Below are 115343 nucleotides of genomic sequence, written 5' to 3' on the forward strand. Positions count from 1 at the left end.
GTGCACTTCGTCATAATCCTGACTTTTGCCCACTGAAAAGCATTGATAATTCGCGTCGCGAAAAATAACCTAAAGACGGTAGTTAATTCGAGGGTATTTATAACTACCCCTGACCATTTGGTCTTTTCTGTTTTTCGCCGTTTAAGGCGTTTTAATTCGTCAAAGAGGAATAATCTATGCGTACGTTCAGTGGCAAACGTAGTGCGCTGGCGCTGGCTATCGCCGGTGTGACAGCAATGTCGGGCCTGGTGGTTGTGCCAGAGGCGAAAGCAGCAGGTTTCATCGAAGATTCTACCCTTACGGGCGGTATTTATTACTGGCAGCGTGAGCGTGACCGTAAAGACGTCACTGAAGATAAATACAAAACTAACCTCTCTCATTCTACCTGGAACGCCAACCTGGACTTCCAGTCAGGCTATGCCGCCGATATGTTCGGTCTGGATATTGCCGCATTTACCGCGATTGAAATGGCTGAAAACGGCGATAGCGGTCACCCGAACGAAATTGCGTTCTCCTCCAGCAATAAAGCCTACGATGAAGACTGGTCCGGGGATAAAAGTGGTATCAGCCTTTATAAGGCCGCAGCGAAATTTAAATACGGCCCGGTCTGGGCGCGTGGGGGCTATATTCAGCCAACTGGCCAGACGCTGTTAGCGCCGCACTGGAGCTTTATGCCGGGCACTTACCAGGGTGCAGAAGCAGGGGCTAACTTTGACTATGGTGATGCGGGTGCGTTGAGCTTCTCCTATATGTGGACCAACGAGTACAAAGCGCCGTGGCACATTGAGATGGATAAGTTCTACCAGAACGATAAGAAAACCAAAGTCGAATACCTCCACTCGCTGGGCGCGAAGTACGACTTTAAAAACGATTTGGTTCTGGAAGCCGCATTTGGCCAGGCCGAAGGCTATATCGATCAGTATTTTGCTAAAGCCAGCTACAAATTTGATATCGCCGGTAGCCCGCTGAGCACCAGCTATCAGTTCTACGGTACGCGCGATAAAGTCAGCGATGGCAGTGTAAATGACATTTATAACGGCACCGCGTGGCTGCAGGCGTTGACCTTCGGCTACAAGGTTGGCCAGGTTGATTTACGCCTGGAAGGCACATGGGTGAAGGCGGAAGGGCAGCAGGGCTACTTCCTGCAGCGTATGACCCCAACCTATGCCTCATCTAACGGCCGTCTTGATATCTGGTGGGATAACCGCTCTGACTTCAACGCCGACGGCGAAAAAGCGGTCTTCTTCGGCGCCATGTATGACCTGAAAAACTGGAACCTGCCGGGCTGGGCAGTGGGCGCTTCTTACGCTTACGCCTGGGACGCAAAACCTGCCGATATGGCTACGCCGGATGCGTACTACGATCCAAACTATCGCCTGAAAGAGTCCTCCTACAGCCTGGATGCTATCTACACCCTGCAGGATGGCCGCGCGAAAGGCACGATGTTCAAACTGCACTTCACGCAGTATGACAACCACTCCGATATCCCAAGCTACGCGGGCGGTTACGGCAACATCTTCCAGGATGAACGTGACGTGAAATTCATGGTTATCGCCCCATTCACTATCTTCTGATGAACGCACCGGCGGGGTGACTCCTGCCGGTATGGAGAGTGCACATGATGAAAAAAATCGTAATCGTCGCGCTGTTGGCATCAGGGCTGGTGGCGTGCACGCAGACTCAGGCGCCAAAAGAGGACTCCCGTCTGAAGGAGGCGTATAGCGCCTGTATTAATAGTGCGGAAGGATCGCCGGAGAAAATTGAAGCCTGTCAGAACGTGCTAAATGTGCTGAAGAAAGAGAAAGCGCATGAGCAGTTTGCAACGCAGGAGAATATTCGCGTGATGGATTACCAGGCCTGTATCCAGGCGCGTAAAACCGGTAACGATCAGGAAGTCGCAAAGCGTTGCGATAAGATCTGGAACGAGATACGCAATAACAATAAATAAGTTACTTTACGCCCGGTGGCGCTGCGCTACCGGGCTTTTTATTGCCCAAAAAAGGCAAAAAAAAGCCAACCTTTCGGCTGGCTCAGAGTATGAACGCTGACTTATTTTGCGTCGTGCGCGTGTTCATTCTCGCGGCAATCACCTTCAGCGCAGTGACCGTAAAGGTACAGGCTGTGGTTGGTCAGGCGGATGCCATGACGGGCTGCGATTTCACGCTGACGCGCTTCGATAGAATCATCGCTGAATTCAATGACCTTGCCGCAATCGAGGCAGATCAGGTGATCGTGGTGCTGCTGCTGGGTCAGTTCGAAAACAGATTTACCGCCTTCGAAATTATGACGGGTAACAATGCCCGCGTCATCAAACTGGTTCAGCACGCGATAAACGGTGGCCAGCCCAATCTCTTCACCCATGTCGATAAGACGTTTATAGAGGTCTTCCGCACTGACATGGTGATTGTCTGGACCCTGAAGCACTTCAAGGATTTTTAACCGAGGAAGCGTTACTTTCAGGCCAGCCTTCTTTAATGCGGTATTGTTGTCAGTCATGCGGAATCTGTCCTGTTGCTAAACGATTCACTTCTGGAGGAAGTGACAGAAAATGCACCTTGGATAATGCGTCTCATTATAGAACTGCCATGGCTAAATGAAAACTGCAAGTCTCAGGCAAAGTATGCTTATAAAAATGGGGTATCACCAACAAACTTGCTCAATGGAAACCACATTTTACCAGGGAGACATTGTACAGGTCTGGGCGAAAAAGTTAAAAGTTTGTAGCAATTAATTTAATCGGTTTTACCTGGAAAACGGGCGCAACCGGAGTCGCGCCGCGAAAAAAATCAGGCGTTCAGAATGTCATCCAGGTGCAGTTCTTCACGAACCTGCTTAACCCATTTTTCAACACGCTCTGCGGTCAACTCTGGCTGACGGTCTTCATCGATGGCCAGGCCAACGAAGTGGTCATCATCTGCCAGACCTTTAGAGGCTTCAAAGTGGTAACCCGCCGTTGGCCAGTGACCGACAATTGCTGCACCGCGTGGCTCAATGATGTCGCGGATGGTGCCCAGCGCGTCACAGAAGTACTCGGCGTAGTCTTCCTGATCGCCACAACCGAACAGGGCAACCAGCTTGCCGTTGAAGTCCACCTCTTCCAGCGTCGGGAAGAAATCATCCCAGTCGCACTGGGCTTCACCGTAGTACCAGGTAGGAATACCCAGCAGCAGGATGTCATAGCCCTCGAGATCTTCTTTGCTGCTCTTGGCGATGTCATGCACATCAGCAACGTCTTTACCGAGCTGTTTCTGAATGTTTTTTGCGATATTTTCGGTATTGCCGGTATCACTGCCGAAGAAAATGCCGATGATTGCCATGAGTAAAATAACCTCTTGAAACTTAATGGTATGGTGGCGCAAATTGTCCACGGATAAGGGCAATAATAGCAGAACAGGCAACCCTGCGGAAACAGCTATCGCGCAGGACTGCACTCTGTGCTACATGAAAAGGGCGATAAAGGGGATTTTCAGACTTATGCCTGGCTGCGCAACGTCTCTAGCTGGGCGATCAACATCTCTTCAATGAGCTCGCTGCGGCTGATATTACGCGCCTCCGCCAGTTCATTAAGCGCATCGACCGCGTCGGCGTTGAGCTTCAGTTCGACACGCTTAAGCCCACGATTTTTATCGCGTTTAAGCTGATTGCGTTTATTAATACGCAGCTGTTCATCGCGCGAAAGCGGATTCGTTTTCGGTCGTCCCGGTCGACGCTCATTCGCGAACAGATCTAGTGTCGTACGGTCCGTTTGTTCTTTGGCCATGATTCTGAGACTTCGGGGGAAACACGCCGCCCTGCTAATGCCCGGGCGATAAGCGCGCCATCATACATCACCAAAAACGGCACGCCAACGACTGGAAGCCCGCAGCCTTCCAGTCGCTCTCTTTTTAATCAATTTGCAGTATCAGCGAGATAGCGGCGAATGGCGCGCAGTACGGCGTCAGGTTTTTCTGCATGAACCCAGTGTCCGGCCCCGGCAATCACGTGGGCGCGCGCCTGCGGGAACTGCGCCAGCAGCACGTCGCGGTACGCATCGGTGACGTAAGGCGAGTTACCGCCGCGAATAAAGAGGGTAGGGTGCGGCCAGGCGGGGACGGTTTCCCAACCCACGATATTGTTGTACTGGTCCCACAGCACCGGCACGTTAAAACGCCATTGCCCTTCAACGAACGATTTCAGCAGGAACTGCACCACGCCTTCTTCATCAAGATGCTCGCGCATAACGGCCGCGGCCTGCTGACGTGTAGAAACGCCAGCTTCAGTCACCGCATTGATCGCCGCGAAAATCTCATCGTGACGGCGAACGTCGTAATCCACCGGCGCAACGTCAATCACCACAAGCCCGGCAATCCGCTCAGGTGCCAGCGCGGTGAGCGCCATCACCGCTTTGCCACCCATGGAATGCCCGATGAGGGTTACCTTTTGCAGGTTATGGGCGTCCAGCGTATCCAGCAGATCCTGGGCCATTGCCGCGTAGGTCATCTCGTCTGAGCGGCCGGAAAGCCCGTGGTTGCGCATATCCACCTGGAGAATATCGTGGTCGGTAACCAGATCGCGCGCCAGCACGCCCAGATTATCCAGGCTGCCAAACAGCCCGTGAACCAGCACGATGGGGGAATTATTGCTCGGCGATTGTGCAGTTTGCGCTCGGGTATTCAATTTCATGGCAAAGTTCTTTTTTTACGTATGTCAGGTTAGGGTATCATGTTGACCATTCTGCCGCCCGGCTGCAAGGTTCCAGTTTAATCTGACTTTTGCCGCCAACCTGGTTTGACGCTATCCGCTGTTGGGATTTGACCTTATAATCCCAATGACTTGTATTCAGATAAGATATCGCACTGGATTAAGATGAAAACAATCGAAGTTGATGACGAACTCTATCAGTATATTGCCAGCCAGACTCGGCATATCGGGGAGAGCGCGTCCGACATTTTACGGCGCATGCTTAAAATTTCCGCCGCTTCACAGCCTGCCACCCCAGTTTCCAAAGATGTCGTGTCTCAGCCGAGCGTTGTTGCACAAGTCAAACCCGCCGTGACGCCGGTTAAAGATAGAGTGCGCGCGATGCGCGAGCTGCTGCTCTCCGATGAATACGCGGAGCAGAAAAAGGCGGTTAACCGTTTTATGCTGGTACTGTCTACACTTTACTCCCTGGATAACAAAGCGTTTGCTGAAGCGACCGAGTCGCTGCACGGCCGTACCCGCGTCTATTTCGCCGGTGACGAGCAGACGCTGCTGCAAAATGGCAATCAAACCAAACCTAAACATGTCCCTGGCACTCCGTACTGGGTGATCACCAATACCAATACGGGCCGCAAGTGCAGCATGATTGAACACATCATGCAGTCCATGCAGTTCCCGGCGGAATTGATTGAAAAGGTTTGCGGTACAATTTAACCCTTGCATCAGAAGGACCCGGTAATGGCAAATCACAGCCGTGCAGGCCAACCTGCACAACAAAGCGATTTGATTAACGTCGCTCAGCTGACCGCGCAGTATTACGTGCTGAAACCGGTCGTGGGCAACGCAGAACACGCAGTGAAGTTTGGTACATCTGGCCACCGCGGTAGTGCGGCGCGCCACAGCTTTAACGAACCGCACATTCTGGCCATTGCTCAGGCCATTGCGGAAGAGCGCGCTAAAAACGGCGTTACCGGTCCATGCTACGTGGGTAAAGATACCCATGCGCTGTCTGAACCGGCGTTTATTTCCGTGCTGGAAGTGCTGGCGGCGAACGGTGTGGACGTGATTGTTCAGGAGAACAATGGGTTTACTCCAACGCCTGCGGTTTCAAACGCCATCCTTGTGCACAATAAAAAAGGCGGCGCGCTGGCGGACGGGATCGTTATTACCCCATCCCACAACCCGCCGGAAGACGGCGGCATCAAATACAATCCGCCTAACGGTGGTCCGGCAGATACCAACGTCACCAAAGTGGTGGAAGATCGTGCAAACGCGCTGCTGGCCGACGGCCTGAAAGGCGTTAAACGTATTTCTCTTGATGAAGCGATGGCCTCCGGCCACGTGAAAGAGCAGGATCTGGTTCAGCCGTTCGTGGAAGGACTGGCGGATATCGTCGATATGGCGGCCATTCAGAAAGCTGGCCTGAAGCTGGGCGTGGATCCGCTGGGCGGCTCCGGTATCGAATACTGGAAACGCATCGCTGAGCATTACAAGCTGGACCTGACCATTGTGAACGATCACGTCGATCAGACCTTCCGCTTTATGCACCTGGACAAAGACGGCGCGATCCGTATGGACTGCTCCTCCGAGTGCGCGATGGCGGGCCTGCTGGCGCTGCGTGATAAATTCGATCTGGCGTTTGCTAACGACCCGGATTATGACCGCCACGGCATCGTCACCCCGGCAGGGCTGATGAACCCGAACCACTATCTGGCAGTCGCCATCAACTACCTGTTCCAGCACCGTCCGCAGTGGGGCAAAGAGGTGGCCGTCGGTAAAACACTGGTCTCTTCTGCGATGATCGACCGCGTGGTCGACGCGCTGGGCCGCAAGCTGGTGGAAGTGCCGGTGGGCTTCAAGTGGTTCGTTGACGGTCTGCACGACGGCAGCTTTGGCTTCGGCGGCGAAGAGAGCGCAGGCGCGTCCTTCCTGCGTTTCGACGGCACCCCGTGGTCGACCGATAAAGACGGCATCATCATGTGCCTGCTGGCGGCTGAGATTACCGCGGTTACCGGCAAGAACCCGCAGGAACACTACAATGAGCTGGCGGCACGCTTTGGTGCGCCAAGCTATAACCGTATTCAGGCTGGCGCGACCTCTGCACAGAAAGCGGCTTTGTCCAAACTCTCTCCTGAGATGGTCAGTGCCAGCACCCTGGCAGGCGATCCTATCACCGCGCGTCTGACGGCGGCACCGGGTAACGGCGCGTCTATCGGTGGCCTGAAAGTGATGACCGAAAACGGCTGGTTTGCCGCGCGTCCATCCGGTACGGAAGATGCGTACAAAATCTATTGCGAAAGCTTCCTCGGCGCTGAGCACCGCCAGCAGATTGAGAAAGAAGCGGTAGAGATTGTCAGCGAAGTGCTGAAAAACGCATAAGTGCGGTTTGTGTGCGGGCTGATGCCCTCACACCGACCCTCTCCCACAGGGAGAGGGAGAAAACATTAAAAACGGCAACCTCAGGGTTGCCGTTTTGCATTGACCTCGTAGGCCCGGTAAGCGCTAGCGCCACCGGGCTTTTTTTTAACTATGTTTGTTCTTCAATTCAAATCTCGGTGACACCAGACCGTACAGCGTCCAGCCCATAAAGGTCACCATCGCGCCATACAGCATCGCTTCCTGGCCGGATGAGTAGAGCGCATAGAAGCTGTAAATCGCCCCAACCAGCGCCACGATATTCGCCACACGCGCTTTGCGAGGATCCACCTTCGCCACTTTCTGAATGATCACCAGCGCCGCCATCGACAGAATATACGGAATGATGTTCGTCACTACCGCCAGGTTGACCAGCACGTTGAACTGGCTGTTCAGCGACGGGCTAATGGTCATCAGCGACAATCCACTCTGGAAGATGACAATCGCCAGCATACCCTGCACCGGCGCATCCGCTTTGGTTACGCGGGAGAAAATTTTCGGGAAGTAGCCTTCGTCAGCCGAAGATTTAAACACCTGCGCAATGGTGAACTGCCAGCCGAGCAGCGAGCCGCAGCAGGACATGACCATCAGACCCATGATCACTTTCCCGACTTCCGGCGTAAACATCTGGGCGAAGGCCAGACCAAACGGTGCCGTGGAATTAGCCAGATCCATGTTCGGTACGATGCCCGCAATCACGTTGGTTGAAACGATATAGATCACCGCCGCGCCCAGCGTCCCGCCGAGGACCGCAATCGGGACGTTCTTCTCCGGATTCTCCACCACTTCCGCGTTCGCGCAGGCGGATTCCAGACCGAGGAAGGCCCACAGCGTCATGGCGATAGACGAGCCCACTGCGGTAAAGAACGGCACGTGGTGCGGGTTCCAGGAGTTGGCGTACAGCGTCGGGCTAAACCAGAACCAGCCGATGACGCACAGGCCGACAACCGGGATAATTACGCCCCAGACGGTGATGCTGCTGAGCTGCCCGGTGATACGCGCGCCGCCGAAGTTCGCCACGGTGCAGATCCACAGCACCCCGATAGTCGCCAGCCCAATTTGCACCGGGCTAAGCGTCGCGCCAAACAGCTCTGTACCGTAACCCACGGCGGAAATGGCAATCGCCACGTTGGCGATCAGCAGCGACACGCCGTAGGTGTAGTTCGCCATAAAGTTGCCGGACTTGCCGAAGGCGTACTCGGCATAGCCGCCCATCCCGCCTGACTTGCGGCTGAACATCCCGCACTTGGCAAACGCCCACGCCAGCGCCATCGAGCCGACGGCCGTCACCAGCCAGGAGATGATTGAGATGGTCCCCACTTCGGCAAGCTTGGTGGGCAGCATAATAATCCCGGATCCCATCATGTTAACCATGGTGAGGATAGTCAGCTGCACCACGCCCATCTTATTGGACTTGCTCATAATTTTTCTCCTTTCAGCAGCGATGGCTGAGCAGCAGGTTGTTTGATGACGTAGCAGCGAACCTGTTTGCGCCCATCACACTCCTCGACGTACACACCCTGCAGCTCCGGCGCGAAGCCAGGCAGAAGGTTGATCCCCTCTTCCAGTGCGGCAAAGTAGCGCAGCACGGAACCGCCCCAGACTTCACCCGGCACAACGCACAGTACCCCCGGTGGGTAAGGGAGCGCGCCTTCAGCGGCAATGCGGCCTTCCGCGTCGCGCAGTGAAACCAGCTCGACCTCACCGCGCAGATAGGCATAGTTCGCCTCTTGCGGGTTCATCATCACGCGTGGGAAGTAAGATTTGCGGAACATCTCTTTTTGCAGTTGCTTCACGTTGTGGCGGGCGTACAGGTCGTGCATCTCCTGGCAGATCTGGCGCAGGGTGTAGCCCGCGTAACGTTCCGGATGCTGTTTATAGAGAGAAGGCAGGACGTCTTTCAGCGGCACATCGCTCTCAAGCAGTTTTTCGAAGCGCACCAGCTGGGCGACCAGCTGCTGCAGCTTGCCCATGTCCTCCGCAGGTGTGAGCAGGAACAGGATCGAATTGAGGTCGCATTTTTCCGGCACGATGCCGTTTTCACGCAGGAAGTTGGCGAGGATAGTGGCGGGCACGCCGAAGTCGTCATATTCGCCGGTGCGCGCGTTAATACCCGGCGTGGTCAGCAGCAACTTGCACGGATCGATAAAATACTGGTGCTCAGCGTAACCTTCAAAGGCGTGCCAGCGTTCACCCGGTACGAAATGGAAGAAGCGCAGATCGGTCGCAATCTCCGCCGTGTCCCAGCTTTCCCAGGCGCTGCCATCCACCGTCTCGGGCACGAACGGACGAATAAACCGGCAGTTCTCCAGGATCAGCTTGCGCGCCTCGATGCCCGTCACCACGCAGTCCATCCACATATTGCGACCGCTCTGTCCTTCGTGCATACGGGCGTTAATGTCCAGCGCGGCAAACAGCGGATAGAACGGGCTGGTGGAAGCGTGCATCATAAAGGCATTATTCAGCCGCTTATGTGGGACATAGCGCTGCTGACCTTTGATGTGGCTGTCTTTCTTGTGAATTTGCGAGGTCTGCGAGAAGCCAGCCTGCTGTTTATGCACGGACTGGGTAACCAAAATCCCCGGATCGTTTTCGTTCAGCTCCAGCAGCAGCGGAGAGCAGTCGGCCATCATCGGAATAAACTGCTCGTAACCCACCCACGCAGAGTCAAAAAGGATGTAATCACACAGGTGCCCAATCTTATCCACCACCTGACGGGCGTTATAGATGGTGCCATCGTAGGTACCCAGCTGGATCACCGCCAGACGGAAAGGACGTTCGTCACGTGCGCGGCCCGGCGCCACCTCCGATACCAGCTCGCGCAGGTAACTCTCCTCAAAGCAGTGTGCGTCAATGCCGCCGATAAAGCCGTACGGGTTGCGCGCGGTTTCCAGATAGACCGGCGTAGCGCCTGCCTGGAGGAGGGCACCGTGATGGTTAGATTTATGGTTATTACGGTCGAACAGCACCAGGTCACCAGGGGTGAGCAGGGCGTTAAGCACCACTTTGTTGGATGACGAGGTGCCATTCAGCACGAAGTAGGTCTTATCGGCATTAAATACCTTTGCCGCATGCTGCTGGGCGATGCACGGCGCGCCTTCGTGGATCAGCAGATCCCCCATCGCCACGTCGGCGTTGCACAGGTCGGAGCGGAAAAGCGTCTCACCAAAGAAATCGACAAACTGATTACCGGCAGGATGGCGGCGGAAGAACTGGCCACCCTGATGCCCCGGGCAGTCGAAGGCGCTGTTGCCCTGCTTCACATAGTCGACAAGCGCGCGGAAAAACGGCGGGCGCAGTTGGGTTTCATATTTCTGCGCGGCCGCTTCCAGCTGACGTCCGTAAAAGTCGTTGTTGGTGTCTGAATGTTCAAATACGCCATGAATGCGTGATAAATACTCTGCCGGGATAATCTCTTCTTTGTGCGTCGCGACAAAGACGGGAATGCCAAAACCGGTGGCTTCAATTTCGTCCAGTATGCCGCAGGAAATATCGCTGACCGCCAGAACAATGGCGGCTACATCAATATAATCAGAAGTACGGATATCCACCAGTTCACGCTGGGTAACAAAGCAGTCCGGACATGCACGGCTGGCTGCGATTTTTAACTTTTTCATCTTTCTCTCTTTATTTTAGGCAATATGCGTCCCTCGATTTCTTGCGAAAAAGAAATCGATAGTTTTCCGGAAAAAAAGCAAAGCGTGGCCACTGATTAAAATCAGTAAATTGCTTTTTGATAATTGAAATTCAGTCCGCCCGGTTGCGGATGAGTCTGAATCTGATTGAATGAGCGCACGAGTTCACAGGCAATGGCCTGTAAAATAAGATGTTTCAGGATGACCTGTAAGCGAGTGCGCCAGAAGTCGAAGGACTACCGGGCATTAAAGAGATGAAAGTCAAAGCAGTTTCGGTGGGCAAACATCATGATATGTGTTGTCCGCCTTATATGGGGCATTAAACGATTGTTGTTTTCCATGTTTCATTTTCCTTTCAGCAATTGAAAGCATGGTCATTTTATCCAGGAAAAGGCGATTAACTGTGAAACAGATCACCATTACCCGATCATTTCAGAAATAAATAATCGTTTTTGATGAATATAGCAGATCAAAATTCTGATTTGTTGATGATGCGTTAATGGATTGTTTTATCAATGTTCAAAATGAACAAAAATAACCAAAAAAATAATCTTATGATTATTTATGAAATATTTTCTGATGGGGTTGTTTTTATTTAAAAAATAAAGTGAATAGTTATTCAAAGCATAAACCGATAACCGATACCGGTTTCAGTTAATAAATGGCGAGGGCGAGCGGGGTCAACTTCAAGTTTCTGGCGAAGATGCCCCATATATATGCGTAAATAGTGACTATGTTCCACCGCGTTGGGTCCCCACACCTGACTTAACAGCTGGCGCTGGGTGAGTACCTTCCCGTGATTATTAAGCAGCACGGCGAGCAGACGAAACTCGATTGGCGTGAGATGGATTTCTTCTTCACCGCGAACAATACGTCGCGCGGCCAGATCAACCCGGATATCCCCAAACGTCTAGGTCGGGTCAGCAGGCGTGGTTGCGCTGTGGCGGCGCAGCGCCACGCGCAGGCGAGCCTGCAGCTCGCCAATCCCGAAAGGTTTAATCAGATAGTCGTCCGCCCCGGCATCCAGCGCCGCGATTTTATCCGTCTCTTCAGTACGGGCGGAGAGCACCAGGATCGGCATCTGGCTCCACTGACGAACCTCGCGAATAAAATCGATACCGTCACCGTCCGGCAGGCCAAGATCGAGGATCACCAGGTCCGGCTTGCGGGTCGCGGCTTCAATTAACCCCCGTTGAAGGGTACCGGCATCATGAACGCGCAGACCGTCTCCTTCCAGCGCAGCGCGCAGAAACCGGCTAATGGCGATTTCATCTTCAACAATCAGAACGTTGATCACAAATCCTCTGGTAATTCATTAAGTTCTGGCGGAGTTTCCAGTGGAAGTGTAACACAAAACCTTGCGCCCCCTTCCGGACGATTCTCTGCGGAAATGGTCCCGCCATGAACGTCAATAATCGCCTGGCAAATGGCCAGCCCCAGCCCAACGCCCGGAATGGCCGACTCCTTATTACCGCGCGCGAATTTTTCGAAAATCGCCATCTCCTGTCCGGCAGGAATGCCCGGGCCGGTATCCCAGACGTCAAGACGCAGCGTTCCGTCGTTAACGGTCGCATCCACGCCGATCTGCGCGCTGGCACCCGCATATTTGCCGGCGTTTTCCAGCAGGTTGATCAGCACCCGTTCAAACAGCGGACCGTCGACGTGAATTAAGGTCAGCGGCTCGGGCATGTTCAGCGCAATATGGCGTCCACCGAGGCCGGGTTCCAGCATTTTCAGGGCGCTGCCTACCACTTCTTCGAGCGTGAGCCACTCTTTTTTGAGGTTAAAACCGCCTGACTGGATCCGCGCCATATCAAGCAGGTTATTCACCAGGCGCGTGGTATTCAGCACATGCTGGCGAATCTCGCTGGCCTGGATGGCGTGTTTAGAGCCTTCCGCCGCCAGATCCAGCGTCAGGATTTCTGACTGACCAAACAGGACGGTGAGCGGGGTTCGCAGATCGTGAGAAAGCGCCGCCAGCAGCGAGTTACGAATGCTTTCCCGCTCGCTCGCCAGCCTGGCCTGCTCTTCGCTGGCGGTAAGCGCCAGCCGCTCCAGCGCGCTGGCAACCAGCAGGGTGAAGGTCTCGAGCAGCCGTTGCTGTTCGGGGATCATCAGCTGGCGCAGGTTGGAGGGCTCAACAATCACCAGCCCCTGATTTTTATCGGCACTGCGCAGCGGCAGAATTTGATAGGGCACGCCGGGCAGGGTGTCGGTCCCTGCGCCCGCCGGTAGCCCTTTATCAAAGCTCCAGCGGGCGATGGCTTCGTCCCAGGGCGTCATGCCCGAGGCCGACGTCAGCGGGCGCAGCTTGCCGTGCTCGTCCGGGAGTAAAATCAGGTTGCTGGCATGAAACGTCGAGCGGATAAACTGCTCGCTGGTCTGCACAATATCCAGCGGCGTGCGGCCCACAGCCAGCGATTTCGACATCTCATAGAGATGGCGCGTTCGCTGTTCGCGATAGCGGGCGATACGCGCCTGGTAGCGCACGCCCGCCGTTAAGTTCCCGATCACCAGCCCGACGGTGAGCATGACGGCGAAGGTGAGGATGTACTGTACGTCCGAAACCGCGAGCGTCCCGCGTGGGGCAATAAAGAACAGATCGAAGCTGATGACGTTGACTACCGTCGCCAGTACCGACGGCCAGCGTCCGTAAAAGAGCGCCACTACCACCACGCCAAGGAGGTAAATCATCACCAGGTTGGCCGCATCAAAGGCAATCAGCCACTGGCTGGCAATCACGGTAATCAGGGCGCAGAGCACAACGGCAACAAAACAGCCGCGAAGCTGAATGCGCCATTTATCGCTGAAGGCACGGCTGTCCGGCGTGCGGCTGGGGAGGGGAGCAGGTTTATCATCCAGCGCCACGATCACCAGATCCAGATCCGGCGCGCGGCGGGCCAGCTTGTCGGCAAAGGATTCGCGGCTAAACCAGCGGCGGTGCTGGCGACGGCCAATCACGATTTTCCCCAGGTTGTGCTCACGGGCGTAGCGCAGAATGGCTTTATCTTCCTGAGGATCGGAAAGGGTGGCCGTTTCAGCGCCCAGCTCCTGCGCCAGGCGTAGCGAACTCAGGATCGCGCGGCGCTGATTTTCGGGCAGAGCGTGCAGTTGCGGTGTTTCAACATACACCGCATGCCAGACGCTGCCAAATTTGGCCGCCAGACGAGCGGCGGTGCGGACCAGCTTTTCATTGCCGCTGCCGTGTCCCACGCACAGCAGAATGGCGTCCCGCGTATGCCAGACGCGTTCCTGACCCTGCAGGTCACGCCAGGCGCGCATCTGATCGTCGACGCGATCGGCAGTGCGACGCAGAGCCAGTTCGCGCAGGGCAATCAGGTTACCTTTGCGGAAGAAGTGTTCGATGGCGCGCTCGGCCTGGCCAGCGATATAGACTTTCCCTTCGTGCAGGCGTTGACGCAAATCGTCGGGGGGGAGATCGACCAGCACCACTTCATCGGCAGAATCAAAGAACGGGTCGGGCACCGTCTCCCGTACCTGAATGCCGGTCACGCCGCTCACCACGTCGTTCAGGCTTTCAAGATGCTGAACGTTAACCGTGGTGAAAACATCAATACCGGCTTCGAGCAGTTCTTCCACATCCTGCCAGCGCTTTGGGTGACGCGAGCCCGGCGCATTGCTGTGCGCCAGTTCGTCCATCAGGATAAGGGCGGGACGGCGGGCGAGGGCGGCATCAATATCAAACTCCGTGACTAAACGACCACGGTGGCTGATGCGGCGGGGCGGCTGGGTCGCCAGCCCCTTCAGCAGCGATGCTGTCTCTTTACGTCCGTGGGTTTCAACCACGCCGATCAGAATATCGAGCCCCTGCGCCCGAAGCCGCTGGGCTTCCGTCAGCATGGCGAAGGTTTTCCCGACGCCTGCGCAGGCGCCAAAGAAAATTTTCAGTTTGCCGCGATGGGCTTCAGCCGTCTGTTCAAGCAGCCTGTCCGGATCCGGGCGCATTGGCTCGTCGGTCATTTAGTTTTTCCTTAGCGCGTCCAGCGCCAGATTCAGCTCAACAATATTCACCACGGGCATGCCGATAAAGCTGACCAACGGCTTTTGCGTGTGCTCTGCCACCAGCTTGCTCACCTGTTCGACGGTCAGCTGACGGGCGGCGGCGACGCGCGGGATTTGCCATGCCGCTGCTGCCGGCGTCAGGCTGTAGTCCAGTCCGCTGGCCGAGGCGGTTACCAGTTCCACGGGCACCTCACGGCTGGCCTGCGGATTGGCGGCGCGCAGGGCCGCCACGCGCTCAGCGACGGCTTTGTCCAGCTCCGGGTTGCTGCCCGCCAGGTTACTGCCGCCGGACGCCATCGGATTATACGGGCTTTCGGCAGTGGCGGAAGGGCGTCCCTGGAAGTAACGGGCATCCGTAAAGTTCTGCCCGATCAGGCGTGAACCGCGGTTTTCACCGTTTTGCATAATCAGCGAGCCGTTGGCCCGATCCTTAAACCACCACTGGCCCAGCGCGGTAGTCACCAGCGGGTACAGCCCGCCGGTAATGAGAGACAGCAGAATAAACAAAAGTATAGCGGGGCGTAACATCGTCATTTGATTCACCTTTTAAACCAGGCCGAACAGCGTCAACAGCAGGTCGATAGCTTTGATACCGATGAAAGGCACCACCAGCCCACCCAGGCCGTAAATCCACAGATTCCGGCGCAGCATGGCGGCGGCGGTCAGCGGCTTATAGCTCACGCCTTTCAGCGCCAGCGGGATCAGGAAGACAATAATCAGGGCGTTAAAAATCACCGCGCTGAGAATGGCCGAGGACGGAGAGTGCAGGTGCATCACGTTCAGCGCATTGAGCTGCGGATAGGTGGCCGCAAAGGCCGCCGGGATAATAGCGAAATATTTTGCCACGTCGTTGGCGATACTGAACGTGGTCAGCGACCCGCGCGTCATCAGCATCTGCTTGCCAATGTGCACAACCTCAATCAGCTTGGTCGGGTTAGAGTCGAGGTCGACCATGTTGCCCGCCTCTTTTGCCGCCTGGGTACCGGAGTTCATCGCCACCGCCACGTCGGCCTGCGCCAGGGCAGGGGCATCGTTGGTACCGTCACCCGTCATCGCCACCAGGCGGCCTTCCGCCTGATACTGACGAATCAACGCCAGCTTCGCTTCCGGCGTGGCTTCGGAAAGGAAATCATCTACGCCCGCTTCGGCGGCAATCGCCGCGGCGGTAAGACGGTTATCCCCGGTTATCATCACCGTTTTAATACCCATTTTACGCAGCTGGGCAAAGCGCTCTTTAATACCGCCTTTGACGATATCCTTCAGGGCAATCACGCCCAGCACGTTCGAGCCTTCTGCCACCACCAGCGGCGTGGCCCCCTGACGGGCAACGCTTTCGACCAGCTTGTCCACCTCGGGCGGGAAGTGGCCGTTGTTGGCTTCAATGTGGCGACGGATGGCGTCAACGGAGCCTTTACGGATCATGCGATCCTGAATGTTAATGCCGCTCATGCGGGTCTGCGCCGTGAAGGGCACGAAAGTAGCGTGCAGGCTCTGCACGTCGCGCTGGCGCAGGTTGAAGCGCTGTTTCGCGAGAATCACGATGCTGCGGCCTTCCGGGGTCTCATCGGCAAGTGAAGAGAGCTGCGCGGCATCTGCCAGCGTTTTTTCATCCACGCCGGGAGCGGGTAAAAATTCTGACGCCTGGCGGTTACCGAGGGTGATGGTCCCGGTTTTATCCAGCAGCAAGACATCCACGTCACCGGCGGCTTCAACCGCGCGCCCGCTGGTGGCAATGACGTTGGCACCCAGCATGCGGCTCATACCAGCCACGCCGATGGCTGATAGCAGGCCGCCAATGGTCGTTGGGATCAGGCAGACCAGCAGCGCCACCAGCACGGTGACGGTGACCGCGGTGCCGCCGTAGGCCGAGAATGGCCACAGCGTCGCGGTTGCCAGCAGGAAGACGATGGTCAGGGCCACCAGCAGAATGGTCAGGGCGATCTCGTTCGGCGTTTTGCGGCGCTGCGCGCCTTCTACCATGGCGATCATCCGGTCGAGGAAGGTTTCGCCCGGGTTGACGCTGCACTGAATGACCAGCCAGTCGGAAAGAATGCGCGTCCCGCCGGTTACGGAGGCGAAATCGCCGCCGGATTCACGGATCACCGGCGCGGATTCCCCGGTAATGGCGCTTTCATCCACCGATGCGCCACCTTCAATCACTTCTCCGTCGCACGGGATGATGTCGCCAGCTTCTACCAGCACCACATCACCTTTACGCAGTTCATCTGCCGGAACGTGGTCCATCTGCGCGCCGTATTTCGGTTCACGTAATTTCCGCGCAAACGCCGTTTTTTTCACCCCTTTCAGGCTGTTGGCCTGCGCTTTACTCCGGCCTTCCGCCAGCGCTTCGGCAAAGTTGGCGAACAGCACGGTAAACCACAGCCACAGGCTGATGGCCCCGGTAAACATCGCATTCCCCGACATGTGGCCCGTTACCATGGCGATTGCCAGTACGGTGGTCAGGATGCTGCCCGCCCAGACGATAAACATCACCGGGTTGCGCCACTGCACGCGCGGGCTCAGCTTTTTTACCGCATCCATGAGCGCCTGACGAACTAACGACGGTTCGAGCAGGGCCAGTTGTTTACGACTCATGACAAATACTCCGCAAAATCAGCGTAAAGAAAGAGTTTCCGCGACCGGGCCTAGCGCGAGGGCGGGGATAAAGGTCAGGGCGCCGACCAGCAAAACGGTGCCCGTCAGCAGGCCGATAAACAGCGCGCCGTGTGTCGGTAATGTCCCGGTGGTGGTCGGTTGAATTTTTTTATTCACCAGCGATCCGGCGATCGCCATGACCGGCACAATCACCCCGAAGCGCCCCACAAACATGCAGAACGCCAGCAGGCAGTTCCAGAACGGAGAGTTGGCGCTTAAGCCCGCAAAGGCGCTGCCGTTGTTGTTGGCGGCAGACGAAACGGCATACAACACTTCGCTGAAGCCATGAATGCCCGGGTTAAAGATGCCGCTGCGTCCGGCCTCGGTCATCAGCGCCAGCGCGGTGCCGAGCAGCACAAGGGCTGGGGTGACCAGAATCGCCAGCGCGGTTAATTTCATCTCGCGAACGTCGATTTTTTTACCGAGGTATTCCGGGGTGCGGCCAATCATCAGACCGGCAATAAACACCGCCAGCAGCACGAACAGCAGCATGCCGTAAAGACCCGAGCCCACGCCGCCAAACACCACCTCGCCGATCTGCATCAGCCACATCGGGATCATCCCGCCCAGCGCGGTAAAGGAATCATGCATGGCATTGACGGCCCCGCACGATGCCGCCGTGGTGACCACCGCGTAGAGGCTGCTGGCGAGAATGCCGAAGCGGCTCTCTTTACCTTCCATGTTGATAGTGCTGTCAGCCCCAAGCTGCATGAAATGGGGGTTGCCGCTCCATTCAGCCCACATCACCAGCACCACGCAGACCACGAAGATCAGCGACATGGTCCAGAGCAGGGTGCGGCCCTGACGGCGATCGTTGACCACATCACCAAAGGCGAAACAGAGCGCGGCGGGGATCAGGAAGATCGCCAGCATCTGCACCAAATTGGTCAATGCAGTCGGGTTTTCAAACGGATGCGAAGAGTTGACGTTGAAGAAGCCGCCGCCGTTGGTGCCAAGCATCTTAATCGCCTCCTGCGATGCCACCGGCCCCATCGGCAGGAGATGTTTTGCTCCTTCCAGCGAGGTATAAGGGGCATAAGGCAGCAGGTTTTGCAGGGTGCCTTGCTGAATAAAGAACAGCGCGATAAGCAGCGCAATCGGCAGCAGGATCCACAGCGTAATGCGCGTTAAATCCACCCAGGCGTTACCCAGGGTACTGATTTTCTGACGCGCGAACGCGCGCGTTAGCGCGAAGATCACCGCGATACCGCTGGCGGCAGAGAGGAAGTTCTGCACGGTTAATCCAGCCATCTGGCTGAAATAGCTCAGCGTGGTTTCACCGGCATAGGACTGCCAGTTGGTGTTGGTGACAAAGCTCACCGCCGTGTTCAGGGCAAGATGCCAGGACAGGCCCGGTAACTGTTGCGGATTCAGCGGCAGGCTACCCTGCAGCATCAGCATGGCAAAAAGCGCAATGAGCCCAACGATATTCAGCAGCAGAATGGCAAACAGATACTGACGCCAGTTCATCTCACGATCGTCGATTCCCAGAACACGCCAGATCCCTTTTTCAACGCTTCCCGTGCCGGGCAAGGGGACGTTGTTGATAAGCCGTGCCAGCCCTGATCCCAGTGGCCGTGCCAGGACGAACAGGACCACGAAGAAGCTGGCGATAAGCAAAAACGCCTGAGCAGCCATCAGAATGCCTCCGCATTAATCAGGGCATAAACCAGATAACCCAATAACAGGAACACCAGCACGATGCCGGCAATAAGACCTGCACTCACAATCCACCTCCGGGTGACTTTTGTTGTTGTGCTAACGGTAGGATTTACGGCGCAAAGATTTCGCAAAAATGAGGAGGGCGGGTGTAAAAAAAGTATAAAAATGGCAAAAACCACAATTTAACTATTGGTAAGTAAATCGTTAACTTTTTTGTAACTTAATTACGGCGCGAATGTAAATATTCACTAAATGGATAAAAATAAGTGGTCGGATGAGTAGTAAAATTACAAACAAAGCGATATTATTTTAGCCAGGTCACAGATTTCACATTTTCCGGAGAAGGTTTCCGGCCAACTACAGGGGAGAAAAATATGGATCTTTATAAAGAGTATCCGGCTCATATCGTGTTCATGCGTCGCACTTTCGCCGTAGTGGCTGGCGTGCTGGCTCTGCCGGTGATGTTGTTCTGGAAAGATCGCGCACGTTTTTACAGCTATCTGCACCGCGTCTGGGCGAAAACCAGCGAGAAGCCGGTGTGGATGGATCAGGCCGAGAAAGCGACCTGCGATTTCTATTGATACAACGCTGACGCGTAGCCATAAAAAAACCGCCAATAGCAATATGGCGGTTTTTTTGTCCCTCGGGATTCGCGGTCCGTTGGGTGGTCTTCAGGCTCTCACACAGAGGCTTACAAGCATACGTCTGCAGGGTGTATTAGCAAACGCTTCTGTCCTAAATATATTCTTAAAAACAGGTTCATTGGATTACGTTTTGCTCAAGTGATGTTTACCATGCTGCGTCCCTTTCCGCCATCTTCGCAAATGGGCACCGGTCCCGGGAGAGGTGTTACAACAACCGTAAGTCAGGCTCCCACACAGAGCTTGTGTCCACCGATTTATCACCGGTGGTGAACGGTGGAGCGGTTAGCAGCAGGGACCGCATAGTGAAACGCTATTTATGCATCGCGTTCATTGTCGCCAGCGTACTCGTTGTAAAGAGTGATAAACCGGATGTGTTTGTTGCTTTAACCCCGATAGCGCAGGACAAGTAGCGTTAAGGCCGCCCCGGGCGGCCTTTTTTATTTCATCCCGTCTACACTTCATGGCAAAGTAGTTCGATGCATGCTTTTTCCTTTTACGGCATGCCCTTACGGACATAATGGACAATAGCCAGGAGTTTTATGCCCACCCATCTGGTTTGGTTTCGCGCGGATCTGCGCGTACATGACAACATCGCACTCGCGGCGGCCTGTCGCGCAAAAGACGCGAATGTTCTGGCCCTGTTTATCGCCACGCCTGAGCAGTGGCAGCAGCATGCTATGGCTCCGCGGCAGGCGGCTTACCTCAAATCACACCTGAACGAACTGCAGCGCGCGCTTGCTGAGAAAGGCATTCCGCTGATCTACAAAGAGGTCAGCGATTTTACCGCGCAGCTTCATATGCTGCAGGAGATATGCCAGCAAAACGGCGTCACGCATCTTTTTTACAACTATCAGTACGAATTCAACGAGCAGCAGCGCGACCGCCAGCTGGAGAAGATGCTGGAAGGGATGGTCTGCGAAGGGTTTGATGACAGCGTGATGCTGCCACCGGGCAGCGTGATGACCGGCAATAATGAGATGTATAAAGTTTTCACGCCGTTTAAAAACGCCTTTATCAAGCGCCTCAAGGAGGCGCTGCCGGAGTGCGTTGCCGCGCCTGCTGCGCGGGGCGAACCCGTGACTAATCTGCCTGACCTGACGTTTGATTATCCTCAGCAGCCGTTTGATGAAATGCTTTTTCCCGCCGATGAAAAAGCGGCGATCGCCCAACTACGGCAGTTCTGCAAGCAGGGGGCGGCGGAATACGACGCGCGTCGGGATTTCCCCGCTATTGAAGGCACCAGCCGCCTGTCGGCCTGTCTGGCGCTGGGCGCGATCTCGCCACGCCAGTGTTTGCATCGCCTTCTGGCCGAACAGCCGCAGGCGCTGGACGGTGGGGCAGGTGCCGTCTGGCTGAACGAACTTATCTGGCGCGAATTCTATCGCCATCTGATGACGTATCATCCCGATCTCTGTAAGCATCGTCCGTTTATTCCCTGGACCGATAACGTAAAATGGCAGCACGATGAGGCGCTTTTACAGGCTTGGCAAAGCGGGCAGACGGGCTACCCGATTGTTGATGCGGCCATGCGCCAGCTGAATGAGACCGGGTGGATGCACAACCGTCTGCGAATGATTACCGCCAGCTTCCTGGTGAAGGATCTGCTTATCGACTGGCGCGTCGGGGAGCGCTATTTTATTTCTCAGCTGATCGATGGCGATCTGGCGGCGAATAACGGGGGCTGGCAGTGGGCGGCCTCCACCGGAACCGATGCGGCACCCTATTTCCGGATTTTTAATCCGACCACTCAGGGGCAAAAATTTGATGCCAACGGCGATTTTATTCGCAGCTGGTTGCCCGCGCTCAGGAACGTTCCTGCGAAGGCGATCCACGACCCGTGGGCATGGGCGGATAAACAGGGCGTAAAGCTCGATTATCCCCGCCCAATTGTTGACCATAAACAGGCGCGCGTCGCCACGCTGGCGGCGTACGAAGCCGCCCGCAAAGTTTGAGAGAATGATGATGAAAAACAGTGAACTGGAACGCCTGATTAACGAAAAACTTAACGCCACCTCCTTCAGCGACTACGGCCCGAATGGCCTGCAGGTGGAAGGTCGCGAAACGGTGCAAAAAATCATCACCGGCGTGACGGCAAGTCAGGCGCTGCTGGATGAAGCGGTCCGTCAGGAAGCCGACGCGGTGATCGTCCATCACGGTTACTTCTGGAAAAACGAATCGCCGATTATCCGCGGCATGAAGCGTAACCGCCTCAAAACGTTGCTGGCGAATGACATCAACCTGTACGGTTACCACCTGCCGCTGGACGCGCATCCGGAGCTGGGCAACAACGTCCAGCTGGCGCAGCTGTTGGGCATAACCGTAATGGGTGAAATCGAGCCGCTGGTGCCGTGGGGCGAACTTTCAATGCCGGTACCGGGTCTGGAGCTGGCCTCGTGGATCGAAGCGCGTCTGGGGCGTCGTCCGCTGTGGTGCGGCGACACCGGGCCAGATACCGTGAAGCGTGTGGCCTGGTGTACAGGCGGCGGCCAGGGCTTTATCGATAGCGCCGCGCGCTTTGGCGTTGATGCGTTTATTACCGGCGAAGTCTCCGAGCAGACGGTTCATTCCGCTCGTGAGCAGGGGCTGCATTTTTACGCGGCGGGGCACCACGCCACCGAACGTGGCGGCATCCGCGCCCTCAGCGAGTGGCTGACGGAAAATACCGATCTGGATGTGACCTTTATTGATATCCCTAATCCGGCCTGATGAGAGGTAGTTAAGTGCAGCGAGCGCGTTGTTATCTTCTGGGGGAAACCGCAGTCGTTCTGGAGCTTGAACCGCCGGTGACGCTTGCCACGCAAAAGCGTATCTGGCGGCTGGCACAGCGTCTGCCTGAAATGCCGGGCGTCGTTGAAGCTATACCAGGTATGAATAATATCACCGTGGTGTTGCGTGACCCGCACACGGGGGCGCTGGATGCCATCGAACGCCTTCAGCGCTGGTGGGAGGAGAGCGAAGCACTGGAGCCGGAATCGAGGACGATTGAGATCCCGGTCGTCTATGGCGGCGAGAGTGGTCCCGATCTGGGCGTGGTAGCCGAACACTGTGGACTCACGGAAAAGCAGGTGGTTGAGCTGCACTCCTCGGTGGATTACGTTGTCTGGTTTTTAGGATTTCAGCCGGGATTTCCGTATCTGGGCGGCTTATTGCCCCAGCTGCATACGCCGCGTCGGGCCGAACCGCGCCTGAGCGTTCCCGCGGGAACGGTGGCGATTGGCGGTGAGCAAACGGGGATCTACCCGCTCGCCTCGCCGGGCGGTTGGCAGCTTATCGGGCACACGTCCACGCCGTTGTTCGAGCCCGGACAGGATGCGCCAATACTCCTGCGTCCGGGTGATACCCTGCGCTTTATCCCGCAGAAGGAGGGAGTATGTTAACGCTTATTCGCGCGGGGCTTTACACCTCCGTTCAGGATGCCGGGCGTTTTGGCATGCGCCAGTCCGGCGTGAGCTACTGCGGCGCGCTTGACCGCCCTTCGCTGGAGATTGCCAACCTGCTGGTCGGCAACGCAGGCAGCACGGCGGCGTTAGAAATTACGCTGGGCCAGTGCGTGATTGAATTTGGCCAGGAGACCTGGTTTGCCTTAACCGGCGCAGGCTGTGATGCCACGCTGGACGGCAAAGCGGTGTGGACCGGCTGGCGTCTGCGGGCGAAGGCCGGGCAGAGACTGACGCTCAAGCGTCCACGCCACGGCGTGCGTAGCTATCTCGCAGTAGCGGGCGGCATCGACGTGCCGGAGGTGCTGGGCTCATCCAGTACCGATCAAAAAGCGGGCATCGGTGGTCATGAAGGGCGCCTGATGCGCGACGGCGATCGCCTGGCGATTAAGCCCTCCGCGCGTCATTTCTCGACCACTCAGGGCGTGAAGCAGCTGCTGTGGGGGAACGTGATCCGCGCCTTACCGGGGCCGGAATATCAGGAGTTTGATGAAGCCTCAAAAGAGTCTTTCTGGCGCTCACCGTGGAAAATCAGCCCGCAGAGTAACCGCATGGGTTACCGCCTGCAGGGACAGCCGCTGACCCGTACGACTGACCGGGAGCTGCTTTCCCACGGTTTATTGCCTGGCGTGATTCAGGTGCCGGGCAACGGGCAGCCCATCGTGTTAATGAACGACGCGCAAACCACCGGCGGTTACCCGCGCATTGCCTGCATTATCGAAGCGGATCGCTACCATCTGGCGCAAATTCCTCTCGGCCAGCCGATTCATTTCGTGCAGTGTTCGCTGGAGGAGGCACTGAAGGCGCGGCAGGATCAGCAGCGTTATCTCGAACAGCTGGCGTGGAGGCTTGATGGTAAAGATTGATTTGAATGCCGATCTGGGGGAGGGCAGCCGCGCCGATGCGGAACTGATGACCCTGGTCTCCTCGGTCAATATCGCCTGCGGCTTTCACGCGGGCGATGCGCAGACCATGCTGGAGAGCGTGCGTAATGCCATTAAAAACGGCGTGGCGATTGGGGCTCACCCGAGCTTCCCTGACAGGGATAACTTTGGCCGCACGGCGATGGACCTGCCCCCTGAGACGGTCTACGCTCAGGTGCTCTACCAGATTGGCGCGCTGGAGGCGATAGTGCGCGCTGAGCACGGCGTGCTGCGCCACGTAAAGCCGCACGGCATGCTCTACAATCAGGCGGCGAAAGATGCCGCTCTTGCGGACGCCATCGCCCGTGCGGTGCGAGACTGCAATCCGCAGCTGATTCTGGTAGGCCTGGCGGGCAGCGAGCTTATTCGTGCCGGAGAACGGCTGGGGCTGACGACGCGGCAGGAAGTGTTTGCCGATCGGGGATACATGCCGGACGGTAGCCTGGTTCCGCGTACGCAGGCTGGTGCGCTGATTACTGATGAAAGCAAAGCGCTGGCGCAGACGCTGGAGATGGTGCGCGCCGGGCGGGTGACCGCCGTGGATGGAACATCCGTAAACGTTCAGGCCGATACGGTGTGTTTACACGGCGACGGCGAGCATGCGCTCCAGTTCGCGCGTCGCCTGCGGGCGGCGTTCTCTGAAGAGGGCATTCTCGTCAGCGCCGAATAATGACGATAAGGACACAAAAATGCCAGAAGGTCCGGAGATCCGCCGCGCGGCGGATAGCCTGGAGGCGGCGATAAAGGGCAAACCCCTGACGGATGTCTGGTTTGCTTTTCCTCAGCTAAAACCGTATGAATCACAGCTGGTGGGGCAGACGGTGACCCGCATTGAAACGCGCGGCAAAGCGTTGCTGACGCACTTTTCCCATAACCTGACGTTATATAGCCATAACCAGCTTTACGGCGTCTGGCGCGTAGTCGATGCGGACGAGCAGCCGCAAACCACCCGCGTGCTGCGTGTCCGGCTGCAAACGGCGGAGAAAGCGATCCTGCTGTACAGCGCGTCGGATATCGAAATGTTAACGCCAGAGCAACTGCTGACGCACCCGTTTCTACAGCGAGTGGGGCCGGACGTGCTGGATATGCGCCTGACGGCAAGTGATGTGAAGGCCCGACTGCTATCGCCCACATTCCGCAACCGGCAGTTTTCCGGCCTGTTTCTTGACCAGGCGTTTCTGGCCGGGCTTGGTAACTACCTGCGGGTGGAAATCCTCTGGGAAGTCGGGCTGGCGCCGCAGCATAAAGCCTCTCAGTTGAGCGATGAACAGCTGGAGGCGCTGTCCCACGCGCTGCTGGACATCCCGCGGCTGTCGTACAACACGCGCGGCATCGTAGATGAAAACAAGCACCACGGGGCGCTGTTCCGGTTCAAGGTGTTTCATCGGGCGGGGAAAAAATGCGAGCGGTGCGGCGGGGTGATTGAGAAGGCTACGATCTCTTCCAGACCGTTTTACTGGTGTCCAGGGTGCCAGATGTAAAAAAGCCGGGTGGCGGCTACGCCTTACCCGGCCTACGTTTCGCATTTATTTGTAGGCCCGGTAAGCGTTAGCGCCACCGGGCTTGTCTTTTAGCGCTTCAGGTCAGACTTAAAATCACGCTGCTCGTAGCCGGTATACAGCTGACGAGGACGAGCGATCTTCATGCCTTCGCTGTGCATTTCGTTCCAGTGTGCAATCCAGCCTACGGTACGCGCCATGGCGAAGATCACGGTGAACATGGAGGACGGAATGCCCATCGCTTTCAGAATAATGCCAGAGTAGAAATCGACGTTCGGGTAGAGTTTCTTCTCGATGAAGTACGGGTCGTTCAGCGCGATGTGTTCCAGCTCCATCGCCACTTCCAGCAGGTCATCTTTGGTACCCAACTCTTTCAGCACTTCGTGGCAGGTCTCACGCATGACGGTCGCACGCGGGTCGTAGTTTTTGTAAACACGGTGACCGAAGCCCATCAGACGGAAGGAGTCATTCTTGTCTTTCGCGCGACGCACGAACTCTGGAATGTGCTCAACGGTGCTGATCTCTTCCAGCATCTTCAGCGCCGCTTCGTTCGCGCCGCCGTGCGCCGGTCCCCACAGGGAGGCGATACCCGCTGCGATACAGGCGAACGGGTTCGCGCCTGAAGAGCCTGCGGTACGGACGGTAGAGGTAGAAGCGTTCTGCTCGTGGTCAGCGTGCAGGATCAGAATACGGTCCATTGCGCGTTCCAGCACCGGGTTCACTTCGTATTCTTCGCACGGCGTGGAGAACATCATGCGCAGGAAGTTACCGGCGTAGGAGAGGTCGTTGCGCGGATACACAAACGGCTGGCCGATGGAGTATTTGTAGCACATCGCCGCCATGGTCGGCATTTTAGACAGCAGGCGGAATGCCGCGATATCACGGTGACGCGGGTTATTCACGTCCAGAGAATCGTGGTAGAACGCCGCCAGCGCACCGGTAATCCCGCACATCACCGCCATCGGGTGAGAGTCACGACGGAACGCATGGAACAGACGGGTGATCTGCTCATGGATCATGGTGTGACGGGTCACGGTGGTTTTGAATTCATCGTACTGCGCCTGCGTCGGTTTTTCGCCGTTCAGCAGGATGTAGCACACTTCCAGATAGTTGGATTCGGTGGCTAACTGATCGATGGGGAAGCCGCGATGGAGCAGGATACCTTCGTCACCGTCAATGTAGGTGATTTTGGATTCGCAAGATGCGGTAGAGGTAAATCCAGGGTCAAAGGTGAAAACTCCTTTGGAACCCAGCGTACGGATATCAATAACATCCTGACCGAGCGTGCCTTTTAGCACATCCAGTTCAATAGCATCACCACCGTTGAGGGTGAGTTTTGCCTTTGTATCAGCCATTTACGGTCTCCTTAGCGCCTTATGCTTAAGACTGCGCTTTACCGGATTTGCTTTCAGCTGTTAATCACCGTTACCAGATTGTTATTTGGCTTACCGCTCAGCTCACGAGGAGTAACCAGGGTACAGAGCTATGGCGCCTTGCAGGTAAACGAATGAAATATCAGTGAAACAACAGCAAATCAGCGTTTTTGCAGTCCGAATTATTCAAACCTGTATATCACTAATAACTGTCCTGATAACTTCGGTCAATACCGTCACACTGTTACATAACTATTTGTCAGGTGAAAGAGAGACCTCATAACTTTTGCGCATTATATGCCTTTTCTGATGACGTTTGTAACAATATTGTTTAACATTTGTCAAATCAGATGATTAAAAATTAAAAAGATGTTGTTATCGTGACCCTGATCACTGTTCCAGAGAAAACCCGACAAACTGTATGTAGGTTAATTGTAATGATTTTGTGAACGGCCTATACTGCCGCCAGGTCTCCGGAACACCCTGCAATCCCGAGCCACCCAGCGTTGTAACGTGTCGTTTTAGCATCTGGAAGCATTGTTTTGCATGACGCGCAGTTATAGAAAAGGAACGCTGCTTGACCCGCATCGCAGTCCGGAGGAAGGAAACAATAAGAACAGCATGTGGGCGTTATTCATGATAAGAAATGTGAAAAAACAAAGACCTGTCAATCTGGATCTCAAAACGATCCGGTTCCCTATAACAGCAATAGCGTCCATTCTGCACCGTGTTTCAGGTGTAATTACGTTTGTGGCGGTCGGTATTCTGCTGTGGTTACTGGGCACCAGCCTCTCTTCCCCTGAAGGATTCCTCCAGGCCTCTGCCATCATGAACAGCTTCTTCGTGAAATTCATCATGTGGGGCATTCTCACCGCGCTGGCCTATCACGTTGTTGGCGGCGTTCGCCATATGCTGATGGACTTTGGCTATCTGGAAGAGACTTTCGAAGCCGGGAAACGCTCCGCTAACATTTCATTTGTGATTACTGTCGTGCTTTCACTTCTCGCAGGAGTTCTCGTATGGTAAGCAACGCCTCCGCATTAGGACGCAACGGCGTACATGACTTCATTCTTGTCCGTGCTACCGCTATCGTTCTCACCCTTTACATCATCTACATGATCGGTTTCTTCGCGACCAGCGGCACGCTGACGTGGGAAATCTGGAGTGGGTTCTTCGGATCCGCCTTCACCAAAGTGTTCACCCTGCTGGCGCTGTTCTCCATTCTTATTCATGCCTGGATTGGCATGTGGCAGGTGTTGACCGATTACGTTAAACCGCTGGCGATTCGCCTTCCTCTGCAGCTGGCCATTGTCGTTGCACTGGTGGTTTACGTTATTTATGGATTCGTTGTGGTGTGGGGTGTGTAATGAAACTGCCAGTCAGAGAATTTGATGCTGTTGTAATTGGTGCCGGTGGCGCAGGTATGCGTGCCGCACTGCAAATTTCCCAGAGCGGCCAGACCTGTGCGCTGCTCTCTAAAGTGTTCCCGACCCGTTCCCACACTGTGTCTGCGCAGGGCGGTATCACCGTAGCGCTGGGTAACTCCCACGAAGATAACTGGGAATGGCACATGTACGATACGGTAAAAGGTTCCGACTACATCGGTGACCAGGACGCCATCGAATATATGTGTAAAACCGGCCCGGAAGCGATTCTGGAGCTGGATCATATGGGTCTGCCGTTCTCCCGTCTGGAAAATGGCACCATCTATCAGCGTCCGTTTGGCGGCCAGTCGAAAAACTTCGGCGGCGAGCAGGCGGCACGTACCGCGGCAGCAGCTGACCGTACCGGTCACGCGCTGCTGCATACCCTGTACCAGCAGAACCTGAAAAACCACACCACCATCTTCTCCGAGTGGTATGCGCTGGATCTGGTGAAAAACGCCGATGGCGCAATCGTCGGCTGTACCGCGCTGTGCATCGAAACCGGTGAAGTGGTTTACTTCAAAGCGCGCGCAACCGTGCTGGCGACCGGCGGCGCTGGCCGTATTTACCAGTCCACCACCAACGCCCACATCAACACCGGTGACGGCGTTGGAATGGCAATCCGCGCGGGCGTGCCGGTGCAGGATATGGAAATGTGGCAGTTCCACCCAACCGGTATTGCCGGTGCGGGCGTTCTGGTGACGGAAGGCTGCCGTGGTGAAGGTGGCTACCTGCTGAACAAACACGGCGAGCGCTTCATGGAGCGTTATGCCCCGAATGCGAAAGACCTGGCGGGTCGTGACGTGGTGGCGCGTTCCATCATGATCGAAATCCGTGAAGGCCGCGGCTGCGACGGCCCATGGGGTCCACACGCGAAGCTGAAGCTCGACCATCTGGGTAAAGAGGTGCTGGAATCCCGTCTGCCGGGCATTCTGGAGCTGTCCCGCACCTTCGCCCACGTCGACCCGGTGAAAGAGCCGATTCCGGTTATCCCAACTTGTCACTACATGATGGGCGGTATTCCGACCAAAGTGACCGGTCAGGCGCTGACCGTGAACGAGCAGGGCGAAGACGTGGTCATCCCGGGCCTGTTCGCGGTAGGCGAAATTGCCTGCGTATCCGTACACGGCGCAAACCGTCTGGGCGGCAACTCCCTGCTGGACCTGGTGGTATTTGGTCGTGCGGTGGGCCTGCATCTGCAGGAATCCATTGCCGAGCAGGGCGCGCTGCGTGACGCGACCGACGACGAAATTGATGCCTCTCTTGAGCGCCTCAACCGCTGGAACGGTAACCGTAACGGCGAAGATCCGGTGGAAATCCGTAAAGCGTTGCAGGAGTGCATGCAGCACAACTTCTCGGTATTCCGCGAAGGCGACGCGATGGCCAAAGGTCTTGAGCAGCTGAAAGCGATCCGCGAGCGTCTGAAAAATGCCCGTCTGGACGACACCTCCAGCGAGTTCAACACCCAGCGCGTTGAGTGCCTGGAGCTGGATAACCTGATGGAAACCGCGTTCGCAACCGCGATGTCGGCAAACTTCCGTACCGAAAGCCGCGGCGCGCATAGCCGCTTCGACTTCCCGGATCGTGATGACGAAAACTGGCTGTGCCATTCCCTGTATCTGCCAGAGTCGGAATCCATGACGCGTCGTAGCGTCAATATGGAACCGAAACTGCGTCCGGCGTTCCCGCCGAAGATTCGTACTTACTAATGCGGAGACAGGATAATGAAACTCGAATTCTCAGTTTATCGTTATAACCCGGATGTAGACGACGCTCCGCGCATGCAGGATTACACCCTGGAAGCGGAAGAAGGTCGCGACATGATGCTGCTGGATGCCTTAATCCAGCTGAAAGAAAAAGATCCGACACTGTCGTTCCGCCGCTCCTGCCGTGAAGGGGTGTGTGGCTCTGACGGTGTGAACATGAACGGCAAAAATGGCCTGGCCTGCATCACGCCAATTTCAGCGCTGCAGCGTCCTGGTCAGAAAATTGTTATCCGTCCTCTGCCAGGCCTGCCGGTCGTGCGTGATTTGGTGGTAGACATGGGGCAATTCTATGCACAATATGAGAAGATTAAGCCTTACTTATTGAATAATGGGCAAAATCCACCCGCTCGCGAGCACTTACAGTCTCCTGAGCAGCGTGAAAAACTCGATGGGTTGTACGAGTGTATTCTCTGTGCATGTTGTTCAACGTCCTGCCCGTCGTTCTGGTGGAATCCGGACAAGTTTATCGGCCCGGCCGGTCTGCTGGCTGCCTATCGCTTCCTGATCGATAGCCGCGACACCGAAACCGATAGCCGTCTGGAAGGACTGAGTGACGCTTTCAGCGTATTCCGCTGCCATAGCATCATGAACTGCGTCAGTGTGTGTCCGAAGGGGCTGAACCCGACGCGCGCCATCGGCCATATTAAGTCGATGCTGCTGCAGCGCAGTGCGTAAGTAGTGAGAGGGGAGCGCTGTTCCCCTCACCTAACCCTCTCCCTAAGGGAGAGGGAACAGATTGCAGAAACCTTTAAAAACTGCCAGTTAAGTAAATAATCGAGACGTTCAGCGCGAGACAAGGCGCGGTTGAACGAATTCCCAGGAGCATAGTGATATGTGACTGGGGTGAGTGAAAGCCGCAACGCAGTCGCAGCCGGAACGACGAAGATTATTTAGACAGTTTCTAAAGGTTCCTTCGCGGGCCAATAAGAGCTCGCAGGTGAACCCCGGCACGTACACGTGGTGTGCGTGGTAGTTTCTACGGCGAAAGTAAGCATAAAAATGCTTAAGGGATCACGATGCAGAACGGCGCAATGAAAGCCTGGCTGGACTCTTCTTACCTCTCTGGTGCGAACCAGAGCTGGATAGAACAGCTCTATGAAGACTTCTTAACCGATCCTGACTCAGTGGACGCAAACTGGCGTTCCATGTTCCAGCAGTTGCCTGGTACAGGGGTCAAACCGGATCAATTCCATTCCAAAACACGTGATTATTTCCGTCGTCTGGCGAAGGATGCCTCACGTTACTCTTCTGCGATTTCCGACCCTGACACCAATGCGAAGCAGGTTAAAGTCCTGCAGCTCATCAACGCTTATCGCTTCCGTGGTCACCAGCATGCGAATCTCGATCCGCTGGGACTGTGGCAGCAGGAACGTGTGGCCGATCTCGATCCGGCATATCACGATCTGACCGAGGCCGATTTCCAGGAAAGCTTTAACGTAGGTTCCTTTGCCATCGGCAAAGACACGATGAAGCTGGGCGATCTGATTGACGCGCTCAAGCAAACCTACTGCGGCTCCATCGGCGCGGAATACATGCACATTACCTCTACCGAAGAGAAACGCTGGATCCAGCAGCGCATCGAATCCGTAGCGGGCCACGCGACCTTCTCGGCTGACGAGAAAAAACGCTTCCTGAACGAACTGACCGCAGCGGAAGGACTTGAGCGCTATCTGGGCGCGAAATTCCCTGGCGCAAAACGCTTCTCGCTGGAAGGCGGTGACGCACTGGTGCCGATGCTGAAAGAGCTGATTCGTCACGCAGGCAAGAGCGGTACCCGTGAAGTGGTACTGGGCATGGCGCACCGTGGTCGTCTGAACGTGCTGGTCAACGTGCTGGGTAAAAAACCGCAGGACCTGTTCGACGAATTCGCGGGCAAACATAAAGAACATCTCGGCACCGGCGACGTGAAGTACCACATGGGCTTCTCGTCGGATATCGAAACCGAAGGCGGTCTGGTTCATCTGGCGCTGGCGTTTAACCCGTCGCACCTGGAAATCGTCAGCCCGGTGGTTATCGGCTCCGTGCGTGCGCGTCTGGATCGTCTGGACGAGCCAAGCAGCAATAAAGTGCTGCCAATCACCATCCACGGTGATGCGGCGGTCACAGGGCAGGGCGTGGTTCAGGAAACCCTGAACATGTCGAAAGCGCGTGGTTATGAAGTGGGCGGTACCGTTCGCATCGTAATTAACAACCAGGTGGGCTTCACCACCTCTAACCCGCTGGATGCGCGTTCTACTCCATACTGCACCGACATCGGTAAGATGGTACAGGCGCCGATCTTCCACGTTAACGCGGACGACCCGGAAGCCGTTGCGTTCGTTACCCGTCTGGCGCTGGACTTCCGTAACACCTTTAAACGCGATGTGTTCATTGACCTCTTCTGCTACCGCCGTCACGGCCACAACGAAGCGGATGAGCCAAGTGCAACCCAGCCGCTGATGTACCAGAAAATCAAAAAACACCCAACGCCGCGCAAAATCTATGCTGACAAGCTGGAAAGCGACAAAGTGGCGACGCTGGAAGATGCGACCGAAATGGTCAACCTCTACCGCGACGCGCTGGACGCAGGTGAATGCGTAGTGAAAGAGCTGCGCCCGATGAATATGCACTCCTTTACCTGGTCGCCGTACCTCAACCACGAGTGGGATGAGAGCTACCCGAACAAGGTTGAGATGAAGCGCCTGCAGGAGCTGGCTAAACGCATCAGCACCGTGCCGGACGCTATCGAGATGCAGTCTCGCGTGGCGAAAATCTACGCTGACCGTCAGTCCATGGCGGCAGGCGAGAAGCTGTTCGACTGGGGCGGCGCGGAAACGCTGGCTTACGCAACGCTGGTTGACGAAGGTATTCCTGTTCGTCTGTCCGGTGAAGATGCGGGCCGTGGCACCTTCTTCCACCGTCACGCGGTGGTTCACAACCAGTCTAACGGTTCAACCTACACCCCGCTGCAGCACGTACATAACGGTCAGGGCCAGTTCAAGGTCTGGGACTCCGTGCTGTCTGAAGAAGCGGTTCTGGCCTTCGAATACGGTTACGCTACGGCAGAACCTCGCACCCTGACCATCTGGGAAGCGCAGTTCGGTGACTTCGCCAACGGTGCGCAGGTGGTTATCGACCAGTTCATCTCCTCCGGCGAGCAGAAGTGGGGCCGCATGTGTGGCCTGGTGATGCTGCTGCCGCACGGTTATGAAGGCCAGGGACCGGAGCACTCCTCCGCGCGTCTGGAACGTTATCTGCAGCTCTGCGCCGAGCAGAACATGCAGGTTTGCGTACCGTCCACCCCGGCTCAGGTGTACCACATGCTGCGTCGTCAGGCGCTGCGCGGTATGCGCCGTCCGCTGGTGGTGATGTCGCCGAAATCCCTGCTGCGTCATCCGCTGGCGGTCTCCAGCCTGGAAGAGCTGGCGAACGGCACCTTCCTGCCAGCCATCGGTGAAATTGACGAGCTGGATCCGCAGGCCGTGAAGCGTGTGGTGATGTGTTCTGGTAAGGTTTATTACGACCTGCTGGAACAGCGCCGCAAGAACGATCAGAAAGATGTCGCCATCGTGCGTATCGAACAGCTTTATCCGTTCCCGCATCAGGCGATGCAGGAAGTGCTGAAACAGTACGCTCACGTACATGATTTTGTCTGGTGCCAGGAAGAGCCGCTCAACCAGGGCGCATGGTACTGCAGCCAGCATCATTTCCGTGAAGTGATTCCATTTGGGTCAGCCCTGCGCTATGCAGGTCGCCCGGCCTCCGCCTCTCCGGCGGTAGGGTATATGTCCGTTCACCAGAAGCAGCAACAAGATCTGGTCAATGACGCGCTGAACGTCGATTAATTAAAGGATACAAAATGAGTAGCGTAGATATTCTTGTTCCCGACCTGCCTGAATCTGTAGCAGATGCGACCGTCGCTACCTGGCACAAAAAACCAGGCGATGCCGTTAAGCGCGATGAAGTGCTGGTAGAAATCGAAACTGACAAAGTGGTACTGGAAGTACCGGCTTCGGCGGATGGCGTTCTGGACGCGGTGCTGGAAGATGAAGGTACCACCGTTACCTCTCGTCAGATCCTGGGTCGCCTGCGTGAAGGCAACAGCGCGGGCAAAGAGTCCAGCGCCAAGTCTGAAGAGAAAGCCTCTACGCCGGCTCAGCGCCAGCAGGCTTCTTTGGAAGAACAGTCTAACGACGCCCTCAGCCCGGCGATCCGTCGCCTGCTGGCTGAACACAGCCTTGACCCGGCAGCCATCAAAGGCACCGGTGTGGGCGGTCGTCTGACCCGTGAAGACATCGACAAGCACCTGGCGAAAGCGCCTGCTCAGGCAGAAGCGAAAGCCCCTGCGGCAGCGCCAGCAGCTCAGCCTGCCCTGGGTGCCCGCAGCGAAAAACGCGTGCCAATGACTCGCCTGCGTAAGCGCGTGGCCGAGCGTCTGCTGGAAGCGAAAAACTCCACCGCGATGCTGACCACCTTCAACGAAGTGAACATGAAGCCAATCATGGATCTGCGCAAGCAGTACGGTGACGCGTTTGAAAAACGTCACGGTATCCGTCTGGGCTTTATGTCCTTCTACGTGAAGGCGGTGGTTGAAGCGCTGAAACGCTACCCGGAAGTGAACGCGTCCATCGACGGCGATGACGTGGTTTACCACAACTATTTCGACGTCAGCATGGCGGTTTCTACCCCACGCGGCCTGGTCACCCCGGTTCTGCGTGATGTGGACACCCTGGGTATGGCTGATATCGAGAAAAAAATCAAAGAGCTGGCCGTGAAAGGCCGCGACGGCAAGCTGACCGTAGACGACCTGACCGGCGGTAACTTCACCATTACCAACGGCGGCGTATTCGGTTCGCTGATGTCTACCCCGATCATTAACCCGCCGCAGAGCGCGATCCTGGGTATGCATGCCATTAAAGATCGCCCGATGGCGGTAGACGGTAAAGTGGAGATCCTGCCGATGATGTACCTGGCGCTCTCTTACGATCACCGCCTGATCGACGGCCGCGAGTCCGTAGGCTTCCTGGTTGCCATTAAAGAGCTGCTGGAAGATCCAACGCGCCTGCTGCTGGACGTCTAGTGACTATTTAGCATCACCTGCCCTGTAGGCCGGATACGCCTTGCACCGGTCTACAGGTTTGAAGATAACGATTACCCTGAAGGATGGATAGAACACATGAACTTACATGAATATCAGGCCAAACAGCTGTTTGCCCGGTATGGCTTACCGGCTCCGGTGGGTTATGCCTGTACTACCCCGCGTGAAGCAGAAGAAGCCGCATCTAAAATCGGTTCCGGCCCGTGGGTAGTTAAGTGTCAGGTTCACGCTGGTGGCCGTGGTAAAGCGGGCGGTGTGAAGGTTGTTAAGAGCAAAGAAGAAATTCGTGCGTTTGCTGAACATTGGCTCGGCAAGCGTCTGGTGACCTACCAGACAGATGCGAACGGCCAGCCGGTTAACCAGATCCTGGTAGAAGCGGCGACCGACATCGCGAAAGAACTGTATCTGGGCGCGGTTGTTGACCGTAGCTCGCGTCGCGTGGTGTTCATGGCGTCTACCGAAGGCGGCGTGGAAATCGAAAAAGTGGCGGAAGAAACCCCGCACCTGATCCACAAAGTGGCTATCGATCCGCTGGCGGGCCCAATGCCTTACCAGGGTCGCGAGCTGGCGTTCAAACTGGGCCTGGAAGGTAAACTGGTTCAGCAGTTCACCAAGATCTTCATGGGTCTGGCGACTATCTTCCTGGAGCGCGATCTGGCGCTGATCGAGATCAACCCGCTGGTGATCACCACTCAGGGCGACCTGATCTGCCTCGACGGCAAGCTGGGTGCTGACGGCAACGCGCTGTTCCGCCAGCCGGATCTGCGCGAAATGCGCGACCAGTCTCAGGAAGATCCGCGTGAAGCACAGGCTGCACAGTGGGAGCTGAACTACGTCGCGCTGGATGGCAACATCGGCTGCATGGTTAACGGTGCGGGCCTGGCAATGGGTACCATGGACATCGTTAAGCTGCACGGCGGTGAGCCAGCAAACTTCCTCGACGTGGGCGGTGGCGCCACCAAAGAGCGCGTAACCGAAGCGTTCAAAATCATCCTCTCTGACGACAACGTTAAAGCGGTACTGGTTAACATCTTCGGCGGCATCGTCCGTTGCGACCTGATTGCTGACGGCATCATCGGTGCGGTAGAAGAAGTGGGCGTTAACGTTCCGGTGGTTGTGCGTCTGGAAGGTAACAACGCTGAACTCGGCGCGAAAAAACTGGCTGACAGCGGCCTGAATATTATTGCAGCGAAAAGTCTGACGGATGCAGCTCAGCAGGTTGTTGCCGCAGTGGAGGGGAAATAATGTCAGTTTTAATTAATAAAGATACCAAGGTTATCTGCCAGGGCTTCACCGGTAGCCAGGGGACTTTCCACTCCGAACAGGCGATTGCCTACGGCACGCAGATGGTTGGCGGCGTAACGCCAGGTAAAGGCGGCACCACGCACCTCGGCCTGCCGGTGTTCAACACCGTGCGTGAAGCGGTAGAAGCGACGGGCGCAACCGCAACCGTTATCTACGTTCCGGCACCGTTCTGCAAAGACTCCATTCTGGAAGCGATCGACGCAGGCATCAAACTGATCATCACCATCACTGAAGGTATCCCGACGCTGGATATGCTGACCGTGAAGGTGAAGCTGGATGAAGCAGGCGTGCGCATGATCGGCCCGAACTGCCCTGGCGTTATCACCCCGGGCGAATGCAAAATCGGCATCATGCCGGGCCACATTCACAAGCCGGGTAAAGTGGGCATCGTGTCCCGTTCCGGTACGCTGACCTATGAAGCGGTTAAGCAGACCACCGACTACGGCTTCGGCCAGTCTACCTGTGTGGGCATCGGCGGTGACCCGATCCCGGGCTCTAACTTCATCGACATCCTGAAGCTGTTCCAGGAAGATCCACAGACCGAAGCGATCGTGATGATCGGTGAGATCGGTGGTAGCGCGGAAGAAGAAGCGGCTGCTTACATCAAAGAACATGTAACCAAGCCTGTTGTCGGCTACATCGCGGGTGTGACCGCGCCGAAAGGCAAGCGTATGGGTCACGCAGGTGCGATTATCGCCGGTGGTAAGGGTACAGCTGATGAGAAATTCGCAGCGCTGGAAGCCGCAGGCGTGAAAACCGTTCGCAGCCTGGCGGATATCGGCGAAGCACTGAAATCCATCATTAAGTAAGTCCTCTCTGCTCCCCGAACGGGGAGCGTTGAAGTATAAAAAAATGTCCGTTTCGACATGGTTGGCCGCTGTAAAGCGGCCTTTTTTTTACATTATGATACTGACACCTGCGAACAGGGTGAACTCCGGTAAATAGTCCCCTTTATGCGCCACGGTCCATTGCGGCTCTACAAAAGCGCTCATCACTTTATCGCCCATCGCCCAGGCGCGTCCGCCGCCAAAGCCGAGTGGGATGTAATAATCGTCACTTTTCATATTCCAGGTCCAGATGCCGGAGGTGCGTAAATACCAGCCTTTTGGCAACTTATAGACCACGATGGGCTGAAACGTACCCGTTTCTACGTCATCGCGTTCGCCATCCCCCGCAAAACTTTTTTGCCACTGCACCAGCGTGCCCGCCATCCATCTGGGGCTGGATTTGATGGCGATAGCGGATAGTCCTGCCTGCCATTTGCCGCTTCCCAGTTCGTCTTCCGAGGCGGAAGAGGCCGTAATTAGCGGGCCGACGCCGATTTTAACGCCGTCCTGTTTAAGCAGAAAAATATCGAACAGATTGATATCACCTAACCCGGTGCTGTAGCCGCTGCCGGGCTGGGGACGGGTAGACATCGGGGCGGTCATGCGCAGAATCTGCGGCACGGGCACCCAGTCGTTAGCGGCAATCGGCACGGTTGCGCGCAGCAGGGTGTCGTTGGTGTGCTGATCGCTACCGTAAAGCTCCGGGGTGTAATAGTCCTGAAGCGCGATGGAAGTGGAAAGATGTAACGGATTGGTGGCTTTTTCTACTGCATCCGTCTCCTCCGCCAGGCTCAGCGCTGGCAACGCGCCCAGTAGCGCGATAAACAATGTCATACAGCGCATTGGCATCGTCTCCTTACCAGAAATACTGGAGCCTGAAGGTCCACGTTGTGATGTCCGGTGAGGCATCCCGGTGCTTGGCTGTATCGGTGTAAGCGACCATGCCGCCAAAGTGCGGGCTCAGCATAAAGCCGACGGATCCACCCAGCAGCGCGTTTTCCTGCTCATCGTCCTGTAACTGACCATCGACGCGGGTTTCACCTCCTTTTGCCCAGCTTCCGTCTAACGACAGCCACAGCGCGGGGGAAAGGGTGTAGCTCCAGTGGCCTTCCAGCGTATAGAGCGAGCGCTGCTCAAGGCGGCTGTTTTGCTGATAGTCTTTATTGTCGGTGTAAAAACTTACCCAGCTGTTTAGCTCCAGCCAGGTTGGGCCAAGGGGCAAGCCAAACGCCAGTTCGGGCTTAAATGACCAGCGGTTCGCGCCGATATTGATCGTATTGCTGCTGTCATAGTCGCCGGTCGGTAACGTTAGCCACATGGCGGTGCTGAGGAACATTTCAGGCTGCCAGCGGCGAAACTCCTCTTCGCTTAGCGCGGGGGCTCCAAACAGGTTATGGGCAAAAACAACCTGCGTATCGCCGAGATTTTCATGGCTTAACGATCCGGTGAAATAACGGGCGTTATCGAGTGAGGCCGTCACGCTGGCGTAAGGCTGAATGATTTGTATCGCCGATATTCGCCCGTCGATATCAAAAGAGCGGGCATAGCGCAGCAGATAGAGATCGGCATCGACGCTCGCGCCGTCCACGGGCAGGGCGCTGTCAATGGATGTGTTGGTATGAATATTACTGTAGTAACCGAAAATCAGGTTTTTATCTTTTGGCATGTTTTGCCAGTCGCGGGCATTATCGGCGCGCACGTAGACCGGCAATAAGACGAGCAGCATTCCCACTATCAAAACAATAATGGCGACCAAAAGGTTACGCTCAGAGCTTCGCATAAAGCCCTCCTGTTATTTTAGGCGCACGGCTCCCGCCCGCAAAAGCCGGGAGCCGTCAGAGTTTAAGGGGTGACGATATTGAACATCTGCGGGAAGACATCCAGTAGCCCGAGTAATTCGTCCAGTTTCTGCGGGTTACCCTTCAGAGATACCGTGCCGTCACTCAGGATTTTATCCACGGGGGCGCTATGGCTTATCAGCCTCGCCACGTCGACCACATTGGCTTTGAGGCTAAATGCCGCATCGGTGAATGGCACTCCTTTGCGATAGATAATCACGCTGTTATTGAGCTCCACGCCATAGGTGTCACCCTCTGGCAGCGTCCAGTTGAAACGAAGGGTTTTGCCGTTCGCTTTAGGACCGTTTAACGTCACGCCCATATAATCAAGCAGGATGTCAGGTTCGATACTGGCGGTTAAATCGCTATCCAGCGTACTGGCGACCGGCAGGACAGGGACGCCATCACGAAGCTCCTTCGCACCGCTGAGATATTCGTTGCGCCAGATGGTGTTTTCGCTTTGATAGCCCAGTTGCGTAAAGATTTCCGCCTGCAGATCTTTCGCCTGCTTGTTATCGGGATTGGCGAAAATAAGATGATTAAGCAGCTGCGCCGCCCAGCGATAATTCCCGCTGTCAGCCGCCTGTTTTGCCTCCTGATAAATCTTCTTCGCGCCCCCCATCAGGCGAACATATCTCGGGGCGGCCTCTTTCTCTGGTAGCGGGTGCAGATTGGCGGGGTTGCTGTCATACCAGCCCATGTAATACATATACATCGCTTTGGCGTTATGGCTGAGCGAGCCGTAGTAGCCCCGATTGGACCAGCGCTTGCCGATGCTGTCCGGCAGGGTAAGTTTTTCAGCCACTTCATCCATGTTGTAGCCTTTGTTGATGAGGTTCAGCGACTGGTCGTTGATGTATTTGTACATGTCGCGCTGAGAGGCGATGTAATCTTTGACGCGCGCATTATCCCAGACCGGCCACAGATGCTGGCTGAGCGCGATCTCTGCCTTGTCGCCATATTTCACCAGCGCTTTATCCAGCGACTTCCACCAGTTCACGGCGCTGCGCGCTTTCGCACCGCGCAGGGTATACAGATTATGCATCGTGGCGTTAAAGAGTTCGGAGCCGTCAAACACTTTGAACTGCGGGAACCACATCATCATTTCCGAGGGTGCTTCTGCGCCCGGCGCGAGGATAAAATCCACCTCAACCCCATCAATATTTACGCGCTGCTCTGGCTGGCTAATGATATTGGTGGGGGCGATGAGCGTGTTTTTGCTGGTGGCAATAGTTTTACCGATCCCATCGTCCACGTGACCCACAGCGCTCGGTTTGACCATCATCGCGTACATATAAAGCGCGCGGCGACTCATCGCGTTACCGGCCAGGAAGTTTTCGCTGGCGGCTTCTTCCATAAATCCTTCCGGCGCATATATTTTGACTTTCCCACTCTTAACATCTGTTTCGGACACTACGCCTTTGACGCCGCCGAAATGGTCGAGATGGCTATGGGAATAAATCACCGCGACAACCGGTTTTTTGGGGCGATGCTGATAATAGAGTTCCAGCCCGGCACGTGCTGACTCGGGAATAACCAGGGGGTCGATGACAATTAATCCGCTATCCCCTTCTATAATGGTCATGTTTGAAATGTCGATGCCGCGTATTTGATATACGCGATCGGTAACTTTAAAGAGGCCGTTAATATTATTCAGCTGTGCATGGCGCCAGAGGGAAGGGTTAACGGTATCGGGCGCTTCCCCTTTTAAAAATGACCAGTTCTCAAGGTTAACAACGGTTTTTCCATTGTCGTTTTTTATGACCAAAGGATTTATGGTGGCGATAAATCCCCGTTTTGCATCTTCGATATCGCGCGTGTCGTTGAAGTTGAGCTTCTGATACATCGCCGCGTTATATTCACGGGTGTAGGCAGAGGCGGAGGGGGCGACGCCGGTTGCGCAGGCCTGCGCAGATGCCGCCATGGTGAGTATGAGGAAAGCAATTTTCTTGAGTTTCATAACCTGAATCCCTTTGTGTAAAAGACCACGCCGAGAATGAGGCATAACGAAACCGGAAAAGAGAAATTATATCCGCGAGTAGTATGAACTGTGCGGAAAGAAAACGAAAGTTTGGCAATTCATATCTTGAGTGAATGAATGACGCAGAGCCAGCGTTGATAAGGGGTAAAAGCGCAGAGTTTGTTAAAATGAAAATAATAAGCGTGAGCGAGCTCACTTTATATTATTTATGTCGTAAATAGTAAACTTGTCAGGCCTTACAAAAAGGTACAGACAGAAATATTTCAATCCATCAATTATTATGCCCGGCTGTAATACATGGCGTAAAATTAGCGATGGCGACGCGCAATTAACGTGAAGCGGTAATCATCGCTTTTAAAACGATTGCGGCTGTATTCAAAAACTCTGCCGTCTTTGAGAAAGCCGCGCGAAATTTTTTCCAGGATCGGTTTGGTGGGATCAATACCCAGCGCGGCGATCGTTTCCTCATCCGGCATGACCGGGACGATCTCCTGCTCGCTGCGATCGATAACCATTTTTTTGATCTGCTCGATGTAATGGTATTTGGAGTTTTCCATCACTTCCCAGGTCAGGTCAGGAAAGAGCGCGAGCGGCATCCATGTCTCTTCCAGCGTCACCGGTTTTTGCTTAATAAAGCGTACGCGTTTGACGTGCCACACTTTCTCACCCGTGGTCAGCAGCAGCGTCTGCGCCAGCGATTCGTCTGCTCTGACAACCTCAAAAATCTGCACGTCGCTGTGGGTTTCAACGTTCCGGTCCGCGAGTTTTTCGTAAAAGCTGGTGAGCTGATAAATATCGTAATTGACCCGCTCCTCTTTCACATACGATCCGCTGCCCTGAATGCTCTCAATGATGTTCTGTTCGGTGAGCAACTTAAGCGCCTGACGTACCGTGACGCGGCTGACTGCGTAGGCTTCCTGCAGGGCAGACTCTGTGGGTAACGCATCGCCAGCTTTAAGTTCGCCGCGCTGAACTTGCTCGCGCAACGCGTCTGCAATCTGTCGATACATCGGTTTACTGGTCATGTTATTCCGTTTTTGTATTGTTTTCTTAATACTATTCTCGCTAATTATGCACTGTCATTGAACTTTGTAAACAATACAAATCAAATACAAATATTGCACCATAAGTGAAAGTGATCACATAAATGTATGGTTTGTTCTGGCACACTCGGCGCATACATTTTTTCTTATGGTGAGAATGATGATTAACCTGACGGCGTTAACGCATCCTGATGCGCTGTGCCTCAACGCACATTTCAGTAGCCGTGACGAAGCTATTCACGCGCTGGCCGAGCGGCTGGTCTCGCTTGGCAAAATTACCGACTCGCAGGCTTTCATTGATGAAGTCTTTGCTCGCGAAAGCCTGGGGCCAACGGCGCTGGGCGAGGGGCTGGCCGTGCCGCACGGTAAAAGCTCCGCGGTGAAAGAAGCGGCCTTTGCGGTGGCAACATTGTGCGAGCCGCTGCTGTGGGAAGGCGTGGAGGGTCCGGAGCCGGTGGACCTGATTTTTTTGCTGGCAATCCCTCCTGCGGAAGCAGGCAGTACGCATATGCAGCTGTTGACGGCGTTGACCACCCGACTGGCGGATGATGATTTACGGGCACGCGTGCAGGCAGCGTCCACCCCTCAGGCGCTGCTTGAGGCACTGGATACGAAAGAGGATGCACAAGTAAGTGCGTTCTCGCAGGATGCCCCGACCATCGTCTGCGTGACCGCCTGTCCGGCCGGGATCGCTCATACCTATATGGCTGCGGAGTATCTGGAAAAAGCGGGACGAAAACTGGGCGTCAACGTGGTGGTCGAAAAGCAGGGGGCGAACGGCATTGAGGGGCGCATCACCGCGCAGCAGCTGCAGGAGGCTAAAGCGTGCATTTTTGCCGCCGAAGTGGCGATCAAAGAGAGCGAGCGTTTTCAGGGGATCCCCGCCATTTCCGTGCCCGTCGCGGAACCTCTGCGCCATGCTGAAGCGCTCATTGAACGCGCGCTGGCGCTCCAGCCCTCAACCGATGCGCGTCCTGCGCATGTCGATACCGAAACGAAAAAGAGCGTTAAAACCGAGCTCAAGCAGGCGCTCCTCAGCGGTATCTCTTTTGCGGTGCCGCTGATCGTCGCTGGCGGGACGGTGCTGGCCGTGTCGGTACTGCTGGCGCAAATGCTGGGCCTGCAGCACCTGTTCGACCAGGAAAACTCGTGGCTGTGGATGTACCGCAAGCTTGGCGGCGGCATGCTCGGCATTCTGATGGTGCCTGTCCTGGCGGCCTATACCGCTTACTCGCTGGCAGATAAACCCGCGCTGACGCCGGGCTTTGCGGCCGGTCTTGCTGCCAATATGATTGGCTCCGGTTTTCTGGGCGCTATCGTCGGCGGGCTCATTGCGGGCTACCTGATGCGCTGGGTGAAAAATCACATCCGCCTGAGTAGCCGCTTCAACGGCTTTTTAACCTTTTATCTCTATCCGGTCATCGGCGTGCTGGGCGCGGGCAGCCTGATGCTGTTTGTGATCGGCGAGCCGGTGGCCTGGCTTAATAATACGCTCACCGCCTGGCTTAACGGTCTGTCCGGCGCGAATGCGCTGCTCCTCGGGGCGATCCTCGGGTTTATGTGCTCATTCGATTTGGGCGGGCCGGTTAACAAAGCCTCTTACGCGTTCTGCCTGGGGGCGATGGCGAACGGCGTTTATGGTCCCTATGCGATCTTTGCCTCCGTCAAAATGGTATCGGCCTTTACCGTGACGGCCTCAACGATGCTGGCGCCGAAGCTGTTTAAACCCTTTGAAATCGAAACCGGTAAATCAACGTGGCTGCTCGGCCTCGCGGGTATTACCGAAGGGGCGATCCCGATGGCGATTGAAGATCCGCTTCGCGTGATTGGCTCATTTGTTCTCGGCTCTATGGTAACAGGCGCGATTGTTGGCGCGATGGGGATCGGGTTGTCGACGCCGGGGGCCGGTATTTTCTCTCTCTTTTTACTTCACGATGCCGGGTTGAGCGGTGTGGTTGCGGCGGCGGGCTGGTTTGGCGCGGCGCTGGTGGGTACCGCTATCTCCACCTTTGTTTTGCTGCTCTGGCGACGCCAGTCGGTGAAAAAGGGCAAATATGTCACTGAAGACACTCTACCGTAAAAACTCACAAAACAGGAAACGAAGATGAAAGCTGTATCTCGCGTTCATATCACGCCGCATATGCACTGGGACCGTGAGTGGTACTTCACCACTGAAGAGTCGCGTATTCTTCTGGTCAATAATATGGAAGAGATCCTGACCCGCCTGGAGCAGGATGACGAGTATAAATATTACGTCCTTGATGGTCAGACGGCGGTGCTGGAAGATTATTTTGCCGTGGTGCCCGAAAACCGCGCGCGGGTGAAGGCGCTTGTGGAGCGCGGAAAGCTGATTATCGGCCCCTGGTATACCCAGACCGATACCACGATCGTCAGCGGCGAGTCGATTGTCCGCAACCTGATGTACGGCATCCGTGACTGTATGGCGTTCGGCGAGCCGATGAAGATCGGCTATCTGCCGGATTCGTTTGGTATGTCCGGCCAGCTTCCGCATATCTATAACGGATTTGGCATTACCCGTACCATGTTCTGGCGCGGCTGCTCTGAACGACACGGGACCGATAAAACCGAATTTCTCTGGCAGAGCCAGGACGGCAGTGAAGTGACGGCACAGGTGCTGCCGCTGGGCTACGCGATTGGTAAGTACTTACCGGAGGACGAAGCGGGGCTGCGAAAACGGCTCGACAGCTATTTCGACGTTCTGGAAAACGCCTCTGTCACCAAAGAGATTTTGCTGCCCAACGGCCACGATCAGATGCCGCTGCAGCAGAACATTTTCACGGTGATGGATAAGCTGCGCGAAATCTATCCCCAGCGTCAATTTGTAATGAGCCGCTTTGAGGAGGTATTTGACCACATTGAGGCGCGCCGCGATGAACTGGCGACCCTGAAAGGGGAGTTTATCGACGGAAAATACATGCGCGTGCACCGGACCATCGGCTCCACGCGCATGGACATTAAAATCGCCCATGCGCGTATTGAGAACAAAATTGTCAATATTCTCGAGCCGCTGGCGACGCTTGCCTGGACGCTGGGCTTCGATTACCACCACGGCCTGCTGGAGAAAATGTGGAAAGAGATCCTCAAAAACCACGCTCACGACAGCATTGGCTGCTGCTGCAGCGACAAAGTGCATCGCGAGATTGTCTCCCGCTTTGAGCTGGCTGAGGACATGGCGGACAACCTGATGCGTTTCTATATGCGCAAGATTGTCGACAACATGCCGCAAAGCGACGCCGATAAGCTGGTGATGTTCAACCTGATGCCCTGGCCGCGTGAAGAGGTGATGAACACCACAATCCGGCTGCGCGCAAGCCAGTTCTGTCTGCGGGATGATAAAGGCAACGAGATCCCCTATTTCATTCGCAGCGCGCGCGAGCTCGACCCTGGCCTGATTGACCGGCAGATTGTCCACTACGGCAATTACGAACCGTTTATGGAGTTTGATATTCAGCTCAGCCAGATTCTCCCGTCAATGGGCTACCGTACGCTGTATATCGAGCCGAACGTGGCCGGGAAGGTGCTCCCTGCGGTGAAAAACACCGAATCCTTACTGGAGAATGCCTTCTGGCAACTTGACTTAAACGATGACGGTACGCTGCGCCTGCGCGACAAGGAAACCGGGCTGATTTATGACCGCGTACTGGAAATTGAAGAGAGTTCCGATGATGGTGATGAGTACGACTATTCGCCTTCTCGGGAAGAGTGGAGACTCACTTCAGCGCAGGGCGAACATCAGGTTGAGGTCACGCACGAAGGCTGGCAGAGCAGGGCGACTATCCGCCATCGGATTGCTGTTCCGGCGAATCTGACCGAACGTGCGGCGCGCCAGCGAAACGGCTCTCTCAACGTGGAGTTTGACGTCACGCTTAGCCATAACAGCAGGCGTATTGATGTGGCCGTGCGTCTGGATAACCAGGCTGACGACCACCGCGTGCGCGTGCTGATCCCAACGCCGTTTATGACTGAGGACGTGTTAGCGGATACCCAGTTTGGCACCCTCGCTCGCCCGGTGCAGGATGCGGCGATGGAAAACTGGGAGGAAGAGGGGTGGAAAGAAGCGCCGGTTCCCGTCTGGAATTTGCTCAACTATGCCGTCCTGCAGGAAAAACGAAACGGGCTGGCGCTGTTCACCGAGGGGCTGCGCGAGTTTGAAGTGGTGGGTGAGGACAAAAAAGCATTTGCCTTGACCTTGTTGCGTGGTGTGGGGCTACTCGGGAAAGAAGATTTGCTGTTACGCCCTGGCAGACCTTCGGGGATCAAAATGCCAGTACCTGATTCCCAGGTGCGCGGGCCGTTAAGCTGTCGCTTTAGCCTCTTCAGCTTTAGCGGCACGCCGGAAAACGCGGGCGTCGCGCAGCAGGCAAAATCGTGGTTAACGCCGGTGCAGTGCTATAACAAAATTCCCTGGGATGCGATGAAGCTGAATCGCGCGTCGTTTACCACGCCGGAAAGTTACAGCCTGCTGGCACTTTCGCCAACGGGATGCGTGCTCAGTACGCTCAAAAAAGCGGAAGATCGTGATGAGCTCATTCTTCGCCTGTTCAACCCTTCGCCGTCAAACGACTGTGACACGACGCTTTCGGTGAATCCGGCGGTGAAACGGTGCTGTGAAACGGACATGAACGAACAGATCCTGGCGCAGCGTAAAGAAGAGGGCATTGTCGGGGCATTCAGCCCGGGGCAGTCTCGAACCTTTAGCATTTCACTTGCCTGACAACCGCTGATATGATTACAAGGCTGCAAAGTTTGCGGCCTTTTTTCATTAAATAGTCACACTGCGGTGTTAACTTCCGGGATAACAAAAGTAAATTAAATGTAATTTTCAGGGGCCCAAAAACGCAGTGGAAAAATAAACTGCCCCGACCGTGCCTTATTGTTAGTCCCACAATGAAATGACGTTTTTCTTTCGCGTTAATTAAAATCACTTCTGTTTATATTTTTTTCCGTCTTCGATAACCAATCACATCTTTGCATGCACATATCATTAACATGGTTTTTACCATTCTCACCGCGATTAAACATGGTTAACATCAAGGTTTGTTTTTGATTTAAATCAAAGTTTAATCCTTGGAAAAAGGTGCTGAAAAGCGCTAAATTGTTCCCGATCAAAATGGCCGAAAAGTGGTAATTTTGCTATAAATTGATCACCGTCGAAAAACGTAAATGTGATTCAATAAAAACCTGTTTATTGTAAGGGTTTTGCAGCGTATTATATTTGCGGGATCAATTTGAGTTTTTTATTAACCTATTTGTAACCTGTCGTCATCGTTTTTATCCTTCTCCAGGGTAATAACGATGAGCAGGATGCGAATAATTTGTATTGGGGCATGCGTGTGGATCTCTCTCTGACGGGGTTCACTCTCGGAGTCTTCATGCGATGAGCAAGGAGTCATAATGTTAGACGTAGTCGAACTGTCGCGCTTACAGTTTGCCTTGACCGCGATGTACCACTTCCTGTTTGTGCCACTGACGCTCGGTATGGCGTTCCTGCTGGCCATCATGGAGACGGTTTACGTCCTCTCCGGCAAACAGATTTATAAAGATATGACCAAGTTCTGGGGCAAGTTGTTTGGTATCAACTTCGCACTGGGCGTGGCAACCGGTCTGACCATGGAGTTCCAGTTCGGGACTAACTGGTCTTACTATTCCCACTATGTAGGGGATATCTTCGGTGCGCCGCTGGCCATTGAAGGTCTGATGGCCTTCTTCCTCGAATCCACCTTTGTAGGTCTGTTCTTCTTCGGTTGGGACCGTCTGGGTAAAGTCCAGCATATGGCGGTAACCTGGCTGGTGGCATTAGGTTCGAACCTGTCCGCGCTGTGGATCCTGGTGGCGAACGGCTGGATGCAGAACCCGATCGCGTCTGATTTCAACTTCGAAACCATGCGTATGGAGATGGTCAGCTTTGCCGAGCTGGTCCTGAACCCGGTTGCTCAGGTTAAATTCGTTCACACCGTGGCATCTGGCTACGTATGCGGCGCAATGTTCGTGCTGGGCATCAGCTCCTACTATATGCTGCGCGGTCGTGACTTCGCGTTTGCCAAGCGCTCCTTTGCCATAGCTGCAAGCTTTGGTATGGCTGCAATCCTCTCCGTTATCGTTCTGGGTGATGAATCCGGTTACGAAATGGGTGACGTGCAGAAAACCAAACTGGCCGCTATCGAAGCCGAATGGGAAACCCAGCCGGCGCCTGCTGCCTTTACGCTGTTCGGTATTCCCGATCAGGACGCGCAGGAAAACCGCTTCGCCATTCAAATTCCTTACGCGCTGGGTATCATCGCAACCCGTTCTGTCGATAAGCAGGTAACGGGTCTGAAAGAGCTGATGGTTCAGCACGAAGAGCGTATCCGTAACGGTATGAAGGCTTACTCGCTGCTGGAGCAGCTGCGTGCCGGTTCTACCGACCAGGCCGTTCGCGACCAGTTTAACGACGTGAAGAAAGATCTGGGTTACGGTCTGCTGCTGAAGCGTTATACCCCGAACGTTTCTGATGCGACGGAAGCGCAGATCCAGATGGCGACCAAAGACTCGATTCCACGCGTTGCGCCACTGTACTTCGCATTCCGTATCATGGTGGGCTGCGGCGTCATCATGCTGCTGATCATTGCGGCGTCCTTCTGGTCCGTGATTCGCAACCGCATTGGCGAGAAAAAATGGCTGCTGCGCACCGCGCTGTACGGTATTCCACTGCCGTGGATCGCGATTGAGTCCGGCTGGTTTGTTGCAGAGTACGGCCGTCAGCCATGGGCGATCGGTGAGGTACTGCCAACGGCGGTAGCGAACTCCTCCCTGACGGCAGGCGATCTGATCTTCTCCATGCTGCTGATCTGTGGTCTGTACACCCTGTTCCTGGTGGCTGAGCTGTTCCTGATGTTCAAGTTCGCGCGCCTTGGCCCAAGCAGCCTGAAAACCGGTCGCTATCACTACGAGCAGTCCACTGCGACTACTCAGCCGGCACGCTAAGACAGGAGTCATCAAATGATCGATTATGAAGTATTGCGTTTTATCTGGTGGCTGCTGGTTGGCGTTCTGCTGATCGGTTTCGCCGTCACGGATGGTTTCGACATGGGGGTGGGGATGCTCACCCGTTTCCTCGGTCGTAATGACACCGAGCGTCGAATCATGATCAACTCCATCGCCCCGCACTGGGACGGTAACCAGGTGTGGCTGATCACCGCAGGCGGCGCGCTGTTCGCTGCCTGGCCGATGGTCTACGCGGCTGCGTTCTCCGGCTTCTACGTGGCGATGATTCTGGTGCTGGCCTCTTTATTCTTCCGTCCGGTGGGCTTCGACTACCGTTCCAAGATTGAAGACACCCGCTGGCGCAACATGTGGGACTGGGGCATCTTCATCGGTAGCTTCGTACCACCGCTGGTGATCGGCGTGGCGTTCGGTAACCTGCTGCAGGGCGTACCGTTCCACCTGGACGAATACATGCGTCTTTACTACACCGGTAACTTCTTCCAGTTGCTGAATCCGTTTGGCCTGCTGGCCGGTGTGGTGAGCGTGGCGATGATCATCACTCAGGGCGCAACTTACCTGCAGATGCGTACTGTGGGTGAACTGCACCTGCGTTCCCGTGCTACTGCTCAGGTGGCGGCACTGGTAACGCTGGTTTGCTTCGCTCTGGCAGGCGTGTGGGTGGTGTACGGTATTGATGGCTACGTGGTGACGTCTGCGATTAACCACTCGGCACCGTCTAACCCGCTGACCAAAGAAGTGGCGCGTCAGGCTGGCGCATGGCTGGTGAACTTCAACAATACCCCTGCGCTGTGGGCGATCCCGGCTCTGGGCGTACTGCTGCCGCTGCTGACCGTGCTGACGTCTCGTCTGGAGAAAGGCGCGCTGGCGTTCGTGTCCTCTTCACTGACCCTCGCGTGCATCATCCTGACGGCGGGTATTGCGATGTTCCCATTCGTCATGCCATCCAGCACCATGCTGAATGCTAGCCTGACCATGTGGGATGCAACGTCCAGCCATATGACGCTGAACCTGATGACGTATGTTGCCTGCGTGTTCGTTCCGATTGTTCTGGCTTACACCATCTGGTGTTACTGGAAAATGTTCGGTCGTATCACGAAGGAACATATCGAAAGCAACACTCACTCTATGTACTAAGTAAGGAGCTGAATATGTGGTATTTCGCATGGATTTTAGGGACGCTTCTTGCCTGTGCATTTGGTGTCATCACTGCCCTGGCGCTTGAGCATGTCGAAGCGACCAAAGCGGGTGAAGAAAAACACTGATGAATATTATCGCGAAGCTTTACGCGGTAATGGATAAGCGCCCGTTACGGGCGCTTTCTTTAGTGATGGCATTACTGCTGGCAGGCTGCATTTTCTGGGACCCGTCGCGTTTCGCGGCAAAGACCAGCGAGCTGGAAATCTGGCACGGCTTCCTCATTATGTGGGCGGTGTGCGCTGGGGTGATTCACGGCGTGGGCTTTCGTCCGAAAGCGGTTCACTGGCAGGGTCTTTTCTGCCCGCTCATTGCCGATCTGGTCCTTCTTGCAGGTCTGATTTTCTTCTTCTTCTGAATAAGAAATGTCCGTTAACGTTATGGGCTTACCCGAGCCCATAAAAATTTACTCTCCGTTTACTTTCTCCCATTCCAAACCATCTTTCCCGCGCGTATAGTAGCGAAGTTTGAAAGCTCCAACTTTTCTTGTATTACCGGGATGTAAAGTGAATACAACGCTGTTTCGATGGCCGGTTCGTGTCTATTACGAAGATACCGATGCCGGTGGTGTGGTTTACCACGCCAGCTACGTTGCTTTTTATGAACGGGCACGCACAGAGATGCTGCGCCATCATCACTTTAGTCAACAGGTACTGTTGGCTGAGCGAGTTGCCTTCGTGGTACGCAAGATGACGCTTGAGTATTTTGCGCCTGCCAGACTCGACGATATGCTCGAAGTCCAAACTGAAATTACATCAATGCGCGGGACCTCACTGGTATTCACGCAGCGGATAGTCAACGCAGAGAACACCGTACTGAACTCAGCTGAAGTACTGATTGTTTGTGTTGATCCAACCATAATGAAGCCTCGTGCGCTTCCTAAGTCTATTGTCGCGGAGTTTAAGCAGTGACTGACATGAATATCCTTGATTTGTTCCTGAAGGCAAGCCTTCTGGTTAAACTTATCATGTTGATTTTGATTGGTTTTTCAATCGCATCCTGGGCCATCATTATCCAGAGAACGCGTATCCTCAATGCTGCTGGCCGTGAAGCCGAAGCCTTTGAAGATAAGTTCTGGTCGGGTATTGAGCTTTCTCGTCTGTATCAGGAGAGCCAGGGTCGCCGTGAAAACCTGACCGGCTCCGAACAAATTTTCTATAGCGGATTCAAAGAGTTTGCTCGTCTGCATCGTGCAAACAATCACGCGCCGGAAGCGGTAGTGGAAGGTGCATCGCGTGCGATGCGTATCTCTATGAACCGCGAGCTGGAAAATCTCGAAACACACATTCCATTCCTCGGCACTGTGGGTTCCATCAGCCCGTATATCGGTCTGTTTGGTACCGTGTGGGGGATTATGCACGCCTTTATCGCGCTGGGCGCGGTGAAGCAGGCGACGTTGCAGATGGTTGCACCGGGTATCGCTGAAGCACTGATTGCGACCGCTATCGGTCTGTTTGCGGCAATCCCGGCGGTTATGGCTTACAACCGCCTGAACCAGCGCGTGAACAAACTGGAACTGAACTACGACAACTTTATGGAAGAGTTCACTGCGATTCTGCACCGTCAGGCGTTTACCAGCACCGAGAGCAACAAGGGGTAAACCATGGCCAGATCGCGTGGACGAGGTCGTCGCGAACTCAAGTCCGAAATCAATATCGTGCCACTGCTGGACGTGCTGTTGGTACTGCTGCTGATCTTCATGGCAACAGCGCCCATCATTACCCAGAGCGTGGAAGTCGATCTGCCGGATGCGACAGAATCACAGGCGGTGAGCACCAATGACGATCCTCCGGTCATCATTGAAGTTTCCGGCGTAGGGCAGTACAGCATGGTGGTAGAAAAAGATCGTATGGATCAGCTGCCGCCAGAGCAGGTTATTGCTGAGGCGCAGCGTCGTCTGGAATCAAATCCGAAAACGGTCTTCTTAATCGGTGGCGCGAAAGACGTACCCTACGATGAAATTATTAAAGCGCTGAACTTGCTACATAGTGCGGGTGTTAAGTCAGTTGGCTTAATGACTCAACCTATTTGATCATCCGCGTAGTTTTTGGGAACCGATAGTGTCAAAGGCAACCGAACAGAACGACAAGCTTAAGCGAGCGATAATCGTCTCCGCAGTGCTGCACGTTATTCTCTTTGCAGCGCTGATCTGGAGTTCGTTCGACGAGCATATTGATGCATCAGCGGGCGGTGGTGGAGGGTCTTCCATTGACGCCGTGATGGTGGATCCCGGTGCGGTAGTGCAAAACTATAATCGCGAGCAACAGCAGAAAGCGAGTGCCAAACGGGCTGAAGAGCAGCGTGAAAAACAGGCGCAACAGCAGGCGGAAGAGCTGCGTGAAAAGCAGGCCGCCGAGCAGGAGCGTCTGAAGCAGCTTGAGAAAGAACGTTTGCAGGCGCAGGAAGCCGCGAAAGCGCAGGCAGAGCAGCAGAAGCAAGCCGAAGAGGCCGCGAAAAAAGCGCAGGAACAGCAAAAGCAGGCGGAAGCGGCGGCAGCAAAAGCCGCAGCAGATGCCAAAGCGCAGGCTGATGCCCAGGCGAAATTAGCGGCGGAAGCGGCGAAAAAAGCCGCTGCCGATGCTCAGAAGAAAGCTGAAGCCGAAGCCGCGAAGAAAGCCGCTGCGGATGCCCAGAAGAAAGCTGAAGCCGAAGCCGCGAAGAAAGCCGCTGCGGATGCTCAGAAGAAAGCTGAAGCGGAAGCCGCGAAGAAAGCCGCTCAGGACGCAGAGAAGAAAGCGGCTGCCGAGGCTGCGAAGAAAGCTGCTGCGGCTGAGAAGGCTGCTGCAGAAAAAGCTGCCGCCGCTGAAAAAGCCGCTGCTGATAAAAAAGCTGCAGCTGAGAAGGCCGCTGCCGATAAGAAAGCAGCAGCTGAAAAAGCGGCAGCCAAAAAGGCAGCAGCCGCTGAAAAAGCCGCAGCCGCCGCAGGGGTTGACGATCTGCTGGGCGATTTAAGCTCCGGTAAGAATGCACCGAAAACGGGCGGTGGCGCGAAAGGAAACAACGCAGCGCCGACCGGAAGTGGTAACACTAAGAGTAACGGTGTGACAGGGGCTGAAATCAACGGCTATGCCGCGCAGATTAAATCGGCGATTGAAAGCCGGTTCTATGATGCGTCTTCCTATGCCGGTAAAACGTGTACGCTGCGTATAAAACTAGCTCCGGACGGCATGCTGCTTGATATTAAGTCTGAAGGTGGCGACCCGGCTTTATGTACTGCGGCTCTGGCAGCAGCGCGTCAGGCGAAGATGCCTAAACCGCCTTCTCAGGCAGTCTACGAAGTCTTCAAAAATGCGCCGCTGGACTTCAAACCTTAAGTTACATTTTCCCCGTGCAAACGGGGAAAAATAGACCAGGTTTAGTCACAGGGTTCTGGTAGTTTTGTCTATTTGAGTTTGTTAACATTCTGCTAAATTATCATGGGTAAGGTTACCCGGATAAGGGAGATATGATGAAGCAGGCATTACGTGTAGCATTTAGTTTTTTAATGCTGTGGGCAGCAGTCCTGCACGCAGAAGTACGTATCGAGATCACCCAGGGGGTGGACTCGGCACGCCCAATCGGTGTTGTTCCGTTCCAGTGGGCCGGTCCTGGCGCTGCGCCTGAAGATGCCGGCGGCATCGTGGCGGCTGACCTGCGTAACAGCGGTAAATTCAACCCGTTAGATCGTTCTCGTCTGCCTCAGCAGCCGGGCAGCGCGCAGGAAGTCCAGCCTGCAGCATGGTCTGCGCTGGGTATCGATGCCGTGGTGGTGGGGCAGGTTACGCCTAACCCGGACGGATCTTACAACGTGGCCTGGCAGCTGGTGGATACCGGCGGTGCGCCGGGTACCGTTCTGGCACAGAACTCTTACAAGGTCACTAAACAATACCTGCGCTATGCGGCACACGCGGCTAGCGACGCGGTATTTGAAAAACTGACCGGTATTAAAGGGGCGTTCCGTACCCGTATCGCTTATGTGGTACAGACCAACGGCGGCCAGTTCCCGTATGAGCTGCGCGTATCTGACTACGACGGCTACAACCAGTTCCTGGTGAAACGCTCTTCACAGCCGCTGATGTCTCCAGCCTGGTCTCCGGACGGGTCTAAACTGGCTTACGTGACCTTCGAAAGCGGTCGTTCTGCGCTGGTTATCCAGACGCTGGCAAACGGTGCGGTGCGTCAGGTTGCGTCGTTCCCACGTCACAACGGTGCGCCTTCCTTCTCTCCAGATGGCTCTAAACTGGCGTTTGCGCTGTCTAAAACCGGTAGCCTGAACCTGTACGTGATGGACATTGGCTCCGGTCAGATCCGTCAGGTGACCGACGGTCGCAGCAACAACACTGAACCATCATGGTTCCCGGACAGCCAAAACCTGGCGTTTACCTCTGACCAGGCAGGCCGTCCACAAATCTATAAAGTCAACATCAACGGCGGTGCTCCGCAGCGTATCACCTGGGAAGGCTCTCAGAACCAGAACGCAGACGTGAGCAGCGACGGTAAATTCATGGTAATGGTCAGCTCCAACGGTGGGCAGCAGCACATTGCCAAACAAGATCTGGTAGCGGGTGGCGTCCAAGTTCTGTCGTCAACGTTCCTGGATGAAACGCCAAGTCTGGCACCTAACGGCACTATGGTAATCTACAGCTCTTCTCAGGGGATGGGATCTGTGCTGAATCTGGTTTCTACAGATGGGCGTTTCAAAGCGCGTATTCCGGCAACTGATGGACAGGTAAAATCACCTGCCTGGTCGCCGTATCTGTAAATAATAATTAATTGATTACTAAAGGAATCATAGAAATGCAACTGAACAAAGTGCTGAAGGGGCTGATGATCGCTCTGCCTGTAATGGCAATCGCAGCGTGTTCTTCTAACAAGAACGCAAGCAATGACCAGAGCGGCGAAGGCATGATGGGTGCCGGCACCGGTATGGACGCGAACGGCAATGGCAACATGTCTTCTGAAGAGCAAGCGCGTCTTCAGATGCAGCAGCTGCAGCAGAACAACATCGTTTACTTCGATCTGGATAAATACGACATCCGTTCTGACTTCGCTGCGATGCTGGATGCGCACGCAAACTTCCTGCGTAGCAACCCATCTTACAAAGTCACCGTAGAAGGTCACGCGGACGAACGTGGTACTCCAGAGTACAACATCTCCCTGGGTGAACGTCGTGCGAACGCCGTTAAGATGTACCTGCAGGGTAAAGGCGTTTCTGCTGACCAGATCTCCATCGTTTCTTACGGTAAAGAAAAACCTGCAGTACTGGGTCACGACGAAGCGGCCTACTCCAAAAACCGTCGTGCCGTACTGGTTTACTAAGAGAATTGCATGAGCAGTAACTTCAGACATCATCTGTTGAGTCTGTCGTTACTGGTTGGAATAGCGGCCCCCTGGGCCGCTTTTGCTCAGGCACCAATCAGTAGTGTCGGCTCAGGCTCGGTAGAAGACCGGGTCACTCAGCTCGAGCGTATTTCTAACGCTCACAGTCAGCTTTTAACCCAACTCCAGCAGCAACTTTCCGATAACCAAAACGATATTGACTCTCTCCGTGGCCAGATTCAGGAAAGTCAGTATCAGCTTAACCAGGTTGTGGAACGTCAGAAGCAAATTTTATTGCAGATAGATAGCCTGAGCAGCGGCGGTGCAGCAGCACAGCCCGCAGCGGGCGATCAAAGCGGCGCGGCAACCTCAGCGCCTGCGCCGTCTGCTGATGCTTCAGCCTCAACAGGGGCGCCTGTACAGAGCGGTGACGCGAATACGGATTACAATGCGGCCATTGCCCTGGTGCAGGATAAATCTCGTCAGGATGACGCGCTGGCTGCGTTTCAGAACTTTGTTAAGAAATACCCTGACTCAACCTATCAGCCAAATGCGAATTACTGGCTCGGTCAGTTGAATTACAACAAGGGTAAAAAGGACGATGCGGCGTTTTATTTTGCCTCCGTGGTAAAAAATTACCCGAAATCGCCGAAAGCGCCGGATGCGATGTTTAAGGTTGGCGTGATCATGCAGGACAAAGGCGACACGGCGAAAGCCAAAGCGGTCTATCAGCAGGTTGTTGCAAAATTCCCGGGCACCGAAGGTGCTAAGCAGGCGCAAAAACGCCTGAATTCGATGGGATGATTATCGCATGACCAGAAATCGCGTTATTTCTGGTCGTGCAGCATGATTCGTAAGCAGTTAAGTGATCTTCATCGAAATTTTTGTTGCGCTGAATTCTTAAATCAGTAATATATGCCGCCGTTGCCACGGGATATCAAACAACGTGAAAACAGCGTAAAAGTGGGTCGTTAGCTCAGTTGGTAGAGCAGTTGACTTTTAATCAATTGGTCGCAGGTTCGAATCCTGCACGACCCACCACTTAACGCATTACTGGCAGTACAGAGTGGGTGATTAGCTCAGTTGGTAGAGCATCTCCTTTACACGGAGGGGGTCGGCGGTTCGAGCCCGTCATCACCCACCACTCGGGTCGTTAGCTCAGTTGGTAGAGCAGTTGACTTTTAATCAATTGGTCGCAGGTTCGAATCCTGCACGACCCACCACTTTAAAGTGGTACCGAGTAAAAATCTTCGAAGTCAGCACCCGAATGGGTCGTTAGCTCAGTTGGTAGAGCAGTTGACTTTTAATCAATTGGTCGCAGGTTCGAATCCTGCACGACCCACCACTTCGAAGAAAAAATCCCGCAAGGGGTCGTTAGCTCAGTTGGTAGAGCAGTTGACTTTTAATCAATTGGTCGCAGGTTCGAATCCTGCACGACCCACCAATGTTAAAAAGCGCCCTAAAGGCGCTTTTTTGCTATCTGCAGTTCTACAAATGCCCTTCATATCTATTCCCGGTGACTTTTCACTCCAGATTCGCTATCTTGTTTAGTATACGAAACAAAATTGCCGCACGTTTTGCTTTGTCAGGCAAAAGAAAGGCAATATTGTTAAGCCAGTAAAACGAGAAGCCATAATGAGCGTGATGTTCGATCCTGAAGCCGCAATCTATCCGTTTCCGCCAAAGCCTGTGCCATTAAGCCAGGATGAAAAGCAATTCTACCGCGAGAAGATCAAACGTCTTCTGAAAGAGCGGGATGCGGTGATGGTGGCCCATTACTACACTGATCCGGAAATCCAGCAGCTGGCGGAAGAGACCGGCGGGTGTATTTCCGACTCGCTGGAGATGGCGCGCTTCGGTGCAAAACACCCCGCGTCCACGCTGCTGGTAGCAGGCGTGCGCTTCATGGGCGAAACGGCAAAAATTCTCAGCCCGGAAAAAACCATTCTGATGCCGACGCTCAATGCGGAATGTTCGCTCGATCTCGGCTGCCCGATTGACGAATTCACCGCCTTCTGCGACGCCCATCCTGACCGTACCGTGGTGGTTTACGCCAATACCTCTGCGGCGGTAAAAGCGCGCGCAGACTGGGTTGTCACTTCCAGCATTGCCGTTGAGCTGATTGAACATCTGGATAGCCTTGGCGAGAAAATTATCTGGGCGCCTGACCGCCATCTCGGCAATTACGTTCAGAAGCAAACGGGGGCTGACGTACTCTGCTGGCAGGGCGCCTGCATTGTGCACGACGAATTCAAGATCCAGGCGCTGTCCCGTATGAAGGCGCTTTATCCTGACGCCGCGATTCTTGTTCACCCTGAATCACCGCAGTCGATTGTCGATATGGCCGATGCGGTTGGCTCAACCAGCCAGCTTATCAACGCGGCCAGAACGCTGCCGCACAAGCAGCTCATCGTCGCGACCGATCGCGGTATCTTCTATAAGATGCAGCAGGCCGTACCGGAGAAAGAGCTGCTGGAAGCACCAACGGCGGGCGAGGGCGCGACGTGCCGCAGTTGCGCGCATTGCCCGTGGATGGCGATGAACGGCCTGAAGGCCATTGCCGAAGGGCTCGAGACAGGCGGTGCAGCACATGAAATCCATGTGGACGCCGCTCTGCGTGAAGGTGCGTTAATTCCGCTTAACCGCATGCTGGATTTTGCGGCTACACTACGTACTTAATTCAAAAACGCCCTGGGGAAAAGATGGATTTTTTTAGCACGCAGAACATTCTGGTTCATATACCGATTGGTGCAGGTGGCTATGACCTGTCATGGATTGAAGCCGTTGGCACGCTGGCGGGTTTGCTCTGTATCTGGCTGGCAAGCCTGGAGAAGATCAGCAACTACGCGTTCGGGCTGATTAACGTTACGCTGTTTGCGATTATCTTCTTTCAGATCCAGCTGTACGCCAGCCTGCTTTTGCAGCTGTTCTTCTTCGCCGCCAATATTTACGGCTGGTATGCCTGGTCCCGGCAGAACAGCCAGCAGGAGGCTGAGCTGCAGATCCGCTGGCTGCCCTTGCCGAAAGCCATCGCCTGGTTCGTTGCGTGCGTCGTCGCCATTGGTTTAATGACCGTCTACATCAACCCGGTGTTTGCATTCCTGACCCGCATTGCTGTTTCAGTCATGTCCGCTATGGGCCTGAATGTGGCGATGCCAGAGTTTCAGCCGGATGCCTTCCCGTTCTGGGATTCCTGCATGATGGTGCTGTCGATCGCGGCGATGGTCCTGATGACCCGTAAATACGTTGAGAACTGGCTGCTGTGGGTCATCATCAACGTCATCAGCGTGGTGATTTTTGCCCTTCAGGGCGTCTATGCCATGTCGCTGGAATATCTGCTGCTGACCTTCATTGCCCTGAACGGTAGCAGGATGTGGATCAAGAGCGCGCGTGAGCGAGGCTCACACGCGCTTTCCAGCTAATGGTGATGATGATGTGAATGGTCGGACTGCGCCTCGTTAAGGTGGCAGTCCGGCCCGCTACAGGGCTGATACTCCATCTGGATGGTGGCGTGGCCAATCTCATAGTGGTGCTCAAGAAAGTGCAGGATGCGCTCAAGCAGCGCATCGTGGTCATGAGGTGGGATCACCTGAACGTGCAGCGTCATGACCGGTTTTTCACCCACCAGCCAGACGTGAACATGGTGAACGTTACGCACTTCCGGGACTGTACGGCGCAGGTTGCGCTTCAGCTCGTCAATGTCCATCGATGCCGGTGCCCCTTCCAGCAGTTCATTCACGCTCTCCTTAAGCAGTCGCCAGGCGCTGCGCAAGACCAGACACGACACCAGCACGGAGAGAATCGGGTCGACAGGCGTCCAGCCTGTGTAGAGGATCACCAGCGCAGCGACAATCGCTCCGACTGAGCCGAGTAAATCCCCCAGCACGTGCAGAGCCGCAGCGCGCACGTTGAGGTTCTTTTCCCCGCTGCCGCGGTGCAAAATCCAGAACGCCAGAATATTTGCCAGCAGCCCCGCCACGGCAATGACCATCATTGTTGTCCCGGCGATCGGCTGCGGGTGCCTGAAGCGCTGTACGGCCTCCCAGACGATAAGAACAGTAATAACCACCAGCGCGATGGCGTTAACAAACGCGGCAAGGGTGGTCAGCCTCAGCCAGCCGAAAGTGTGGCGCGCATTAGGAGGACGACGGGCAAACTGCACCGCCAGCAGGGCGAAAAGAAGCGCTGCGGCATCGGTCAGCATGTGTCCGGCATCAGCCAGCAGCGCCAGCGAGCCGGAGACCAGGCCGCCAATGACCTCGATAACCATAAATGTGGCCGTAACGCCGAAGGCCAGCATCAGTCGTTTTGCATTGTCATTGCCGGGAGAGGATGAGGGTGGGTGGGTGTGCGCCATGTCTGCTTTCCTGATTCGTTATTATTTTAGTGTAGCGTTTTTAACAGGTTACTCCAAAAAGAAAGGAGAGCCTGGGCTCTCCTTTCGCATTTAACGCATCAAGAATTATTGGGTTGTGCCATCGGTTTTGGTGTTGGCGTCATTACCCACTTTGTCGTTCGGATCCGGGCACTTGCCGTCCTTACACATCGAGTTCTTGTGAACCTCATCCGAGCTCATATTGTCATGATTCATGGTGTCGGAAGCGCTACCGTTCGGATGCAGCATGGTGCCGCCGGTGTTGGTATTGCCGGTATTGATCTGGCTGTTATCGACATTATTTGGGGCGATATTCTGTTTCGCATCAGGAGCGGGCTGGCCTGCTGCGGCGGCCGCATTCGCATCGCCGTTGCTGTCTGAAGCACCCGTTTCTGCGGCCAGGACGCTGCCGCTGGCAAGGGTGAGTGTGGCAGTCAGGAAGAGGGTGGTCAGTTTTGTCATTTTCATGATGGTGCTCCTGTTCTTGTCGTTACGCTGGATAACATTCTCCAACAGTGCATCTTTTTAGAGGCGAAAGATTCCGCCTTACGGACTTTCGTCAGTAGGGAATCGCGTTTAAGCGTTTAAAAATGGTTGTTACAGTTAAAAAGCTTAGGTTAGATCTCATTTTTCGCTATTTTGTGGCGATTTTTAGGCGAATTCCAGGAATTATCTGCGTGAAGTGTAAAACCGTGTTTACACTTCCTGGTCGACAAGATAGATTGAAAGGATTGCTTTCATTACTAAAGATATGGCAGAGCTGGAAAGAAAATGAATTATCAGAACGACGATTTACGCATTAAAGAGATCAATGAGTTATTACCTCCTGTAGCACTCCTTGAGAAATTCCCCGCCACTGAAAATGCCGCAAACACGGTTTCTCATGCTCGTAAAGCGATCCACAAGATCCTGAAAGGTAATGACGATCGTCTTCTGGTGGTGATTGGCCCGTGTTCTATTCACGATCCTGCTGCGGCAAAAGAGTACGCGGCAAAACTGCTCCAGCTGCGCGAAGAGCTGAAGGGCGAGCTGGAAATCGTGATGCGCGTCTATTTTGAAAAGCCGCGTACCACCGTGGGCTGGAAAGGGCTGATTAACGATCCGCACATGGATAACAGCTTCCAGATCAACGACGGACTGCGCATTGCCCGCAAGCTGCTGCTGGAGATCAACGACAGCGGCCTGCCTGCGGCCGGTGAGTTCCTGGATATGATTACGCCACAATACCTGGCAGACCTGATGAGCTGGGGCGCGATTGGTGCGCGCACCACCGAATCTCAGGTTCACCGCGAGCTGGCTTCCGGTCTCTCTTGCCCGGTGGGCTTCAAAAACGGCACTGACGGCACCATTAAGGTGGCTATCGACGCCATCAACGCCGCGGGTGCGCCGCACTGCTTCCTGTCCGTGACCAAATGGGGCCACTCCGCCATCGTTAACACCAGCGGGAACGGTGACTGCCATATCATTCTGCGCGGCGGTAAAGAGCCAAACTACAGTGCAAAACATGTGGCAGAGGTGAAGGCCGGGCTGGAAAAAGCGGGGCTGCCACCGCAGGTCATGATCGACTTCAGCCATGCCAACTCCAGCAAGCAGTTTAAAAAACAGATGGAAGTCGGGGCAGACGTCTGTCAGCAGATTGCCGGTGGTGAGAAGGCGGTGATCGGGGTGATGATTGAAAGCCATCTGGTTGAAGGGAACCAGAACCTGGAAGGCAGCGAACCGCTGGTGTATGGCAAGAGCGTCACCGATGCCTGCATCGGCTGGGACGATACCGACACCATCCTGCGTCAGCTGGCGAATGCGGTAAAAGCGCGTCGCGGCTGAGTTCTCTCGCAAAAATAAAAAAGCGCGGAAGGCTCCGCGCTTTTTTTATATCTGGCGAAAATTACTTCGCTTTACCCTGGTTCGCCACAGCCGCTGCTTTCGCTGCGATCTCGTCCGCGTTACCCAGATAGTAATGTTTGATTGGCTTGAAGTTTTCGTCGAACTCATACACCAGCGGTACGCCAGTTGGGATGTTCAGTTCGAGGATTTCGTCTTCACCCATGTTGTCCAGGTATTTCACCAGCGCACGCAGGGAGTTACCGTGAGCGGCGATGATCACGCGCTCGCCGCTTTTCAGGCGTGGCAGAATGGTTTCGTTCCAGTAAGGCACCACGCGGTCGATGGTCAGCGCCAGGCTCTCGGTGGTTGGCAGCTCAGCGTCGGTCAGTTTCGCGTAGCGCGGGTCGTGGCCCGGATAGCGCTCGTCATCTTTGGTCAGCTCTGGCGGGGTTACCGCGAAGCCGCGACGCCACTGTTTAACCTGCTCGTCGCCGTATTTCTCAGCGGTTTCCGCTTTGTTAAGACCCTGCAGCGCACCGTAGTGACGCTCGTTCAGTTTCCAGGATTTCTCAACCGGCAGCCAGGCCTGATCCAGTTCATCCAGCACGTTCCACAGGGTGTGGATGGCACGTTTCAGCACAGAGGTGTAAGCAAAATCAAAGCTGAAGCCTTCTTCCTTCAGCAGTTTACCTGCTGCTTTTGCTTCGCTTACGCCTTTCTCGGACAGATCAACGTCGTACCAACCGGTGAAGCGGTTTTCGTTGTTCCACTGGCTTTCGCCGTGACGCACCAGGACCAGCTTAGTAATAGCCATCTCTTACTCCTCAAGCATTTTTAGAATGATAACAATTCTCATTATATTGCTGTGGCCGTGCCAGCAGCAACGCTTAACCCTAACCATAGCGAAAATAGTCTCTGAGTGTAAGATGCTTGTGAATTCAGGGTTATGATTTTGTCTGCGATCGGCGCTATTTTCAGCAAGACGCGCAGAAAAAAGCCCTCCGGGAGGAGGGCTTGAAATTAATGTGGAATAAAATGGTATTCCGTCACGCTCACGTACTCTTCACCCGGGCGCAGCACGCAGTCCGGCTGCGGCCATTCAGGATGATTCGGGCTGTCCGGCAGGAACTCGCTCTCTAATGCAAGGCCTTGCCAGTCGCTGTACTCATCGTGTTCGCGTGCCGTCGTGCCGCCGAGGTAGTTGCCCGAATAAAATTGCAGAGCAGGGGCGGTGGTATACACCGTCATCTGCAGTTTCTCATCGCTGGACCAGACCTGTGCGGCAGGCTGCTTCACATCACCTTTGGCCTGCAGCAGAAACGCGTGGTCGTAACCTTTTACCTTGCGCTGATCGTCATCGCTCAGGAAATCCTGGGCGATGGGTTTTGCGTTGCGGAAGTCAAAGCTGGTACCTTCAACGGGCTTCAGCCCCTGATACGGAATACCCATCTCGTCAACAGGCAAATAGGCATCTGCCAGGATCTGCAGTTTGTGATTACGCACGTCGCACTGGTTACCGTCCAGGTTGAAATACGCATGGTTAGTCAGGTTAACCGGGCACGGCTTATCGACCGTCGCACGGTATTCAATGGCAATACGGTTATCGTCCGTCAGCGTAAAGCGCGCGGACGCGGTAAGGTTCCCCGGGAAGCCCTGATCGCCATCAAGCGAATCCAGCGAGAACAGCACTTCGCCGTCGTTTTGACGAACAATTTTCCAGCGGCGCTTATCAAACCCGTCCGGGCCGCCGTGCAGCTGGTTTTCGCCCTGGCTTGGCAGCAGGGGGTACTGCACGCCGTCGAGTTCAAAACGGCTCTTCGCGATGCGGTTAGCATAGCGCCCCACGGATGCGCCCAGATAGGCAGACTGATTAACGTACTGCTCGGGCGAGGCGCAGCCCAGCAGGGTTTCGCGCACGCTGCCGTCCGGCATCGGTACACGGGCAGAAAGAAGGGTCGCACCCCAGTCCATCAGCGTAACCACCATCCCCGCGCTGTTGCGCAGGGTTAACAGGCGATACGGCAGTCCATCCGGTGCGAGGGTAGGCGTTTCGTTTAGCACTGTCCGGCTCCTTGTGATGCTTTACATACATAGAAGGTTTCTTTGATACCTGTTTTCGCTTCGTACTGCTTCGCCACGGCGTCCTGGACGGCAGGGACCAGCTCTTCAGGCACCAGCGCGACGATGCAGCCACCAAAACCGCCGCCCGTCATGCGCACGCCACCTTTGTCGCCAATAACCGCTTTGACGATGTCTACCAGGGTGTCGATCTGCGGAACGGTGATCTCAAAATCATCGCGCATGGAGGCGTGAGATTCCGCCATCAGCTCACCCATGCGCTTCAGGTCGCCTTTCGCCAGCGCGGAGGCGGCTTCAACGGTACGGGCATTTTCGGTCAGCACGTGACGCACGCGTCTGGCGACAACCGGATCCAACTCATGCGCCACTTTGTTAAATTCATCAAGCGTTACGTCGCGCAGGGCAGGCTGCTGGAAGAAGCGCGCGCCGGTTTCACACTGCTCGCGGCGGGTGTTGTACTCACTGCCCACCAGCGTGCGTTTAAAGTTGCTGTTGATGATCACCACGGCCGCGCCTTTTGGCAGCGGAACGGCTTTGGTGCCAAGCGAACGGCAGTCAATCAGCAGCGCGTGCTCTTTTTTACCGAGCGCGGAGATCAGCTGGTCCATAATGCCGCAGTTGCAGCCCACAAACTGGTTTTCCGCTTCCTGACCGTTCAGGGCAATTTGCGCCCCGTCCAGCGGCAGATGATACAGCTGCTGGAAGACGGTTCCCACGGCCACTTCGAGCGAGGCCGACGAGCTTAAGCCCGCACCCTGCGGCACGTTGCCGCTGATGACTAAATCGGCGCCACCAAAATTCTTGTTGCGCTTCTGCAGATGCTTCACCACGCCGCGCACGTAGTTAGACCACTGCTGGCTGTCGTGCGTCACAATCGGAGCATCAAGGGAAAACTCGTCCGTCTCATTACCGTAATCCGCCGCAATCACGCGGACTTTACGGTCGTCGCGCTTTGCACAGCTGATGATCGTCTGGTAATCAATGGCGCACGGCAGCACGAAACCGTCGTTGTAGTCGGTGTGTTCACCGATCAGGTTAACGCGGCCTGGCGCCTGAATAACGTGGGTGGCAGGGTAGCCAAATTTCTCAGCAAACAGGGATTGTGTTTTATCTTTCAGACTCATTTTTTTAGACTCCTGATTCGCGATAGTGGACGTCGCTGACGGCACGCAGACGTTCTGCCGCCTGTTCCGCCGTCAGGTCACGCTGGGTTTCCGCCAGCATTTCATAGCCCACCATGAATTTACGCACCGTCGCGGAGCGCAGCAGCGGCGGATAGAAATGGGCGTGCAGCTGCCAGTGCTGATTATCCTCACCGTTAAACGGTGCGCCGTGCCAGCCCATGGAGTAGGGGAAGGAGCACTGGAACAGGTTGTCGTAACGGCTGGTCAGCTTTTTCAGCGCCAGCGCAAGGTCATCACGCTGCGCGTCGCTGAGATCGGTAATGCGCTGAACGTGCGCTTTCGGCAGCAGCAGCGTTTCGAACGGCCAGGCGGCCCAGTAAGGCACGACCGCCAGCCAGTGTTCGGTTTCCACGACGGTACGGCTGCCGTCGGCCAGCTCGCGCTGAGTGTAGTCCACCAGCATAGGTGAGCCGTTTTCTGCGAAATAGGTTTTTTGCAGACGGTCCTCACGCTCGGCTTCGTTGGGCAGGAAGCTGTTCGCCCAGATTTGGCCGTGCGGATGCGGGTTAGAGCAGCCCATCGCCGCGCCTTTATTTTCGAATACCTGCACCCACGGGTAGCTCTGCCCCAGCTCAGCGGTTTGCGCCTGCCAGGTGCTGACCACCTCTTTCAGGGCGTCAACGCTCAGCTCCGGCAGCGTTTTGCTGTGATCGGGCGAGAAGCAAATGACGCGGCTGGTACCGCGCGCGCTTTCGCAACGCATCAGCGGGTCGTGGCTCGCGGGCGCGTCCGGGGTGTCTGTCATCAGGGCGGCAAAATCGTTGGTAAACACGAAGGTGCCTTTGTAGTCCGGGTTTTTATCCCCGGTCACGCGCGTGTTGCCCGGACAGAGGAAGCAGTCCGGGTCGTGCTGTGGCAGCGTCTGTTTTGCAGGCGTCTCCTGCGCCCCCTGCCAGGGGCGCTTGGCGCGATGCGGAGAGACCAAAATCCATTGCCCGCTTAGCGGGTTAAAACGACGATGCGGATGATCGACGGGATTAAACGAAGTCATGAAGGATCCTTAGTCCGGATAACCCTGCGGGTGGCGAGACTGCCAGTGCCAGGTATCCTGTGCCATTTCATCAAGCGTGCGGGTGACACGCCAGTTAAGCTCTTTGTCGGCTTTGGAGGCATCGGCCCAGTAAGCCGGAAGATCGCCTTCGCGACGCGGCGCGAAGTGGTAGTTCACCGGCTTACCGCAGGCTTTGCTGAAGGCGTTGACCACGTCCAGCACACTGCTGCCGACCCCGGCGCCGAGGTTGTAAATATGCACGCCCGGCTTGTCAGCCAGCTGCTGCATGGCCGCAACGTGGCCGTCTGCTAAATCCATCACGTGAATATAGTCACGCACGCCGGTACCGTCTTCGGTCGGGTAGTCATTGCCAAAAATCGCCAGCGAGTCGCGGCGACCCACGGCCACCTGGGCGATGTACGGCATCAGGTTGTTCGGGATACCCTGCGGATCTTCACCCATGTCTCCAGAAGGATGCGCGCCAACTGGGTTGAAGTAGCGCAGCAGCGCGATGCTCCACTCTGGCTGGGCTTTTTGCAGGTCGGTCAGGATCTGTTCCACCATCAGCTTGCTTTTTCCGTACGGGCTTTGCGGCGTGCCGGTCGGGAAGCTTTCCACGTAAGGGATTTTTGGCTGATCGCCATAGACGGTGGCGGAGGAGCTAAAGATAAAGTTTTTGACGTTCGCCGCGCGCATGGCGGAGATCAGACGCAGGGTGCCGTTGACGTTGTTGTCGTAATACTCAAGCGGTTTCGCAACGGATTCACCAACCGCTTTCAGACCCGCGAAGTGGATCACCGCTTCGATGGCGTGGTCGTGAAGGATCTCGGTCATCAGCGCTTCGTTGCGGATGTCGCCTTCCACGAAGGTCGGCTGTTTACCGCCAAGACGTTCAATCACCGGCAGCACGCTGCGCTTACTATTGCACAGGTTGTCGAGGATGATCACATCGTGACCATTTTGCAGCAGCTGCACACAGGTATGACTTCCTATGTAACCGCTACCACCTGTTACCAGAACTCGCATAATTCGCTCCATTGGGCCTATGGTATGTAATAACCATAGCATAACAGAGACGCGAAAAGTGTGACATGGGATAAAATAGTGGAATCGTTTACACTCGTTTTCATACTCACTTTTTTGATGACTCAGAGCATTCTAGATCAAAGAGATAGGGATGTATTGATGCAAGTTATCTGAAAAGAGGAGGGCAATGCCCTCCATGGTTACTCGAGGTTGCTGAGAAGGTAGCGATAACCCTCGCCGCAGGCGACAAACTCAAGGCGATGGGTGATACAGGCGGGGGCATCTTCGGCATGGTGTGAAACGAACAGCAGTTGCGTTTCGCCTTCGCCAATCAGCACGTCCACAAAGCGGCGGACCAGCTGTCGGTTAAGCGGATCGAGTCCCTGAAGCGGCTCGTCCAGAATTAACAGCGTCGGGTGTTTTACCAGCGCGCGTACGATCAATGCCAGGCGCTGCTGCCCCCACGACAGGCTATGAAACGGCGCGTCAGCGACCCGGCTGTCCATGCCCAAAATATCCAGCCACTGCTGGGCCAGCTTATGCTGTTTGTCCGACACCGCCTGATAAATGCCGATGGAATCAAAATACCCGGAAAGGATCACGTTCCGTACCGTAGTACTGACCCGGTAATCCAGGTGCAGGCTGCTGCTGACGTAGCCAATGTGCTTTTTGATATCCCAGATGGTTTCGCCGCTGCCGCGACGGCGGCCAAATAGCGTCAGATCGTTGCTGTAGCCCTGCGGGTGATCGCCGGTTACCAGGCTCAGCAGCGTGGATTTCCCCGCACCGTTGGGGCCGACAATCTGCCAGTGTTCATCAGGATTGACCGTCCAGCTGAGGTGATTCAGGATCGGTCGTTCGTCATAGGAGACGACGCCATCGCGCAGGACGATAAGCGGCTGTCGGGGATCGAGACCGTGGCGTGCTGCCGGCGCGTCGGGATCCGGCAGCGCAATGCCCGCCATTTTTTCGCTGTGCGCAAGCTGGGCAATCAGCGCCTGCCTGAGCAGCGTGGATTTTTCCCCGGTTTCGATCAGGCTACAGTCTGCCAGCACGCCCGCGTTCTGCACGAAATCAGGAATTTCGTCAAAGCGGTTCAGCACCAGTACGATCGTATAGCCTTCCTGGTTCAGCGAGCCCAGCAGGGCAGCCAGCTGGGCGCGGGAGTGAACATCCAGCCCGTCAAAGGGCTCATCAAGAATCAGCAGCTCCGGCTGCCCCATGAGCGCCTGACACAGCAGCGTTTTTCGCGTCTCGCCGGTAGAGAGGTACTTAAATCGCCGGTTCAGCAGCGCGGAAATGCCAAACTGTTCAGCCAGATGCTGGCAGCGGGCGGGATCTTTCACCTCATCCTGAATAATTTCTGCCGCTGTGCGGCCAGTGTCTTCTTCGCCAGGACTGAGTAAATCGGTGTTGTTGCGCTGCCATTCGTCACTGACCAGCTTTTGCAGCTGTTCAAAGGAAAGGCGCGTCAGGCGCGTGAAATCGCTACGGCATTCGCCTTTAAGAAAGGGAAGCTCTCCGGCCAGCGCGCGGGCCAGCGCGGATTTACCGCTGCCGTTAGTACCGACAAACGCCCAGCTTTCACCCGCGCGTATTGTTAGATCGGCAATCGTCAGCGTTCGGGTATCGCTAAGACGAAACGTGCCTTGCGAAATATGCAATGATGACATGATTTATCCCATTTTTTGCAGCAACAGCTGTCAGGGATACGCACTGTCGACGCGATTGTCAATGCGCTCAGCACAATGTGGCGATAATCACCCGGTCCGCGTTGAAATATGCGGTGACGACAGCACCTTCTTCTAAACCGTCCGCCTCGCTGAGCGGGACCGTGGCGCAAAGCATTTGCCCGTCAGCCAGGGGCATCAGCACCTCGCACTGCTCCTTGCCACGTTCGATATGGCTGATGGTGCCCCGCAGTTGATTATCGGCGGTCCTGGCCTTGTCCGGGTCGCGCGTGATATTGACCCACGGTGCTTTCAGCAGCACCAGCACCTCTTTGCCTTCATCCAGCTCAAGGCGCTCTGCGCTCTGGGCCGTTATCGCCGCTTTCAGACGGGTGGCACCATCGGCAAGCAGGATCTCAATATGCTGCTGTACCTGGAGATTGTCGCGCGCCGTCACCGTTCCAAACCACTGGTTGCGGGCGCTGGTTTGTAACGAGAAGCGGGAAATGGCGGCCAGCAAACTGTCCAGCGGAACGTTATCGTCGTCGCTCAAAACATCAAACGCTTTTTGCTGGATCTGGGCCAGAAGATCGTAAAGCTGAATCAGTCGCTGACCGTAGCGCGTGACGACCGCACCTCCACCGCCTTTTCCGCCAGTGGCTCTGTCCACCAGAGGATGCTCGCTCAGGGTGTTCATGTCATTGATGGCATCCCAGGCGCTTTTATAGCTAATACCGGCGTTTTTTGCCCCCTGGCTTATTGAGCCGGTTTGTTCTATTTGTTTAAGCAGGGCCATGCGTCTGGGGTCGGCGAAAAGCTTTTGCTGAAGTCGGAGAGTAAGAAGGATTTCGGCCTGCATAACAGTGTCCTGGCAAAAAGGCTATTGTGACCCAAATGGTGCAGGGCGCAAAGCGCACCGCACAAAAGGGGATGTTTTTCTTACTTTTCAGGGTAGAATAAGCCATTCACAAAATCTGGAGAAAACCATGTTAGAGTTGTTGAAAAGTCTGGTATTCGCCGTGATCATGGTACCAGTAGTGATGGCCATCATCCTCGGTGCCATCTACGGCCTGGGTGAAGTGTTCAACGTCTTTTCGAACATTGGTCACAGAGACCGGGCGAAAAAGCAGCATTAATTTCCCACAAAACGCCCGGCTTGCCCGGGCGTTTTGCTCTCAAGTTTTTCTTCTTTTTACCGATATTCTTTAAGTACCAGGCCTGCTTACCCCTTGAGCGGTAGGATTTAGCGCTGGGATCTCCCTGAAGATATCGTTATATTAATATTTATATAACGCTACTCACAGGAGCAACAAATGGCACGTTCATGGGTACGCCTTTTCGCAGGGGCAACGCTGACGCTTTCACTTACCGGACACGCGCTGGCGGACGAAGGGAAAATCACGGTCTTTGCTGCGGCGTCGTTGACCAACGCGCTGCAGGATATCGCGGCGGCGTATAAAAAAGAGAAAAACGTCGAGGTGGTCTCCTCTTTTGCGTCTTCCTCTACGCTGGCACGGCAGATAGAAGCGGGCGCACCGGCGGATCTGTTCATCTCTGCTGACCAGAAGTGGATGGATTACGCGGTGGAGAAGAAAGCCATCGACGCGGCAACCCGCGAAACGCTGCTCGGCAATAGCCTTGTTGTTGTTGCACCGAAGGCCAGTGCGCAGGGTGATATCACCATCAACAACGCGACAAACTGGACTCGCCTGCTGAACGGTGGGCGTCTGGCGGTGGGTGACCCGGAACACGTCCCGGCCGGGATTTACGCCAAAGAAGCGCTGCAAAAGCTGGGTGCATGGGAGACCCTGTCACCGAAACTGGCTCCGGCGGAAGATGTGCGCGGCGCGCTGGCGCTGGTGGAACGCAACGAAGCCCCGCTGGGGATTGTGTATGGCTCCGATGCCGTTGCCAGCAAGGGCGTGAAGGTGGTTGGCACCTTCCCGGAAGACACCCACAAGAAAGTGGAATATCCTGTTGCGATTGTTGATGGACATAAAAATGCGACCGTAACGGCCTTCAGTGATTATCTGAAAGGGCCCGAAGCGTCCGCAATCTTTAAACGTTATGGATTTACGACTCACTGATGATACTGACCGATCCTGAATGGCAGGCTGTTCTGCTGAGCCTTAAAGTCTCTTCCCTGGCGGTTGCGCTGAGTTTGCCCTTTGGGATCTTTTTTGCCTGGCTACTGGTTCGCTGTCAGTTTCCCGGCAAAGCGCTGCTCGACAGCGTACTTCATCTTCCTCTCGTTTTGCCGCCCGTAGTGGTCGGTTATCTGCTGCTGATTTCGATGGGGCGACGCGGTTTTATCGGCGAGAAGCTCTACGACTGGTTTGGGCTGACGTTTGCCTTTAGCTGGCGCGGTGCGGTGCTGGCAGCCGCGGTCATGTCATTCCCGCTGATGGTCAGAGCGATCCGCCTCGCGCTGGAAGGGGTGGATATGAAGCTCGAACAGGCGGCCCGCACGCTGGGTGCCGGGCGCTGGCGCGTCTTTTTCACCATCACGCTCCCGCTGACGCTGCCGGGCATTATTGTTGGTACGGTGCTGGCCTTCGCCCGATCGCTGGGCGAGTTTGGTGCGACCATCACGTTTGTGTCGAATATTCCAGGCGAGACGCGGACCATCCCGTCGGCCATGTATACCCTGATTCAGACGCCGGGGGGGGAAGGTGCCGCAGCGCGACTGTGCATCATCTCCATCGTGCTAGCCCTGGTTTCTCTGCTGGTCTCTGAATGGCTGGCACGGCTGAGTCGCGAGCGGATGGGGAAATAACGATGCTGGAACTGAATTTTACCCAGACGCTGGGCAATCACACCCTGACGCTTAACGAGACGCTGCCTGCTAGCGGCATCACCGCCATCTTTGGCGTATCGGGGGCGGGAAAAACGTCTCTGATTAATGCCATCAGCGGCCTGACGCGCCCGCAGTCAGGCCGGATTGTCCTCAATGGCCGCGTCCTGAATGACGTGGAGAATAAGATTTACCTCTCGCCGGATAAACGCCGCATCGGCTATGTTTTCCAGGACGCGCGCTTGTTCCCGCACTACAGCGTGCGCGGCAACCTGCGCTACGGCATGGCGAAAAGCATGGCCGGGCAGTTTGATAAGCTGGTGACGCTTTTAGGCATTGAACCTCTGCTCGACAGACTGCCGTCCTCGCTCTCCGGCGGTGAGAAACAGCGCGTGGCCATTGGCCGCGCGTTGCTGACCGCTCCCGAGCTGCTGCTGCTGGACGAACCGCTGGCCTCGCTGGATATCCCCCGCAAGCGCGAGCTTCTGCCTTACCTGCAGCGTCTCGCCCGCGAAATTAATATTCCCATGCTCTACGTCAGCCATTCACTGGATGAGATCCTCCATCTGGCCGATAAAGTGCTGGTGCTGGAAGAGGGCAGCGTGAAGGCCTTCGGCAACCTGGAAGAGGTGTGGGGCAGCAGCGTGATGCACCCGTGGCTGCCGAAAGAGCAGCAGAGCAGTATTCTGAAGGTCAGCGTGCTGGAGCACCATCCGCACTACGCAATGACCGCCCTGGCGCTGGGCGACCAACATCTGTGGGTCAATAAGATCGACAAACCGTTACAGTCCGCGCTGCGTATTCGCATTCAGGCGTCGGACGTTTCACTGGTGCTGCAGCCGCCGCTGCAAACCAGTATTCGAAATATTCTGCGCGCCAAAGTCGCGGAGTGTTTTGATGATAACGGGCAGGTGGAAGTGAAGCTTGAGGTCGGCAGCAGGACGCTCTGGGCGCGCATCAGCCCGTGGGCCAGGGATGAGTTAGGCATCAAGCCCGGCCTGTGGCTTTACGCGCAAATCAAGAGCGTCTCGATCACCGCCTGATTACAGCAGGTGGGTATAAATATACTGCGCGATGCTGTCGGTGGTGTTGTCGCCAATCACCACGTTGGCGCGCGCTTTCACCGCATCATCCGCATTGCCCATCGCCACGCCCGTGCCTGCTGCTTCCAGCATGCTGATGTCGTTGTAGTTATCGCCGAAGGCAATCACATCCTGCATCGATCCGCCCTGTGATTCGACAAACTGCGTCAGGCGCTTGCCTTTGCTGTTGCCCTTGCGGGCGATATCGACCTGATCGTGCCAGGACCATTCGCACTCCAGGCCCAGCGCCTCCTCGACGTGTTTCGCGAAGGTATTCAGTTTGGTGGTGTCTTCATCCGTCAGGGCAAACTTCCAGATAGCCTCAACGTCCTGGGCGGCCTGACGAAGGGAGGAAACCTGGGTAAAGACCGGACGCTGCGCTTCAGGCAGGGACAACGCCCAGTTGCTGGTGCGCACAACGTGGCCGGTTGGGCGCTCGTACACCATCGCGTTATCCACATACATCAGGCCGTGAACGTCATGCTCATCCAGCAGATCAATCAGTTGCAGCGCCTGGGGAACCGGCAGCGGGTCGGAGGCTAAAACCTTTTTTGCCTGATAATCATACAAATAAGTGCCATTACAACAAATTGCAGGTGTATCTAATGCCAGTGCCTGATAAAAAGGATGAATGGCAACGTGATGTCGACCCGTTACGATAAGGAGTTGATATCCCACTTCCTGCGCGCGTTTAAGCGCTTCAAGGGAGGAGGGGAGCAGGGTTTTTTGAGGGGTAAGTAATGTTCCGTCTAAATCCAGTGCAATCACACGCGAGGTCATTTGTTCTTCCGGGTTAATGTTGAATTTTAGGTCTCAGGGGATGGTACACCGAGAGTAAATGGCTGCAAAATTCCTGGCTAAAATTCAGCATTCACCGTTAAAAATAATCACTTTCACGTGCAGTGAGGAAAGGAGTATTCATGAAACAAACCGTTTATACCGCCAGTCCTGAAAGTCAGCAGATCCACGTCTGGCGTTTGAATGCAGAAGGTTCGCTCACGCTGGTTCAGGTTGTTGATGTTCCGGGGCAGGTACAGCCAATGGTCGTCAGCCCGGATAAACGTTTTCTCTATGTTGGCGTGCGCCCTGAGTTCCGGGTGCTGGCCTACCGCATCTCGCCGGACGATGGCGCACTGACCTACACCGCCGAAGCACCGCTGCCGGGCAGCCCGACTCACATTTCTACCGATCGTAAAGGACGCTTCATTTTTAGCGGCTCTTACAATGCTGGTTGCGTCAGCGTGACCCGTCTTGACGACGGTATTCCGGTAGAAACTGTCGACGTGGTGGAAGGGCTGGAAGGCTGCCATTCGGCGAATATCTCCCCGGACAACCGCACGCTGTGGGTGCCTGCGCTGAAGCAGGATCGCATCTGCCTGTTTACCCTGAGCGATGATGGTCACCTGGTGGCGCAGACGCCTGCCGAAGTGACTACCGTTGAAGGTGCCGGTCCGCGTCATATGGTTTTCCACCCGAACCAGCAATATGCCTATGTGGTAAATGAACTGAACAGCTCGGTTGACGTGTGGGAGCTAAAAGATCCAAACGGTCAGATTGAGTGCGTTCAGACGCTGGATATGATGCCGTCTGACTTCTCCGACACCCGCTGGGCGGCGGATATCCACATCACGCCGGATGGCCGTCATCTGTACGCCTGCGACCGTACCTCCAGCCTGATTACCGTCTTCAGCATCTCTGAAGATGGCAGCGTGCTGGCCATTGAAGGCTTCCAGCCAACGGAGACCCAGCCGCGCGGCTTTAATATCGATCACAGCGGTAAATACCTGATTGCGGCGGGGCAGAAGTCTCACCACATCGCGCTGTATGAAATCAAAGGCGAGCAGGGGCTGCTGGAAGAGAAAGGACGCTATGCGGTCGGCCAGGGGCCGATGTGGGTGGTCGTTAACGCTCACTAAGCGGCTTAAAACAAAAAACCTCGCAAATGCGAGGTTTTTTTATGCCCGGTGGTAGCCGGGTGAGCACATAGAAAAGAAACCAACACATTCATAATAATGGCGGGCCTCAGGTCTGTAAACCGGCTGAAAAGGAAGGTATCGACAATGGGCTCGCCCGTATGTAGTTATGTCTTTTTGATTTAATGAGTTAGGCAGTTTGTCTTTATATATTCCTAATTCCCCTACAACTGTTTTTATGTACAGCATTGAGTTGATATACTCCTTTTCGTTGGTTCGATGTGTTGCAGTTCCGCAAATCAGGATCCGTTTCAAGTCCTGGCTGTCGGGTGGTGCCGCCAGTGCCTTAACTGCGGAGCACATAGAAATGAAGCCAACACACCTCTGGTGACAGGCAGCGGAAAGGTAAATCAGAGGAGAAGTGCTCTATACCAAAGGAGTGGCGTATGAGCGGTGTGGAATGGGCAATTCTGTTCCTGCAACTCATGGTTGCGATTATGCAACTATTGGATGCGTATCTTAAGTTTGGTGCCTGACGTATCCAGTCGCAGTAAAAAGGGGGATTAACATCCCCCTTTTACTCTGATCTTACTGCTTAGGCTCAGCAACCACGTTGCTACCCAGACCGCGGTTGTTGTATTCCCACATGCGGTTGAAGTTAGCGTCGTTCAGGTTGCGCTGCACGTTCCCTTTATCGTCCACCGCACCGGTATTGCCGGAGAATGGACGTTTGGAGATTGCGGCATCAGCCCACGGCTTCGCCATGTTAAAGCCTTCGTTGATCACGCTGTCGCGGATAACGACCTGACCGTTGGTAGCAGAGTCCACGTCCAGCGAGCGGCCCAGCTGTGCCACACCGTCACCGGCGGCGTTGAAGCGGCTGTTGACGGCCAGGAAGCCGTAGAACAGGTTAGACTGGGTTGCCGGAGCAAATACGTAACCTTCCTGCTGAGTGCGTGAATTCACCACGCGGAATTCGGTGTTATCAAACACCACCGCGCCGCGACCGGATACCAGATCCACGTCACCTTCAACGTAGCTGTTGGTCACCAGCGTACGGGTCAGACGGTTGTTCTGCAGCGTGTTCTGTACGCCGCTGTTGGTCACGAAGAAGGTGTTCTGACGGCCCAGAATGTTGACGTTGTTAATCTGCACCTTATCGCCGTCGCTACGCAGCGCCACGGCCTGATGGTTACCCGCATCCACGCTGTCACCCAGGGTATTCTGAATGGTCAGGTTCTGTAGCTGCAGGCCATTATTCTGCGACCAGAATACCGCCGAGCACATCATGCCAACGGTGGCGGAACGCTTGCTCTGGCAGTTATCAAACATATACCACGCCGGTTTGCCCGGCATATATTTGCCGGCCGGGTTCACCAGATGACGCCAGGTATTGCTGTCGATTTCGGAATCAATCGCCAGGCCAATTTTTACGTCGATCGCTTTTTCGCCCAGACCGTAAAGCGTGATGCTGCCAGGTGCCGCCGGAACATACACGGTGCCTTCATATTCACCCGGCAGGATCGCGATGTACTGGCGAGACGCGCTGTGCTTAGTAATGGCCGCATCAACCGCTGCCTGGATAGAGGTATGCGTTACGCCCTGCGCACCCGCCGGGCCAACCACGAAGTCAGGCTGTTTAGGCAGGTTAATAGAAGACGGTGTCCACGGCGCAGCGTTAGGATCCATCGCCGAGAAGTAGTGTGCGCGGTCGAAATTCTTCGCTTCATCCGCGGACAAAATCGGGCGGGAGGCGGTACCGGGCGCAACCTGTTCAGAAGGACGCTGATCCGGTGGTGTTGAACTGCATGCGGATAAGGTCACGCCAAAGGCGAGCGCTAACGCCAGACGGGAAATCCTGGAAATGTTCAAGGTGAAGCTCCTGGGTATGCAAGTCTTTACGGGATAGACGAAATAGCCTGCTTTTTTATACTAAGTTGAGCGAAACGGGAAGATAAAAAGGGTAAAAGTTGCATTTTTAGCCCTGGAGCGGCGGGTAAGTGATCACAAATAAATAACATTTTCCCTGAATGCGGTTGACAGCAGACGATGGATGCAAATAAATGTCTATACAACCCATGACAAGTGGAATGCCCCATGCAGCTTCATCCTGACGATGTTATATGGCGAAATGCGCGCCTGGCAACAATGGCTCCCGATGCGTCCGCACCGTATGGCCTGAAAGAGCAGCACGCGCTGGTCGTGCGCGGCCAAACCCTTCTGGCCGTTGTTCCTGAATCTGACCTTCCTTCCGGACACCGTCACAGCGTCGATCTTCAGGGACGTCTGGTCACGCCAGGCCTGATTGACTGCCATACCCATCTGGTGTTCGGTGGCGACCGCGCGGCGGAATGGGAGCAGCGTCTGAACGGCGTCTCTTACCAGACCATCAGCGCGCAGGGGGGCGGAATTAATGCCACCGTGACGGCGACGCGCAGCAGCTCCCCCGAAACCCTGCTTAAGCTGGCGCAGCAGCGGCTCCAGCGTCTGATAAATGAAGGTGTGACGACAGTTGAAATCAAATCGGGATACGGGCTCAACCTTGATACCGAAGAGAAGATGCTGCAGGTTGCCCGCCAGCTGAGCCTCAATAACCCGATCGATATCAGCCCAACGCTGCTTGCCGCGCATGCGGTCCCGGCGGAATACCGACAGGATCCGGATGCGTACCTCACGCTGGTCTGCGAGCAAATCCTGCCCGCGCTGTGGCAGAAAGAGTTATATGAAGCGGTAGATGTGTTTTGTGAAAACGTCGGCTTTACCCCGTCGCAAACCGAGCGCCTCTTCCAGGCTGCCGCCGCGCTGGGTATCCCGGTGAAAGGGCATGTCGAGCAGCTGTCGAATCAGGGTGGCGCGGCACTGGTCAGCCGGTATAAAGGGCTCTCGGCCGATCATATTGAATATCTCGACGACGCAGGCGTTCAGGCGATGGCGCAAAGCGGTACGGTTGCGGTACTGCTCCCCGGCGCGTTCTATTTTCTGCAGGAGCGCCAGCGTCCGCCGGTTGAACAGCTCAGAAAACAAGGGGTGCCGATGGCCGTTGCCACCGACTATAACCCCGGCACCAGCCCGTTTGCCAGCCTGCACCTGGCGATGAACATGGCCTGCGTCCAGTTTGGCCTCACCCCTGAAGAGGCCTGGGCTGGCGTCACGCGCCATGCCGCGCAGGCGCTGGGCCGTGGCGTAACCCACGGGCAGCTGCGGGCAGGGTTTGTCGCTGATTTTATCGTCTGGGATGCTTACCATCCGGTTGAGATGGTCTACGAGCCGGGACGCAATCCGCTTTATCAACGTATTTTTCGTGGGGAGGCTGTATGAGGTTATGGCGGCCCGTAGCCGATACGGTCTGGCAGGGGCGCGACGACAGCGCCGAGGCCAGCAATGCAACGCGTATTTTCCAGACGATAAAGCAGCAGGGGCAGTTCACGCCGCTTTCATCCGGCATCGCGCTGATAGGATTCGAGTGCGATGCCGGGGTTAAACGCAATCATGGCAGGCCCGGCGCCGCGCTCTCTCCTGATGTTTTGCGCAAAGCGCTGGCAAATATGGCAAGCCATGAGGGACACGAGCGGCTGTCGGACATGGGCTCGGTGTACGTTGAAGGCGATGAGCTGGAAGCCGCACAACGGGCGTTAAGCGATGCCGTCACGGCCTGCCAGCAGTCCGGAATGCGCACGCTGGTCTTTGGCGGCGGGCACGAAACCGCCTGGGCGCACGGCCGGGGGGTTCTGGATGCGTTCCCTGGCGAGCGCGTGGCGGTGATAAACCTTGACGCGCATCTTGACCTGCGCAAGGCAGAACGGGCGACGTCCGGTACCCCGTTTCGTCAGCTGGCGCACTACTGCGATGAGCGCGGGCGTGAATTTCAGTACGCCTGCTTTGGGGTGAGTCGGGCGGCGAACACGCAGGCACTGTGGGATGAGGCCCATCGTCTGAACGTCATGCTGGTGGAAGATCTTCATTTCAGGCGCGAGGCACTCTCGGTGCTGGAAAAGGTGCTGGCACAGGCCGATCGTGTCTACCTGACAATCGACCTTGACGTCCTGCCCGCCAGCGAGATGCCTGCTGTTTCCGCTCCGGCCGCGTTAGGGGTTCCGGCGCTGGATCTGCTACCGGTTATTGAACAAATCTGTCGCAGCGGTAAGCTACAGGCCGCCGATCTGGTAGAGTTTAACCCGCAGTACGATCGGGACGGACAGGGCGCTAAGCTCGCCGCCCGTCTGGCCTGGCAAATTGCTCACTGGTGGGCATAACAACATTCAAGGAGTCATGATGTTTTCACGCTCGCCCCTGCCGCAGTCGAGCCCTCCTGCGCCTTTTTACGAAAAGGTGAAGCAGGCGATCAGCGAAAAAATCGCCGCCGGCGTCTGGCGACCACACGACCGTATTCCGTCTGAGGCGGAGCTGGTGGCGCAGTTTGGCTTTAGCCGAATGACCATCAACCGCGCACTGCGTGAACTGACCGATGAAGGGCTGCTGGTGCGTTTGCAGGGCGTCGGAACCTTTGTCGCCGAGCCAAAAGGACAGTCGGCGCTGTTTGAAATCCGCAGCATCGCGGACGAAATTGCTGCACGAAATCATCAGCACCGCTGCGAAGTGCTGGTGCTGGAAGAGACACAGGCCAGCCCCGAGCAGGCCGTAGAATTGAACGTCAAAGAAGGCAGCCGTATCTTCCACTCCGTGATGGTGCATTTCGAAAATGACATCCCGGTGCAGATTGAAGATCGCTGCGTGAACGCTGAACGGATCCCGGACTATCTGAACCAGGATTACACCCACACCACGCCGCACGCGTATCTCTCGCTCGTCGCCCCGCTCACGGAAGGGGAGCACATTGTGGAAGCGGTGCGCGCCGCGCCGCAGGAGTGCGAGCTGTTGCGCATCAAAGAGCACGATCCGTGCCTGCTGATACGCCGCCGGACCTGGTCATCGTCGCACATTGTGTCGCATGCCCGACTGCTATTCCCGGGGAACCGTTACCGGCTGCAGGGCCACTTTATGTCATAAGTTTTATAAGCGTGATCGCTAACGCAATATAACAAAATTGTATCTTTTTTGTTAAATACGACCTTGTGTGTGCTTGTCTATACAAGTATATCTAAATGCATCATCTGTCCCTTATGAGGAGCACACAATGTCGTCAGGTAAATACCGCCAGCAGGATATCCGCGCCGCGCGCGGCACCACGCTTACCGCTAAATGCTGGCTCACCGAAGCCCCGCTGCGCATGTTGATGAACAACCTTGATCCTGAGGTGGCGGAAAACCCCCACGAGCTGGTGGTCTACGGCGGCATAGGCCGCGCCGCGCGCAACTGGGAATGCTATGACGCAATTGTAAAATCCCTGACCGAACTCGAAAACGACGAAACCCTGCTGGTGCAGTCCGGCAAGCCGGTTGGCGTATTTAAAACCCACAAGAACGCGCCGCGCGTGCTGATCGCCAACTCTAACCTCGTGCCGCACTGGGCCACCTGGGAGCACTTCAACGAACTCGATGCGAAAGGGCTGGCGATGTACGGCCAGATGACCGCCGGGAGCTGGATCTACATCGGCAGCCAGGGGATTGTGCAGGGCACCTACGAAACCTTCGTGGAAGCCGGTCGCCAGCACTACAACGGCTCGCTGAAAGGCCGCTGGGTACTCACCGCCGGTCTGGGCGGGATGGGCGGCGCGCAACCGCTGGCCGCCACGCTGGCCGGTGCCTGCTCGCTGAACATTGAGTGTCAGCAGAGCCGTATTGATTTCCGTCTGCGTACCCGTTACGTCGACGAACAGGCTGATAACCTTGATGACGCGCTGGCGCGCATCAAAAAATACACCGCTGAAGGTAAAGCGGTGTCGATTGCCCTGTGCGGCAACGCGGCCAATATCGTTCCTGAACTTGTTGCCCGCGGTGTGCGTCCGGATCTGGTCACCGACCAGACCAGCGCCCACGATCCGCTGCACGGTTACCTGCCAAAAGGCTGGACATGGGAAGAGTATCAGCAAAAAGCGGAGACCGACCCGGAAGGAACGGTACTCGCCGCGAAACGCGCTATGGCCGAGCACGTCTCCGCAATGCTGGCCTTCAGCAAGATGGGCATTCCGACCTTTGACTACGGCAACAACATCCGCCAGATGGCGAAAGAGATGGGCGTAAATAATGCGTTCGACTTCCCGGGATTTGTTCCTGCTTATATTCGCCCGCTGTTCTGCCGCGGCATCGGCCCGTTCCGCTGGGTGGCCCTGTCCGGCGATCCTGAAGATATCTACAAAACCGACGCCAAAGTGAAGGAGATCGTCGCAGACGACGAACACCTGCACCACTGGCTGGACATGGCCCGCGAGCGCATCAGCTTCCAGGGCCTGCCGGCGCGTATCTGCTGGGTGGGACTGGAGTGGCGGCAAAAGCTCGGCCTGGCCTTCAACGAAATGGTGCGCAGCGGTGAAGTCACCGCGCCGATCGTCATTGGCCGTGACCACCTGGACTCCGGCTCCGTCGCCAGCCCGAACCGTGAAACCGAAGCCATGCGCGACGGCTCGGATGCGGTCTCCGACTGGCCGTTGCTGAACGCCCTGCTGAATACCGCCAGCGGCGCGACCTGGGTATCACTGCATCACGGCGGCGGCGTCGGGATGGGCTTCTCCCAGCACTCCGGGATGGTCATCGTCTGCGACGGAACCGATGAAGCCGCCGCGCGTATCGCCCGCGTGCTGCACAACGACCCGGCCACCGGCGTGATGCGTCACGCGGATGCGGGTTACGAGATTGCCATTGATTGTGCCAAAGAGCAGGGGCTGAACCTGCCGATGATCCCTGCCACACAAGGAAAGCATAAATGAACGCCTTAACTCTCACTCCGGGCTCGCTGACGCTCAAACAGCTGCGTAACGTCTGGCGTAAACCGATCACCCTTTCACTTGATGAAAGCGCCCACGCCGCGATAAACGACAGCGTCGCCTGCGTGGAAGCCATCGTTGCCGAAGGGCGTACCGCCTACGGGATCAACACCGGTTTTGGCCTGCTGGCGCAGACCCGCATCGCCACGCACGATCTGGAAAACTTACAGCGTTCGCTGGTGCTGTCACATGCGGCGGGCATGGGTCAGCCGCTGGACGATGAGATTGTCCGTCTGATGATGGTCCTCAAAATCAACAGCCTGGCGCGCGGTTTCTCGGGCATCCGCCTGAGCGTCATCCAGGCGCTGATGGCGCTGGTGAACGCGGAAGTCTATCCGTGGATCCCGGCAAAAGGTTCCGTCGGCGCCTCCGGTGACCTCGCGCCGCTGGCGCACATGTCGCTGCTGCTGCTCGGCGAAGGCACAGCGCGCTGGCAGGGCGAGTGGCTTCCTGCGAAAGAGGCGCTGAAAAAAGCCGGGTTAAATCCGATCACGCTGGCGGCGAAAGAGGGGCTGGCGCTGCTGAACGGCACGCAGGCATCGACTGCTTTCGCGCTGCGCGGCCTGTTTGAAGCGGAAGATCTGTTTGCCTCGGCGGTGGTGTGCGGTGCGCTGACCACCGAAGCCGTGCTGGGCTCGCGTCGCCCGTTCGATGCCCGCATCCACGAGGTGCGCGGTCAGCGCGGGCAGATTGATGCTGCCGCGATGTACCGTCACGTGCTTACCGACACCAGCGAAATTGCCGATTCACACCATAACTGTGAGAAGGTGCAGGATCCGTATTCCCTGCGCTGCCAGCCGCAGGTGATGGGCGCATGCCTGACGCAGCTGCGCCAGGCGGCAGAGGTGCTGCTGGTGGAGGCCAACGCGGTCTCCGACAACCCGCTGGTATTTGCCCAGGAAAACGAGGTGGTATCCGGAGGCAACTTCCACGCCGAGCCGGTGGCGATGGCGGCGGATAATATCGCCCTGGCGATTGCCGAAATCGGCGCGTTATCCGAGCGCCGCATTGCGCTGATGATGGATAAACATATGTCCCAGCTGCCGCCGTTCCTGGTGCGTAACGGCGGGGTGAACTCGGGCTTTATGATTGCCCAGGTGACCGCGGCGGCGCTGGCAAGCGAGAACAAAGCCCTGTCGCACCCGCATAGCGTGGACAGCCTGCCAACCTCGGCGAACCAGGAAGATCACGTCTCGATGGCACCGGCTGCCGGGCGTCGTCTGTGGGAGATGGCTTCAAACACCCGCGGCGTGCTGGCGGTGGAGTGGCTGGCGGCAAGTCAGGGTATCGATCTGCGCGAAGGGCTAAAATCCAGCCCGCTGCTGGAGCAGGCGCGCCATGAGCTGCGCGAGCACGTTACGCACTACGATGACGACCGCTTCTTTGCGCCGGATATTGATAAGGCGATGCAGCTTCTGGAGGAAGGACGGCTGGTGGGGCTGTTACCTTCGGTGCTGTGATTTTATGCCCGGTGGCGCTGCGCTTACCGGGCCTACGAGTACGAAATGTAGGCCGGGTAAGGCGTAGCCGCCACCCGGCTTTTTTTACGAATACATCGCCGTAATCGACGCGCTACCCAGCGAATGGAAATGCACGTTAAACCCTACCATCGCGCCACTCGCCCCTTCGTCGACCTCAATCTTGTCCACATCCAGCGCGTGCACGGTGAAGATATAGCGGTGCGTTTCCCCTTTTGGCGGCGCCGCGCCGCCGTAGCCCGCTTTGCCAAAGTCAGTGCGCGTCTGAATCGCACCGTCAGGCAGAGCAACCAGATCGGAACCGGAGCCCTGCGGCAGCACGCGCGTGTCGGCGGGCAGGTTTGCCACGATCCAGTGCCACCAGCCCGACCCGGTTGGCGCATCCGGATCGTAGCAGGTCACGACAAAACTTTTGGTTCCCGCTGGCACATCGTCCCACGCCAGATGGGGAGAGATATTATCCCCCTGATAACCCATCCCGTTAAACACGTGACGTTCCGGCAGCTTTTCGCCGTCGCGCAAATCTTTACTGATGATTTTCATCCGATTTCCCTCGTTACTCACTCATTCAAAAAGTGTAACGCATGGGGTTAAATCGTGAAATGCGCGGGAATGTTAACGGCTGTAACGACCGCGTAGGTTAATTTACGCAGTTGCTCGGGCGTGATGCAGTACGGCGGCATCAGGTAGATAAGCTTGCCAAAAGGCCGCACCCAGACGCCCTGCTCAACGAAGAAGCGCTGCAGCGCCGCCATGTTCACCGGGTGGGTGGTTTCAATCACCCCGATGGCCCCCAGCACGCGCACGTCGGCCACGAAATTCGCACCCGATGCGGCGCTCAGCGCGTCTTTCAACTGCGCCTCAATCGCTGCGACCTGCGTCTGCCACTCGCCGCTCTCCAGAATGGCGAGGCTTTCGCTAGCGACGGCGCAGGCCAGCGGGTTGCCCATAAACGTCGGGCCGTGCATAAAGCAGCCCGCCTCGCCGTCGCTGATGGTGTCGGCAACCTGGCGGGTGGTGAGAGTGGCGGAAAGCGTCATGGTACCGCCGGTCAGCGCTTTGCCCAGACACAGAATATCCGGCGCAATGCCCGCATGTTCGCAGGCAAACAGCTTGCCGGTGCGGCCAAAGCCGGTAGCAATTTCATCGGCAATCAGCAGAATGCCCTCGCGGTCGCACATCCTGCGAATGCGCTTCAGCCATTCCGGATGGTACATCCGCATTCCACCTGCGCCCTGCACAATCGGCTCCAGGATCACGGCGGCAATCTCATGACGATGCGCCGCCATCAGCCGCGCGAAACCGACCATGTCCATCTCGTTCCACTCGCCGTCGAAGCGGCTCTGGGGGGCCGGGGCAAACAGGTTTTCCGGCAGATAGCCCTTCCACAGGCTGTGCATGGAGTTGTCCGGATCGCACACCGACATCGCCCCGAAGGTATCCCCGTGATAGCCGTTGCGGAAGGTGAGGAACCGCTGTCGCGTTTCGCCCTTCGCGTGCCAGTACTGCAGCGCCATTTTCATCGCCACTTCCACCGCCACCGAGCCGGAATCCGCCAGGAAGACACATTCCAGCGATTCAGGCGTCATCGCCACCAGGCGACGGCATAAATCCACCGCGGGCTGATGGGTGATGCCGCCGAACATCACGTGCGACATCTGGTCAATCTGCGCCTTCATCGCCGCGTTCAGGCGAGGATGGTTGTACCCGTGAATGGCCGCCCACCAGGAGGACATCCCGTCAACCAGCCGCTCGCCGCTGGCGAGGTGCAGCTCGCAGCCGTGGGCCGAGGCCACCGGATAGACGGGAAGGGGGCGGGTGGTGGAGGTGTAAGGGTGCCAGATATGCTGCTTGTCGAAGGCGAGATCGTCCTGGGTCATAATCGACTTGTAAACCATTTTGAAAAGTTTTAGGTTTACAAGTATAAACCGAACCGACAATTAACAAAACCCTTTGGAGAAGCCCGATGGCTCACCACGCACGCTGGACGATGTCGCAAGTCACTGAATTATTCAACAAACCTTTCCTGGAGCTGATGTTTGAAGCGCAGCAGGTGCATCGTCAGCACTTCGATCCCCGCCATGTTCAGGTCAGCACGCTGCTGTCGATCAAGACCGGTGCCTGTCCTGAAGACTGCAAATATTGCCCGCAGAGCGCGCGCTATAAAACCGGTCTTGAATCCGAACGCCTGATGGAGGTTGAGCAGGTGCTCGATTCCGCGCGCAAGGCGAAAAACGCCGGCTCAACCCGCTTCTGCATGGGCGCAGCGTGGAAGAACCCGCACGATCGCGACATGCCGTATCTGGAGCAGATGGTGAAGGGCGTGAAGGAGATGGGCCTCGAAGCCTGTATGACGCTCGGCACGCTGAACGAGGAGCAGGCGCAGCGCCTCTCGGCGGCGGGGCTGGACTACTACAACCACAACCTTGACACCTCGCCGGAGTTTTACGGCAACATCATCACCACGCGCACCTATCAGGAGCGCCTGGACACGCTGGACAAAGTGCGTGACGCGGGGATCAAGGTCTGCTCCGGCGGTATCGTGGGCTTAGGTGAAACGGTGAAAGACCGCGCGGGCCTGCTGCTGCAGCTGGCGAACCTGCCGACTCCGCCGGAGAGCGTGCCGATCAACATGCTGGTGAAGGTCAAAGGTACGCCGCTGGCGGATAACGACGACGTGGACGCGTTTGACTTTATCCGCACCATCGCGGTGGCGCGTATCATGATGCCGACCTCTTTCGTACGCCTCTCCGCCGGTCGCGAGCAGATGAACGAGCAGACCCAGGCGATGTGCTTTATGGCCGGGGCCAACTCCATCTTCTACGGCTGCAAGCTGCTGACCACGCCGAACCCGGAAGAGGACAAAGACGTTCAGCTGTTCCGCAAGCTGGGGCTGAACCCGCACCAGACCGAGGTGCTGACGGGCGATAACGAGCAACAGCAGCAGCTGGAGCAGCAGATTTTCAACGCCGACACCGACCAGTTCTATAACGCGGCAGCCGTATGACCTGGCAGGCACGGATTAATGCCGCGCTGGAAGAACGCCGGGCGGCAGAGGCGTTTCGCGTACGCAGGGTGGTGGAAAACGGCGCAGGCCGTTTTCTGACCCGCGAGGGGCGGCAGTTTTGTAATTTCTCCAGCAACGATTATCTCGGCCTGAGCCAGCATCCGGCCATCGTCCGCGCCTGGCAACAGGGCGCGGAGCGGTTTGGCGTGGGCAGCGGCGGCTCGGGGCACGTCAGCGGCTACACCACGGCGCATCATACGCTGGAGGAAGCGCTGGCCGACTGGCTGGGCTACCCGCGTGCGCTGCTGTTTATCTCCGGCTTTGCCGCCAACCAGGCGGTTATCGCGGCCCTGATGGGAAAAGAGGACCGCATTGTCGCTGACCGCTTAAGCCACGCCTCGCTGCTGGAGGCGGCAAACTTAAGTCCGGCGCAGCTGCGCCGCTTTGCCCATAACGATGCGGAGCAGCTCGCTACGCTGCTGGGCAAACCCTGCGAGGGGCAGCAGCTGGCGGTCACCGAAGGCGTGTTCAGCATGGACGGCGACAGCGCGCCGCTTGCCGCGCTGCACGAGGCCGCAAAGCGGCAAAACGCCTGGCTGCTGGTGGACGATGCCCACGGCACTGGCGTAATGGGCGACGAAGGTCGCGGCAGCGCGCATCAGCAAAACGTGAAGCCGGAGCTGCTGATTGTCACCTTCGGCAAAGGGTTTGGCGTCAGCGGCGCCGCCGTGCTGTGCAGCGAGTCCGTCGCCGACTATCTGCTGCAGTTTGCCCGACACTTGATCTACAGCACCAGCATGCCCCCGGCGCAGGCCGTGGCGCTGTCTGCGTCGCTGGCGGTGATCCGCAGCGCAGAAGGGGATGAACGTCGCCAGCGGCTGGCAGAGCACATCTCCCGCTTCCGCCAGGGGTTAGCGGCGCTGCCCTTCCACAGTCCCGATTCGCAGAGCGCCATCCAGCCGGTGATTGTCGGCGAAAACGGCCGCGCGCTGGCGCTGGCACAGGCGCTGCGCGAGCGCGGCATGTGGGTGACGGCCATTCGCCCGCCAACCGTCCCGCCGGGCACCGCGCGGCTGCGCTTAACCCTGACGGCGGCGCATGAGGCGCAGGATATCCAGACGCTGCTGGAGGTGCTTCATGATGCCGGTGAATAAGCAGGCCGTTGCGGCGGCGTTTGGCCGGGCCGCGCGGAGCTATTCGCAGCACGATGAACTGCAGCGCCAGAGCGCGCAGGGGCTTCTGGCCGCGCTTGGCGAGAACCGCTTCCCGCGGGTGCTGGACGCCGGATGCGGCCCCGGCAGCAACAGCCGCTACTGGCGTGATGCGTGGAGCGAGGTGACGGCCATCGACCTGTCGCCTGCCATGCTGAACGAAGCGCGCCAGCAGCAGGTAGCGCATCACTACCTGGTGGCGGATATCGAGGCGATCCCGCTGGCGGACGCGCAGTTCGATCTGGTCTGGAGCCATCTGGCGGTGCAGTGGTGCAGCAGCCTGCCGCAGGCGTTACGCGAGCTTTATCGCGTCGCACGACCGGGCGGAAAGGTGGCCTTTACCACCTTGCTGGAAAGTTCGCTGCCAGAGCTGAATCAGGCGTGGAAAGCGGTGGATGAGCAGCCGCACGCTAACCGTTTCTTATCGCATGAGCAGGTGACGCAGGCGCTGGCAGGCTGGCGCTGTCGCAGCACGGTGCAGACCATCACCCTCAACTTCGACGATGCGTTCAGCGCCATGCGCTCGCTGAAGGGCATCGGCGCCACGCACCTGCACGCCGGGCGGGAGAAAAAACCGCTGACCCGGGGGCAACTGCAACGCCTGGATCTGGCGTGGCCGCAGGTGCGGGGCAGCTTCCCGCTCACTTATCAACTTTTTCATGGGATTATCGAACGTGACTGAACGTTATTTTGTTACCGGCACGGATACGGAAGTGGGCAAAACGGTTGCCAGCGCTGCGCTGTTGCAGGCGGCACGACTGCTCGGAAAAAATACCGCCGGATATAAGCCTGTCGCCTCCGGCAGCGAGATGACGGCGGAAGGGTTACGCAACACCGACGCGCTGGCGCTCCAGCGTAACAGCACGCGTGAACTCGCCTATTCAGCGGTGAATCCATACACCTTTGCCGAGCCGACCTCGCCGCACATTATCAGCGCTGACGAAGGCCGTCCGATTGATTTCGCCGTGCTTTCTGCCGGGTTACGGACGCTGGAAAGCCAGGCCGACTGGGTGCTGGTGGAAGGTGCGGGCGGCTGGTTTACGCCGCTTTCGGATGCGCAGACGTTTGCTGACTGGGTGCAGGCCGAGCAGCTTCCGGTGATTCTGGTCGTCGGCGTGAAGCTGGGCTGCATCAATCACGCCATGCTGACGGCGCAGGCCGTTCAGCAGGCAGGGCTGACGCTGGCAGGCTGGATAGCCAACGACGTGGTTGCGCCGGGCAAGCGGCATCAGGAGTATCTGGCGACCCTGAAGCGCGTGCTACCGGCACCGTTCCTCGGGGAAATCCCCTGGATTGCCGGTGATGCTGAGCAGGCTGAAACCGGGCGCTATCTCAACCTCAGCGCCTTGCTTCCCGTGACATCCAGTGGGCAATAAGCTCATCGTTCAGCTCGCTAACGTGGCCCTGCGCCACGTTACGACCGCGATAAAGCATGCAGAAACGGTCCGCGACCCGGCGGATAAACGACAGCTGCTGCTCCGCTAACAGCACCGTCATGCCTAATTCCCGGCTTAAGCGCACCAGCAGCTGCGCCAGCTTCTGGGCAAAGCTGTGTCCCGCGCCGTGCATGGGCTCATCCAGAATCAGCATCCTCGGGCGGTTGACCAGTGCATTCGCCAGCGCCAGCTGATACTGGTCGTCTGGCGAAAGGGCGTTTCCTCGCGTCTGACGTCGCGCGTACAGTTCCGGGAACAGATCGTACACGTCGCTTTTCGCTGCCGGGTCGGGTTTCCCTACCGCCCGCATGGCAATATGCAGATTCTCCTCAATCGTCAGCTGAGAAAAAATACGCCTGTCCTGCGGGACATACCCAATCCCTGGCCCTGAGCGCTGCTCTGGCATCTGGCTGAGCAAATCGCGCGGCGGTGCGCCCGCTTCATGCCAGATAATCGTGCCGCTTTCGACGGGGACGTTTCCGGTAATGCAGTTCATCAGGGTGGTCTTGCCCATCCCCGGCAGGCCAACGACGCCTGTACACATGCCCTGCGGAAAATCCAAATCCACGTTCCATAGCGTATGTTGGCTTCCGTAAAACTGATTCACTGCACGCAGACTCAACATCTTTTTCTCCTTAAAAATGCGTAGGGGTAAGACCTGTTTCGATACTGCAAAACGCCTGCCAGAAACCGTAAGTTGATTAAAAAAACGACTTTTTTAGGAATAAACCGCAGGAGAGCAGGGTAAAAACGCGTGGGCTGCACATCGGCGGTGCCGGGAATGTTGAGTCGTGGTGCAGGCCGAAAAATGGCGGAAATGTGAGCAGGATCGCATCGGTTGGTTATGAATGACGCAACTGTTTATCGTCAAAAAATAGCTATAAAAATTTTTTGTTGCCGCTTCGTGGGAAAATCCGGGAATTTGCTGAGCGGCAGTCCATACGGGCTGGAAGCAGTTATCCACTATTCCTGTGGATAACCATGTGCATGAGAGTTAGAAAACACGCGATAAGCGAGAGAAGACGGGGCTTTCGCCCAAATTGGCGCGAAACGCGGCTTTAGAAAATATCTTTTATAATTTAATTGCTTAGATAAAAGCAATTACCGTCATGAAAGTGTCACTCGTTGCCACAAAACTACCATTACCTGGCTTGACAAATGTTAAAAAAGAAAAAGTTCTGGGGATAACCCAACCTGGCTGGTTTTTTATCTCGTCAGAGCCCAAATTTTGTACGCTAACGCGCTAATCACACCGCCGCTATGCTAAATATCCTGACACGCTACTGGTTTTTCATCCAGTGTTTTTTACTGGCATTCCTGGCAACAAGGAGTAAAATTACTCACCTGCCGCTTAATAACGTCATCAGGTCGTCGCCCATGAGTAAACCGTTCAAACTGAATTCTGCTTTCCGTCCATCTGGCGATCAGCCTGAGGCGATCCGTCGCCTTAAAGAGGGGCTGGAAGACGGGCTGGCGCACCAGACGCTGCTGGGGGTAACCGGCTCGGGTAAAACGTTCACCATCGCTAACGTGATTGCGGACCTTCAGCGCCCCACAATGGTGCTTGCGCCCAATAAAACGCTCGCAGCCCAGCTTTACGGTGAGATGAAAGAGTTCTTCCCGGAAAACGCCGTAGAGTATTTCGTCTCCTACTACGATTACTACCAGCCGGAAGCCTATGTGCCGAGCTCTGACACCTTCATTGAGAAAGATGCCTCGGTGAACGAACACATCGAACAGATGCGACTATCTGCGACCAAGGCGCTGCTTGAGCGTCGCGATGTGGTTGTGGTTGCGTCTGTTTCCGCGATTTACGGTCTGGGTGACCCGGATCTCTACCTGAAGATGATGCTGCACCTGACGCAGGGGATGATCATCGACCAGCGCGCCATTTTGCGCCGTCTGGCCGAGCTGCAGTACACCCGTAACGACCAGGCGTTCCAGCGCGGTACCTTCCGCGTACGCGGTGAGGTGATCGACATCTTCCCGGCGGAATCGGACGATATGGCGCTGCGCGTCGAGCTGTTTGACGAAGAGGTTGAACGCCTGTCGCTCTTCGACCCGCTGACCGGACACGTTGAGTCGGTGATCCAGCGTTTTACCATCTACCCGAAAACGCACTACGTGACGCCACGCGAGCGTATCGTACAGGCGATGGAAGAGATTAAAGAGGAGCTTGCAGAGCGCCGTAAGGTGCTTCTGGCCAACAATAAGCTGCTGGAAGAGCAGCGCCTGAGCCAGCGCACCCAGTTCGATCTGGAGATGATGAACGAGCTGGGCTACTGCTCGGGTATCGAAAACTACTCGCGATTCCTCTCCGGGCGCGGGCCGGGCGAGCCGCCGCCGACGCTGTTTGATTACCTTCCGGCAGACGGTTTGCTGGTGATCGACGAATCCCACGTTACGATCCCGCAGATCGGTGGGATGTACCGCGGTGACCGGGCACGTAAAGAGACGCTGGTGGAGTATGGCTTCCGCCTGCCGTCAGCGCTGGATAACCGTCCGATGAAGTTTGAAGAGTTTGAGGCGCTGGCACCGCAAACTATCTACGTCTCGGCCACGCCGGGCAACTACGAGCTGGAGAAATCTGGCGATGAGGTCGTTGACCAGGTGGTTCGTCCGACCGGGCTGCTGGACCCGATTATTGAGGTGCGCCCGGTGGCGACCCAGGTAGACGATCTGCTCTCGGAAATTCGCGCCCGTTCCGCCATCAACGAGCGCGTGCTGGTGACGACGCTCACCAAGCGCATGGCGGAAGACCTGACTGAGTATCTGGAAGAACACGGTGAGAAGGTGCGCTATCTGCACTCGGATATCGACACCGTGGAGCGCATGGAGATTATCCGCGATCTGCGTCTGGGCGAATTTGACGTGCTGGTGGGGATTAACCTGCTGCGAGAAGGTCTGGATATGCCGGAAGTCTCGCTGGTGGCGATTCTGGACGCCGATAAAGAGGGCTTCCTGCGTTCTGAACGTTCGCTAATCCAGACCATTGGTCGCGCCGCGCGTAACGTCAACGGTAAAGCGATTCTGTACGGTGATAAAATCACCCCGTCGATGGCGAAAGCGATTGGCGAAACGGAGCGCCGCCGCGAGAAACAGCAGCGCTACAACGAAGAGCACGGCATTACGCCGCAGGGGCTGAACAAGAAGGTGGTGGATATCCTGGCGCTGGGTCAGAACATTGCGAAGACCAAAGCGAAAGGTCGCGGCAAGGCGCGTTCAGTGGTGGAAGAAGATACTGTCGTACTCACGCCGAAAGCGCTGCAGCAGAAAATCCACGAGCTGGAAGGACAGATGATGCAGCACGCCCAGAACCTGGAGTTCGAAGAGGCGGCGCAGATCCGCGACCAGCTGCATCAGCTGCGGGATCTGTTTATTGCGGCATCGTGAATAAGCGTTGTTTTCTCCCTCTCCCCGTGGGCTGAGGAATCCCCAGTAATTTTTAGACAGAAGCAATAAGGTTGTTTCAGAACGAGTTAAGGCTTTCAGCGATGCCCAGGTCCGGCTGTAAATCGCCGAAGCGTTTCCGTAAGGCCGGGGCGAGGCGCAGGGATGCGCCGAGAGGGCGTGGCCTGCAGGGATGCAGGCTCATGCCCGACCCGATAGCCTGAAGGAATAAGCTGAGGGTACCGCGAAGCGGCGATTTACCGCCGGGAGCCCGGGTCGCCAGGGCGGTGGCGATTGAGCCGCCCTGGCACGTTCACCGGTCATGTCCTCACAGAGTAGCAAGGAACGTGAAGTGAACGGAATGACCACCAGAGCCGTATGTTCCCCCTCACCCCGCCCTCTCCCTCAAGCGAGAGGGGGTCGTCCGTGCTGGCATTATTTTGTGGGGAACCCTCAGCCCAGTGGGTGAGGGCATCAGGCCGCACCAAACGAACCTAACCCAGTGCCTGAATCGCCTTCTCCAGCGCTTCACGCAGCAGGTGGCGGTCGTGGCGATACTTGATGTCTGAAGCCTCCAGTGGCTCCTGCACCACCAGACGATCGCCAATCCCGGACACATCCACTTTTGGCCCCACCACCACGCCGTCGATGATTTTCTTGCCGACGTAATGCTCCATCAAACTGAGTTTGTCCGCCAGCGACAGGCTCGCCGCCGCCGGGCTCAGCTCACGGCCCAGGTTACCGATGTAAACCATTGGGGCAGGGGTGCGACGCAGCGCCTGCGCCAGCTCTTTCACCAGCAGGATTGGTATCAGGCTGGTGTAAAAACTGCCTGGACCGATCAGGATAAGATCCGCTTCCCCGATGGCTTCCACCGCTTCTCGCGTGGCCGGCACGCTCGGGTAGGTCATCAGCTCTTTTGGTGGCAGCAGAAGCTGGTCGATGTTCACTTCGCCGTATACTTCGTGATCGTCGGCATCAATCGCCATCAAATCCACCGGCTGTTCAGACATCGGGATCAGAAACGCATCCACTTTCAGCAGGTTTCGAATTAAATTGATGGCTTCAAGCGGCCGCACGCTAAGGTGATCCAGCGCTTTAAGCATTAAATTTCCCAGGTTATGCCCGGAAAGCTCGCCATTGCCGCCAAAACGGTACTCAAACATCGCTGACGCGACGCTCGGCTCTGTAATAAGCTGGTTCAGACAGTTGCGCATATCACCCCAGGCTATCCCGCCTTCGGCGCGTCGGATCCTCCCGGTTGAGCCACCGTTATCGGTGGTGGTCACTATCCCTGTCAGCCGTGAGCCGAGTGACGACAAAGAGGACATAACACGGCCCAGACCGTGGCCTCCGCCAAGAGCGACCACTCGGTCAAGATCCGCAAAAGTGCGACTGCGCATACGTATTCCTTATCACCATCAATCGCATAACAGTAACCTAACTACCCCTAAAAGACGATGCCCCACCCAATGCAAAATGACGTATATCAATGCGAAAGTGCGGTTTTTAGGTATTCTGTAGCGAAAATGCAGGACTGAGTCGCTATATACATAATTATATAGCGAAAGGCGATGATGGCGAAGTGAGAATTTCCGCGCTACTATCGCCATAACCACGTTTTCGAAATTGAAAACATACACTCTAGCCCTGGCGCCTGTGTCGAACGATATGGCGCCCTGGCCGTGGCGAATAGGCCACCAGGGTACAGAAAGAAATGACTGTGCCTCCCGATCTGGAAAGGTGTACATGGCTTCACAACTTACTGATGCTTTCGCGCGTAAGTTTTTTTACTTACGTCTGTCGATTACCGATGTGTGCAACTTCCGTTGCACCTACTGCCTGCCCGACGGCTACAAACCGGGCAGCGTTACCAATAACGGCTTTCTCTCCGTGGATGAAGTGCGTCGCGTCACGCGTGCGTTCTCTGAGCTCGGTACGGAAAAAGTTCGTTTGACCGGGGGCGAACCCTCCCTGCGCCGCGATTTCCCCGACATCATTGCCGCCGTGCGTGAAAACGAACGTATCCGCCAGATCGCGGTGACCACCAACGGTTACCGCATGGCACGTGACGTGGCGAACTGGCGCGACGCTGGCTTAACCGCTATCAACGTCAGCGTAGACAGCCTTGATGCCCGGCAGTTTCACGCCATTACCGGGCAGGACAAATTCCGCCAGGTCATGGACGGCATCGACGCGGCCTTTACCGCCGGGTTCGACAAGGTCAAAGTCAACACGGTGCTGATGCGCGACGTTAACCATCATCAGCTGGACACCTTTCTGGCGTGGATCAAGCCGCGCCCCATTCAACTGCGTTTTATCGAGCTGATGGAAACGGGCGAGGGCAGCGAGCTGTTTCGCCGTCATCACATCTCCGGCATGGTGCTGCGCGACGAGCTGCTGAAACGTGGCTGGATCCACCAGATTCGCCAGCGCAGCGACGGCCCGGCACAGGTCTTCTGTCACCCGGATTACGAAGGCGAGATTGGGCTTATCATGCCCTATGAGAAAGACTTCTGCGCCAGCTGTAATCGTCTTCGCGTCTCCTCCGTTGGCAAGCTTCATCTCTGCCTGTTCGGCGACGGCGGCGTCGATCTTCGCGATCTGCTGGCAGACGATGCCCAGCAGGACGCGCTTGAAGCGCGCATTTCTGAAGCGCTGACGCACAAAAAACAGACCCACTTCCTGCATCAGGGCAACACCGGCATTACTCAGAACCTGTCTTACATCGGCGGGTAATCAGGCTTAAGAAGGAATCAGAAGATGAGTCAGGTAAGCGCAGAATTTATCCCGACACGCATTGCTATCCTTACCGTTTCCGACCGTCGTGGCGAGGAAGATGATACTTCCGGCCACTGGCTGCGCGACGCGGCCCATGACGCGGGGCATAACATCGTCGATAAAGCGATCGTGAAGGAGAACCGCTACGCCATTCGCGCGCAGGTGTCGCAGTGGATTGCGAGTGATGAGGTGCAGGTGGTGCTGATCACCGGCGGCACCGGCTTTACCGCAGGCGATCAGGCCCCCGAAGCGCTTATCCCGCTGTTTGACCGCGAGGTGGAAGGCTTCGGCGAAGTGTTCCGCATGCTCTCGTTTGAAGAGATTGGTACCTCCACGCTCCAGTCGCGCGCCGTTGCCGGGGTAGCTAACAAAACCCTGATTTTCGCCATGCCGGGCTCGACCAAAGCCTGCCGCACCGCGTGGGAAAACATCATCGCCCCGCAGCTGGATGCCCGTACCCGTCCGTGTAATTTCCATCCCCATTTAAAGAAATAAGCTATGTCACAACTGACCCACATTAACGCCGCTGGCGAAGCGCATATGGTGGACGTCTCCGCCAAAGCCGAAACGGTGCGCGAGGCGCGCGCGGAAGCGTTCGTCACCATGCTTCCTGAAACGCTGGCGATGATTATCGACGGCAGCCACCACAAGGGCGACGTCTTTGCCACCGCGCGTATCGCCGGTATTCAGGCTGCAAAACGGACCTGGGATCTCATTCCGCTCTGCCACCCGCTGATGCTGAGCAAGGTGGAAGTGAACCTGCAGGCGCAGCCGGAGCATAACCGCGTACGCATTGAGTCCCTGTGCCGCTTAACCGGCAAAACCGGCGTGGAGATGGAAGCCCTGACGGCGGCCTCCGTCGCCGCGCTGACCATCTACGACATGTGCAAAGCGGTGCAGAAAGATATGGTGATTGGCCCGGTTCGCCTGCTGGCAAAAAGCGGCGGCAAATCCGGTGATTTTAAGGTGGACAGCCATGATTAAAGTGCTCTTTTTCGCCCAGGTGCGCGAGCTGGTCAATACCGACAGCCTGACGCTGGACGCCTCTTTTGAAAATGTCGCCGCCCTGCGCGCGCATCTGGCGGCACAAAGCGACCGCTGGGCGCTGGCGCTGGATGAAGGCAAGCTGCTGGCCGCCGTTAACCAGACGCTGGTGGAATTCACCCACCCGCTGGCTGAAGGGGATGAAGTGGCCTTCTTCCCGCCGGTCACAGGGGGTTAAGATGGCAGAAACCCGAATTCTGGTCGGTCCTGAGCGCTTTAACGTCGGTACAGAATATGACTGGCTGGCGGAACGCGATGAAGACGGTGCGGTCGTTACCTTTACCGGCAAAGTGCGCAACCACAACCTCGGTGACAGCGTGAAGGCGCTGACGCTGGAGCACTATCCGGGGATGACCGAGAAATCGCTGGCGGCGATTGTCGACGAGGCGCGGGGCCGCTGGCCGCTTGGTCGCGTCACGGTGATTCACCGCATCGGTGAGATGTGGCCTGGCGAAGAGATCGTTTTTGTTGGCGTCACCAGCGCGCACCGTGGCAGCGCGTTTGCGGCAGGTGAGTTCATTATGGATTACCTCAAGACCAAAGCGCCGTTCTGGAAACGCGAAGCCACGCCGGAAGGCGAGCGCTGGGTGGAATCACGCGACAGCGATAAACAGGCCGCCAGCCGTTGGTAGTCGGTTTACGTGGATGTGTTACTCTTAACGTGTGTGTTTACTTAATCTTAATCAGGAGTGAATCATGGACCGATTTCCGCGTTCCGATTCAATAGTACAGCAGACCCGTAGCGGGCTGCAGACCTATATGGCTCAGGTGTACGGCTGGATGACGGTCGGCCTGCTGCTGACGGCGTTCATCGCGTGGTATGCAGCAAACACGCCTGAACTGATGATGTTTATCTTCTCCAGCAAAATCACCTTCTTTGGGCTGATTATCGCGCAGCTGGCGCTGGTGTTTGTGCTCTCCGGGCTGGTGCACAAGCTCAGCGCGGGCATGGCGACCACGCTGTTTATGCTCTATTCGGCGCTGACCGGGCTGACGCTCTCCAGTATTTTCATCGTTTACACCTACTCCTCCATCGCCAGCACCTTTGTGGTGACCGGCGGGATGTTCGGTGTAATGAGCCTGTACGGTTACACCACCAAACGTGACCTGAGCGGCTTTGGCAACATGCTGTTTATGGGGCTGATAGGGATTGTGCTGGCGTCGCTGGTGAACCTGTGGCTCAAGAGCGACGCGCTGATGTGGGCCGTGACCTACATCGGGGTGGTGGTCTTCGTTGGCTTGACGGCCTATGACACCCAGAAGCTGAAAAACATCGGTGAGCAGATCGACGTGCGCGACAGTTCAAACCTGCGCAAATACTCGATTCTTGGCGCGCTGACGCTGTATCTGGACTTCATCAACCTGTTCCTGATGCTGCTGCGGATTTTCGGCAACCGTCGCTAAAGACGGCCCCTCACCCTAACCCTCTCCCCTTTGGGGAGAGGGCCGGGGCGAGGGGGGGTTATTTCGCCATCGCCTTCTCATTCTTCGCTCTCAGCTTTTTCGCCCGACTCTCCAGCACCAGATAACAGACCGTTGCCAGCGCCAGCGGCAGGAAGTAATAGAGCATGCGGTACGCCAGCAGAGCCGCGATAATCGTTCCCTGAGAGACATGTTCCCCCGCAAGCAGCGCGATAAACACCGCCTCCAGCACGCCGATCCCCGCCGGAATATGCACAATCACCCCAGCGATACTGCTCACCAGCAGCACGCCCAGCACGAAGAAGTAATTCACATCCTCGCCAATCAACAGCCAGATGATTGCCCCCATCGCCATCCAGTTGGCGCTGGATACCGCCATCTGCAGCACCGCAAACTTCCAGGAAGGCAGCACCAGCTTTTGCCCTTTGAGGGTCATATGGCGACGCTTAGCAAAGGCGCAGGCCCACAGATACACGGCGATGATCAGCAGCAGCACAATGCCGAGAATGCGCAGCGTGGCCTCGTCGATATACCAGTGCGCGGGCAGCTGCACCACGCCGATGGTGAAAATCACCCCGCCGAGGAGAATATAGCCCAGCCAGTTGGTGGTGATGCTTAACGAGAAAATACGCGTGATGGTCCCGCCCGGCAGGCCGAGCCGCGAGTAGAGGCGATAGCGCATGCCGATGCCGCCCACCCAGGTGCTCAGCGTCAGGTTAAAGGCGTAGCAGATAAACGACACCAGCATCACCTGACGTTTAGCCAGCTTGTGGCCGCAGTAGGCGCGACCGAGCAGGTCATAGCAGCCGTACATCAGGTAGCTGACGATGACCAGCCCAACCGCGCTCAGCAGCACCAGCCGGTTATAGTTGCGGATAACCTTCCACACCTCTTCCCAGTCCACCTTCTGCGCGTAGACCACCAGCAGTACCGCGACCGCAATGAAGAACACCCAGGTGAGGATTTTTTTTGCCAGCCGCCAGCGAGGATGTGATTTCGACATCAGGGTTTGCCTCCATCTTCCGCTTCAACGCGGTCCTGGGTTTCCATTTCGGGTTGTACCGGCGGGTCCACCTGAGCAAGCTTTGGCGTATGCGCCGGCAGCCAGCCGACCATCGCCGGGAAGTGGCGCAGGAAGTGGAACACCACGACGCCGATGCCAACGTTCCACCAGCTCCGTTTCGGCACCATGGATTCATCCACGCGCACGCAGTCGTTAACGATCAACGCCTGCAGGTTATCCCGCAGGGTCTGATTAAACTGGCGATCGTGAATGATCAGGTTAGCTTCGAGATTGAGCGATAAGCTCAGCGGATCGAGGTTGCTGGAGCCCACGGTCGCCCAGTGGTCGTCCATCAGCGCGACTTTGCCGTGCAGCGGACGGCGGCGATATTCATAAATCTGCACGCCGCCCTTCACCAGGTAGTTATAGAGCAGGCGCGCCCCGACTTTGACAATCGGCATATCCGGCTCGCCCTGCACAATCAGCTTCACGCGTACGCCGCGACGGGCGGCATTACGCATGGCATGCAGCAGGCGATAGCCCGGGAAAAAGTAGGCATTGGCGATGATGACCTCGCGCTTCGCGTTGGCGAGCATCTTCAGGTAATGACGTTCAATGTCGTCCCGATGCTCGCCGTTATCCCGCCAGACGAACAGCGCCTGCGCTTCGCCGGGCTTGCGGTTCTCTTCCGGACGATGGCGGCGTTTCCACCAGCGGCGTACGGCCTCTTTACCGGGCAGGTTTTCCAGCTCGAACAGCAAAATATCCTGAACCACTGGCCCTTCAATGCGAATGGCATAATCCTGCTTCGCCTCGGGACCGTAATCGGACATGTGCTCAGCGGAGTAGTTAATGCCGCCGACAAATGCCACCGTCTCATCCACCACCACAATTTTGCGGTGCATCCGGCGGAACAGGTTGGTACGCATGCCGAACAGGCGAGGGCCGGGATCGTAGTAGCGGAACACCACGCCTGCGGAGGTGAGTTCATTAACGAATTCATCGCTGAGATCCGGTGAGCCATAGCCATCCAGCAGGGCTTCGATTTTGACGCCGCGCCGGGCGGCGCGCAACAGCACGCTGTGTAGCTGTTTGCCCACGTCGTCTTCGAACCAGATAAAGGTTTCGAGGATCACTTTCTGCTTAGCCTGGTCAATTGCCTTAAACACGGCCGGGTAGTACTCGTCGCCATTGACCAGCAGCGTGATCCGGTTGCCTTCCTGCCAGGTACATTTCATAGGTGGATCTCCGCGCTGAGCGGGGCATGGTCGGAAAGGTGTCGCCAGTTAAGAAGCGCCAGAGCGGTCGGGCTGCTGGCATGGGCGTTTTTTACGTAGATGCGGTCCAGTCGCAGCAGGGGGAAGCGCACCGGGAACGTTCGTGCAGGGCGACCGCGTGCGCGGGTGAAAATCTCCTCCAGCCCCGCATTTACCTTCAGAGGGTGGTTGGCGCGCTGCCGCCAGTCGTTAAAATCCCCGGCGACTACCACGGGTTCGCCTTCCGGCAACGCATTGGTCCAGTCTGCCAGCATCTGCAGCTGGGCCTGACGGTGGGCCTCGCGCAGGCCGAGATGCACGCAGCCCACGTGAATGGGAATATCGAGATCCGGCGGCGCGATACGGCAGTAAAGCAGCCCGCGTTTTTCGCTCTCCCCAACGGAGACGTCCCGGTTTTCGTAATGTTCAATGGGAAAACGTGACAGCACCGCGTTACCGTGATGCCCCTCCGGATAGACCGCGTTGCGTCCGTAGGCGTAATCGCTCCACATGGTGTCGGCCAGAAATTCATAGTGCGGCGTATCGGGCCAGTTTTCGAAATGCATCGGGTGGACCTCGTGCGCGCCCATGACCTCCTGCAGGCAGACAATATCCGCGCTGACGGTGCGAACGGCGTCGCGCAGCTCCGGTAAAATGAAGCGGCGATTAAATGCTGTGAAGCCCTTATGAATGTTTATCGTCAGCACTTTAAGCGAGAAATGCTGCATTTTTTTGGTCATAAGCTCCTTCCTGAGTGACTATCCCAATGAAAATAAAGTGTAGTAGGCGTCACAAAAAGATGCGGCGTTACGGAATTTTCCGTAAAGTGCGGTAGTCTGATTAAGCAGAGAAAAATCCTTCAGGAGAGAAGCCATGAAGTGGCAACAACGTGTTCGTGTCGCAACGGGTTTGAGTTGCTGGCAGATAATGTTGCATTTACTGGTCGTGGCCGTACTGGTGATGGGCTGGATGAGCGGCACGCTGGTGCGTGTTGGCTTAGGGCTATGCGTCCTCTATGGCGTCACCGTGCTGTCGATGCTGTTCTTGCAGCGCCACCATGAAGCGCGCTGGCGCGAGGTGGGTGATGTGCTCGAAGAGCTCACCACCACCTGGTACTTTGGTGCCGCGATGATTGTGCTGTGGCTGCTGTCACGCGTGCTGCAAAACAACCTGCTGCTGGCCCTCGCGGGTCTGGCAATCCTTGCAGGGCCAGCGGTGGTGTCGTTGCTCACCAAAGAGAAAAAGCTACGCAATGTTGCGTCTAAACATCGCGTACGCCACTGAGCCCGTCGTGGCCGCTATGACCAGTAGCGGCCACAAACTTCCCCAGACAATATCCAGACTCGCATCCTTCAGATAAATTTGCTTGGTGATATCCGTAAAGTGTCGAATCGGGTTTATCCAGGTTAAATCCTGCAGCCACACCGGCATGTTCTCGACGGGTGAAACGTACCCCGAGAGCAAAATTGCCGGCATCATAAAGACGAATACCCCGATAAACGCCTGCTGCTGCGTGGAGCAGAGCGCCGAAATCAGCAGCCCAAACCCCACCAGCGACAGCCCGTAAATCACCATCGTAAAGTAAAACAGCGCCAGCGAACCGGCGAACGGGATCTGGTAAGCAAATATCCCCACGCCGAGCACGATGGTGGCCTGGAATGTCGCGACGATCAGCGCCGGCACCGCTTTGCCGACGAAAATTTGCCAGGTGGCGAGCGGGGAAACCAGCAGCTGATCCAGCGTGCCCTGTTCGCGCTCGCGGGCCACGGACAGGGAGGTCACGATCATCACCCCAATGGTGGTGATCATGGCGATCAGCGACGGCACCACAAACCACTTGTAGTCCAGATTCGGGTTGTACCAGTTGCGCACCACCAGCTCGCTGTTATTGGGCTTGGGTTTCCCCTCCATCAATTCCTGCTGATAGTCCTTCACCACCTGCTGCAGATAGTTGGCCGCTATCTGGGCGCTGTTGGAGTTGCGTCCGTCGAGGATCAGCTGCATCGGCGCGGTCTGGAAGGTGTCCAGGTTACGAGAGAAATCCGCCGGGAAGCGCACCAGCAGCAGCGCTTTTTGTGTGTCAATAGTGGGCTGGATCGCCTGCGGGCTTTTCAGCAGCAGGATGTGGGTAAAGGCTTTCGCACGGGCAAAACGCTGCGTCAGCTCGACGGCGTGTTTGCCGTTGTCTTCGTTATAAATGGCAATGGTGGCGTTGGTCACCTCAAGCGTGGCGGCAAACGGGAACAGTAAAACCTGGATCAGCACCGGCAGCACCAGAATGGCGCGGGTTTGCGGCTCGCGCAGCAGGGATTGCAGCTCTTTGCGGATCAGCGTCCATAAACGGTGAAACATATGCGCTCCTTAATCCAGTCGCCGTTTGGTTTTCAACCACGTCAACCCGATAAACATCACCGCCGACGCCATCAAAAACAGAGTGTTGATAATCAGCACCACCGGAATATTCCCCGCCAGGAACAGGCTTTGCAGCGTGCTCACGAAGTAGCGCGCCGGAATGATGTAGGTCACGGCGCGGATGACGGCGGGCATGCTGTCGATCTGGAAGATAAACCCGGAGAGCATAATCGACGGCAGAAAGGCAGCGTTGAGCGCCACCTGCGCGGCGTTAAACTGGTTGCGGGTGATGGTGGAAATTAGCAGCCCCATCCCCAGCGTGCTGAGTAAAAACAGGCTGGTGATAAAGAACAGCACCACCAGCGAGCCGCGATACGGCACGCCGAGGATAAAGACGGCGACCAGCATGCAGAGCAGCATCGCCAGCATGCCGAGGAAGTAATAGGGGATGAGCTTGCACAGCAGCAGCTCGACGCGCGTCACCTCGGTGGAGAGCAGCGCCTCCATGGTACCGCGCTCCCATTCGCGGGCGATCACCAGCGAGGTCAGTATCGCGCCGATCACCGTCATGATGATGGTCACCGCGCCCGGAATAATAAAGTGCTGGCTGATGGCGGCGGGGTTAAACCAGTAGCGCGTCTGCACGTCGATCAGGGGGTCAAACGTCTCGCCCCGGTCTTCCGCGCGCTGCATCTGCCAGAGCTGCCAGATCCCCTCCGCGTAGCCCTGCACGAAGTTTGCAGTGTTCGGCTCGCTGCCGTCGGTGATCACCTGGATCGGCGCATCGGTATTTGCCCGCGCCATATTGGCAGCGAAATCCACCGGAATGACGATCAGGCCGCGTATTTTCCCGGCCTGCATTTTCTGGATCAATTCCTGCCGGTTGTCGCTGATGGTAGCGTCAATGTAGGGCGAGCCGGTCATCGCATGGGTGAAGTCCAGCGCCTCTTCGCTCTGCTGTTCCAGCAGAATGCCGACCCGCAGCTTGCTGGAGTCGAGGTTAATGCCGTAGCCAAAGATAAACAGCAGCAGCAGGGGGATCACCACCGCAATCAGCCAGCTGCTGGGGTCGCGCACGATCTGCCGCGTCTCTTTAATGCACAGCGCGCGCACCCGGCGCCAGGAAAGGGCACTATTGTGCATGAGCATTCTCCTTATCCCAGTCGTGGATGAGGGTGATAAACGCCTGCTCCATGGTCGGGTCCGGGACCTCATCGTCGGCGGCCTGGTTTTTCAGGTCGTCCGGCGTGCCGTGGGCAATCAGCTTGCCGCGATACACCAGCCCGATGCGGTCGCAGTACTCCGCCTCATCCATGAAGTGGGTGGTCACCATCACGGTCACCCCTTTTTCCACCATGCTGTTAATATGCAGCCAGAACTCGCGGCGGGTAATGGGATCAACGCCAGACGTAGGTTCATCCAGAAACAGAATATCGGGCTCGTGCATCAGCGAGCAGGCCAGCGCCAGCCGCTGCTTAAAGCCGAGCGGCAGCTCGTCGGTGGCGTGGGAGGCAATGCTGGTTAAGGCGAAGGCGTCGCTCATGCGGCGAATTTTCTCGCTCTGCGCCCGCCCGCTCAGGCCGTACACGCCGGAGAAAAAGCGCAGATTCTGCTCGACCGTCAGGTTGCCGTACAGCGAGAATTTCTGCGCCATATAGCCGAGATGCTGGCGCGCTTTGCCGGAGCTGACCTTCAGATCCATGTCCAGCACCAGCGCCTTGCCGGAGGTTGGCACCAGCAGGCCGCACATCATCTTAAAGGTGGTCGATTTTCCCGCGCCGTTCGGCCCGAGCAGGCCAAATATCTCGCCGCGCTTCACGGCAAAATTCACGTTGTCGGTGGCGGCGAAATCTCCGAACTTTTTGGTCAGGGATTTGGCTTCGATCACCGTTTCGCCCGGCGTGCCTTCCACCGTGTGCAGGATTGCGCCAAGCGGTGACTCTGAGGTTCCCGCGCCGCCCAGCAGATCGATAAAGGCATCCTCAAAGCGCGGCGCGGTTTCCGTCATGTCGATCTCAGGCATCCCCGGCGCACGGCGGATATCGTCGACGGCGGCCTCTTTTTTGAGGATCACGCGCACCGAGCGGCCCTGAATCATCCCGTCGCTCACCTGCGGCAGCTTCAGCACCCGCTGGAGCAGCCTGCGGTTAGACTCCTGCGGGCTGTGCAGCAGGAAGCTGCGCCCGGCCATGGTTTGCGTCAGCTCGGTCGGTTCACCCTGATACAGCAGTTCGCCCTCGTTCATCAGCAGCACGTCCCGGCACTGCTCCGCTTCGTCGAGGTAGGAAGTGCTCCAGAGGATCAGCATCCCGTCGCCCGCCAGCTCGTGCACCATCTGCCACAGCTCGCGGCGGGAGATCGGGTCTACGCCGACGCCGGGTTCGTCCAGCAGCAGCACCTTCGGCTCGCCCACCAGCGTGCAGGCCAGCCCCAGCTTCTGCTTCATCCCGCCGGAGAGCTTGCCCGCCAGCCGGTCGGTGAACGGGCCGAGGGAGGTAAACTCCAGCAGACGCGCGAAGGTTTTCTGCCGCGTTTCGCCGGTGACGCTGCGCAGATCGGCGTACAGGTTCAGGTTTTCCATCACCGTCAGATCTTCATACAGACCAAACTTCTGCGGCATATAGCCGAGCATGGCGTGAAGCGCGCCGTCGTCTTTTATCGGGTCAAGGCCAAGCACGCTGGCCGAGCCTTCATCCGGCTTCAGCAGACCCGCCAGCATTCGCATCAGCGTGGTTTTGCCCGCGCCGTCCGGGCCTACCAGCCCGGTCACGTAGCCTTTCTGGATGGTGCAGTTCAGCGGAGCGACCGCGGGCTTGTCCATTCCCTTAAAGCGTTTGACCAGATTGTTGAGCTGGATAACCGCGTCATTCATGTCGTTCCCCGTTGTCTGCTTTTACGGTGACGGGCATGCCCTGACGCAGGGCGTCGTCCGCATCGGTGACGATGATGCGCAGGCGATACACCAGGTCAGTACGCAGATCCGGCGTTTCAACGGTTTTCGGCGTGAATTCGGCGGTAGGGGAGACAAAGCCCACTTTGCCGTGATACGGCTTGTCCGGGCGGCCGTCGGTATAGAGCAGCAGCTCGCGGCCCGGCTGCATCTGCCCGAGGTTCGGCTCGTCAATGTAGGCGCGCACCCAGACCGGACGGGTCAGAGAGAGCGTTAAGACAGTACTGCCCGCGCTGAGCATGCTGCCCGGCTCCACGGCGCGGGTCATCAGCGTGCCGTCAGACGGGGCGATTAAGGTGGTGTCGCGCAAATCCAGCTCCGCCTGAGCCCGCTGCGCCTGCGCCTGCTCAAGGCTGGCTTTCGCCTGAGCGATATCCTGCGCGCGATTACCGGTGCGGTACTGGCTTAATTTATCCTGCGCGGATTTTAGCGTCGCCTGCGCCTGGTCGCGGGACGAGCGCGCATTTTCCAGGTCGTTGGCAGAAATGGTGCGGCTCTTCCACAGCCCCTGCTGGCGGTTATAAAAGTTCTGCGCGTAGTCATAGGCGGCTTTCGCCTGCTTAACGGCGGCAGCGGCCTGGGCGATCTCTTCATCGCGGTAGCCTGCCAGCATCAGGTCATACTGCGCCTGCGCCACGGAAACGCCGGCTTTTGCCTGCATCAGGGCGTTCTCGTAGGGCGCTTTGTCCAGCATCCCCAGCGTCTGCCCGGCTTTGATGGCATCGCCTTCGTCAACGCTCAGCGAGGCGAGACGCCCGCCGACGCGGAAGCTCATATTCACGGTACGGATATCCACGTTGCCGTACAGCGTCAGGCCTTTATCCTGCTGGCTCTGATACCACAGCCAGCCACCGATTCCCGCGGCAAGCAAAACAACAACCACCAGAACGATGGCGACAGGTTTTTTCATCACTTCAGGCTCCTTTGCGTTAAGCCTTGCAGGATCAGATCGAGATGACAGGTGATGACCTGGCTAATCTGCGCGGCTTTATCCTCATCGAATTGTGCCCAGCCCGTGCGTAACAGGATGGTTTCACGCCCCAGACGGAAGGCGAGAATTTCGCCCAGCAGGGCGTGGGTATGCAAAATGGTGTCGGTATCGCTGGCGTCCCGTCCGGTGTAGGCGGCAATCAGCCGGGTCAGATGGGTGTGCATCGGGGCAATCACCTGATCGTGTACCCGCTGATAAGCGGCTGTGGGGGAGAGCTGCTCGCGGGAGATAAACTTGCTCAGGTTAAGCGTATCGTCGTGCGTCAGCAGGCGGATCATATTGTCACAGGCACTGAGAATAAGTTGCCTGATAGCGGAACGATCCGGCGTCGGCTGGCTCAGCAGCGCGGTGGCCTCTTCCACGTGCGGGCGAAAGTGGCTGCCAATAAAATCGGCAATCCACTGGGCGCAGGCGAGGTATAAATCCTCTTTTGAGCCAAAATAGTAGGTAATGGCCGCAATGTTTTGCCCGGCCTGGGCGGCGATATCCCGCGTAGTGGCGTGCAGGCCATACTCACCAAACTGCGCCAGCGCGGCGGCGATAAGCTGGCTTTTGGCCTGTTCACCTTTGGTTGTTGTGGGTGACGTATTCATAGCGGCATTAAAAATTAATCAATCGATTGATTAAGATTATGCCTGATTCGCGCAAACGTCGAGGCATCACCGGGGATATTTTATGCGCCACGTCACAAAAGCTGCTACACTCCGCCCCTTCGCGACATTGTGGTTTTTGTCCTCTCAATTGTTATATCTCCCTGAAAACTACACCTGTGATGGTCGGGGCGGTTCGGAGTTTTTATGTCTTTTGATTCCCTTGGCCTGAACCCGGAAATTCTGCGCGCGATCGCAGAGCAGGGCTACGTTGAGCCAACCCCTATCCAGCAGCAGGCGATCCCCGCCGTGCTTCAGGGCCGTGACCTGATGGCCAGCGCCCAGACCGGCACCGGTAAAACCGCGGGCTTTACGCTGCCGCTGTTAGAGCTGCTGGTAAAAAACCAGCCGCATGCCAAAGGCCGTCGTCCGGTGCGTGCGCTGATCCTCACTCCAACCCGCGAGCTGGCAGCCCAGATTGGCGAGAACGTGCGTGAGTACAGCCGCTACCTCAACATTCGCTCGCTGGTGGTTTTCGGTGGCGTGAGCATTAACCCGCAGATGATGAAGCTGCGCGGCGGCGTGGACGTGCTGGTGGCAACGCCGGGCCGTCTGCTGGATCTGGAACACCAGAATGCGGTGAAGCTCGATAACATCGAAATTCTGGTGCTGGACGAAGCCGACCGCATGCTTGATATGGGCTTCATTCATGATATTCGTCGCGTGCTGGCAAAGCTGCCGCCGCGTCGTCAAAACCTCCTCTTCTCCGCGACCTTCTCCGACGAGATCAAGGCGCTGGCGGAAAAGCTGCTGCATAACCCGCTGGAAGTGGAAGTGGCGCGCCGTAACACTGCCTCCGAGCAGGTGACGCAGCACGTTCACTTTGTTGATAAAAAGCGCAAGCGGGAACTGCTCTCCCAGATGATCGGCCAGGGCAACTGGCAGCAGGTGCTGGTCTTTACCCGCACCAAGCACGGCGCCAACCACCTGGCGGAACAGCTGAATAAAGACGGCATCCGCAGCGCCGCCATTCACGGTAACAAGAGCCAGGGGGCGCGTACCCGCGCGCTGGCAGACTTCAAATCCGGCGACATCCGCGTGCTGGTGGCGACCGACATCGCCGCCCGTGGCCTGGACATCGAAGAGCTGCCGCACGTGGTGAACTACGAGCTGCCAAACGTGCCGGAAGACTACGTTCACCGTATTGGCCGTACCGGCCGTGCGGCGGCAACCGGTGAAGCGCTCTCTCTGGTCTGCGTGGACGAGCACAAGCTGCTGCGCGACATCGAACGCCTGCTGAAGAAAGAGATCCCACGCATCGAAACCCCGGGCTACGAAGTGGATCCGTCCATCAAAGCCGAGCCGATTCAGAACGGTCGTCAGGGTGGTGGTCGCGGTCAGGGCGGCGGCGGTCGCGGTCAGCAGCCGCGTCGTGCCGAAGGTGGCGCGCCGAAATCATCCGGTAAACCGCCGCGTCGTAACAACGACAGCAAACCGGCCGGTGAAAACCCGTGGCGCAGCGGGGAAGGGAAACCGGCAGGTGAAGGGCAGCGCCGTCGCCGCCCGCGCAAGCCTGCTAACCCGCAGTAATCTGGAAGCCCGGTCGTAAAGCCGGGCTTTTCTTTTTGCGGCAGCGAAGAGAAAGTGCCACAATAGTGGCTGTTTATACAGTATTTCAGGTTTTCCAATGGCTTTAACCGCTGCGCTCAAGGCGCAAATCGGCGCATGGTATAAGGCGCTACAACAGCAGATCCCCGATTTTATCCCCCGAGCGCCGCAGCGGCAGATGATTGCTGACGTGGCAAAAACGCTCGCCGGGGACGACGGGCGACATCTGGCGATTGAAGCCCCGACTGGCGTCGGGAAAACCCTGTCGTACCTCATTCCCGGCATCGCGATAGCGCGGGAGGAGGACAAAACGCTGGTGGTCAGCACTGCCAACGTGGCGCTGCAGGACCAGATCTTCAGCAAAGATTTACCCCTGCTGCGCAAAATCATTCCCGACCTGCGGTTTACCGCCGCCTTTGGGCGCGGGCGCTACGTCTGTCCGCGCAACCTGGCGGCGCTGGCCAGCAGCGAGCCCTCGCAGGAGGATCTGCTCGCCTTTCTGGATGATGAGCTGACGCCAAATAACAAGGCTGAGCAGGAGCAGTGCGCAAAGCTCAAAGCCGAGCTCGACGGCTACAAGTGGGACGGCCTGCGGGATCACACCAGCCTGGCGATTAGCGACGACTTATGGCGCAGGCTGAGCACCGATAAAGCGAGCTGCCTGAACCGCAACTGTCACTACTACCGCGAGTGCCCGTTCTTTGTCGCCCGACGCGAGATTCAGGAGGCTGAAGTAGTTGTGGCAAACCACGCGCTGGTGATGGCCGCGCTGGAGAGCGAAGCGGTGCTGCCGGAGCCCAAAAACCTGCTGCTGGTGCTCGACGAAGGCCATCATTTACCGGACGTAGCGCGTGATGCGCTGGAGATGAGCGCTGAAATCACGGCGCCCTGGTTCCGCCTGCAGCTGGATCTGTTCTGCAAGCTGGTGGCGACCTGCATGGAGCAGTTCCGCCCGAAAACCACACCGCCGCTGGCGGTGCCCGAGCGGCTGAGCGATCACTGTGAAGAGGTCTACGGCCTTATTTCCTCCCTGAATAACATCCTGAACCTCTATCTTCCTGCGGCCCAGGAAGCCGAACACCGCTTTGCGATGGGAGAGCTACCGGAAGAGGTGATGGAGATTTGCCAGCAGCTGGCGAAGCATCTGGAAAAACTGCGCGGGCTGGCGGAGATGTTCCTGAACGATCTCAGCGAGAAAACCGGCTCGCACGACGTGGTGCGTCTGCATCGCATCCTGCTGCAGATGAACCGCGCGCTGGGGATGTTCGAAGCGCAGAGTAAGCTCTGGCGGCTGGCCTCGATGGCGCAGGCCTCGGGCGCGCCGGTCACCAAATGGGCCACCCGCGAAGTGCGGGACGGGCAGGTGCACCTCTTTTTCCACTGCGTGGGCATCCGCGTGGCCGATCAGCTCGAAAAGCTGATCTGGCGCAGCGTGCCGCACGTGGTGGTCACCTCCGCGACGCTGCGTTCCCTGAACAGCTTTTCTCGTTTGCAGGAGATGAGCGGGCTAAAAGAGAAAGCGGGCGACCGCTTTGTGGCGCTGGATTCGCCGTTTAACCACTGCGAGCAGGGCAAGCTGGTCATTCCGCGCATGAAATTTGAGCCGCTTATCGACAACGAAGAGCAGCATATTGCGGAGATGGCGGCCTACTTCCGCGAGCAGGTCGAGAGCAAAAAATACCCCGGCATGCTGGTGCTGTTTGCCAGCGGGCGCGCGATGCAGCGCTTCCTGGAGCACGTCACCGACCTGCGTTTACTCCTGCTGGTGCAGGGCGATCAGCCGCGCTACCGGCTGGTAGAAACGCACCGCAAGCGCATCGACAGCGGCGAGCGCAGCGTGCTGGTAGGGCTACAGTCTTTTGCCGAAGGTCTGGATCTGAAAGGCGACTACCTGACGCAGGTGCACATCCATAAAATCGCCTTTCCGCCTATCGACAGCCCGGTCGTCATCACCGAGGGCGAGTGGCTGAAAAGCCTCAACCGCTATCCGTTTGAAGTACAAAGTCTGCCTGCGGCGTCGTTCAACCTGATTCAGCAGGTGGGGCGTCTTATTCGTAGCCACGGCTGTTGGGGCGAGGTGGTGATTTATGACAAACGTCTGCTCACCAAAAACTACGGTCAGCGTTTGCTGAACGCGCTGCCTGTTTTCCCGATTGAACAGCCGGAGGTGCCGGAGGTAAAAAAACGCCCGGCAAAACTGACCGCCGGGCGTGGAAAAAGCATCCGTGCTAAGAGGCGCGGTCCTACTGGTAAGTGAAGGTCACCTGAATCACGCTGCTGAACGTGCCGGCGGTGACGGGCATGGCGGTGGCGTAATAGCGCGCGGAGAGCGGAAACGTCGCCGTGTGGTCGCTCGGGTTAATGGCGACGTTAAAGGCGGCCTGCGGGGCAATCAGTATTTTGTCCTGACGGTCTGCCAGCTCCAGCGCCAGCCCTTTTGCGCTGCCAATATTGGCGAATTTTGTCGGGTGCGCGCTGTCGGCCTGGCCGTAGAAAAAGGCCGTGGCGAGAGCAAGCGTGGCCGGGCAGTGCGACACGGAAAGGGAAAAGTCTTTCCACTCGCCGGTATCGCCCACGTCTTTAAAGCTGCCCGACACCGCCTGGCCCAGATCCACCGTCAGGTTTCGGCTGGCGCTGTCGATGACGCAGGTGTTGGCGTAAATATTGCCCGTCATCTGGATCTGGATGTCGTCGGCATGAGCCTGGGCGATCAGCCCCAGCGCCAGAATCGCAATGGTCTTTTTCATGGTGGTCACTTATAGGCGAGGGTGATGGTAGCAACGGTGTTTGCAGGACCGGGTGTGACCACATCGCTGATCTGCTCGTAGCGCACCTCGAAAGGTATGGTCAGCGTTTCATTGGCGAAGGCTTCGCTTTTGGTGTTTACGTAAGTATCAAAGGTGGCAATATTATCGTCGAACAGCATGCGGACACCGACGCCCGTAGCCGCGCCGGGCTGCTGCGTGAGTTTCAGCACCCCTTCAAACGCCGTTTCATAGCCGTTTGAGCTGGTGATCTTTACTTCGGGCTGCACGGTGCTGTCGCAGTGCACCGTGACGTCAAAATTCTGCGCCGGAGAGGAGAGCATCCCCACGCTGACAAAGTCGCTGACCGGGAAATCTCCAAGGTTAACCGTCAGGTTTTTTGGCAGGACGGAGCAGGTGACCTCTTTAAGGATGACGTTGCCCGCATAGGCGATGTCGTTAGGGTTGCCGATCCCTTCGTGGTGATACACCCCGATACCAAAACGGGTCTGACTCTGATTGAGCGTGCCAGAAGCTACCGTATCGCTGGTTTTGACCAGTTCCAGCGTGACGTCAAAATTAAAGGACTGTTTGCCATCGCTGGACACATACCCCACCGGCGTTCCCGTTGAGATGCAGTTAACGCCGCCGGCTCCGCTGATGCGCTGGCCCTGATCGTTCATCAATGCCACCCCAACGCCGGGGACTCCAGAGTCGTAGACACCTTTCAGTCCTGGGATCTCTGCTCCCGTACCGTAGTAGCAGGATACGATTTCCAGGCCGCTATCTACAGCCTGATCGCAGTTACCGGCGACATGGGCAATCTGTTCTGTTCCTGGTATGGTCTCGCCTACCGCCAGCGTTGTCGGAACCGAGATGGACGCCACGTTAATCATCTTCGGCAGGTCCGGCGTCGTACAGGTCGCCTTCGCGTGCGGCATAAATAACGCCGCCGTTCCCAGAACCAGTAAGAAAAAGCACTGTTTAATCATTTGCATAATCGTTAGCCTGAACGGTGGATCAGTGACACTGCGCGGCAGCGTTAATGATGCAGGTTTTCTTTTTCTCATCCGTTAGCGCATAGTCAGCGACGCAGTGCTCGCTCGCCTCCTGTCCCCAGGAGACGCTGAGATGCCCTTGCTGTGGCAGACCCGAGAGGTAGGTCTGGCCGTCATTCCCGACAATAAATTCGCTGTCCTTGTCTTCCGTGGTGACCGTCGCGCCGAACGGCAGCGGTCTGCCGTTGTGCGTCAACGTCATCAGAACCCGGTTACCCACGCGGGTATTAAAGGTGGCGCGCACCACGGCCCCGCGGGTGGGGGTTACTATCTGTGCCGCGTGGGTGACGTCGGCATCATCCGGCAGCGTTTCGGTATCCAGCGCGACGGTATTATGCCGGTACGCGGTAACGAACGGCACGACGGTATAGCCGCGGAAGTCGGTTTCAACGCCCGTCTGGTTCGCGATGTGCGTCCCGTGGGTGCCCGGTGCTTTCACCAGCGCGATGGTTTCACCCAGCGGCTGGCTCAGGGTGATGCCGTTGGCATGGGCAATTACGCCACCCTGCAGCCCGACGTTTACGGTTTGCTGGTATTTGTCCTGGCTGACCCCACCGCTCACCTCACCGTAGGTCGCCTTGTAATCGGCGTTCATGCTGGTGGAATTACCGCTGCCGGTACTGCTCAGCCCCTGCTGGATATTCCAGTTCAGGTTGTCTTCCTTCAGCGCCGTGCCGTTCAGGCCGATGTTCTGCGTCGTACCGTCTTTGGTGTTGTTCAGGTTGTAGGTGGCCCAGGTGTTATGCATCCAGTGGTCCAGCGGCACCGAGACGCTCAGCGAGAACTGGTTGTCGTTCGTCACCTCATTACCGTCTTCATCACTGTCGTTGGTGTTTTTGTTCATGCTGTAACTGAGGCTGTAGCTCACGCCGTGCCAGCTGTTGTTGTAGCTGACGCTCATCGAGGTCATGTTCTGGCTCTGGCTCCAGTAGGTTTCCTTCACCATGCTGAGGGTGACGGAGCCCCAGCCTTCGGGCAGCGTCTGGTCGATGGTGGCTTCTGTGCGGGCGCGGCGCTGCTGCGGTGCAGACCAGTCGTCAGAGTGGGTATACGACGCCATGGTGTCGTCCAGGGTGTAAAAGCCTTTGCTGTTATAGCGGTAACCCGCGAGCGAGAAGTTGGTGCCCGAACGGGCGATATCTTTGCTGTAGCGCACGCGCCAGGACTGGCCTTTGCTGGCCTGTTGCTTTTTCAGCAGGGCTTTGGCGCGGGTCACATCGATGGAGAACGCCCCTAAATCGCCCATGTTTTTCCCGGCACCGATGGCCTGTGACTGATAATGGCTGCTCTGCTGCACGCCACCGTAGGCGGTGAAACCATAGGGCAAACCGTAAATGGCACTGCCCTGAGCGAACGGGGTCTTTTCGACATCTTTGTCATACGAACGATAACGCCCGGCGGTTACGCTGTAGCGCAGGTTTTTTTCACGCTGCAATACCGGAACGGAGGCAAACGGCACGACGAAATGGCTTTCGCTGCCGTCTGTCTCTTTGACCGTCACCTGAAGATCGCCGCTGCTGCCTGTTGAGTAGAGGTCGTTAATCTCGAACGCGCCTGGTGCGACCGTGTTCTGGTAAATGACGTAGCCGTTCTGGCGAACCATCACCAGCGCGTTGCTGTGGGCAGTGCCGCGAATGATGGGCGCATAGCCTTTCTCGCTGTCCGGCAGCATGTCGCTGTCGGATTTAAGCTCCACGCCGGTGTAGGGCACGCTGTCAAATACATCAGAAGGCGAGGTGCTTTGCCCAACGGTCAGATCGCTCTTCATCGCCACGATATCGCGCTGGGCATAGGTATAAACGGAGGAGAATTTTTGCTGCTCTTCCTTGCCCTGGGTGCTGCGATTCCAGGTGGAATAGTTGCGAACGCGCCAGGCGCCAACGTTAAGACCCGGACGCAGGTTGACGTACTGGCTGCTGTTATCCTGTTCCCCCTGTTGGCGAGCATGGCTTTGGCTGGCATTCGCGCTGTAATTAAGCAGGCCCGCATTAATTCCTTCGTCAAACTCTTTCGGGTCGATATAACCGCGAGGCACCTGGCCGAGCGCAGATTGCGGGATACTCAGCAGCAACTGCTGGTTACGAACGCGAAAGGTTGCAGATGCCGCAGGGATGGCGTGTAAATCGGCGCACCGGCCTTTGGTCATTAGCTGCGGATATTTTTTGGTTTTGATACCGAGGCTTTTTAAATCATTCAGGCTAAAGCAAGGCTGCAGCGTGCTGTTGCCCTGAGCGTCTTTTTGCAGCGTAAAGGTCACATCGCGGGTATCAATTTTATTGTTATTAATAAACACCGCGACCTGATATTTCCCTGGCGCCTGGCCGGGACCTTTTTCATAAACGGACAGATCGGTTTTTCCCTGCTGGGGATTATCAATATCCAGCAGGGCCGGGTTAAAATAATCATCGGCCATAACCTGCTGCGCAAAGATCGCCATTGCCAGGCCACAGAGAATGACCAGCAATGACGAAAATCGGCAGGTGAACGGCTTTTTATGGCTGTACATGATTATTTTTATTACCGGGTAGGTTATTAACGAACGGATTTTGACCAGGTATGGCTGATGCTGCCGTAATCAGTAATAATGGACCAGGTGACATTCGAGCCGCCAACGTTATCCGGTAAGGCAAAATGCGTTTCCGTTTTCGGCACGGCCCAGGTGGCTTTTGTCACTTTCTGACCGTTCAGCGTGACGGTCTGGAAATTCATATAGAACGGCGTGGGGTTATTCACCACCAGCTCATTACCTTCGCGGCGCCATTCAAGTTTATCGGCCACATCTTCTGGTCTGCCTTTTACCGCTGACGGGCGATACAGTAATTTGATTCGAGTATTAATGGCAATTTGCAGCGTATTCACGCCCTCTACGTGCTTTGAGGAGGGGATCGCTTTAATATTCAACCAGTACAGGGATTCCCTGTCTTCCGGTAAATTTCCGCCCGTACGCACCACGCGCAGAACGTTATCTTCTTTCGCATCCAGACGGAAAAGCGGTGGGGTGATCAGGAAGGGCGCTTTGGCCTGGCTTTTACCGCCGGAATCGACCCAGGACTGCACCAGATAATCCGTCGCATCTGGATTGGAAAGACCAAGAGATGATTCCTTTTTATCTCCCTGATAGACCAGACGAGTACCATTAATAATGACACCTGCATGTGCAGTGGCGGCTACCAGTAAAAGAGTGCTCAGTAAATAACCGTGGCGCATAAAGATTTCTCAATAAATAGATGAGATATTAATGCTCGCAAAAGCATTAATATCTCAGGATTGATAAGATCAGTTATAAATAACGGTGAAGGTCGATACAGAGTTAGCGGGGCCTGCGGTAATCGCGGCACCGGTCTGAATATAACGTGCGCCGAACTCCAGATCGTTAACCGCCGTACCGGAGGCTAACGGATATTGCTGAGAGGGGGTATACAGAGTGACGGGTTGCTCGGACGCGTCAACCAGCTGAATAGCCACACCTGTTGCGACATCGGTATCTGGCGTTAAGGCCA

At 56.5% G+C, this 115343-nt stretch carries 105 protein-coding genes, 5 tRNA genes, 1 pseudogene and 1 riboswitch (1 of these 112 only partly in view); of the genes and pseudogenes, 65 read left to right on the plus strand and 46 right to left on the minus strand.

The features are described from left to right. Window positions 1–176 precede the first annotated feature (176 nt). A complete protein-coding gene (gene chiP / locus MX657_RS06610) occupies window positions 177–1574 on the plus strand; it encodes a chitoporin ChiP (protein WP_080327887.1) in 1398 nt (465 codons plus the stop codon). A 47-nt stretch (window positions 1575–1621) separates the two neighbouring features. Further along, a complete protein-coding gene (gene chiQ / locus MX657_RS06615; protein ID WP_080328169.1) occupies window positions 1622–1948 on the plus strand; it encodes a ChiQ/YbfN family lipoprotein in 327 nt (108 codons plus the stop codon). Between the two features lie 101 nt (window positions 1949–2049). On the opposite strand, the gene fur is transcribed toward chiQ, so the two are convergent. From fur to ybfF, 4 genes are all read right to left on the minus strand, one after another. Beyond that, the gene (gene fur, locus MX657_RS06620; protein ID WP_008501066.1) at window positions 2050–2496 is read right to left on the minus strand and encodes a ferric iron uptake transcriptional regulator; all 447 of its coding nucleotides are present in this window, start codon (window positions 2494–2496) and stop codon (window positions 2050–2052) included. A gap of 290 nt (window positions 2497–2786) precedes the next feature. Next, entirely contained in the window at window positions 2787–3317 is a 531-nt protein-coding gene (fldA, locus tag MX657_RS06625) for a flavodoxin FldA (RefSeq protein ID WP_346807774.1), read from the minus strand. A gap of 155 nt (window positions 3318–3472) precedes the next feature. Beyond that, window positions 3473–3760, minus strand: coding sequence for a LexA regulated protein (gene ybfE / locus MX657_RS06630; RefSeq protein WP_014883017.1), 288 nt, complete (start codon window positions 3758–3760; stop codon window positions 3473–3475). 128 nt (window positions 3761–3888) lie between these two features. Beyond that, the gene (gene ybfF / locus MX657_RS06635; RefSeq protein ID WP_252002606.1) at window positions 3889–4662 is read right to left on the minus strand and encodes an esterase; all 774 of its coding nucleotides are present in this window, start codon (window positions 4660–4662) and stop codon (window positions 3889–3891) included. A gap of 183 nt (window positions 4663–4845) precedes the next feature. Here ybfF and seqA point away from each other — a divergent pair, with 183 nt between their 5' ends. Next, a complete protein-coding gene (seqA, locus tag MX657_RS06640; protein ID WP_119915093.1) occupies window positions 4846–5394 on the plus strand; it encodes a replication initiation negative regulator SeqA in 549 nt (182 codons plus the stop codon). A 24-nt stretch (window positions 5395–5418) separates the two neighbouring features. Then, window positions 5419–7059, plus strand: a complete 1641-nt coding sequence (pgm, locus tag MX657_RS06645; RefSeq protein WP_116343897.1) for a phosphoglucomutase (alpha-D-glucose-1,6-bisphosphate-dependent) — start codon at window positions 5419–5421, stop codon at window positions 7057–7059. A gap of 144 nt (window positions 7060–7203) precedes the next feature. Here pgm and potE read toward each other — a convergent pair whose 3' ends face one another. The 9 genes and pseudogenes from potE to kdpF all read right to left on the minus strand — a co-directional run bounded on the left by potE (window position 7204) and on the right by kdpF (window position 19135). Further along, complete coding sequence (potE, locus tag MX657_RS06650) at window positions 7204–8517, minus strand: putrescine-ornithine antiporter (protein ID WP_080327885.1); 1314 nt, start codon at window positions 8515–8517, stop codon at window positions 7204–7206. Next, window positions 8514–10712 (minus strand): ornithine decarboxylase SpeF, encoded by a 2199-nt coding sequence (gene speF / locus MX657_RS06655; RefSeq protein WP_346807777.1) that lies wholly within the window; start codon window positions 10710–10712, stop codon window positions 8514–8516. Before speF ends, potE begins: the two co-directional genes overlap by 4 nt. A gap of 254 nt (window positions 10713–10966) precedes the next feature. Then, entirely contained in the window at window positions 10967–11071 is a 105-nt protein-coding gene (speFL, locus tag MX657_RS06660) for a leader peptide SpeFL (RefSeq protein ID WP_003858645.1), read from the minus strand. Window positions 11072–11349: 278 nt separating this feature from the next. Continuing rightward, a pseudogene (gene kdpE / locus MX657_RS06665) lies at window positions 11350–12027 on the minus strand (two-component system response regulator KdpE). After that, a complete protein-coding gene (gene kdpD / locus MX657_RS06670) occupies window positions 12024–14711 on the minus strand; it encodes a two-component system sensor histidine kinase KdpD (protein ID WP_252002607.1) in 2688 nt (895 codons plus the stop codon). The pseudogene kdpE and the gene kdpD overlap by 4 nt, the downstream one beginning before the upstream one ends. Then, window positions 14712–15287 carry a potassium-transporting ATPase subunit KdpC gene (gene kdpC, locus MX657_RS06675; protein WP_080327882.1) on the minus strand — a complete coding sequence of 192 codons (576 nt, stop codon included), beginning with the start codon at window positions 15285–15287 and terminating at the stop codon, window positions 14712–14714. 12 nt (window positions 15288–15299) lie between these two features. Next, entirely contained in the window at window positions 15300–17348 is a 2049-nt protein-coding gene (kdpB, locus tag MX657_RS06680) for a potassium-transporting ATPase subunit KdpB (RefSeq protein ID WP_119915089.1), read from the minus strand. An 18-nt stretch (window positions 17349–17366) separates the two neighbouring features. Continuing rightward, window positions 17367–19046, minus strand: coding sequence for a potassium-transporting ATPase subunit KdpA (kdpA, locus tag MX657_RS06685; protein ID WP_346807779.1), 1680 nt, complete (start codon window positions 19044–19046; stop codon window positions 17367–17369). Next, complete coding sequence (gene kdpF, locus MX657_RS06690) at window positions 19046–19135, minus strand: K(+)-transporting ATPase subunit F (protein WP_014069365.1); 90 nt, start codon at window positions 19133–19135, stop codon at window positions 19046–19048. The genes kdpA and kdpF overlap by 1 nt, the downstream gene beginning before the upstream one ends. A 309-nt stretch (window positions 19136–19444) precedes the next feature. Here kdpF and MX657_RS06695 point away from each other — a divergent pair, with 309 nt between their 5' ends. The 7 genes from MX657_RS06695 (at window position 19445) to nei (ending at window position 25555) form a co-directional block, all read left to right on the plus strand. Beyond that, complete coding sequence (locus MX657_RS06695; RefSeq protein WP_014069366.1) at window positions 19445–19651, plus strand: YbfA family protein; 207 nt, start codon at window positions 19445–19447, stop codon at window positions 19649–19651. A 602-nt stretch (window positions 19652–20253) separates the two neighbouring features. Then, on the plus strand, window positions 20254–21666 hold the full coding sequence (gene phrB, locus MX657_RS06700; RefSeq protein WP_346807782.1) for a deoxyribodipyrimidine photo-lyase: 1413 nt from the start codon (window positions 20254–20256) through the stop codon (window positions 21664–21666). A gap of 10 nt (window positions 21667–21676) precedes the next feature. After that, window positions 21677–22420, plus strand: a complete 744-nt coding sequence (locus tag MX657_RS06705) for a type 2 GTP cyclohydrolase I (protein ID WP_119915315.1) — start codon at window positions 21677–21679, stop codon at window positions 22418–22420. Between the two features lie 14 nt (window positions 22421–22434). Next, a complete protein-coding gene (gene pxpB / locus MX657_RS06710; protein ID WP_119915086.1) occupies window positions 22435–23091 on the plus strand; it encodes a 5-oxoprolinase subunit PxpB in 657 nt (218 codons plus the stop codon). Continuing rightward, the gene (gene pxpC, locus MX657_RS06715) at window positions 23085–24017 is read left to right on the plus strand and encodes a 5-oxoprolinase subunit PxpC (protein WP_119915085.1); all 933 of its coding nucleotides are present in this window, start codon (window positions 23085–23087) and stop codon (window positions 24015–24017) included. Before pxpB ends, pxpC begins: the two co-directional genes overlap by 7 nt. Next, on the plus strand, window positions 24004–24744 hold the full coding sequence (gene pxpA / locus MX657_RS06720; RefSeq protein WP_119915084.1) for a 5-oxoprolinase subunit PxpA: 741 nt from the start codon (window positions 24004–24006) through the stop codon (window positions 24742–24744). The genes pxpC and pxpA overlap by 14 nt, the downstream gene beginning before the upstream one ends. A gap of 19 nt (window positions 24745–24763) precedes the next feature. Next, window positions 24764–25555, plus strand: coding sequence for an endonuclease VIII (nei, locus tag MX657_RS06725; protein ID WP_119915083.1), 792 nt, complete (start codon window positions 24764–24766; stop codon window positions 25553–25555). An 89-nt stretch (window positions 25556–25644) separates the two neighbouring features. Here the strand turns inward: nei and MX657_RS06730 are convergent, their stop codons facing one another. Then, entirely contained in the window at window positions 25645–26928 is a 1284-nt protein-coding gene (locus MX657_RS06730; protein WP_013097545.1) for a citrate synthase, read from the minus strand. Window positions 26929–27567: 639 nt separating this feature from the next. Between MX657_RS06730 and sdhC the strand changes: the two genes are divergently transcribed. The 8 genes from sdhC to sucD all read left to right on the plus strand — a co-directional run bounded on the left by sdhC (window position 27568) and on the right by sucD (window position 37327). Further along, window positions 27568–27972, plus strand: coding sequence for a succinate dehydrogenase cytochrome b556 subunit (sdhC, locus tag MX657_RS06735; RefSeq protein ID WP_346808532.1), 405 nt, complete (start codon window positions 27568–27570; stop codon window positions 27970–27972). Then, on the plus strand, window positions 27966–28313 hold the full coding sequence (gene sdhD, locus MX657_RS06740; protein WP_008501088.1) for a succinate dehydrogenase membrane anchor subunit: 348 nt from the start codon (window positions 27966–27968) through the stop codon (window positions 28311–28313). Before sdhC ends, sdhD begins: the two co-directional genes overlap by 7 nt. Continuing rightward, the gene (gene sdhA / locus MX657_RS06745) at window positions 28313–30079 is read left to right on the plus strand and encodes a succinate dehydrogenase flavoprotein subunit (RefSeq protein WP_023310789.1); all 1767 of its coding nucleotides are present in this window, start codon (window positions 28313–28315) and stop codon (window positions 30077–30079) included. The genes sdhD and sdhA overlap by 1 nt, the downstream gene beginning before the upstream one ends. Before the next feature lie 15 nt (window positions 30080–30094). Further along, window positions 30095–30811 carry a succinate dehydrogenase iron-sulfur subunit SdhB gene (sdhB, locus tag MX657_RS06750; protein WP_008501090.1) on the plus strand — a complete coding sequence of 239 codons (717 nt, stop codon included), beginning with the start codon at window positions 30095–30097 and terminating at the stop codon, window positions 30809–30811. A 341-nt stretch (window positions 30812–31152) separates the two neighbouring features. Further along, window positions 31153–33960, plus strand: a complete 2808-nt coding sequence (sucA, locus tag MX657_RS06755; RefSeq protein ID WP_061098851.1) for a 2-oxoglutarate dehydrogenase E1 component — start codon at window positions 31153–31155, stop codon at window positions 33958–33960. 14 nt (window positions 33961–33974) lie between these two features. Continuing rightward, window positions 33975–35195 carry a 2-oxoglutarate dehydrogenase complex dihydrolipoyllysine-residue succinyltransferase gene (odhB, locus tag MX657_RS06760; protein ID WP_080327873.1) on the plus strand — a complete coding sequence of 407 codons (1221 nt, stop codon included), beginning with the start codon at window positions 33975–33977 and terminating at the stop codon, window positions 35193–35195. 96 nt (window positions 35196–35291) lie between these two features. Next, the gene (gene sucC / locus MX657_RS06765) at window positions 35292–36458 is read left to right on the plus strand and encodes an ADP-forming succinate--CoA ligase subunit beta (RefSeq protein ID WP_006809579.1); all 1167 of its coding nucleotides are present in this window, start codon (window positions 35292–35294) and stop codon (window positions 36456–36458) included. Further along, window positions 36458–37327: a succinate--CoA ligase subunit alpha gene (sucD, locus tag MX657_RS06770; RefSeq protein WP_008501094.1), complete on the plus strand. Its 870-nt coding sequence runs from the start codon at window positions 36458–36460 to the stop codon at window positions 37325–37327. The genes sucC and sucD overlap by 1 nt, the downstream gene beginning before the upstream one ends. 87 nt (window positions 37328–37414) lie before the next feature. Here the strand turns inward: sucD and MX657_RS06775 are convergent, their stop codons facing one another. The 4 genes from MX657_RS06775 to MX657_RS06790 form a co-directional block, all read right to left on the minus strand. Further along, on the minus strand, window positions 37415–38194 hold the full coding sequence (locus MX657_RS06775) for a hypothetical protein (RefSeq protein WP_346807787.1): 780 nt from the start codon (window positions 38192–38194) through the stop codon (window positions 37415–37417). Between the two features lie 7 nt (window positions 38195–38201). Beyond that, on the minus strand, window positions 38202–39125 hold the full coding sequence (locus tag MX657_RS06780) for a transporter (protein ID WP_119915080.1): 924 nt from the start codon (window positions 39123–39125) through the stop codon (window positions 38202–38204). Window positions 39126–39187: 62 nt separating this feature from the next. Continuing rightward, window positions 39188–41143, minus strand: coding sequence for an alkyl/aryl-sulfatase (locus MX657_RS06785; protein ID WP_346807789.1), 1956 nt, complete (start codon window positions 41141–41143; stop codon window positions 39188–39190). Window positions 41144–41472: 329 nt separating this feature from the next. Beyond that, entirely contained in the window at window positions 41473–42189 is a 717-nt protein-coding gene (locus MX657_RS06790; protein WP_119915078.1) for a GntR family transcriptional regulator, read from the minus strand. A 181-nt stretch (window positions 42190–42370) separates the two neighbouring features. On the opposite strand from MX657_RS06790, the gene mngA reads away from it, so the two are divergent. The 20 genes from mngA (at window position 42371) to pnuC (ending at window position 59126) form a co-directional block, all read left to right on the plus strand. Next, window positions 42371–44287, plus strand: a complete 1917-nt coding sequence (mngA, locus tag MX657_RS06795) for a PTS 2-O-a-mannosyl-D-glycerate transporter subunit IIABC (protein WP_346808533.1) — start codon at window positions 42371–42373, stop codon at window positions 44285–44287. 24 nt (window positions 44288–44311) lie between these two features. Then, on the plus strand, window positions 44312–46942 hold the full coding sequence (gene mngB / locus MX657_RS06800) for a mannosylglycerate hydrolase (RefSeq protein ID WP_346807791.1): 2631 nt from the start codon (window positions 44312–44314) through the stop codon (window positions 46940–46942). Between the two features lie 680 nt (window positions 46943–47622). After that, on the plus strand, window positions 47623–49191 hold the full coding sequence (cydA, locus tag MX657_RS06805) for a cytochrome ubiquinol oxidase subunit I (RefSeq protein ID WP_080327869.1): 1569 nt from the start codon (window positions 47623–47625) through the stop codon (window positions 49189–49191). 15 nt (window positions 49192–49206) lie between these two features. Beyond that, complete coding sequence (gene cydB, locus MX657_RS06810; RefSeq protein WP_119915076.1) at window positions 49207–50346, plus strand: cytochrome d ubiquinol oxidase subunit II; 1140 nt, start codon at window positions 49207–49209, stop codon at window positions 50344–50346. A gap of 14 nt (window positions 50347–50360) precedes the next feature. Continuing rightward, a complete protein-coding gene (cydX, locus tag MX657_RS06815; protein ID WP_003858598.1) occupies window positions 50361–50474 on the plus strand; it encodes a cytochrome bd-I oxidase subunit CydX in 114 nt (37 codons plus the stop codon). Beyond that, window positions 50474–50764 (plus strand): cyd operon protein YbgE, encoded by a 291-nt coding sequence (ybgE, locus tag MX657_RS06820; RefSeq protein ID WP_080327867.1) that lies wholly within the window; start codon window positions 50474–50476, stop codon window positions 50762–50764. The genes cydX and ybgE overlap by 1 nt, the downstream gene beginning before the upstream one ends. Window positions 50765–50912: 148 nt before the next feature. Continuing rightward, complete coding sequence (gene ybgC, locus MX657_RS06825; RefSeq protein ID WP_003858593.1) at window positions 50913–51317, plus strand: tol-pal system-associated acyl-CoA thioesterase; 405 nt, start codon at window positions 50913–50915, stop codon at window positions 51315–51317. Beyond that, on the plus strand, window positions 51314–52006 hold the full coding sequence (gene tolQ / locus MX657_RS06830) for a Tol-Pal system protein TolQ (RefSeq protein ID WP_008501101.1): 693 nt from the start codon (window positions 51314–51316) through the stop codon (window positions 52004–52006). Before ybgC ends, tolQ begins: the two co-directional genes overlap by 4 nt. Before the next feature lie 3 nt (window positions 52007–52009). Beyond that, window positions 52010–52438, plus strand: a complete 429-nt coding sequence (tolR, locus tag MX657_RS06835; protein WP_346807793.1) for a colicin uptake protein TolR — start codon at window positions 52010–52012, stop codon at window positions 52436–52438. 28 nt (window positions 52439–52466) lie between these two features. Beyond that, window positions 52467–53720: a cell envelope integrity protein TolA gene (tolA, locus tag MX657_RS06840; protein WP_346807794.1), complete on the plus strand. Its 1254-nt coding sequence runs from the start codon at window positions 52467–52469 to the stop codon at window positions 53718–53720. 134 nt (window positions 53721–53854) lie between these two features. Continuing rightward, on the plus strand, window positions 53855–55147 hold the full coding sequence (gene tolB, locus MX657_RS06845) for a Tol-Pal system beta propeller repeat protein TolB (RefSeq protein WP_013097529.1): 1293 nt from the start codon (window positions 53855–53857) through the stop codon (window positions 55145–55147). Window positions 55148–55182: 35 nt separating this feature from the next. After that, on the plus strand, window positions 55183–55704 hold the full coding sequence (gene pal, locus MX657_RS06850) for a peptidoglycan-associated lipoprotein Pal (protein ID WP_003858578.1): 522 nt from the start codon (window positions 55183–55185) through the stop codon (window positions 55702–55704). Between the two features lie 9 nt (window positions 55705–55713). Continuing rightward, the gene (gene cpoB, locus MX657_RS06855; protein ID WP_119915074.1) at window positions 55714–56508 is read left to right on the plus strand and encodes a cell division protein CpoB; all 795 of its coding nucleotides are present in this window, start codon (window positions 55714–55716) and stop codon (window positions 56506–56508) included. A gap of 161 nt (window positions 56509–56669) precedes the next feature. After that, a tRNA-Lys gene (locus tag MX657_RS06860) sits at window positions 56670–56745 on the plus strand. A gap of 27 nt (window positions 56746–56772) precedes the next feature. Further along, window positions 56773–56848, plus strand: a tRNA-Val gene (locus tag MX657_RS06865). Between the two features lie 3 nt (window positions 56849–56851). After that, window positions 56852–56927 (plus strand) — tRNA-Lys (locus MX657_RS06870). 46 nt (window positions 56928–56973) lie between these two features. Then, window positions 56974–57049: transfer RNA gene (locus MX657_RS06875), tRNA-Lys, on the plus strand. A gap of 23 nt (window positions 57050–57072) precedes the next feature. Beyond that, a tRNA-Lys gene (locus MX657_RS06880) sits at window positions 57073–57148 on the plus strand. 191 nt (window positions 57149–57339) lie between these two features. After that, entirely contained in the window at window positions 57340–58383 is a 1044-nt protein-coding gene (gene nadA / locus MX657_RS06885) for a quinolinate synthase NadA (RefSeq protein WP_346807797.1), read from the plus strand. A gap of 23 nt (window positions 58384–58406) precedes the next feature. Continuing rightward, a complete protein-coding gene (gene pnuC, locus MX657_RS06890; RefSeq protein WP_346807798.1) occupies window positions 58407–59126 on the plus strand; it encodes a nicotinamide riboside transporter PnuC in 720 nt (239 codons plus the stop codon). Here the strand turns inward: pnuC and zitB are convergent. Beyond that, window positions 59123–60061 (minus strand): CDF family zinc transporter ZitB, encoded by a 939-nt coding sequence (zitB, locus tag MX657_RS06895; RefSeq protein ID WP_346807799.1) that lies wholly within the window; start codon window positions 60059–60061, stop codon window positions 59123–59125. The genes pnuC and zitB overlap by 4 nt on opposite strands. Before the next feature lie 105 nt (window positions 60062–60166). Beyond that, entirely contained in the window at window positions 60167–60547 is a 381-nt protein-coding gene (locus MX657_RS06900) for a YbgS-like family protein (RefSeq protein ID WP_219366907.1), read from the minus strand. Window positions 60548–60850: 303 nt separating this feature from the next. Here MX657_RS06900 and aroG point away from each other — a divergent pair, with 303 nt between their 5' ends. After that, complete coding sequence (gene aroG, locus MX657_RS06905; RefSeq protein ID WP_217480048.1) at window positions 60851–61903, plus strand: 3-deoxy-7-phosphoheptulonate synthase AroG; 1053 nt, start codon at window positions 60851–60853, stop codon at window positions 61901–61903. Window positions 61904–61964: 61 nt separating this feature from the next. Here aroG and gpmA read toward each other — a convergent pair whose 3' ends face one another. The 7 genes from gpmA to modE all read right to left on the minus strand — a co-directional run bounded on the left by gpmA (window position 61965) and on the right by modE (window position 69712). Continuing rightward, window positions 61965–62717: a 2,3-diphosphoglycerate-dependent phosphoglycerate mutase gene (gene gpmA, locus MX657_RS06910; protein ID WP_008501111.1), complete on the minus strand. Its 753-nt coding sequence runs from the start codon at window positions 62715–62717 to the stop codon at window positions 61965–61967. Between the two features lie 206 nt (window positions 62718–62923). After that, window positions 62924–63964 carry a galactose-1-epimerase gene (gene galM, locus MX657_RS06915; RefSeq protein ID WP_346807801.1) on the minus strand — a complete coding sequence of 347 codons (1041 nt, stop codon included), beginning with the start codon at window positions 63962–63964 and terminating at the stop codon, window positions 62924–62926. After that, complete coding sequence (galK, locus tag MX657_RS06920; RefSeq protein WP_119915068.1) at window positions 63958–65106, minus strand: galactokinase; 1149 nt, start codon at window positions 65104–65106, stop codon at window positions 63958–63960. The genes galM and galK overlap by 7 nt, the downstream gene beginning before the upstream one ends. Before the next feature lie 4 nt (window positions 65107–65110). After that, window positions 65111–66157 (minus strand): galactose-1-phosphate uridylyltransferase, encoded by a 1047-nt coding sequence (gene galT, locus MX657_RS06925; protein WP_119915067.1) that lies wholly within the window; start codon window positions 66155–66157, stop codon window positions 65111–65113. Between the two features lie 9 nt (window positions 66158–66166). Continuing rightward, complete coding sequence (gene galE, locus MX657_RS06930) at window positions 66167–67183, minus strand: UDP-glucose 4-epimerase GalE (protein WP_080327857.1); 1017 nt, start codon at window positions 67181–67183, stop codon at window positions 66167–66169. A gap of 200 nt (window positions 67184–67383) precedes the next feature. Then, entirely contained in the window at window positions 67384–68856 is a 1473-nt protein-coding gene (gene modF / locus MX657_RS06935; RefSeq protein ID WP_346807802.1) for a molybdate ABC transporter ATP-binding protein ModF, read from the minus strand. Window positions 68857–68923: 67 nt separating this feature from the next. Next, the gene (gene modE / locus MX657_RS06940) at window positions 68924–69712 is read right to left on the minus strand and encodes a molybdenum-dependent transcriptional regulator (protein ID WP_119915065.1); all 789 of its coding nucleotides are present in this window, start codon (window positions 69710–69712) and stop codon (window positions 68924–68926) included. A 127-nt stretch (window positions 69713–69839) separates the two neighbouring features. Here modE and MX657_RS06945 point away from each other — a divergent pair, with 127 nt between their 5' ends. The 4 genes from MX657_RS06945 (at window position 69840) to modC (ending at window position 72690) form a co-directional block, all read left to right on the plus strand. Next, window positions 69840–69989, plus strand: a complete 150-nt coding sequence (locus tag MX657_RS06945; protein WP_013097516.1) for an AcrZ family multidrug efflux pump-associated protein — start codon at window positions 69840–69842, stop codon at window positions 69987–69989. Between the two features lie 177 nt (window positions 69990–70166). After that, window positions 70167–70940, plus strand: a complete 774-nt coding sequence (gene modA, locus MX657_RS06950) for a molybdate ABC transporter substrate-binding protein (protein WP_346807804.1) — start codon at window positions 70167–70169, stop codon at window positions 70938–70940. Further along, complete coding sequence (gene modB / locus MX657_RS06955) at window positions 70940–71629, plus strand: molybdate ABC transporter permease subunit (RefSeq protein ID WP_069719589.1); 690 nt, start codon at window positions 70940–70942, stop codon at window positions 71627–71629. Before modA ends, modB begins: the two co-directional genes overlap by 1 nt. A 2-nt stretch (window positions 71630–71631) precedes the next feature. Then, window positions 71632–72690 (plus strand): molybdenum ABC transporter ATP-binding protein ModC, encoded by a 1059-nt coding sequence (gene modC, locus MX657_RS06960; protein ID WP_346807806.1) that lies wholly within the window; start codon window positions 71632–71634, stop codon window positions 72688–72690. Here the strand turns inward: modC and MX657_RS06965 are convergent, their stop codons facing one another. Further along, complete coding sequence (locus MX657_RS06965) at window positions 72691–73509, minus strand: pyridoxal phosphatase (protein WP_119915061.1); 819 nt, start codon at window positions 73507–73509, stop codon at window positions 72691–72693. It lies immediately after the preceding gene. Between the two features lie 140 nt (window positions 73510–73649). On the opposite strand from MX657_RS06965, the gene pgl reads away from it, so the two are divergent. Together pgl and tisB are read left to right on the plus strand one after the other, a co-directional pair. Then, window positions 73650–74645: a 6-phosphogluconolactonase gene (pgl, locus tag MX657_RS06970; protein ID WP_080327851.1), complete on the plus strand. Its 996-nt coding sequence runs from the start codon at window positions 73650–73652 to the stop codon at window positions 74643–74645. Window positions 74646–75088: 443 nt separating this feature from the next. After that, window positions 75089–75178, plus strand: a complete 90-nt coding sequence (gene tisB / locus MX657_RS06975; protein ID WP_023332440.1) for a type I toxin-antitoxin system toxin TisB — start codon at window positions 75089–75091, stop codon at window positions 75176–75178. A 52-nt stretch (window positions 75179–75230) separates the two neighbouring features. Here the strand turns inward: tisB and MX657_RS06980 are convergent, their stop codons facing one another. Beyond that, on the minus strand, window positions 75231–76514 hold the full coding sequence (locus MX657_RS06980; protein WP_346807809.1) for a putative acyl-CoA thioester hydrolase: 1284 nt from the start codon (window positions 76512–76514) through the stop codon (window positions 75231–75233). Between the two features lie 225 nt (window positions 76515–76739). On the opposite strand from MX657_RS06980, the gene hutI reads away from it, so the two are divergent. From hutI to hutH, 5 genes are all read left to right on the plus strand, one after another. After that, window positions 76740–77960 (plus strand): imidazolonepropionase, encoded by a 1221-nt coding sequence (hutI, locus tag MX657_RS06985; RefSeq protein WP_346807811.1) that lies wholly within the window; start codon window positions 76740–76742, stop codon window positions 77958–77960. Beyond that, on the plus strand, window positions 77957–78895 hold the full coding sequence (hutG, locus tag MX657_RS06990) for a formimidoylglutamase (protein WP_346807812.1): 939 nt from the start codon (window positions 77957–77959) through the stop codon (window positions 78893–78895). Before hutI ends, hutG begins: the two co-directional genes overlap by 4 nt. A 19-nt stretch (window positions 78896–78914) precedes the next feature. Further along, window positions 78915–79649, plus strand: a complete 735-nt coding sequence (locus tag MX657_RS06995) for a histidine utilization repressor (protein WP_080327847.1) — start codon at window positions 78915–78917, stop codon at window positions 79647–79649. A 127-nt stretch (window positions 79650–79776) separates the two neighbouring features. Next, window positions 79777–81465: a urocanate hydratase gene (gene hutU, locus MX657_RS07000; protein ID WP_346807814.1), complete on the plus strand. Its 1689-nt coding sequence runs from the start codon at window positions 79777–79779 to the stop codon at window positions 81463–81465. Continuing rightward, window positions 81462–82982 (plus strand): histidine ammonia-lyase, encoded by a 1521-nt coding sequence (hutH, locus tag MX657_RS07005; protein WP_346807815.1) that lies wholly within the window; start codon window positions 81462–81464, stop codon window positions 82980–82982. The genes hutU and hutH overlap by 4 nt, the downstream gene beginning before the upstream one ends. A gap of 84 nt (window positions 82983–83066) precedes the next feature. Here hutH and MX657_RS07010 read toward each other — a convergent pair whose 3' ends face one another. Together MX657_RS07010 and bioA are read right to left on the minus strand one after the other, a co-directional pair. Next, entirely contained in the window at window positions 83067–83543 is a 477-nt protein-coding gene (locus MX657_RS07010; protein ID WP_003858531.1) for a kinase inhibitor, read from the minus strand. Window positions 83544–83590: 47 nt separating this feature from the next. Further along, window positions 83591–84880: an adenosylmethionine--8-amino-7-oxononanoate transaminase gene (bioA, locus tag MX657_RS07015; RefSeq protein ID WP_429844681.1), complete on the minus strand. Its 1290-nt coding sequence runs from the start codon at window positions 84878–84880 to the stop codon at window positions 83591–83593. Between the two features lie 86 nt (window positions 84881–84966). Between bioA and bioB the strand changes: the two genes are divergently transcribed. The 4 genes from bioB to bioD are packed head-to-tail and all read left to right on the plus strand — an operon-like array spanning window position 84967 to window position 88594. Then, window positions 84967–86007 (plus strand): biotin synthase BioB, encoded by a 1041-nt coding sequence (gene bioB, locus MX657_RS07020; RefSeq protein ID WP_033144975.1) that lies wholly within the window; start codon window positions 84967–84969, stop codon window positions 86005–86007. Then, a complete protein-coding gene (gene bioF, locus MX657_RS07025; protein ID WP_217480035.1) occupies window positions 86004–87161 on the plus strand; it encodes an 8-amino-7-oxononanoate synthase in 1158 nt (385 codons plus the stop codon). The genes bioB and bioF overlap by 4 nt, the downstream gene beginning before the upstream one ends. Next, complete coding sequence (gene bioC, locus MX657_RS07030) at window positions 87145–87900, plus strand: malonyl-ACP O-methyltransferase BioC (protein ID WP_346807820.1); 756 nt, start codon at window positions 87145–87147, stop codon at window positions 87898–87900. The genes bioF and bioC overlap by 17 nt, the downstream gene beginning before the upstream one ends. Beyond that, window positions 87893–88594 (plus strand): dethiobiotin synthase, encoded by a 702-nt coding sequence (gene bioD / locus MX657_RS07035; protein ID WP_346807821.1) that lies wholly within the window; start codon window positions 87893–87895, stop codon window positions 88592–88594. The genes bioC and bioD overlap by 8 nt, the downstream gene beginning before the upstream one ends. Here bioD and MX657_RS07040 read toward each other — a convergent pair. Beyond that, window positions 88557–89279, minus strand: a complete 723-nt coding sequence (locus tag MX657_RS07040) for an ABC transporter ATP-binding protein (protein ID WP_119915051.1) — start codon at window positions 89277–89279, stop codon at window positions 88557–88559. The two genes, bioD and MX657_RS07040, sit on opposite strands and share 38 nt — an antisense overlap. 752 nt (window positions 89280–90031) lie before the next feature. On the opposite strand from MX657_RS07040, the gene uvrB reads away from it, so the two are divergent. After that, window positions 90032–92047, plus strand: coding sequence for an excinuclease ABC subunit UvrB (uvrB, locus tag MX657_RS07045; protein WP_346807823.1), 2016 nt, complete (start codon window positions 90032–90034; stop codon window positions 92045–92047). A gap of 491 nt (window positions 92048–92538) precedes the next feature. Here uvrB and yvcK read toward each other — a convergent pair whose 3' ends face one another. Continuing rightward, window positions 92539–93447, minus strand: a complete 909-nt coding sequence (yvcK, locus tag MX657_RS07050; protein ID WP_346807824.1) for a uridine diphosphate-N-acetylglucosamine-binding protein YvcK — start codon at window positions 93445–93447, stop codon at window positions 92539–92541. A gap of 225 nt (window positions 93448–93672) precedes the next feature. Further along, window positions 93673–93806, plus strand: a riboswitch (molybdenum cofactor riboswitch). On the opposite strand from yvcK, the gene moaA reads away from it, so the two are divergent. From moaA to MX657_RS07080, 6 genes are all read left to right on the plus strand, one after another. Beyond that, on the plus strand, window positions 93794–94783 hold the full coding sequence (gene moaA, locus MX657_RS07055) for a GTP 3',8-cyclase MoaA (protein ID WP_119915049.1): 990 nt from the start codon (window positions 93794–93796) through the stop codon (window positions 94781–94783). Its footprint overlaps the riboswitch before it by 13 nt. A gap of 24 nt (window positions 94784–94807) precedes the next feature. Continuing rightward, window positions 94808–95320, plus strand: a complete 513-nt coding sequence (gene moaB, locus MX657_RS07060; RefSeq protein ID WP_115874539.1) for a molybdenum cofactor biosynthesis protein B — start codon at window positions 94808–94810, stop codon at window positions 95318–95320. A gap of 3 nt (window positions 95321–95323) precedes the next feature. Further along, a complete protein-coding gene (moaC, locus tag MX657_RS07065; RefSeq protein ID WP_008501142.1) occupies window positions 95324–95809 on the plus strand; it encodes a cyclic pyranopterin monophosphate synthase MoaC in 486 nt (161 codons plus the stop codon). Continuing rightward, complete coding sequence (gene moaD, locus MX657_RS07070) at window positions 95802–96047, plus strand: molybdopterin synthase sulfur carrier subunit (protein WP_032649449.1); 246 nt, start codon at window positions 95802–95804, stop codon at window positions 96045–96047. Before moaC ends, moaD begins: the two co-directional genes overlap by 8 nt. A 1-nt stretch (window position 96048) precedes the next feature. After that, window positions 96049–96501, plus strand: coding sequence for a molybdopterin synthase catalytic subunit MoaE (gene moaE / locus MX657_RS07075; RefSeq protein WP_041910729.1), 453 nt, complete (start codon window positions 96049–96051; stop codon window positions 96499–96501). Between the two features lie 64 nt (window positions 96502–96565). Then, window positions 96566–97273, plus strand: a complete 708-nt coding sequence (locus MX657_RS07080) for a Bax inhibitor-1/YccA family protein (RefSeq protein WP_119915046.1) — start codon at window positions 96566–96568, stop codon at window positions 97271–97273. A gap of 58 nt (window positions 97274–97331) precedes the next feature. Here the strand turns inward: MX657_RS07080 and MX657_RS07085 are convergent, their stop codons facing one another. The 3 genes from MX657_RS07085 to MX657_RS07095 are packed head-to-tail and all read right to left on the minus strand — an operon-like array spanning window position 97332 to window position 100290. After that, a complete protein-coding gene (locus MX657_RS07085; RefSeq protein WP_346807827.1) occupies window positions 97332–98294 on the minus strand; it encodes a YbhN family protein in 963 nt (320 codons plus the stop codon). Then, window positions 98294–99532, minus strand: a complete 1239-nt coding sequence (gene clsB / locus MX657_RS07090) for a cardiolipin synthase ClsB (protein WP_080327831.1) — start codon at window positions 99530–99532, stop codon at window positions 98294–98296. Before clsB ends, MX657_RS07085 begins: the two co-directional genes overlap by 1 nt. Further along, window positions 99529–100290, minus strand: a complete 762-nt coding sequence (locus tag MX657_RS07095; RefSeq protein ID WP_119915043.1) for an endonuclease/exonuclease/phosphatase family protein — start codon at window positions 100288–100290, stop codon at window positions 99529–99531. The genes clsB and MX657_RS07095 overlap by 4 nt, the downstream gene beginning before the upstream one ends. 133 nt (window positions 100291–100423) lie before the next feature. On the opposite strand from MX657_RS07095, the gene MX657_RS07100 reads away from it, so the two are divergent. Beyond that, window positions 100424–100834, plus strand: coding sequence for a YbhQ family protein (locus MX657_RS07100; protein ID WP_014883088.1), 411 nt, complete (start codon window positions 100424–100426; stop codon window positions 100832–100834). On the opposite strand, the gene MX657_RS07105 is transcribed toward MX657_RS07100, so the two are convergent. The 5 genes from MX657_RS07105 to cecR are packed head-to-tail and all read right to left on the minus strand — an operon-like array spanning window position 100796 to window position 106436. Beyond that, entirely contained in the window at window positions 100796–101902 is a 1107-nt protein-coding gene (locus MX657_RS07105; RefSeq protein WP_080327829.1) for an ABC transporter permease, read from the minus strand. The genes MX657_RS07100 and MX657_RS07105 overlap by 39 nt on opposite strands. Before the next feature lie 9 nt (window positions 101903–101911). Next, entirely contained in the window at window positions 101912–103045 is a 1134-nt protein-coding gene (locus MX657_RS07110) for an ABC transporter permease (RefSeq protein ID WP_346807830.1), read from the minus strand. Beyond that, on the minus strand, window positions 103035–104774 hold the full coding sequence (locus MX657_RS07115) for an ATP-binding cassette domain-containing protein (RefSeq protein ID WP_346807832.1): 1740 nt from the start codon (window positions 104772–104774) through the stop codon (window positions 103035–103037). The genes MX657_RS07110 and MX657_RS07115 overlap by 11 nt, the downstream gene beginning before the upstream one ends. Then, window positions 104767–105762, minus strand: a complete 996-nt coding sequence (hlyD, locus tag MX657_RS07120) for a secretion protein HlyD (RefSeq protein ID WP_346808534.1) — start codon at window positions 105760–105762, stop codon at window positions 104767–104769. Before hlyD ends, MX657_RS07115 begins: the two co-directional genes overlap by 8 nt. Next, window positions 105762–106436 carry a transcriptional regulator CecR gene (gene cecR / locus MX657_RS07125; RefSeq protein WP_346807834.1) on the minus strand — a complete coding sequence of 225 codons (675 nt, stop codon included), beginning with the start codon at window positions 106434–106436 and terminating at the stop codon, window positions 105762–105764. Before cecR ends, hlyD begins: the two co-directional genes overlap by 1 nt. A 204-nt stretch (window positions 106437–106640) precedes the next feature. On the opposite strand from cecR, the gene rhlE reads away from it, so the two are divergent. Beyond that, the gene (rhlE, locus tag MX657_RS07130; protein WP_080327824.1) at window positions 106641–108023 is read left to right on the plus strand and encodes an ATP-dependent RNA helicase RhlE; all 1383 of its coding nucleotides are present in this window, start codon (window positions 106641–106643) and stop codon (window positions 108021–108023) included. 97 nt (window positions 108024–108120) lie between these two features. Then, window positions 108121–110298, plus strand: a complete 2178-nt coding sequence (gene dinG, locus MX657_RS07135; protein WP_346807836.1) for an ATP-dependent DNA helicase DinG — start codon at window positions 108121–108123, stop codon at window positions 110296–110298. Here dinG and MX657_RS07140 read toward each other — a convergent pair. From MX657_RS07140 to MX657_RS07160, 5 genes are all read right to left on the minus strand, one after another. Continuing rightward, entirely contained in the window at window positions 110285–110788 is a 504-nt protein-coding gene (locus tag MX657_RS07140) for a fimbrial protein (RefSeq protein ID WP_252002644.1), read from the minus strand. The genes dinG and MX657_RS07140 overlap by 14 nt on opposite strands. A gap of 5 nt (window positions 110789–110793) precedes the next feature. Beyond that, window positions 110794–111783, minus strand: a complete 990-nt coding sequence (locus MX657_RS07145) for a fimbrial protein (protein WP_346807838.1) — start codon at window positions 111781–111783, stop codon at window positions 110794–110796. Window positions 111784–111805: 22 nt separating this feature from the next. After that, window positions 111806–114349 carry a fimbria/pilus outer membrane usher protein gene (locus tag MX657_RS07150; protein ID WP_346807839.1) on the minus strand — a complete coding sequence of 848 codons (2544 nt, stop codon included), beginning with the start codon at window positions 114347–114349 and terminating at the stop codon, window positions 111806–111808. Window positions 114350–114375: 26 nt separating this feature from the next. Then, entirely contained in the window at window positions 114376–115050 is a 675-nt protein-coding gene (locus MX657_RS07155) for a fimbrial biogenesis chaperone (protein WP_346807840.1), read from the minus strand. A gap of 69 nt (window positions 115051–115119) precedes the next feature. Continuing rightward, window positions 115120–115343, minus strand: partial view of a fimbrial protein gene (locus MX657_RS07160; RefSeq protein ID WP_080327819.1) — the 3' end only. 313 nt of this gene lie beyond the right edge of the window; only the last 224 of its 537 coding nucleotides appear in the window; the start codon falls outside the window, past its right edge — the gene reads right to left on this strand; it ends in the stop codon at window positions 115120–115122.

It is taken from the genome of Enterobacter chuandaensis, from assembly GCF_039718975.1.
GTDB lineage: Bacteria > Pseudomonadota > Gammaproteobacteria > Enterobacterales > Enterobacteriaceae > Enterobacter > Enterobacter chuandaensis.

Bases quoted from the DNA above. Each gene is read 5' to 3' on its own strand.
- chiP (WP_080327887.1), top strand. From the start codon at position 177: ATGCGTACGTTCAGTGGCAAACGTAGTGCGCTGGCGCTGGCTATCGCC.
- chiQ (WP_080328169.1), top strand. From the start codon at position 1,622: ATGAAAAAAATCGTAATCGTCGCGCTGTTGGCATCAGGGCTGGTGGCG.
- fur (WP_008501066.1), bottom strand. From the start codon at position 2,496: ATGACTGACAACAATACCGCATTAAAGAAGGCTGGCCTGAAAGTAACG.
- fldA (WP_346807774.1), bottom strand. From the start codon at position 3,317: ATGGCAATCATCGGCATTTTCTTCGGCAGTGATACCGGCAATACCGAA.
- ybfE (WP_014883017.1), bottom strand. From the start codon at position 3,760: ATGGCCAAAGAACAAACGGACCGTACGACACTAGATCTGTTCGCGAAT.
- ybfF (WP_252002606.1), bottom strand. From the start codon at position 4,662: ATGAAATTGAATACCCGAGCGCAAACTGCACAATCGCCGAGCAATAAT.
- seqA (WP_119915093.1), top strand. From the start codon at position 4,846: ATGAAAACAATCGAAGTTGATGACGAACTCTATCAGTATATTGCCAGC.
- pgm (WP_116343897.1), top strand. From the start codon at position 5,419: ATGGCAAATCACAGCCGTGCAGGCCAACCTGCACAACAAAGCGATTTG.
- potE (WP_080327885.1), bottom strand. From the start codon at position 8,517: ATGAGCAAGTCCAATAAGATGGGCGTGGTGCAGCTGACTATCCTCACC.
- speF (WP_346807777.1), bottom strand. From the start codon at position 10,712: ATGAAAAAGTTAAAAATCGCAGCCAGCCGTGCATGTCCGGACTGCTTT.
- speFL (WP_003858645.1), bottom strand. From the start codon at position 11,071: ATGGAAAACAACAATCGTTTAATGCCCCATATAAGGCGGACAACACAT.
- kdpD (WP_252002607.1), bottom strand. From the start codon at position 14,711: ATGACCGACGAGCCAATGCGCCCGGATCCGGACAGGCTGCTTGAACAG.
- kdpC (WP_080327882.1), bottom strand. From the start codon at position 15,287: ATGACGATGTTACGCCCCGCTATACTTTTGTTTATTCTGCTGTCTCTC.
- kdpB (WP_119915089.1), bottom strand. From the start codon at position 17,348: ATGAGTCGTAAACAACTGGCCCTGCTCGAACCGTCGTTAGTTCGTCAG.
- kdpA (WP_346807779.1), bottom strand. From the start codon at position 19,046: ATGGCTGCTCAGGCGTTTTTGCTTATCGCCAGCTTCTTCGTGGTCCTG.
- MX657_RS06695 (WP_014069366.1), top strand. From the start codon at position 19,445: ATGGATCTTTATAAAGAGTATCCGGCTCATATCGTGTTCATGCGTCGC.
- phrB (WP_346807782.1), top strand. From the start codon at position 20,254: ATGCCCACCCATCTGGTTTGGTTTCGCGCGGATCTGCGCGTACATGAC.
- MX657_RS06705 (WP_119915315.1), top strand. From the start codon at position 21,677: ATGAAAAACAGTGAACTGGAACGCCTGATTAACGAAAAACTTAACGCC.
- pxpC (WP_119915085.1), top strand. From the start codon at position 23,085: ATGTTAACGCTTATTCGCGCGGGGCTTTACACCTCCGTTCAGGATGCC.
- pxpA (WP_119915084.1), top strand. From the start codon at position 24,004: ATGGTAAAGATTGATTTGAATGCCGATCTGGGGGAGGGCAGCCGCGCC.
- nei (WP_119915083.1), top strand. From the start codon at position 24,764: ATGCCAGAAGGTCCGGAGATCCGCCGCGCGGCGGATAGCCTGGAGGCG.
- MX657_RS06730 (WP_013097545.1), bottom strand. From the start codon at position 26,928: ATGGCTGATACAAAGGCAAAACTCACCCTCAACGGTGGTGATGCTATT.
- sdhC (WP_346808532.1), top strand. From the start codon at position 27,568: ATGTGGGCGTTATTCATGATAAGAAATGTGAAAAAACAAAGACCTGTC.
- sdhD (WP_008501088.1), top strand. From the start codon at position 27,966: ATGGTAAGCAACGCCTCCGCATTAGGACGCAACGGCGTACATGACTTC.
- sdhA (WP_023310789.1), top strand. From the start codon at position 28,313: ATGAAACTGCCAGTCAGAGAATTTGATGCTGTTGTAATTGGTGCCGGT.
- sdhB (WP_008501090.1), top strand. From the start codon at position 30,095: ATGAAACTCGAATTCTCAGTTTATCGTTATAACCCGGATGTAGACGAC.
- sucA (WP_061098851.1), top strand. From the start codon at position 31,153: ATGCAGAACGGCGCAATGAAAGCCTGGCTGGACTCTTCTTACCTCTCT.
- odhB (WP_080327873.1), top strand. From the start codon at position 33,975: ATGAGTAGCGTAGATATTCTTGTTCCCGACCTGCCTGAATCTGTAGCA.
- sucC (WP_006809579.1), top strand. From the start codon at position 35,292: ATGAACTTACATGAATATCAGGCCAAACAGCTGTTTGCCCGGTATGGC.
- sucD (WP_008501094.1), top strand. From the start codon at position 36,458: ATGTCAGTTTTAATTAATAAAGATACCAAGGTTATCTGCCAGGGCTTC.
- MX657_RS06775 (WP_346807787.1), bottom strand. From the start codon at position 38,194: ATGCCAATGCGCTGTATGACATTGTTTATCGCGCTACTGGGCGCGTTG.
- MX657_RS06780 (WP_119915080.1), bottom strand. From the start codon at position 39,125: ATGCGAAGCTCTGAGCGTAACCTTTTGGTCGCCATTATTGTTTTGATA.
- MX657_RS06785 (WP_346807789.1), bottom strand. From the start codon at position 41,143: ATGAAACTCAAGAAAATTGCTTTCCTCATACTCACCATGGCGGCATCT.
- MX657_RS06790 (WP_119915078.1), bottom strand. From the start codon at position 42,189: ATGACCAGTAAACCGATGTATCGACAGATTGCAGACGCGTTGCGCGAG.
- mngB (WP_346807791.1), top strand. From the start codon at position 44,312: ATGAAAGCTGTATCTCGCGTTCATATCACGCCGCATATGCACTGGGAC.
- cydA (WP_080327869.1), top strand. From the start codon at position 47,623: ATGTTAGACGTAGTCGAACTGTCGCGCTTACAGTTTGCCTTGACCGCG.
- cydB (WP_119915076.1), top strand. From the start codon at position 49,207: ATGATCGATTATGAAGTATTGCGTTTTATCTGGTGGCTGCTGGTTGGC.
- cydX (WP_003858598.1), top strand. From the start codon at position 50,361: ATGTGGTATTTCGCATGGATTTTAGGGACGCTTCTTGCCTGTGCATTT.
- ybgE (WP_080327867.1), top strand. From the start codon at position 50,474: ATGAATATTATCGCGAAGCTTTACGCGGTAATGGATAAGCGCCCGTTA.
- tolR (WP_346807793.1), top strand. From the start codon at position 52,010: ATGGCCAGATCGCGTGGACGAGGTCGTCGCGAACTCAAGTCCGAAATC.
- tolB (WP_013097529.1), top strand. From the start codon at position 53,855: ATGAAGCAGGCATTACGTGTAGCATTTAGTTTTTTAATGCTGTGGGCA.
- pal (WP_003858578.1), top strand. From the start codon at position 55,183: ATGCAACTGAACAAAGTGCTGAAGGGGCTGATGATCGCTCTGCCTGTA.
- cpoB (WP_119915074.1), top strand. From the start codon at position 55,714: ATGAGCAGTAACTTCAGACATCATCTGTTGAGTCTGTCGTTACTGGTT.
- nadA (WP_346807797.1), top strand. From the start codon at position 57,340: ATGAGCGTGATGTTCGATCCTGAAGCCGCAATCTATCCGTTTCCGCCA.
- pnuC (WP_346807798.1), top strand. From the start codon at position 58,407: ATGGATTTTTTTAGCACGCAGAACATTCTGGTTCATATACCGATTGGT.
- zitB (WP_346807799.1), bottom strand. From the start codon at position 60,061: ATGGCGCACACCCACCCACCCTCATCCTCTCCCGGCAATGACAATGCA.
- MX657_RS06900 (WP_219366907.1), bottom strand. From the start codon at position 60,547: ATGAAAATGACAAAACTGACCACCCTCTTCCTGACTGCCACACTCACC.
- aroG (WP_217480048.1), top strand. From the start codon at position 60,851: ATGAATTATCAGAACGACGATTTACGCATTAAAGAGATCAATGAGTTA.
- gpmA (WP_008501111.1), bottom strand. From the start codon at position 62,717: ATGGCTATTACTAAGCTGGTCCTGGTGCGTCACGGCGAAAGCCAGTGG.
- galK (WP_119915068.1), bottom strand. From the start codon at position 65,106: ATGAGTCTGAAAGATAAAACACAATCCCTGTTTGCTGAGAAATTTGGC.
- galT (WP_119915067.1), bottom strand. From the start codon at position 66,157: ATGACTTCGTTTAATCCCGTCGATCATCCGCATCGTCGTTTTAACCCG.
- galE (WP_080327857.1), bottom strand. From the start codon at position 67,183: ATGCGAGTTCTGGTAACAGGTGGTAGCGGTTACATAGGAAGTCATACC.
- modF (WP_346807802.1), bottom strand. From the start codon at position 68,856: ATGTCATCATTGCATATTTCGCAAGGCACGTTTCGTCTTAGCGATACC.
- modE (WP_119915065.1), bottom strand. From the start codon at position 69,712: ATGCAGGCCGAAATCCTTCTTACTCTCCGACTTCAGCAAAAGCTTTTC.
- MX657_RS06945 (WP_013097516.1), top strand. From the start codon at position 69,840: ATGTTAGAGTTGTTGAAAAGTCTGGTATTCGCCGTGATCATGGTACCA.
- modA (WP_346807804.1), top strand. From the start codon at position 70,167: ATGGCACGTTCATGGGTACGCCTTTTCGCAGGGGCAACGCTGACGCTT.
- modB (WP_069719589.1), top strand. From the start codon at position 70,940: ATGATACTGACCGATCCTGAATGGCAGGCTGTTCTGCTGAGCCTTAAA.
- modC (WP_346807806.1), top strand. From the start codon at position 71,632: ATGCTGGAACTGAATTTTACCCAGACGCTGGGCAATCACACCCTGACG.
- MX657_RS06965 (WP_119915061.1), bottom strand. From the start codon at position 73,509: ATGACCTCGCGTGTGATTGCACTGGATTTAGACGGAACATTACTTACC.
- pgl (WP_080327851.1), top strand. From the start codon at position 73,650: ATGAAACAAACCGTTTATACCGCCAGTCCTGAAAGTCAGCAGATCCAC.
- tisB (WP_023332440.1), top strand. From the start codon at position 75,089: ATGAGCGGTGTGGAATGGGCAATTCTGTTCCTGCAACTCATGGTTGCG.
- hutI (WP_346807811.1), top strand. From the start codon at position 76,740: ATGCAGCTTCATCCTGACGATGTTATATGGCGAAATGCGCGCCTGGCA.
- hutG (WP_346807812.1), top strand. From the start codon at position 77,957: ATGAGGTTATGGCGGCCCGTAGCCGATACGGTCTGGCAGGGGCGCGAC.
- MX657_RS06995 (WP_080327847.1), top strand. From the start codon at position 78,915: ATGTTTTCACGCTCGCCCCTGCCGCAGTCGAGCCCTCCTGCGCCTTTT.
- hutU (WP_346807814.1), top strand. From the start codon at position 79,777: ATGTCGTCAGGTAAATACCGCCAGCAGGATATCCGCGCCGCGCGCGGC.
- hutH (WP_346807815.1), top strand. From the start codon at position 81,462: ATGAACGCCTTAACTCTCACTCCGGGCTCGCTGACGCTCAAACAGCTG.
- MX657_RS07010 (WP_003858531.1), bottom strand. From the start codon at position 83,543: ATGAAAATCATCAGTAAAGATTTGCGCGACGGCGAAAAGCTGCCGGAA.
- bioA (WP_429844681.1), bottom strand. From the start codon at position 84,880: ATGACCCAGGACGATCTCGCCTTCGACAAGCAGCATATCTGGCACCCT.
- bioB (WP_033144975.1), top strand. From the start codon at position 84,967: ATGGCTCACCACGCACGCTGGACGATGTCGCAAGTCACTGAATTATTC.
- bioF (WP_217480035.1), top strand. From the start codon at position 86,004: ATGACCTGGCAGGCACGGATTAATGCCGCGCTGGAAGAACGCCGGGCG.
- bioC (WP_346807820.1), top strand. From the start codon at position 87,145: ATGATGCCGGTGAATAAGCAGGCCGTTGCGGCGGCGTTTGGCCGGGCC.
- MX657_RS07040 (WP_119915051.1), bottom strand. From the start codon at position 89,279: ATGTTGAGTCTGCGTGCAGTGAATCAGTTTTACGGAAGCCAACATACG.
- uvrB (WP_346807823.1), top strand. From the start codon at position 90,032: ATGAGTAAACCGTTCAAACTGAATTCTGCTTTCCGTCCATCTGGCGAT.
- yvcK (WP_346807824.1), bottom strand. From the start codon at position 93,447: ATGCGCAGTCGCACTTTTGCGGATCTTGACCGAGTGGTCGCTCTTGGC.
- moaA (WP_119915049.1), top strand. From the start codon at position 93,794: ATGGCTTCACAACTTACTGATGCTTTCGCGCGTAAGTTTTTTTACTTA.
- moaB (WP_115874539.1), top strand. From the start codon at position 94,808: ATGAGTCAGGTAAGCGCAGAATTTATCCCGACACGCATTGCTATCCTT.
- moaC (WP_008501142.1), top strand. From the start codon at position 95,324: ATGTCACAACTGACCCACATTAACGCCGCTGGCGAAGCGCATATGGTG.
- moaD (WP_032649449.1), top strand. From the start codon at position 95,802: ATGATTAAAGTGCTCTTTTTCGCCCAGGTGCGCGAGCTGGTCAATACC.
- moaE (WP_041910729.1), top strand. From the start codon at position 96,049: ATGGCAGAAACCCGAATTCTGGTCGGTCCTGAGCGCTTTAACGTCGGT.
- MX657_RS07080 (WP_119915046.1), top strand. From the start codon at position 96,566: ATGGACCGATTTCCGCGTTCCGATTCAATAGTACAGCAGACCCGTAGC.
- MX657_RS07085 (WP_346807827.1), bottom strand. From the start codon at position 98,294: ATGTCGAAATCACATCCTCGCTGGCGGCTGGCAAAAAAAATCCTCACC.
- clsB (WP_080327831.1), bottom strand. From the start codon at position 99,532: ATGAAATGTACCTGGCAGGAAGGCAACCGGATCACGCTGCTGGTCAAT.
- MX657_RS07095 (WP_119915043.1), bottom strand. From the start codon at position 100,290: ATGACCAAAAAAATGCAGCATTTCTCGCTTAAAGTGCTGACGATAAAC.
- MX657_RS07100 (WP_014883088.1), top strand. From the start codon at position 100,424: ATGAAGTGGCAACAACGTGTTCGTGTCGCAACGGGTTTGAGTTGCTGG.
- MX657_RS07105 (WP_080327829.1), bottom strand. From the start codon at position 101,902: ATGTTTCACCGTTTATGGACGCTGATCCGCAAAGAGCTGCAATCCCTG.
- MX657_RS07110 (WP_346807830.1), bottom strand. From the start codon at position 103,045: ATGCACAATAGTGCCCTTTCCTGGCGCCGGGTGCGCGCGCTGTGCATT.
- MX657_RS07115 (WP_346807832.1), bottom strand. From the start codon at position 104,774: ATGAATGACGCGGTTATCCAGCTCAACAATCTGGTCAAACGCTTTAAG.
- hlyD (WP_346808534.1), bottom strand. From the start codon at position 105,762: ATGAAAAAACCTGTCGCCATCGTTCTGGTGGTTGTTGTTTTGCTTGCC.
- cecR (WP_346807834.1), bottom strand. From the start codon at position 106,436: ATGAATACGTCACCCACAACAACCAAAGGTGAACAGGCCAAAAGCCAG.
- rhlE (WP_080327824.1), top strand. From the start codon at position 106,641: ATGTCTTTTGATTCCCTTGGCCTGAACCCGGAAATTCTGCGCGCGATC.
- dinG (WP_346807836.1), top strand. From the start codon at position 108,121: ATGGCTTTAACCGCTGCGCTCAAGGCGCAAATCGGCGCATGGTATAAG.
- MX657_RS07140 (WP_252002644.1), bottom strand. From the start codon at position 110,788: ATGAAAAAGACCATTGCGATTCTGGCGCTGGGGCTGATCGCCCAGGCT.
- MX657_RS07145 (WP_346807838.1), bottom strand. From the start codon at position 111,783: ATGCAAATGATTAAACAGTGCTTTTTCTTACTGGTTCTGGGAACGGCG.
- MX657_RS07150 (WP_346807839.1), bottom strand. From the start codon at position 114,349: ATGTACAGCCATAAAAAGCCGTTCACCTGCCGATTTTCGTCATTGCTG.
- MX657_RS07155 (WP_346807840.1), bottom strand. From the start codon at position 115,050: ATGCGCCACGGTTATTTACTGAGCACTCTTTTACTGGTAGCCGCCACT.